Below are 113925 nucleotides of genomic sequence, written 5' to 3'. Positions count from 1 at the left end.
TCGCCGCAGGCGGCGTCGCCTGGTCGGTGTAGACCTTGGCGTTGTAGTTGAACACCTGGCTGCCGGTCCCTGTGCCGGCGCCAGGGTTGACGTTGGCGTCGCTGCTCGCGCGCCGGGCCGCGCCCACCGATCCCCAGCGCACGGTGCCGGCGCTCTTGAAGATGTCGTACGCCAGGTAGTTGTTCGCCGTGGACTTCATCCGCCGACGCCCGGCCGACACATTCTGCCCATCGTCCAGACCGACCGTATAGTTGCTGCCCTTGGTACAGGCGATGTTGATGCTCTGGTTCACCGTCGCGAACCCGGCCACCACCGGTGCACTGGCGAAACTGATGTTGGGGGTGGTGATCTGGCAGTCGTTGCTGACGGTCAGTGTCACGGTCAAGGTCTGCGTCCCGCTGCCGATGTCGCGTCCCAGGCAGATATTGCCCAGGCCGATGCCTGAGCAATAGTTCCAGTCCCAGAAGATCGACAGGGTCTCGGTGTAGACGCCTGCCGCAACGTTGGCACCGACCACGGTGCGCAGGTACAGCGGCACCGACTTGGGCGAGGTCCCGTTGAGCAGCCCCAGGGCGTCGATGATGCCGTTGGGCGCGAAATCGAAACGGGTGCCGCGGCTGATCGGAAAGTTGGTGGTGTTGTTGGCGTAGATCGTATAGGGGATGACGTCGCCAGTTGGCCCGACCATGCCCGCGCTGGTGGAGGTGATGGTGGCGTAGAAATGGTCACTGCTGGTCAACAGCGACAACAGCGAGCCGGTGCACGACAGCCCGGCATTGGTGGTCGAAGCCGGTTGCACCGTGGTGCGCACCAATGTCGAATTGATCGTGCCGAAGGAGGCAGGCACCGTGGCCCCCAACGAACAGGCCGACCACGCCTGAGCGCAAACGGCACACAGGCCCACCCCCAGCACAACCCTGCCCAGGGCGTTCATCGGCACACCAGTGGGCCGATCAGCGGAATCGGCCCCTCCCCTTCAGGCAAGTCGAATTCGACCTGGCACTGCCCGCCATCGGCAACGTCCACCTGCAAGCGATTGTGCGCCGAGAGGTTCTCCAGGTAGACCAGGCCATCCCAACCCACCACGGCCTCGCTGCCGCTCTGGGCATCCCTGACCCGACTGCCCAGCTTGAGCTCTTGCTGGTTGGCATCGACCAGCACGATGCTCGCTGCCAGCACCCGCTTGAGCGGGAACTCCAACAGATAGCCACTGCCCCGACGCACCGCAACGCGTTGCTCGACCGTCGATGCCAGCACATCGGCGGGCAGCTCCATGGGGTCGATCTCGTACTTGCCGCGGTAGTAACCGCTGCTGTAAGGCACCAACAGACGACCATTGCGGTCAGTGCGACCGACCACCTGGTTTTCGTAGCGCACCGGCACATCGGCGTAGCCACTGGTGCTGACGACCACGAAAGCATCATCGATACGGTTGGCGGCGAACATGCCCGAGTCCATCAGCACCAGCGAGCCGCTGGCGTCGGCCCAGCGCGTCATCTCGTCGCTGCTGCCGTAGACCCCCGCCTGCAACTGCACGGATTGCAGGCGCCAGGTGACATCGGCCTGCCGATAGGCGCCGCGATCACCACCATTGGCATAGCCCAGGTTGTACCCCACTCCGCCACCCACCGGCACTGCGCGGCTGTAGTTGACCCGCTGCAGGTCCTGGCCGTCCTTGCTGCGCTCGGCGCTGAAGGCCAGGGTGCCATGGGTGTCGAACGGGACCACCAGCTGTGCCTGCACCGCCCATTGGCTGTCACCGACATCGCGATTGGCCGACAGGTACAGGCTGCTGTTGCGCCACAACGGCTTGCTCCAGCTCAGGTTGACCAGCCGCGTGCGCGAGCCATCCCCTGCGCGTACGTCGAAATAGCCAGCACCGACGCTGCCGTAGCGATCCAGGTTGAGGCTTACGGTCGCCTGCTCGCTACGGGTGCTCAGGCGGGTGTAGGGGTTGTCGACCAACGTCAGGTCGGCGTAGTCGCCATGCCGCTCGATCCGCTGGTAATTGAAGCCGATACGCCGGCTGTTGTACTGGTAACCCAAGGCCACCTGCTGCCCGGTGTCGCCCTCGAAACGACTCTGCGCCACGGCGGCGTTGAGCACACCGAAGGTTCCCAGGCGCAGGTTGCCCCCCAGGCCACCGAGCATCATCGACTCGGCCGTTTCGGCATGGGTCTCGAGGGTGAAGTAATCGGACACGCCATGGCGCAGGCTCGCCGAGGCAACCGCCGGCCCGTAGCCGAAATCCTTCACGGCATAGTCGCGACGCAGGCTGCCGGCAGCCACCGAAAAGTCCGACAGCCCCTCGGCCAGCAAGCTGCTGGTCACGTAGAACGGCAAGGTCGTCGAGACCTGGCGCCCGAGCGCATCGGTGGTCACCACCACGGCTTCGCCAGCACCGTTGATGAACGGCACGTTGGTGAGGGTGTAGGGCCCAGGTTGCAGATCGGTGGTGCTGGTCTTGTAGCCGTTGATGAACAGGTCCAGCGAAGTGGGTACCGCCGCCTCGCCCGCAAAGGCCGGCAGCGGATAGGTGACCAGATCCGGGCGGGCGGCGAAGTCGCGGGACACCTGCAAGCCGCCGACCCGCACCGAGCTGCTCCAGGGCAAGGCGCTGGTGACCAGATCGCCTGCCTCGTAGGTCAACAGGCGCTGCTCGTCGGTGAAACGCCAGGTGGTGTCGTAGCGCAGGAAACCTTCGCGGCTCTGATTGTTGGGCGCGCCGTTGAACGATTCGCGCCACTGCCCGGTGGTGGAGAAGGTGCCCCAACTGTCGAACACCCGCAGCTCGTTCCAGGCGGCAAGATAGGTGCCGGCATCATCGGTGTCGTTCAGGTACAGATCGTAGTTGAGCAAGGCACCGAAACTGCTGCGCGCATCGCTGGCCGGGTACAGGTTGCGCCCGCCGAACTGCTGGTCGGGCAGCCAGGCCGGCGGCACCTGCAGCAGCAGGCGCTGGTTTTGGCTGTCGTAGTCCACATGCAGGCCGGCGATACGCTCCAGCGCCACCTCGCCTTGAGGATCGCCCGGCACCAGGATGCCCGCCGCACGCAGCGCATCGCTGGCCACATACAGTCGCCCAGCGCGCTGCTGCACCGGCACCAGCTCAGCCTTGGGCACCTGGTTCACCAACAGATCCAGGTACAGGGTGGCATCGGCAATCGCCGTGCTCTCTGCCGGAGGTGGCGGCAGATCGTCGGCCACGCCAAACACCGGCCCGAACATCGCCAGGCCCAGCCACCACCGGCGCGCCGCTCGCCGCCAGCCACTCACACACGGTTTCCAACCATCGGCGGGTCCTCCCTGGCCCCTCCACTACCCGCGTTTGCAGGTCACTGCCCTTGGCTGATGGCCTGAGCCACCTCCTGGCCATTGACCCGTCCCTTCAGCACGCTGCTTGCGCCCAGTGCGGCCGGTGCCGGCCAGCGCATGCTGGCCCCCGGCAGCACATAACCCAGCAAACCCTCGACCAGCGGTTTCTGCTGGCCTCCTTGCTGCAGCACCACATCGGTGAGGCGCGCATGCACCGGCCCGGTGTTGCGCAGCTCGACATACGGCTTGCCCTGTACCGTCACTGCACGCCAGCTCAATTGAGGCTTGCCGACACCTTCGGCGCTACGCTTGCCCTCGGGGTCGGGCTTGCCCCACAGGCCTTCGCCATACACGAAGAGCGGGACCGAATAGCGCATCTGCAGGCGAATGGCTGCCTTCGGCCCTTCGGTATTGCTATCGGGCGGAGTTGGCGAGGGGATCTCGTCGATGATGATCCGGTAGGCTTGCTCCTGGCCCACCGGCGAGGTACCCGTGCGGGTCAGCCGGATCAGTTGCTTCTGACCTGGCGGAATATTGGCCACAGGGGGGCTGCCGATGATCTCGCGCTGCGCCTGGAACTGCTCCTGATAATCGCCCTGACGCCAGGCGAACACCCGCACTTGCAGGCTGGCCGGCGCGCTACCGCGGTTCTCCAGCCATAGCGCGCCGGCCTTCTGGTCGGCCTCGAGCACCGGATCGATCGGCCAGATCAGCACCGACGTCGCTGCTGCCACCGGCAGGCTGGCCAGCAGCAATGCCCCGATGATGATGTTCCGCGCCGTGTTCGCCCCTGCCCCCATGCCGCTCTCCTCTGTCTTGTCGATAGCCGTGCCTGAACGTGCGGATCACCGTCACCAGGTCACTGTCACTTGCACTACATCGGTGTAGGTCCCCGCCGGCACATTGCCGGGCAACTGGATGCGGCCATACACCGGCAACTTGATCGCCGTCGGATCGCTATAGCTCACCGGCACGCTGGTACCGATGGTCAGGGCCTGGCTCAACGCCGCATCGCGAAACAGCTGGTAGGCCACCAACTGCGTGCCGCCACTGCGCTTGAGATTGCGCGTGCCGCTGGCACTGTTCTGCCCGCCATCGAGGCTCATGCCAAGAGTCACGCCCGGCGTACATTGAAAGGTCACCGTGGTGCCGCCCAGAGCGGTGCTCAGGGTGGCAGTGGACAGCGCCGACTGGGTGCCGAAATCGAGTACGCCGTAGGCGCTCACGCCGCCGACCACCAGGCAGCCTGCAGTGATCTGCGCGCTGACCTGGAAGGTACTGGTGGTCGCTGCCGTCGAGGGCGACGTCCACACCAGCCACAGGCCCGCCAGCAGTGCGTGGGGCCAACCGCGCATGGGTCAGAAGGTCAGCTCGACCGCGACCGTGTCGGTGTACACCCCGGCCGGCAGGCCCGCCTTGCCGCGCGCCTGACCGTACAGGTTGACGGTCTGGGCGACACCCGTGCTGGTCGGCAGGGTGATGGTGCCGTCGATGGCCAGCAGTTGCGTACGACCGGTATCGGTGTAGAAGTCGTACGGCACGAAGTTGCCAGCGCCATCGGCCAACGCGCGCGTCCCGCCGCTGGATGCTCCGTCGTGGGCACCGGCCCGCACACGAATCGCCGGCACGGTGCCAGCCGAGCAGAGAATGCTCATGGCCCCGCCACCGCCACCGAGCACCTGGCCATTGGCAGTGGTGAACAGAGCATCCTGGGTGCCGAAGTTCAGGCTACCGAAATTGAGCCCGGAGGTGCCGGCGCTGCCATTGACCTGGCAGGCCGAGATCAACGTCAGGGTCGAGTTGATCGTCCCGGTCACGGTGGCCGCCTGGGCCTGGGCCGCCAGGGCAAGACCCAGGGCGGTGAGGATGCAGCGGATCGATGTGCTTGCCATGGGAATCTCCTTGCGTGTTACCAGTCCAGGGTTACTCGAAGGGTGTCGCGGTACAGCCCGGCCGGCAGCGCGCGCGGCTGCGCGACCACCACACCGTAGATCGGGACGGGCACCTGCTCGGTGCCTTGGATGGTGAAAGTACGGGCCTGGCCGATGCCATAGCGGCTGTTGCCACCAGGGTCGACGGCCAGTTGATAAGGGATCAGCTCACGGCCATTGCTCAGTTGGCGTACGCCGCCACCGCCATTGAGGCCTTCGTCGATGCGTACGCTGAACGCACGCACCTGAGGCGTGCAACTGATCTGCAGACTGCCCTGCCCGCCCGCCTCGTCGACACGGGTGCGCAACGGCCCGTCCCAGGTCGGCCCCTGAGCGCCGAAGTCCATCAGTCCGGGATTGCCAAGGGTGGCCGGTTGCTGGTCGCTGCTGATCTGGCAGGCGCTGCTGATCACCAGCCGTGCCTGGATGAACCCGGTGGTGCTGCCATGCGCCGAGGTGCCGGGCAGCAACAGGGGCCCGAGGGTCAGCAGCAGCAATGAGGTACGGTTCATGTCGGCGCGTCCTTGTGCATGTGGATCCGCTCCCTACCAGGTGACCGTGACTTTGAGCAGGTCGGTATACAGACCGGCTTTCGGTACCCAGGCCAGACGGTCGATGCGGGCATACAGCGGGAGTTCCACCGAGCCGCTGTCCGGCACCCGCGCCGATTGTGCGACGTCTACGGCCAGCGGCTCACGCCAGGCAGCGTCGCGATAGAGACGATAAGGGATTGGGCGCAGTTGCCGATCATTGCCGCCCAGATAACGCACCTCGCCCACCCCGCCATGCTGGCCGCCATCGACCCTGACCTGATACGGCGTATCGGGATTGCATTCCAGGCGTGGCGGGCGTTGGGCAAGCAGTTCGCCGCTCAGTGGCGCATCAGGGCCGTCCAGGCGCGCGGCGCTGCCCAGGTCGATTTGACCCAGGGCCTGCGCACCCGCGTCGCGCGGTTGGTTCACCAGCATGCAGCCTCGCTGCACCTGGACCCGCACTTCGACGAGAAAATCCGCCGCTACGGCACTACCACTCAACAACAGGCCCAACAGCGAGGCCAGCAAGCGCTCCGTCACCGAACATCCCTTCCAGTGTTCCCTGTGCTGTTTTGAGCGTAGCAGTAGGATTGGATCCTGCTAGCGCGTGGGAAATTTCTCAACTCCTCAGCCCTCGGCCAAGCCTCGCCCCAGGGCTTGAGGTGGGGAACTTATACAAATTTCAACCTCACGTAGAACCTCCCCGAGCAATAGCCCTCAAATGGCCATAACCCCGGCGAAAACGCTGACTTTCTGATACCTTGCACAGTGCACGACCTGTGCCAGACGCCTATGGCCACCGCTTGTGGCCACGACGGGAGAGTTTTTCTTGACCACCGCCCAGAACGCCTTCGATCAAGCCGTGGAACGCTGCGCCCAGGAGCCGATCCAGGTTCCAGGCAGCATCCGGCCCCACGGCTTTCTGCTGGTACTCGACGAACAGGACCTGCGTATCCTGCAGGCCAGCGAGAACGCCCAGCGCTGGCTTGGCATCCCCACCCCAGCGCTGATCGGCTGCACCCTGCCCGAGCTGATGGATCAGGGTTTCGATGCCCGTCGCAAGTTCGCGCGCCTGCCCGAAGACGAAATCTTTCCCTTCCACATCGGCGACGTGAAACTGCGTGAAGGTGCGCCCTGTACCGATAATCTGCGCCTGCTGGCCCACCGCCACGACCAGGTACTGATTGCCGAGTTCGAGCCCTGTCGCCCGGCCGCCGCCCTGGGTGAGCACGACGACTACTATCCGCTGGTGCGCGCCTTCGTCAGCAGCCTGCACCAGGCCACGAGCATCGAGGAACTGCTCCAGCAGTCGGTGGTGCAGATCAAGCGCATCACCGGTTTCGGTCGGGTCAAGGCCTACCGCTTCGATGCCGAGGGCAACGGCCAAGTGCTGGCCGAAGAGGCCGATCCCGGCTATCCGAGCTACCTGGGCCTGTGCTTCCCGGCCTCGGACATTCCGCGCCAGGCTCGCGAACTGTACAAGATCAACCGTATCCGCCTGATCGAAGATGCCAACTACCAGGCCTCGCCCTTGATTCCCAGCCACAACCCTCGCACCGGCAAGCCTCTGGACATGAGCTTCGCGGCCCTGCGCAGCGTCTCGCCCGTGCACCTGCAGTACATGCGCAACATGGGCACGCTGGCGTCGATGTCGGTATCGATCATGGTCGATGGCAAGCTCTGGGGGCTGGTGTCCTGCCACCACCAACAGCCGCGCGCCCTGGATTTCCGCACCCGCGCCGCCTGCGAACTGCTGGGCAGCGTACTGTCGCTGCAGATCGAGGCCCACGAGGCACACAGCGCGACCCGCATCCTGCTCGACTTGCGCCAACGTATCGTGCACATGCTTTCGGCCATGGCCGACTACGACAGCGTCAGCGACGGGCTGCTCAGCCTGCCCGATGTGCTGCTGGATTTCGTCGGCGCCAGCGGTGCCGCAATCATCAGCGCCGAACGTTGCGACCTGATCGGCCACGCGCCGCCCGAAGCGCTGGTCAATGAACTGGTGCAATGGCTGTCCAGACGCGGTGACGATGGCGTGTTCAGCAGCGACAACCTGGGCCGCGACATCCCCGAGCTGCCCGCCCTGGCCGAACACGCTGGCGGCGTGCTGGCGGTGGCCATCTCCCAGATCCATTCGCACTATTTGCTGTGGTTCCGCCCCGAGCAGGTGCGCACGGTCAACTGGGCCGGCCAACCGCTCAAGGAGGTCAGCGCCCAAGGCAACCTCAGCCCACGGCACAGCTTCGACAGCTGGCAGGAAGAGGTCAGCGGCTTCTGCGCCGCCTGGGACCCGTTGGTCATCGATGGCGTGGCTGAACTGCGCACCGCTGTGCTGGGCATCGTGCTGCGCAAGGCCGAGGAACTGGCGCAACTGAGCGGTGAACTGCAGCGCTCGAACAAAGAGCTCGAGGCCTTCTCCTACAGCGTCTCCCACGATCTGCGCGCCCCACTGCGGCACATTGCCGGCTACTCCGAACTGCTCAGCGAAGTCGAGGGCGAAGGTCTGTCCGAACGCGGCCAGCGTTTCCTCAAGCACATCGGCGAGGCCGCGCATTTCGCCGGCACACTGGTGGACAACCTGCTCAATTTCTCGCAGATGGGCCGCTCGGCCCTGCGTCTTTCGGATGTCGACCTCAATGCGCTGGTCGACAACATCCGCCTGGAATTCGCCCCGGATTACAGCGGCCGCGAGATTGTCTGGGAGATCGCGCGCTTGCCCAAGGTGATCGCCGATCCTGCCTTCATCAATCTGGTGCTGCAGAACCTGATCGCCAACGCGATCAAATACACCCGCGGGCGCGAGCCTGCACGCATCGAGATCGGTGCACACGAGCACGCAGACCGAATCGAGATCTTCGTGCGCGACAACGGCGTGGGCTTCGACATGACCTACGCCAGCAAGCTGTTCGGCGTCTTCCAGCGTCTGCACCGCATGGAAGACTTCGAAGGCACCGGCATCGGACTTGCCAGCGTGCGCCGCATCATTGAGCGGCACGATGGTGAAGTCTGGGCCGAGGGGGAGGTCGACAAGGGTGCCACCTTCCATTTCGCCCTGCCTGTCATCCGTTAACACCTGAGGTAACCGTACTCATCATGCTCAAACCGATCCTGCTGGTCGAAGACAACCCCCGGGACCTGGAGCTGACGCTCCTGGCCCTGGAACGCAGCCAGTTGGCCAACGAAGTCATTGTCCTGCGCGATGGCGCCGATGCCCTCGACTACCTGCTGCGGCGTAACGCCTACGCGACACGCGACGACGGCAATCCGGCGGTGCTGCTGCTCGACCTCAAATTGCCAAAAGTCGACGGCCTGGAAGTGCTCAAGGAGGTGCGCGCCACGCCAGAACTGCGCAGCATTCCCACCGTCATGCTGACCTCCTCGCGTGAAGAACCCGACTTGCTGCGCGCCTATGAGCTGGGTGTCAACGCGTACGTGGTCAAGCCGGTGGAGTTCAAGGAGTTCGTCGCCGCCATTTCCGAGCTCGGGGTGTTCTGGGCCGTGCTCAACGAACCACCGCCCGGCTCGCTGCGCCTGAACCGGCGTGGCAGCAACTGAAGGCGCCGACGATGCAAGCCACTTCGCTGAAACTGCTGATGGTCGAAGACAGTTCGATGGATGCCGAGCTGAGCCTGTTGCGCCTGGAGCGCAGTGGTTTTCAGGTCCAGTCGGACCTGGTGTTCGACCATGCCGGGGTGGAGCACGCGCTGCTTGAGGGCAGCTACGACCTGATTCTCTGCGACTGCGTCCTGCCCGGTTCCTCCGGCACCGATGTGCTGGCCATCGCCCAGCGCCTGGCACCGGACGTGCCCTTCATCTTCCTGTCCGGCATCTACGGTGAAGAGCACGCGGTGGAGATGATCCGCCTGGGCGCCACCGACTATGTACTGAAGAAAAACCTGCCGCTGCTGCCCAAGGCCGTGCGCCGAGCCCTGACCGAGGTGCAGGAGCGCCAGCGGCGGCGCCGTGCCGAGGAAGCGCTGGCCGATGTCGAGGCACGTGCGCGCATTGCCATCGACGCCGCCGGCATGGGCACCTGGGACTACCGCCCGCAGGAAGACCTGCTGCTGTGGGACAACCGTTGCAAGGCCCTGTTCGGTCTGCCAGCCGACGCGGAGATGAGTCTGGAGGTGTTCTACGCCGGCATTCACCCCGAAGATCGGCCCCATGTCAGCCAAGCCGTGGAACTGGCGATGCAGCCAGACAGCGACGGCCACTACCGCGCCGAATTCCGCATCGCCGCTCCCGGCAACCTGGAACCGCACTGGCTGCTGTCCACCGGGCAGGCACAGTTTGTCGATGGCCGCTGCGTGCGTTTTTCCGGTGTGCTGCAGGACATCCACCAGCAACGCCTGGCCACCCAGGCGCTCAAGCAGCTCAATGAAATGCTCGGCGAACGGGTCGAGCGCCGCACCCGCGAGCGCGACCGTGCCTGGGAGCTGTCGCAGGACCTGCTCGCGGTGCTGAACAAGGACCTGACGCCAGTGGCACTGAACCCGGCATGGGAGGCGGTACTGGGCATCAGCCGCGAACGCCTGAGCCAGACGTCGCTGCTGCACCTGTTGCCCGAAGCCGAGCAGGAGGCCTTTCTCGAAGAGCTGGCCGCCCTCGCCCATGGCCGCACCAGCGCCCGTTTCATCGGCCGTATCCAGCATGCCGGCGGGCAGCAGCGCTGGCTGTCCTGGGTGGTGGTGCCGGAAGACACGCTGTTGTACGTGGTCGCCCGTGACATCAGCAGCGAGCGCGAATCGGCGCTGGGGTTGGCCGAGGCCAACCGCCGACTGCGTGACCAGATCATCGAGCGCGAGCGCATCGAAGCGGCCCTGCAGCAGATGCAACGCCTGGAAGCGGTGGGCCAACTCACTGCGGGCGTGGCCCATGACTTCAATAACCTGTTGACCGTGATCCTCACCGGCACCAGCTTCGTCGAGCGCGACCTCGACAAAGGCGACCTGGCCAAGGCGCGCAGTCGCCTGAAGCATGTGCGCGAAGCCGGCGAGCGCGGGGCCAAGCTTACCTCGCAGTTACTGGCCTTCTCGCGCCGCCAGCGCCTGGAACCCGTGCCGCTGCACCTCAACCACACCCTGGCCGGCCTCGAGGAACTGCTGCGGCGCACCCTGGGCGGCAATATCTCGGTGCGCCTGGATCTGGACAGCAGCCTGTGGCAGGCCCTGACCGACCCGACCCAGACCGAGATGATCATCCTCAACCTGGCGATCAACGCCCGCGACGCCATGCCAACCGGCGGCCAGTTGACCCTCTCGACCCGCAACATACGCATCGAGGCCCTCGCCCAGCGCCCGGAAGACCCCGAGCCTGGCGAGTACGTGATGCTGTCGATCCGCGACACCGGTTGCGGCATGAGCGAAGAGGTGGTGGCCAGGGTCTTCGAACCGTTCTTCACCACCAAGGATATCGGCAAGGGCTCGGGCCTGGGCCTGGCTCAGGTGTTCGGCTTCGCCAAGCAGTCAGGGGGCGGCGTACACATCGACACAGCGCCCGGGCTCGGTACGAAGGTCAGCGTCTACCTGCCGGCGGTCAAGCACGTCGATCTTGAGGAGCCGCAGACGCTCGCAGTGCCGCAAGGTACATCGCTCAACGGTCACGACCGAGTGGTGCTGCTGGTGGATGACGATCACCTGGTCCGCGACATGATCGGTGATGTGCTGCGCCTGCACGGCTACCAGGTACGCCAGGCCCACAGTGGCGAGCAGGCCTTGGCCTTGCTCGACGAACGCATCGATCTGCTGCTCACCGACTTCGCCATGCCCGAGTTCAACGGCGCCCAGTTGGCCCATGCTGCACGCGAGCGCTACCCTCGCCTGCCCGTGGTGTTTCTCACTGGCTACGCCGAACTGGAAGGGCTGGAGTTGCCCGGCAGCCTGGTCATGCAGAAGCCCGTGCAAGCCGAAGACCTGACCCGGGCACTGAACGATTTGCTGGGGGGAGCGGAATAAGCCAGGATGGCGCGCCATGCGCGCGCCACCTGACGAGCAGACACAAAAAATCGCCAGGCTGACTTGCAGGCTGGACGCTTGAGAATGCTTGGAAATAATGGCAGGGGCGGCTGGATTCGAACCAACGCATGGCAGGATCAAAACCTGCTGCCTTACCGCTTGGCGACGCCCCTGTATCGAATTCGCTGACAGCTACGTGTGTTGCTGTGCTGGAATGGGCCGCACTTTACCAACATTCTTTTCGGCTGGGAACCCCCGAGTTGAAAAAAATTGCCGGAAAACAGCAAGTTAGTGTCCTCTACTCTAAGGTGATCCAACCACACCCGTTGCCTTGGGCGCCACTCGCCCTTGAAAGGGTTGGCACAGGCAACCGTCTGTCGGTTTTTTTCCGCCTCGCTTCAACGCATGCGCCTTTACCCATTCCAAGCAAGTAACCACCGCTTGCGCATCACAAGGAGGGCGCCATGCCAGTTTCACACGACCTGTATCAGGACCTGCACTACCCACGCGAAATCGTTCAACAGCGACGTCAGCAGGACAAGACACTGGATCGCCTGCTGGACGACTACGTGGACCTCGACAACCAGGTGCTGGCTGCCGAGTCGATTTCAGCGGGCAACTTTGTGGACGAAGACCTGCGCCACCTCAAGGAAAAGCGCCTGGCCGTCAAGTTCATGATCGAACGGCAGCTGGAGCGCAAGGCCTGATCGGCGACCTATCGCGCCATGCGATCACTGTGGCGCACATTCTCGACTGGTCAAACGACGCAGGCTCGCGCAAGCTGCGTCTGCCCTCGTCATTCGGAGCCGTCGCCTTGTCCGCCTGGATTCAAAACCCCCTGCGCCACCTCGGCCAGCGCCTGCGTACCTGCCCCCCAATCGACACTACGCTGCTGACGCACTTCCAGGGCAAGGCCCACGAACGCGGCTATACCCTGAGCGAAGGCCAACACCGGGTGATCGAGGCCATGGCCACGCAACTGGCCGCCCTCGAACAGGGCCAGGCACGCAGCCTGTACCTGCATGGCTCGGTCGGCCGAGGCAAGAGCTGGCTGCTCGACGGGTTCTTCCAGGCCGTGCCGACCACAGCGAAACGCCGCCTGCACTTTCATGATTTCTTCGCCCGCCTGCACGAAGGCATGCACCGCCACCGCGCCCTGGACGATGCGCTGGGGGCCACCCTGGATGCGTTGCTCGGCGATTGCCAGGTGCTGTGCTTCGACGAATTCCACGTCCACGACATTGGCGATGCAATGCTGCTCACCCGCTTGTTCGGTGCACTGTTCGAGCGGGGTGTGTTCTTGCTGGTAACGTCCAACTACGCCCCGGAAGGGCTGCTGCCCAACCCGCTGTATCACGAGCGCTTCCTGCCGGTGATACGCCTGATCAACAGCCGCATGCAGGTGCTGGAGGTTGGCGGCGACACCGATTTTCGCAGCCTGCCGGCCAACCGCGAGCAACAGCGCTTCACCCAGGGCCACTATGTCTGGCCAGCCGATGCCACGCAGCGCCAGATCCTTGCCGTGCCCGCCGCACAGGCACTCACGCTGGAGGTGAATCGCCGTCCGCTGCGCGCGCTGCACAGCCATGAACGACAGGTGATGTTCGCCTTCGACGACTTGTGCGAACAGCCCACCGCGGTCATCGACTACCTGGCCCTGGCCGAACGTTTCGACCACTGGATCATCGATGGCCTGGATGATCTGTCAACCTGTTCACTGGCGGCGCAGCAGCGCTTCGTCAACCTGATCGATGTGCTGTACGACCAGGACAAATCGCTGCTGGTGCTGGGCAAGCGCAGCCTGGAGCAAAGCCTGGGCGGGGCGATCAACGACCTGATGCGCACCCGCAGCCGGCTGGGGCAACTTCAGCAGATGGGGCCTGCGGCCTGATGGGCCGCGCCTGCCGGTGACACCGCGGCCTTATCCCGCCCGCGGCAGGTCCGCCAGCACACCCTCTATCTCAGGCAGTACCGCCGGGTCATCCAGCGTTGACGGCGCCACGTAGTCCACGCCATCGGCAATCTTGCGCAGCACCGCACGCAGGATCTTGCCCGAGCGTGTCTTGGGCAGGCGCTTGACCAGACGCACTCGATTGAAACAAGCCAGCGCCCCGATCTGCTCGCGCACCTTGGCCACCAGTTCGGCCTGCAACTGTTGTTCGGCAATGCCCTGCCCGTCCTTGAGCACCACCAGCGCCAGCGGTACCTGGCCCTTGATCTCGTCGTGCACGCCGATCACCGCGCACTCGGCCACCGCGGGATGCTGCGCCACCAGGTCCTCCATCTCGCCGGTGGACAGCCGATGCCCGGAGACGTTGATCACATCATCGGTGCGCCCCATGATGTAGACGAAGCCATCATCGTCCAGGTATCCGCCGTCACCGGTGTGGTAATAGCCCGGATAGCTGTGCAGGTAGGCTTGCAGGTAGCGTGGGTGGTCGCCCCAGAGCGTCTGGCTGCAACCTGGCGGCAACGGCAAGGCGATCACGATGGCGCCCTGCTGGTTCGGTCCCAAGGGGCGCCCCTCATCGTCCAGCACCTGGACGTGATAGCCCGGCACCGCGCGATTGCTCGATCCCGGGCGCGCAGCGCTGCCCTCGAGCCCCACGCACGGCGCGGTAACCGGCCAGCCGGTCTCGGTCTGCCACCAATGATCGTGCACAGGTTTGCCACTGACCCGCTCCAGCCACTGGTGCGTGCTGGAGTCGAGTTTCTCGCCGGCAAGGAACAACTGACGCAGCGAACCCAGGTCATGACGGCGGATCAGTTCGCCGTCCGGATCTTCCTTGCGGATCGCACGCATGGCGGTCGGTGCGCAGAACAGTGCATTGACCTTGTACTGCTCGACCACCCGCCAGTACGCCGAGGCATCCGGGGTGCGAATCGGCTTGCCTTCGTAGAACACCGTGGTGCAGCCGCTCATCAACGGCCCGTAGACGATCAGCGAATGGCCGACCACCCAGCCCACGTCGGAAATCCCCCACCACACATCGCCCGCCTGCATACCGTAGACGTGACGCATGGCGTAGCACAGCGCGACCGCATTGCCGCCATTCTCACGCACGATGCCCTTGGGTTTTCCGGTGGTGCCGGAGGTGTACATGATGTACAGCGGGTCGCCTGCGTCGAGCTCGACCGGCGCCACCGGCTCGGCATCGGCCACCGCCGCCTGCCAGTCCAGGTCGCGCCCAGGCTGCAGCTGCGCGCGGGCCTGGGGACGTTGCAGCACCAGCACATGCCCAGGCTGGTGCCGGGCCAGTTGCAGGGCGCGATCGACCAGCGGCTTGTATTCGATCACCCTGTCGAACTCCAGGCCACAGGACGCGGTGAGCAGCAGGGTCGGACGCGCATCGTCGATACGCAGGGCCAATTCGTTGGCGGCAAAACCGCCGAACACCACCGAGTGCACCGCGCCGATCCGCGCGCAGGCCAGCATGGCCATGGCTGCCTGCGGCACCATGGGCATGTAGATGATCACGCCATCACCCTTGCCCACGCCGAGCGCGCGCAGCAGACCGGCAAGGCGCGCGACCTCGTCGCGCAGTTGAAGGTAGGTGAAGGTCAGCGCAGCGCCCGTCACAGGCGAGTCGTAGATCAGCGCCAACTGCTCACCGCGGCCTTGCTCGATCTGATGGTCCAGGGCCAGGTAGCTGCTGTTCAGGCGCCCGTCAGCAAACCAGCGGTGAGTGCCGTCCGGGTTGTCCTGCAGGGTGAGGGTGGGTTTGCGGTGCCAGGCGAGCTGCTCGGCCTGGGCTTGCCAGAAGCTGGCGGGATCGGTAATGGAATGCGCGTAGCTGTGCTGATAGGTCATTGGTTCGCAACCCGGTACTTGTTGTTATTGAAGGGCGAGCCTTGAGTATGGACCGGCATTGCACCCCTGCCATCGGACTTAAGTCGCAACCCTTGTGCAGATTTGCAATGGCCTGGCGCAGCTCTAGAATGGCGCCCTTTCCAAGCCATAGGCACGCACCATGCACAGCCTCGAAGACCTCAAAGCCGGCCGACTCCAAGGCATCACCCGCCTTGACCTGTGCGAAGGCCTGACCTGTTTCCCGCCAGAGATCTTCACACTCGCAGACACACTCGAGGTACTGAACCTGACCGGCAACGCCCTCTGCGCATTGCCCGACGACCTGCACCGACTGACCCGGCTGAAAGTGCTGTTCTGCTCGGAAAACCGCTTCACCCACCTGCCCCACGGCATCGGCCGGTGCACGCGCCTGGAAACCGTGGGCTTCAAGAGCAACCGCATCAGCCAGGTCGATGCGCAGGCGCTGCCAGCCAGCCTGCGCTCGCTGGTACTGACCGACAACCTGCTCGAAACCCTGCCGCAACAGATTGGCGAGTGCACCCACCTGCAGAAGCTGATGCTCGCAGGCAACCGCCTGACCGACCTGCCCGAGAGCCTCGCCCGTTGCGAACGCCTGGAACTGCTGCGCGTCGCCAGCAATCGCCTGACGGCCCTGCCCGACTGGCTGCTGCACATGCCGCGCCTGGCATGGCTGGCCTATGCCGACAACCCGCTGCCCCAGGCGCTGCGGGCGCCCACGGTAGAGACCGCCGCCCAGCCTATCGACTGGGCAGATCTCACACTGGGCGAAGAGCTCGGCCGTGGTGCTTCGGGCGTGATTCACCTGGCGCATTGGCGCGCACAGCAGGCACCGGTAGCGGTCAAGCTGCACAAGGGCGAGATCACCAGCGATGGCTCGCCCCTGGCAGAGATGAGCGCCTGCCTGGCAGCGGGCGACCACCCGCAACTGGTGCGGCTGCTCGGGCGCATCGACAACCATCCCCAGCGTCGCCCTGCGCTGGTGATGCAACTGATCGATCCGAGCTGGTTCAACCTTGCAGGCCCACCGAGCCTGGACAGTTGCACCCGCGATCGCTACCCCGCAGAGCGCCACTTCAGCCTGGACGCTGTGCAACACCTGCTGGCGGGTGTCGCTTCGGTGGCCGCGCACCTGCATGCACAGGGCCTGAACCATGGCGACCTGTATGCCCACAATATCCTCTGCGCAGCAGCCGGTGACTGCCTGCTCGGGGACTTCGGCGCGGCATCGTTCCACTCGCCGGCTGCAGGCGCGGCTGGCGAGGCCATCGAGCGCCTGGAGGTGCGCGCCTTCGGTATTCTCATCGACGAACTGCTGGACTGCTGCGAAGAAGACGACACCCGGCTACGCGCCCTGGCCGCGCACTGCCAGCAAGCGGATGTGCTGCGACGCCCAGCGTTCGCCGAGGTGATCGAGGCGCTGCGCAGCCATTGAGAGCACGGGGCCTTGGATCATTTACCTGCCCCAATCCGGTGCAAAGCCCCTAGAATGACGCACTGACCCACAGCCGAGCACCCAATGGACATCGATCAGGCCCGTACCTTTCTGGAAATCGTGCGCTGCGGCAGCCTGGTGGCCGCAGCCGAGCGCCTGTTCGTCTCACAGACTGCCATTTCGGCCCGAGTGCAGCGCCTGGAGCAACAACTCGGCTGTCAACTGTTCGTGCGCAGCCGCAACGGCGCCAGCTTGACCGGCGACGGCGAGGCCTTCGTCACCTACGCCAACCAACTGGTACACACCTGGGAAGCGGCACGCCGTGACCTGCCGCTGCCACAGGGCTGCCAGAAGGTCCTGCACCTGGGGGGCGAGGTGAGCCTGGGCAATCCGCTGATGCTCGATTGGGTCAGCGCACTGCATGGGGCCCTGCCCGACCATGCGATCCGCAGCGAAGTGAGCGACGGCGAAGCGTTGCTGCGCAAAGTGGAAATGGGCTTGCTGGATGCGGCGCTGGTCTATCAACCGACCTATGTCCCGGGGTTGCAAGTCGAACAGTTGATGGAAGAAAAGCTGATCCGCATCCGCCGCGTCGACCTGCCCGAGCCTTACATCTATGTCGACTGGGGCGAAGCCTTCCGACGCCAGCACGATGCGGCCCTGCCCCACTGCGCGCGGCCGGCGCTGAGCTTCAACCTCGGCCCCCTGGCGCTGCAGTTCATCCTCGACCAGGGCGGCAGCGGCTATTTCCGTACCCGTGTGGTGCAGGCCTATCTGGATAGCGGCGTGCTGGAGCGCGTGCCACAGGCGCCGGAGTTCACCTACCCGACGTTCCTGGTCTATGCCCGTGAACGTGACAGCGAGGCGCTGCAACAGGCGCTCGCGCTGCTGCGCCGTCAGGTGGCCGACGGCGCCAGCGACTGGTCACAACGCTGGGACCCGCTGGTCTGAGCGCTGCGTTGCAGCGTTGAGCAAATGACGTTTCAGGCCGGCGATAAGGTCGGTCTGGGTGATCACTCCAACCAGTCGCCCGTCGTCCAGCACCGGCAAGCAGTGCAATCCGTGCTCGCTGAGCAGCGGCAGGAGGCGCTCCAATGGATACTCGCTACCCACGCTGACCACTTGGCGGCTCATGACCTGCGCCATGCGTGTCGACGGGCGACGGAACAGGCCTCGCCAACTGAAGCGCCCCCGGGCCATCGCCGGGCCAACCAGGTCGCTGAGGCTGACGATACCGACCAAACGCCCGTGCTCCAGCACCGGAAGCGTCTTCAGGTGATGGCCGGCGAGCATCTTCCAGGCCTGTTCCAGGGTCGTGTTCGGCGAGGCGAACTGTACGTCGCGGGACATCACCGCGGCCGCCGTGATCCCGCCCAGGCTGCGCTGCAGGGCGTGCTGCTCGGTGGCCAGGATGATACGTTCGAGTTCATCGCGGGTGACATCGACGAACTCCCCCAGCTCCTCCAGCGCCAGATCCAGGTCTTCTGCGCTGATGCCGACGCGTGCACCGGGCAGTGGGTCATGGGTGTGATGCGGGTCTTTGCGCGGTACGGCGCCCTTGGGATAACGCACCCCGGTCAGGCGGTTGTAGAGCACCGCCACGGCCACCAGAATCAATGCGTTGAGCAGCACTGGCTCGAGCAAATGGTCGCCCATCGCCACCAGCCCTGGGTCAGCCAGCACCACGCTGGCCGCCACGCCGCCGCCCGGAGGGTGCAGGCAACGCAACCCGCACATCAGCAGCAGCGAGCCACCCAGGGCCGCTGCGGCCACCCAGAGCTCGCTGCCCAGGCCCTGGCGCATCGCCAATCCGAGGATCCCGGCCAGGGCATAGCTGCCGAGCACCGGCCAGGGCTGCGCCAGCGGGCCGGAATGCACGGCGAACACCAGTACCGCCGAGGCGGCCAACGGGCCAAGCAGGTGCAAGGCGACGGAGGGGCCGTACGCCATGCTGCACAGCCATCCGGCGAGGAACAGACCCAGCAGCGCGCCGACAGCGGCACGCAGCCACTCCCGCGGAGGAATATTCAAAGGCGCCGGTAACAGGCGCAGCAGACGGTTTTCAGAACGCGAGGCAGGCATCGAATCAAGCGCAATCGTATTGGAACAGTAAAAAGAAAGCCCAGCCGAGAGGGTCTGGGCCCTGCATTACCAAGGCAATGACAATGGGCTCCGTCCGTGGAGAGATGGAAACCGGAGGGTTTCGTGGCGGGGATTGTGCCGAACGCACCGTTTTGGGGCCAATTCAAAAAACTGCGCCTGGACTGCAATTTTTTTGCTGGATCGGCCCTTGATCGATCCTTCAAGGGCAAGAGGCGTGTCAGCGCCCCTTGCGTGGCAACTCGATGCTGACGCGCAGCCCTCCCAGCGGGCTCTCGAGCAAGGTGATCCGCCCTTCCCAGGCCTCGACGATGTCCCGCACGATGCCCAGCCCCAGGCCATGCCCGTCCACCTGCTCGTCGAGCCGCGAACCGCGCTCCAGTACCTGCTCCCGTGCCTCACCGGGAATTCCAGGCCCGTCGTCGTCGACCCAGAGCCGGTAACCCTCGGCAGTTGCCTCGATACCCAGGCGTACCTCGCTGTCAGCCCATTTGCAGGCGTTGTCCAGCAGGTTGCCCAGCAGCTCCAGCAGGTCCTCGCGGTCCCAGGGCAGCAACAACCCCGGTGGTACATCACGCGCCAGCAGCAGCCCCTCGCCATGGATCATGCCCAGCGTGGAGAGCAGGCCAGGCAGCTCCGCGTCGCAGTCGAACTGCGCGCCTGGCAAGGCATCGCCCGCCAGGCGTGCGCGGTTCAGTTCACGGGCCAGGCGCTGCTGGATCTGCTCCAGTTGTTCGCGCAGTTGCACCTGCACTTCAGGCAGATCGCGCAGGCGCTCGCTCGACGCCAGGCTCAGCAGCACCGCCAGAGGGGTCTTCAGGGCATGGCCGAGGTTACCCAGCGCGTTGCGTGAGCGACGCAGGCTGTCTTCGGTGTGCGCCAGCAGGTGGTTGACCTGGTCCACCAGCGGTTGCAGTTCACTGGGCACCTGGGCATCGAGTTGGGAGCGCTGCCCCTGTTGCAATTGGGCGATCTGCTGACGGGCGCGCTCCAGCGGACGTAACGAGCGGGTCACGGTGATGCGCTGCAGGACCAGGATCAACAGCAGCGCCAGCACACCCATGCCCAGGCCGATCTGCTGCAAGCGCCTGAACCCCTCGCGTACGGGTGAATAATCCTGAGCGACGCTGATCGAGATATCCTGACCCAGGCGCCGGTAATCTCCGCGATAGGCCAACAGTTGCTGGCCTTCCGGGCCTAGCTCATGGCCATCCTCCAGCCCCGGGCGCGCGAGCTTGGGCATGTCCAGGTCCCATAGCGAACGGGAGCGCCAGGTGCCCTGCTCGAAATCGATGCGAAAGTAATACCCTGAAAACGGCCGTTGATAGGCCGCCGAGATACGCCGCTCGTCCAGTTGCAGGCCGTTGGGGCCACGGACCAGCGCCACCAGCAGGTTCTCGCTCTCCTTGCGCAGCCCGGCTTCGAGATAGCGCTGCAACCCGGCCTCGAACAACCACAGGGTCACCTGCGCCACCGCCACGCCGACCACCACCAGCACGGCCACCAGGCCGAGGCTCAGGCGTGCCTGGATCGACTTCACCCGTTGCTGCTCCCGGCGTAGACATAGCCCTGGCCGCGACGGGTCTCGATCACGCTGCGCCCCAGCTTGCGCCGCAGGTGATTGACGTGCACCTCGAGCACGTTGGAGTCACGCTCGGTTTCCCCGTCGTAGAGATGCTCGGCCAAGTGGCTCTTGGACAGGACCTGCTGCGGGTGCAGCATGAAATAGCGCAGCAGGCGAAACTCGGCGGCGGTCAGTTGCACATCCACCCCCTCGCGCACGACGCACTGACGCCCTTCGTCCAGGTGCAGGCCCGCCGCCTCCAGGCGCGGCTGGTTGGCCAGGCCACGGGCACGGCGCAGCAGGGCCTGGATGCGCAGTTGCAGTTCTTCGGGGTGGAAGGGTTTGGTGAGGTAGTCGTCGGCCCCGGCCTTCAGCCCTTCGATGCGTTCGGCCCAGGAACCGCGAGCGGTGAGAATGAGCACGGGGATGGCCAGCGCAGCGGCACGCCACTGCGTCAGTACCTCCAACCCCGGCAGACCGGGCAGGCCGAGGTCGAGGATGATCAGGTCATAGGGCTCACTCTGCCCCTGGTAGACCGCGTCACGACCGTCGGCCAGCCAGTCCACGGCATAGCCCTGGCGTTGCAGGCTGGCGATCAATTCGTCGGCCAGAGGCACATTGTCCTCGACAAGCAACAGGCGCATTCAGTCGTCTTCCTCGTCCTTGATCAAAACGCCGGTACGGGCGTCGTACTTGATTTCACGCACCACACCGGCCGGGGTCAGCAGTTCGACCTCGTACTCGTAACGGCCGTGCTTCTCTTCCAGCTCGGCCTCCAGCAAACGCGCCCCGGGGTAGCGCCCCAGGGCTGCGTCGAGCAATTGCTCAAGCGGGAGGATGATGCCCTGCTGTCGCAGTTCCAGGGCTTCGTCCTGGTCCAGGTCGCGGGCGGTCGCCGGCGAGCAGGCGACCCATAATGCCAGTGCCAGACAGGGCACCGCTCGCGGCAGGGTGTTCATCAGTTGTCTCGTTCGTCCTTCAGCACTTCACCAGTCTTGGCGTCCAGGGCCACGTCCCATTCGACGTTCTGCGCATCGCGCAGTTCGACCTTGTAGACATAGCGGCCGTATTCGTCTTCGAGCTCGGAATCGGTCACGGTCGAGCCGGGATGCTTGGCCACGGCGGCGGCCTTGAGCTCATCCAGAGACTTGATGGTCTTGGCATTGACCAGTTTGACCACTTCGTCGGGCTGCACGTCCTTGGCGAAGGCGGCAGTGGCACCGAAGGTCAGGGCAGCGGCGGTGAACAGGGCAGTCAACGTTTTCATAGGGTCTCTCCATCGAGGTGCGTATGTTGTCTACGGGGTTAAGATTAACCACCGGTCCTTAACTCAACCTGAAAACAGCTGGCGACATGATAGCGCCGTTCGCAGCCTCCGAGCGCCCGTCGAACCCCATTTGCCTATAATGCGTCCTTGCCCTTCAAGAGACAGCCATGAGCGCCATCCATATCAAGTATCCCGCCCTGACCTTCAAGGCCGGCCGACGCGCCCTGGCGCAGATCCGCGAGCGCGGCCTGCGGGCTGTCGATGTCGGGGTGCTGCCGGGCGCGGCCGGCGGCCCCAAGCCGCTGGGTATTCAGGGTCTGGACCTGGCACTGTTCGGCCAGTTGCTGCCTTCGGCACCGCGGCAGCGCTCGCTGATCGGCGCCTCGATCGGCTCCTGGCGCTTTGCCAGCGCCTGCCTGGACGACCCCGTGGCCGGCCTGCGGCGCCTGGGCGAGCTGTATACCGAGCAGGATTTCGCCAAGGGGGTGACGCCCGCGCAGATCAGCCAGAGCTGCCAGCGCATGCTCGACGATCTGCTACAGGGCCGTGACGGCCAGATCCTGGCCAATCCGAACTATCGCCTGAATATCCTGGTGGTGAAGAGCCATGGCCAGCTTGCCCATGATCACCCCGCGCGGCTGGGCATGGGCCTGTCCTCGGTGATTGCCAGCAACCTGCTCGGGCGTTCGCGCCTGGCCCGTCACTTCGAACGCATCATCCTGCATGACGGCCGTAGCGCACCACCACTGGACGCATTGACCGACTTTCCCTCGCGCTGCCTGCCCCTGGACCTGGGCAACCTGCGACAGGCGCTGCTCGCGTCGGGCTCGATCCCGATGGTGATGGAGGGCGTGCGCGATATTCCCGGCGCTGGCAACGGCACCTACCGTGACGGCGGCCTGCTGGACTACCACCTCGACCTGCCCTATCGAGGCGACGACCTGGTGCTCTATCCGCACTTCACCGACAAGGTCGTGCCCGGCTGGTTCGACAAGGCCCTGCCCTGGCGTCGCGGCGATGCCACACGCCTGCACAATGTGCTGCTGATGACGCCATCGCCGCAGTACCTGGCCGCCCTGCCCTATGGCAAGCTGCCGGACCGCAACGACTTCAAGCGTTTCATGGGGGATGCGCCGACTCGCAAGCGCTATTGGTACAAGGCCATCGCCGAAAGCCAGCGCCTGGGCGACGAGCTGCTGGAACTGGTCGCCACCGGGCGGCTGCATGAACGGTTGCAAGCCTTGTAGCAAGCATGCTGGTAGACTGCGCGCATTCTTGATTCACACAGAGTTCTGCCAGCGTGGAAATTTTCAAAGAGTTCACCTTCGAGTCCGCTCACCGCCTGCCCCACGTCCCCGAAGGACACAAATGCGGTCGCCTGCACGGCCATTCGTTCAAGGTCGCCCTGCACCTGACTGGCCCGCTCGACCCGCACACCGGCTGGATCCGCGACTTCGCCGAGGTCAAGGCGATCTTCAAGCCGATCTACGATCGCCTCGACCACAACTACCTGAACGACATTCCCGGCCTGGAAAACCCGACCAGCGAAGTGATCGCCAAGTGGATCTGGGAACAGGTCAAGCCGCTACTGCCGGAACTATCGAAAGTGCGTATCCACGAGACCTGCACCAGTGGTTGCGAATACACCGGCGACTGACCACTCGGCCGTCAGGGCTGTGGGTTGGGATGAGGCGGAACGCCAGACTGACTGACAATCAGCGTAAAGCCGCCGCGCTTGCCGATCTGGTCATTGAGGTAGGCGATATTCTCCACCTGACGCCTGACCTGGCGTCCCTTCGGGCTGTAGAGCGTCAGGTTCGGCAACACATCGTTGTCACGCAATGCTGCGGGGTTCAGGCCCGGAATATGCCACAGGGGCGTTCGCTGTGCAGATGTAAGGGTGTATAGCGGAGTGGTCAACTGAATCGGTGGGTCAATAGGCAGCTCGAACGAAGCCCCGTTAGGGTCGTTGATCTGGACCCTGGCCGGCTCGTCCACGTTCACGCCCGCTGGCGAGTCGGCGCTATAGAACCCCAGGTAGCCGTTGCGACTGGTGTCGAGCCAGTAGTCGAGCTCGGGCCAGGCATGCGCGTTGCGCCCTTCGTAGGCGGGACGGATCTCGTACACATAGCCGTCGGCATGGCGGTAGACACCGAACCAGAAGCAGTCACTCACATAGCGTTTGTGTGCGTCCTTGCCGAACAAGCCTTCGAGCAGAAACGACTGGATCATCTCCTCGCCGTAGTCCCAACTGGTGATCAACCAGCCATCGTCTCCATTCCAGTCATCGAACTCGACCCAGAACGGCCGGAACATGTCACTGTCCTCTTTCCATTGGCCGACGGTAACAGGGCGATCATGAAGCTGCCATTGGCAACGCGCGTTGAAACTCAGCAGGGGTTGAAACTCGAGACTGGACATACGGCGCTCCTTGAAGTGAGGGAGCGTCAACGCTAAATAGTGCGAGCGCGGCGCAGCAGCCTGAAGCCTTACCCCAGCGACTGCTGCAGGAAAGCAGGCGCGATGTAGCGCTGGTAATGGGCCTCGGAAAGCAGGAAGAACTCCCGGTCGATGGCATCGCGCAACTGCGGCAGCTCCCATTCGCGGAACTCCGGCAGCAGGGCCATGCCGTAGGCTTCCAGGTCACGGATCACGCGGGCACCGCGGGCGATCAACTGGTAGGCCCAGCAGTATTCGGACTGGTGTGCAAGAAAGCGGATCGAGCGCTGTTCGAGCTGCTCGCGCAAACGGTCTTTGTCGAACACTTCAAGCTTGGCCATCATCACCTGCACCAGCAACTGCTCCAGGCGCAGCCAGACGGCACGCTTCTGCTCCTCGTCATAACCGTTCCAATTGATCACTTCATGGTGAAAGCGCTTGCAGCCACGGCAGACGGTGTCTCCGTAGACAGTTGAGCAAAGGCCGACGCAAGGGGTCTTGATGGACTGGTTGGACATGGAAAAACAACGGCTTGGCGGTGGAACACGGCGTCATGTTAGCCCTTTGTCTAACCGGGGTCACTCGTTAAAGTCATCGTCGGCAACTTACCTTCCGTGTTTTTTTGCCGTAGAATCATCCCGCCTTTTCAAGGCAACAATGTCCGTTGGAAGCTGTTTTCAAAGCGTCACGAGCACAGTTCATCCGGTAGAACGGTGTTGGCCCAGGCCATGCTCCCCGCATGGCCCGCGCCAACCCCTCATCAACGCTCCGTTCTACAGGCGTAAAACTTTGAAAGCAGCTTCTGTAAGGATTCACTGCGACCCTGGCTGGACGGCTCAAAAAGCCGTGATCCGCGCATGGGTGCAGGGAATGCTGGATGAGCGTCCCGGACTCCCTTTAGGGACCACTGATGAGGGTAATAACTGTGCTTGAAGCCTACCGCAAACACATCGAAGAGCGTGCCGCCCTGGGTATCGTGCCCCAGCCGCTGAACGCCGAACAAACTGCAGGCCTGGTCGAGCTGCTGAAAAACCCGCCGGCCGGCGAAGAAGCCTTCCTCGTAGACCTGATCACCAATCGCGTTCCGCCAGGAGTCGACGAAGCTGCCTACGTCAAGGCCGCGTTCCTCTCCGCTGTCGCCAAGGGCGAAGCCAAGTCGCCACTGATCGACCGCAAGCACGCCACCGAGCTGCTGGGCACCATGCAGGGTGGCTACAACATCGAGACGCTGGTCGCGCTGCTGGACGACGCCGAACTGGGCGCCGTCGCGGGCGAACAGCTCAAGCACACCCTGCTGATGTTCGACGCCTTCCACGACGTGGCCGAAAAAGCCAAGGCCGGCAACGTGCACGCCAAGGCCGTCCTGGAGTCCTGGGCTGCCGGCGAGTGGTTCACCTCGCGCCCAGCCATCGCCGACAAGTACACCCTGACCGTATTCAAGGTGCCAGGCGAAACCAACACCGATGACCTGTCCCCTGCCCCGGACGCCTGGTCGCGCCCTGACATCCCACTGCACGCCCTGGCCATGCTGAAGATGGCCCGCGACGGCATCGAGCCTTCGCAACCAGGTTCGGTCGGCCCACTGGCCCAGATCGAAGCAGTCAAGGCCAAGGGCTTCCCGGTTGCCTACGTCGGCGACGTGGTCGGTACCGGCTCCTCGCGTAAATCGGCCACCAACTCGGTGCTGTGGTTCTTCGGCGACGACATCCCGTACGTGCCGAACAAGCGCGCCGGTGGTTTCTGCTTCGGCACCAAGATCGCTCCGATCTTCTACAACACCATGGAAGACGCCGGCGCCCTGCCAATCGAATTCGACTGCACCAACCTGGCCATGGGCGATGTCATCGACGTCTACCCGTTCAAAGGTGAAGTCAAGCGTCACGACAGCGGCGAGCTGGTCACCACCTTCGAACTGAAAACCGAAGTGCTGCTGGACGAAGTCCGCGCTGGCGGCCGTATTCCATTGATCGTCGGCCGTGGCCTGACCGAAAAAGCCCGTGCCGAACTGGGCCTGGGGGCTTCGGACCTGTTCAAGAAGCCAGAACAGCCTGCCGACACCGGCAAGGGCTTCACCCTGGCGCAGAAGATGGTCGGTCGCGCCTGCGGCCTGCCGGAAGGCCAAGGCGTACGCCCGGGTGCCTACTGCGAACCGAAGATGACCACCGTCGGTTCCCAGGACACCACCGGCCCGATGACCCGTGACGAGCTGAAGGACCTGGCATGCCTGGGCTTCTCCGCCGACCTGGTCATGCAGTCGTTCTGCCACACCGCCGCCTACCCGAAACCGATCGACGTCAACACCCACCACACCCTGCCGGATTTCATCCGCACCCGTGGCGGCGTGTCCCTGCGTCCAGGCGACGGCATCATCCACAGCTGGCTGAACCGCATGCTGCTGCCTGACACCGTCGGCACCGGTGGCGACTCGCACACCCGCTTCCCGATCGGCATCTCGTTCCCGGCCGGTTCCGGCCTGGTCGCCTTCGCCGCTGCCACCGGCGTCATGCCGCTGGACATGCCGGAGTCGGTGCTGGTGCGCTTCAAGGGCAAGCTGCAACCGGGCATCACCCTGCGTGACCTGGTCCACGCCATCCCTTACTACGCCATCCAGAAGGGCCTGCTGACCGTCGAGAAGAAAGGCAAGAAGAACGCCTTCTCCGGCCGCATCCTGGAAATCGAAGGCCTGGACGAGCTGACCGTCGAGCAGGCGTTCGAGCTGTCCGACGCCTCCGCCGAGCGCTCGGCTGCCGGTTGCACCATCAAGCTGCCGGAAAAGGCCATCGCCGAGTACCTGCAGTCGAACATCACCCTGCTGCGCTGGATGATCAGCGAAGGCTACGGCGACGCTCGCACCATGGAGCGCCGTGCACAGGCGATGGAAGCCTGGCTGGCCAACCCTGAGCTGCTGTCGGCCGACGCCGATGCCGAATACGCCGAGATCATCGAAATCGACCTGGCCGACGTCAAGGAGCCTGTGCTCTGTGCGCCGAACGACCCGGACGACGCCCGCCTGCTGTCGCAGGTACAAGGCGAGAAGATCGACGAAGTGTTCATCGGTTCGTGCATGACCAACATCGGCCACTTCCGCGCTGCCGGCAAGCTGCTGGACAAGGTCAAGGGCGGTATCCCGACCCGTCTGTGGCTGGCGCCGCCCACCAAGATGGACGCCCACCAGCTGACCGAGGAAGGCTACTACGGCATCTACGGCAAGGCTGGCGCGCGCATGGAAATGCCAGGCTGCTCGCTGTGCATGGGTAACCAGGCACGTGTGCAGACCGGTTCGACCGTGGTCTCCACCTCGACCCGTAACTTCCCGAACCGTCTGGGCGATGCCACCAACGTCTACCTGGCGTCGGCGGAGCTGGCTGCAGTCGCGTCGATCCTCGGCAAGCTGCCGACCGTCGAAGAGTACCTGCAGTACGCCAAGGATATCGACAGCATGGCTGCCGACGTCTACCGCTACCTGAGCTTCGATCAGATCGCCGAGTTCCGTGAAGCGGCGGCCAACGCCAAGATCCCGGTGGTTCAGGCGTAAGCTGAGCAGTCGGTTGTAAATGAAAAGCCCCGGTAGAAATACCGGGGCTTTTTCGTGGCTCGGGCGATTGTGGAGTGAATTGAAGCCCTACCGCTGAACCCAGGGTCAGAAGGCGTCGCCAGGCACCCTCACCCACCCTTCCATCAAGACCCGCGCACTGCGGCTCATGATGGCCCTGGTCACCGTCCACTCACCCTCCGCCTTCCGCGCCTCGGCGCCCACCCGCAACGTCCCGGACGGGTGACCGAAACGCACCGCGCTACGCTCTCCTCCACCGGCCGCCAGGTTCACCAGAGTGCCGGGAATCGCCGCCGCCGTGCCAATGGCCACCGCCGCCGTCCCCATCATCGCGTGATGCAACTTGCCCATGGATAGCGCCCGCACCACCAGATCGATATCGCTCGCCGCCACAGCCTTGCCGCTGGAAGCGGTATACGACGTAGCAGGCGCGACGAAAGCGACCTTCGGCGTGTGCTGGCGGCCGGCGGCCTGGTCGATGTGTTCGATCAGGCCCATACGCACAGCGCCATGGGCGCGGATGGTCTCGAAACGCGCCAGCGCGGCGGCATCGCCATTGATCGCATCCTGAAGCTCGGTTCCGGTGTAACCGATGTCGGCGGCATTGACGAAGATGGTCGGGATACCCGCATTGATCAGGGTCGCCTTGAACGTGCCGACACCTGGCACCTCGAGGTCGTCAACCAGGTTGCCGGTAGGGAACATCGCCCCGCCGCCCTCGCCGTCTTCATCGGCTGCAGGGTCGAGGAACTCCAGTTGCACTTCGGCCGCCGGGAAGGTCACGCCATCGAGCTCGAAGTCGCCGGTTTCCTGCACCTCACCCTCGGTGATCGGTACATGAGCAATGATGGTCTTGCCGATATTGGCCTGCCAGATGCGCACGGTCGCCATGCCGTTGCGCGGGATGCGTGCCGGGTCCACCAGGCCACTGGCGATGGCGAACGAACCTACGGCCGCCGAGAGGTTGCCGCAGTTGCCACTCCAGTCGACGAACGCCTTGTCGATGGCGACCTGGCCGAACAGGTAGTCGACATCGTGATCGGCCTTGCTGCTTGGCGAAAGAATCACGGTCTTGCTGGTGCTGGAGGTCGCACCGCCCATGCCGTCGATCTGCTTGGCGTAGGGGTCGGGACTGCCGATCACTCGCAACAGCAAGGCATCGCGCGCAGGGCCTGGCACCTGGGCGCGCTCGGGAAGGTCTTGCAGGCGGAAGAACACGCCCTTGCTGGTGCCACCACGGATGTAGGTGGCGGGGATTTTCACTTGCGCTACAGATGCCATGAGCACTCATCCTTCAAGGCCCCACACCCCCCCTGTGGGAGCGGGCTTGCCCCGCGATGGCGTCAGAACAGACAGCGATATTGCTCCTGCTGACGCAATCGCGGGACTAGCCCGCTCCTACAGAGTAAAGGCAGGGTTCAGGTCATTAGGCCGTCGCTTCGAGGAAGTCCTGGGCAAAGCGCTGCAGCACCCCGCCCGCCTCGTAGATCGACACTTCTTCAGCGGTGTCCAGACGGCAGGTCACCGGCACTTCGACACGCTCGCCATCGCGGCGGGTCACCACCAGCGTCAGGGTTGCGCGCGGCGTGCGCGCACCGACCACATCGTAGGTCTCGCTGCCGTCCAGGCCCAGGGTCACGCGCGTTGTGCCCGGCTGGAACTCCAGCGGCAACACACCCATGCCGATCAGGTTGGTGCGATGGATGCGCTCGAAGCCTTCGGCGACAATCGCCTCGACGCCCGCCAGACGCACGCCCTTGGCCGCCCAGTCCCGCGACGAGCCCTGGCCGTAGTCAGCGCCGGCGACAATGATCAGCGGCTGCTTGCGCGCCATGTAGGTCTCGATCGCCTCCCACATGCGCGTCACCTTGCCCTCCGGCTCGATACGCGCCAGCGAGCCCTGCTTCACGCTGCCGTCTTCCTTGCGCACCATCTCGTTGAACAGCTTGGGGTTGGCGAAGGTCGCGCGCTGCGCGGTGAGGTGGTCGCCGCGGTGGGTGGCGTAGGAGTTGAAGTCCTCTTCCGGCAGGCCCATCTTCGCCAGGTACTCGCCCGCCGCGCTGTCGAGCATGATGGCGTTCGACGGCGACAGGTGGTCGGTGGTGATGTTGTCCGGCAGCACCGCCAGCGGACGCATGCCGCGCAGGGTGCGCTCACCGGCCAGGGCGCCTTCCCAGTAAGGGGGACGACGAATATAGGTGCTCATCGGGCGCCATTCGTACAACGGCGCAACCTTCGGCCCCTTGTCTTCCTCGATGGTGAACATCGGGATATACACCTGGCGGAACTGCTCGGGCTTGACCGAAGCACGCACAACGGCATCGATCTCTTCGTCGCTCGGCCAGATATCCTTCAGGCGGATTTCCTTGCCATCGACCACGCCCAGCACATCCTTCTCGATATCGAAGCGGATGGTGCCGGCGATGGCATAGGCCACCACCAGCGGCGGCGACGCCAGGAATGCCTGCTTGGCGTAGGGATGGATACGCCCGTCGAAGTTGCGGTTGCCCGAGAGCACTGCCGTGGCATAGAGATCACGGTCAATGATCTCCTGCTGGATCACCGGGTCCAGTGCGCCGGACATGCCGTTGCAGGTGGTGCAGGCGAAGGCGACGATACCGAAGCCCAACTGCTCGAGCTCCTGTTCCAGGCCGGCCTCTTTCAGATACAGCTGTACCGCCTTGGAGCCCGGCGCCAGCGAGGACTTGACCCAGGGTTTGCGCACCAGGCCGAGCCGGTTGGCGTTGCGCGCCAGCAGGCCGGCGGCGATGACATTGCGCGGGTTGCTGGTGTTGGTGCAACTGGTGATGGCGGCGATGATCACCGCACCATCGGGCATCTGCCCCGGCACTTCCTCCCAAGCCCCGGCAATGCCCTTTGCCGCCAGGTCGCTGGTAGCCACGCGGGCGTGCGGGTTGGACGGGCCGGCCATGTTGCGCACCACACTCGACAGGTCGAAGGTCAGCGTGCGCTCGTATTCAGCCTTGGCCAGGCTGTCGGCCCAAAGGCCGGCGACCTTGGCGTAGGTCTCGACCAGTTGCACCTGCTGGTCGTCACGACCGGTCAGGCGCAGGTAGTCGATGGTCTGCTGGTCGATGGCGAACATCGCCGCAGTGGCGCCGTATTCAGGCGCCATGTTGGAAATGGTGGCACGGTCGCCCAGGGTTAGCGCCCGGGCACCCTCACCATGGAATTCGAGGTAGGCGCCAACCACTTTCTGCTTGCGCAGGAACTCGGTCAGAGCCAGTACCAAGTCGGTAGCGGTGATGTTCGGCGCCAGTCGACCGGTCAGCTCGACGCCGACGATTTCCGGCAGGCGCATCCACGAAGCGCGACCGAGCATGACGTTCTCGGCCTCAAGGCCACCCACGCCGATGGCGATCACGCCCAGGGCGTCCACATGCGGCGTGTGACTGTCGGTGCCGACGCAAGTGTCCGGGTAGGCCACGCCGCGATCGCTGTGGATCACTGGCGACATCTTCTCCAGGTTGATCTGGTGCATGATGCCGTTGCCCGGCTGGATCACGTCGACGTTCTTGAACGCCTGCTTGGTCCAGTTGATGAAGTGGAAACGGTCTTCGTTGCGACGGTCTTCGATGGCGCGGTTCTTCTCGAATGCTTGCGGATCGAAACCGCCGCATTCCACGGCCAGCGAGTGGTCGACGATCAATTGCACCGGCACCACTGGATTGACCTGCGCTGGATCGCCACCCTTGTCGGCGATGGCATCGCGCAGGCCCGCCAGGTCGACCAGGGCGGTCTGGCCGAGAATGTCGTGGCACACCACGCGCGCCGGGAACCAGGGGAAGTCGAGGTCGCGCTTGCGCTCGATCAATTGTCCGAGCGAGGCGTCGAGGGTGGCCGGATCGCAGCGGCGTACCAGGTTTTCGGCGAGCACGCGGGAGGTATAGGGAAGGCCGTCGTAGGCGCCGGGCTTGATGGCCTCGACCGCCGCGCGGGTGTCGAAGTAGTCCAGGGCGGTGCCTGGCAGGTTCTTGCGGTATGCGGTGTTCATATCGTTATCAGGCTCGGTCACGGTTATCCAAGGGCCGCGGTCGCTCTTGTAGGAGCGGGCTTGTCCCGCGATGGCGTCAGTCGTGCCAATGATGCTGTCTGGTCTGACGCTATCGCGGGGCAAGCCCGCTCCTACAGGGCGCGCGGCGCGCCTTTTGTCAGCGCTTGTCGATCGGCACGAACTGGCGCTGCTCGACGCCGGTGTACTCGGCGCTCGGACGAATGATGCGGTTGTTGGCGCGCTGCTCGAACACGTGCGCCGCCCAGCCGGTCAGGCGCGAGCAGACGAAGATCGGGGTGAACAGCTTGGTCGGGATGCCCATGAAGTGGTACGCCGAGGCATGGTAGAAATCGGCGTTGGGGAACAAGCGCTTCTGCTCCCACATGGTCTTGTCGATGGCCTCGGATACCGGGTACAGGACCTTGTCGCCCACCTCGTCGGCCAACTGCTTCGACCAGCCCTTGATCACCTCGTTGCGCGGGTCGGACTCTTTGTAGATGGCGTGGCCGAAGCCCATGATCTTGTCCTTGCGCTCGAGCATGCGCAGCAGCTCGGCGGTCGCCTCCTGCGGACTCTGGAAGCGCTCGATCAGCTCCATCGCCGCCTCGTTGGCACCACCGTGCAACGGGCCGCGCAGCGAGCCGATGGCGGCCGTGACGCAGGAGTACAGGTCCGACAGGGTCGAGGCACAGACCCGCGCAGTGAAGGTCGAGGCGTTGAATTCGTGCTCGGCGTAAAGGATCAGCGAGACGTTCATCACCTTCACGTGCAGCTCGCTCGGCTTCTTGCCGTGCAGCAGGTGCAGGAAGTGGCCACCGAGGGTGTCCTCGTCGCTGCTGCAGTCGATGCGCACGCCGTGGTGGGTGAAGCGGTACCAGTAGCACATCACCGCCGGGAACAGTGCCAGCAGGCGATCGGTCTTGTCGCGCTGGGCCTCGAAGGTCAGCTCCGGCTCCAGGGTTCCGAGCACCGAGCAGCCTGTGCGCATCACGTCCATCGGATGGGCGTCGCGCGGGATGCGCTCGAGCACTTCCTTGAGCGCTTGCGGCAGGTCGCGCAGGCCCTTGAGCTTGTGTTTGTAGTCATCCAGCTCGGCCTTGTTTGGCAGCTCACCATAGAGCAGCAGGTAGGCGACTTCCTCGAACTCGGCACCAGCGGCCAGGTCGCGCACGTCGTAGCCACGATAGGTCAGGCCGGCACCGGCCTGGCCCACGGTCGACAGCGCGGTCTGCCCGGCCACCTGGCCACGCAGGCCGGCACCACTGAGTACTTTTGCTTCGGCCATGGTGTTTCTCCTTTCTTGAATTTGTTATGAAGTCTTTCTGGCTAATCTGCAGCGATCGCACCGGCCCCATCGCGGGACAAGCCCGCTCCCACAGAGGAGTGCCTGACCCTTGTGGGAGCGGGCTTGCCCCGCGATGGGGCCGATACCGCCGGCATGGCTTACCCTTTCTTCTGCGCAAACAGCGCATCGAGGCTCTGCTCGAACGCGTGATAACCAATGGCATCGTAGAGCTCCATGCGGGTCTGCATGGTGTCGATCACATTCTTCTGCGTACCGTCGCGGCGCAGGGCGGCGTAGACGTTCTCGGCAGCCTTGTTCATGGCGCGAAACGCCGACAGTGGGTACAGCACCAGCGATACATCGACCGACGCCAGCTCGTCGGTGGTGTACAGCGGCGTGGCACCGAACTCGGTGATATTGGCCAGGATCGGCGCCTTCACCCGGTCGGCGAAGGTCTTGTACATCTGCAGCTCGGTGATGGCTTCGGGGAAGATCATGTCGGCGCCGGCCTCGATGCACGCCTCGGCACGGTCCAATGCCGCATTCAAGCCTTCCACCGCCAGGGCGTCGGTACGTGCCATGATCACGAAGCTGTCGTCAGTGCGCGCATCCACCGCTGCCTTGATCCGGTCGACCATCTCCTGCTGCGAGACGATCTCCTTGTTCGGCCGATGACCACAGCGCTTGGCGCCGACCTGGTCCTCGATGTGAATGGCCGCGGCGCCGAACTTGCACATCGAGCGCACCGTGCGGGCGACGTTGAACGCCGAGGCACCAAAGCCGGTGTCGACATCCACCAGCAGCGGCAGGTCGCACACATCCGTGATCCGGCGAACATCGGTCAGCACGTCGTCCAGCCCGCTGATGCCCAGGTCCGGCAGCCCCAGGGAGCCGGCAGCAACCCCGCCACCGGACAGGTAGATGGCCTTGAACCCGGCGCGCTTGGCCAGCAGCGCATGGTTGGCGTTGATCGCTCCGACTACCTGCAGCGGATGCTCGGCGGCTACGGCGTCGCGAAAACGCTGACCGGGGGTGCTCTTCACAGTCATGACTCACCTCGTGGGCTGTTGTTGTGGGCGTCCTGGTAGTGACGCTCGATATTGCGCTTGGACGCACCGATATGGCGGCGCATCAGGAGTTCGGCCAGCTCGCCGTCACGGTCGGCGATGGCATCGAGTATGCGGTGGTGTTCGGCGAAAGCCTGGCGCGGACGGTTGGGGGTGGCCGAGAACTGGATGCGGTACATGCGCACCAGCTGGTACAGCTCGCCGCACAGCATCTTGACCAGGGTCTGGTTGCCGCTGCCCTGGATGATCCGATAGTGGAAGTCGAAATCGCCTTCCTGTTGGTAGTAGCCAAGCCCGGCCTGGAATGCCGCATCGCGCTCGTGGGTATCGAGCACCTGGCGCAGTTCGTCGATCTGGGCCACGCTCATGCGTTCAGCGGCGAGCCTGCAGGCCATGCCTTCGAGCGATTCGCGGATTTCGTACAGCTCGATCAGCTCAGCATGGTTGAGCGATACCACCCGTGCACCGACATGCGGCACACGCACCAGCAGGCGCTGGCCCTCCAGTCGATGAATGGCCTCGCGCAGCGGACCGCGGCTGATGCCGTAGGTGCGGGCCAGCTCCGGCTCGGAAATCTTGCTGCCCGGGGCGATATCCCCCTTCACGATGGCCGCCTGGATGCGCCGAAAGACATTCTCTGAAAGCGTTTCGGAATCATCTGCAACCGGTGCGAGGGCCTGGGGGGCTTCCAGCATGATTGTCGACACCTTGTAAGTTGATAGCGCCAAAACTAGCCAAATAAAGGTGCATAGTCAAAGACAAAAACAACATTGTCGACAATTGTCTAATAACGAACTTACCCCACGCTGCCGCGGTCAGATCGCAGCGCGCTGGCGTCAAGACGTCGGCGTGATAGAATGCCGCGCTTCCCAAGGATTACGGATAGTGTGCCTGTCATCATTTCATGCTGTTGACAGATGAACGAGGCGCTTGCGCCCTGCCCCGAACACAGACAGCACCGCGCCAGGACTATGAGACCCACGTTTTATTCACTGTTGTTCAGCCTCGCCTTGCTGCCGGCGCTTGGCCATGCGGCCGAAAAGACCGTGTACGGCCTGAACGAGTACGCCCGCCTGGGCGATCTTGACCTTGAAGTGGCCGCCAAGCTCGACACCGGCGCCAAGACCGCCTCGCTCAGCGCGCGCGACATCAAGCGCTTCAAGCGCGACGGCGAAAGCTGGGTGCGTTTCTACCTGGCCATCGACGCCGCCCACAAGCACCCCATCGAACGCCCACTGGCCCGCGTGAGCAAGATCAAGCGGCGCGCCGGTGACTACAATCCGGATGAAGGCAAGGCCTACACCGCCCGCCCGGTGATCGAACTGAACATCTGCATGGGCCAGGCCCTGCGCACCATCGAAGTCAATCTTACCGACCGCAGCGCCTTCCAGTTCCCGCTGCTGATCGGCTCCGAGGCACTCAAGCACTTCGACGCGCTGGTCGACCCCAGCCTCAAATACGCGGCCGGCAAACCTGCCTGTGCCACCGAAGCTCCCAAAGTAGAGTAATTCCGATGCGCTCTCTTACCCTGCACCTGAAAGTCCTGATCACCGTCCTGGTGCTGCTGGGCGTGACGGTCACCTGCTACCAGATCTTCATCCTGGGCATCCCGGTAACCGAAGACGAGACCGACGACCTGTGGAACATCGACGCCAAGGTCGAGTTCGTTGCCAGTCCCAAGGACCCGGTAAAGATCCAGATGTTCGTGCCGCCGCTGAACCGCGACTACGTGAGCCTCAACGAGAGCTTCATCTCCAACAACTACGGGGTCAGCGTCAATCGCACCGATGGCAATCGCAAGGTCACCTGGTCGGCTCGCCGCGCCAGCGGCAATCAGACCCTCTACTACCGCCTGGTCCTGACCAAGCGCTACAGCACCGAAAAAGCCAAGATCAAGGGCCCGACCTTCCGTGACAGCCTGGCGGTCGAAGGCCCCGAGAAGATTGCCGCCGAAGCGCTGATGGCACCGATCCGCCAGCACTCTGCCGACGTCGAGACCTTCGTCAGCGAGACCATCAAGCGCGTCAACAACCCCAACGATGACAACGCCAAGCTGCTGCTGGCCGGCGACAACTCCCCCATGAAGAAAGCCCAGGTCATCGACCTGCTGCTGTCGATCGCCCACGTGCCGATGGAAAAGGTCCACACCATCCGCCTGGTTGCCGACACCCCGCAAAGCCCTGAACTGTGGCTGCGCAGCTTCAACGGCAACGCCTGGCTGTACTTCAACCCGGAAACCGGCGAGCAGGGCCTGCCCAATGACCGCCTGCTGTGGTGGACCGGCGATGAAAACCTGATCACCGTCGATGGCGGCAAGAAGGCCACCGTCACCTTCAGCATGAACAACAGCGAGATGAACGCCATCCGCCTGGCCAAGCTGACCGACGAGAACACCGACGCCGACTTCCTCGAGTACTCCCTGTACGGCCTGCCGCTGCAAACCCAGCAGACCTTCATGATCATGGTGATGATCCCGATCGGCGTGCTGGTCATCCTCGTACTGCGCAACCTGATCGGCATTCAGACCCTCGGCACCTTCACTCCGGTGCTGATTGCCCTGGCCTTCCGCGAAACGCAGCTAGGCTTCGGCATCGTGCTGTTCACGGTGATCACCGCCCTGGGCCTTTCGCTGCGCTCCTATCTTGAACACCTGAAGCTGCAGATGCTGCCGCGCCTGTCGGTGGTGCTGACCTTCGTCGTGGTGCTGATCGCCGCGATCAGCCTGTTCAGCCACAAGCTGGGCCTGGAGCGCGGGCTGTCGGTGGCACTGTTCCCGATGGTGATCCTGACCATGACCATCGAGCGCCTGTCGATCACCTGGGAAGAACGTGGCGGCGGCCATGCAATGAAAGTCGCCGTCGGCACCCTGTTCGCAGCCTCCCTGGCGCACCTGCTGATGACTGTGCCGGAAGCCGTGTACTTCGTCTTCACCTTCCCGGCCGTGCTGCTGATCCTGGTGGGCTTCATGCTGGCGATGGGTCGCTACCGCGGCTACCGCCTGACCGAGCTCGTTCGCTTCAAGGCATTCCTGAAGAAGGCTGACGCCTGATGTTCGGACTGATCAAGACGTGGAAAGCCCTGGAGGCTCGGGGCATCATGGGTATCAACCGGCGCAACGCGGACTATGTCCTGAAGTACAACAAGCGCCACCTGTACCCGATCGTCGACGACAAGATCATCACCAAGGAGCGCGCACTGGCGGCCGGCATCCATGTGCCGGAGATGTACGGCATCATCGAAACCGAAAAAGAGATCGAGAAGCTCGACGAGATCATCGGCGGGCGCAGCGACTTCGTCATCAAGCCGGCGCAAGGCGCTGGCGGCGATGGCATCCTGGTGGTCGCCGACCGCTTCGAGGACCGTTACCGCACGGTCTCGGGCAAGATCATCAGCCATGAGGAAATCGAGCACCAGATCTCGAGCATCCTTACCGGGCTGTATTCGCTGGGTGGGCACCGCGACCGCGCCCTGATCGAGTACCGCGTCACCCCGGACCAGATCTTCAAGAGCATCAGCTACGAAGGTGTACCCGACATCCGCATCATCGTGCTGATGGGCTACCCGGTGATGGCCATGCTGCGCCTGCCGACCCGCCAGTCCGGCGGCAAGGCCAACCTGCACCAGGGCGCGATCGGGGTCGGCGTGGACCTCGCCACCGGCGTCACCCTGCGCGGCACCTGGCTGAACCGCATCATCAGCAAACACCCGGACACCACCAACGCAGTGGATGGCGTGCAGTTGCCGAACTGGGACGGTTTCATGAAGCTGGCTGCCAGCTGCTACGAGCTGTGCGGGCTGGGCTACATCGGCGTGGACATGGTGCTGGACCAGGACAAGGGCCCGCTGATCCTTGAGCTCAACGCCCGCCCCGGCCTGAACATCCAGATCGCCAACGACTGCGGCCTGACACAGCGTACCCACGCCATCGAGGCGCATATCGAGGCGCTGGCCAAGGACGGTATCAGCGAAGATGCCGAGACCCGCGTGCGAGTGGCTCAGGGGCTGTTCGGGCATGTCGTCCAGCAGTGATGCCAGCACAGGCCGTCCCAGCAGGGGCGGCCTGCTCCAACTGGTGCTAGGCACTTTTCCTACAGCGGCCTACAATCCCCGTCCTTGATTTTCATCGCCGTCCATTCCGATGCCGACCTGTACGCTGCACCCCCTGCCCTACCAACCCGACCCTGCGCACTACTTCAGCCGCTTGCGCCTGGCCCCCGGCGCCATCCTGCTCGACAGCGCCCGCCCGGTCGCCGAGCGCGGGCGCTTCGACCTGTTCAGTGCCTGGCCACTGCAACAACTGCAAGCGCAGGACGGCGAAAGCGGTGAACACTATCTGCAGCGGCTGCGCCAGGCCCTGGCAGGACTCGGCGAGGCTACATTGCCCGACGATAGCGAACTGCCGTTCGCCGGCGGACTGATGGGCTACCTGAGCTATGACTTCGGCAGGCGCCTGGAGCATCTACCGCAGCAGGCGACAGACGACCTCGGCCTGCCCGATGCGCAACTGGGCCTGTACGCCTGGGCCGCCATCACCGACCACCAACTGCGCACCAGCCAATTGGTGTTCCATCCCGCCTTGGCCGACAGCGAACGCCAGCGCCTGATCCGCCTGTTCGAGGAGGATGACGCGCCACTCAGCGGAACCTTCAAGCTGCTGTCTCCAATGCAGGGCGATCTTCGTGCCGAGCAGTACCACGCAGCCTTCGATCAGGTACAACGCTATATCCACGCCGGCGACTGCTACCAGATCAACCTCACGCAGCGCTTTCGCGCCCCCTGCCAGGGCGATCCGTGGCACGCCTACCAGGCGCTGCGCAGCGCCTGCCCGACGCCCTTCTCGGGCTTCCAGCAACTGAGCCCCGACAGCGCACTGCTGAGCTTTTCGCCGGAGCGCTTCATCCGCGTCAGCCAGGGCAACGTCGAGACCCGCCCGATCAAGGGCACCCGACCACGCTCGGCAGACCCGGAGCAAGACCTGCGCAACGCCCGCGAGCTGCAAGCCAGCACCAAGGACCGCTCGGAGAACCTGATGATCGTTGACCTGTTGCGCAACGACATCGGCCGTACCTGCGAGATCGGCTCGGTGAAGGTGCCGGAGCTGTTCAGCCTCGAGAGCTACCCCAACGTCCACCACCTGGTCAGCAGCGTCACCGGGCGCCTGGCCGCCGACAAGGATGCACTGGACCTGATCGCCGGCAGTTTTCCCGGCGGTTCGATCACCGGGGCTCCGAAGATCCGTGCCATGCAGATCATCGATGAACTGGAGCCGACACGCCGGGCCCTGTACTGCGGCTCGCTGCTATACCTCGACGTGCGCGGCGAGATGGACAGCTCGATCGCCATCCGCAGCCTGCTGGTCAAGGAGGGTCAGGTCAGTTGCTGGGGCGGTGGCGCGGTGGTGGCTGATTCGGCGTGGGAGGCCGAGTACGAGGAGTCGATCGCCAAAGTGCGGGTGCTGATGGAGACCTTGCAGGGGCTATAGCCGATGATCCGCCGGCAAAGCGGGCGTCACCTATTCGAGCCCGTCTACCCCGCCATTTTTTGTTACCATCGACCCATTACGAGCGCACAGCGCCATACACACGATGGAAACCGCCTGATGAGCCAACCCTTCGACGTCGCCGCCCTGGCCGCGACCTATGCCAGCAAGTCCCCGCAGGACATTCTCAAGCTCGCCTTCGAACACTTCGGCGACGACCTGTGGATCTCCTTCAGCGGTGCCGAGGACGTGGTGCTGGTCGACATGGCCTGGAAGCTGAACAAGCAAGTGAAGGTGTTCAGCCTCGACACCGGTCGCCTGCACCCGGAAACCTACCGCTTCATCGACCAGGTTCGCGAGCAGTACAACCTGCCGATCGAGATCCTCAGCCCGGACCGCGCCAAGCTCGACCCATTCGTCAAGGAAAAGGGCCTGTTCAGCTTCTACAAGGATGGCCATGGCGAATGCTGTGGCATCCGCAAGATCGAGCCGCTGCGTCGCAAGCTGGCCACCGTCAGCGCCTGGGCAACCGGCCAGCGCCGCGATCAGAGCCCTGGCACCCGCAGCCAGGTTGCAGCACTGGAGATCGATTCGGCATTCTCGACGCCCGAACGCACCCTGTACAAGTTCAACCCTCTGGCACAGATGAGCAGCGCGGAAGTCTGGGGTTATATCCGCATGCTCGAGCTGCCGTACAACAGCCTGCATGAGCGCGGCTTCATCAGCATCGGCTGCGAACCTTGCACGCGCCCGGTGCTGCCGAACCAGCACGAGCGCGAGGGGCGCTGGTGGTGGGAGGAGTCGACGCAGAAGGAATGCGGATTGCACGCGGGTAACCTGATCAGCAAGGCCTGAAAACAAACGGGGCAAGCCCGCGCCTACACAAAATCTGTAGGAGCGGGCTCGCCCCGCGACGGGGCCGCAACGCGGCCCCTGCTTCATGCCAATTCAGTGCACGGGTAACTCAACCCCTTCAAACAGCTCTTCGAGCTCCTGCTTGTTGTGGCACTGGATGGCCTTGGCCATCACTTCGCGGGTCAGGTGCGGTGCGAACTTTTCAATGAAATCGCACATGAAGCCACGCAGGAAGGTGCCACGGCGGAAGCCGATCTTGGTGATGCTGGCTTCGAACAGCTCGCTCGCATCCAGGCACACCAGGTCGCTGTCGAGCTTCGGATCGACCGCCATCTTCGCGACGATACCCACGCCCAGACCGAGGCGTACATACGTCTTGATCACGTCGGCGTCTGCGGCGGTGAACACCACCTTCGGCGTCAGGCCGCGATGGTTGAACGCTTCGTCGAGCTTGGAGCGGCCCGTGAAACCGAACACATAGGTGACGATCGGGTACTCGGCCACCGCTTCGAGGGTCAGCTTCGGCAGCTTGGTCAGCGGATGCCCCTGGGGCACCACCACGCAACGATTCCATTTGTAGCACGGCATCATGATCAGATCGCCGAACAGCTCCAGCGCCTCGGTAGCGATGGCGAAATCGACAGTGCCGTCAGCGGCCATCTCGGCGATCTGCATCGGCGAGCCCTGGTGCATGTGCAGGGATACTTCGGGGTACTGCTTGATGAAGTTGCTGATCACCGGAGGCAGGGCATAGCGGGCCTGGGTATGGGTGGTCGCGATGGACAGAGTGCCCTTCTTCTCGTTGGAGAACTCCTGGGCGATCTGCTTGATGCTTTCGACCTTGCGCAGGATCTCGCCAGCGGTGGTGATGATGCGCTCGCCCGCCGGGGTGACGCGGGTCAGGTGCTTGCCGCTGCGGGCGAAGACTTCTACGCCCAGTTCGTCCTCGAGGAGACGGATCTGCTTGCTGATCCCGGGCTGAGACGTGTACAGGCTCTGCGCAGTCGCGGAGACGTTGAGGTCGTGGTGCGCTACTTCCCAGATATAGCGCAGTTGTTGAAGCTTCATAGATTCCCCTCGAATCAGCGGTAGGTCACCGGCTGCTGGCAGCAACGATTTATAACTATATTAGTGGTAAGAGAAATAAATCTAGAACTATTTTGTTACACCCCAAGGAAAAGACCTACCGCCAGTCTCAGACTTTCCTACGCCCCAAATGCTGCGCCAACGGCACCATGTATACCGGCACCGGGGACAGTTGCAGCAGCCGCACCGCTGTGCGACCAATCGGTACATCGACACCCGCGCCCTCGGCGTGACTGCCGAAGATCAACAGGTCGACCGCCAGGCGCTGGGCCTGCTCCAGAATCACTTGCGCCGGATCGCCCTGGCGCACTCGCACGGCCTTGATCACTGCCAGATCGGCCGCCTCGCCCAATTCCTCACGAAAATTTTCCAGCACCTGCTGCTCGATGTTGGCCATCACCGTATTGACCCCTTGGGAGTGAAGGCGGTCGAGGGTCTGCTCATCGAGATAGCTTTGCAGCAACGACTCGGCGAACTGGCCCATGGGTTCGACGGCGTGGATCACGTACAACTCTGCGTTGAAGGTCCGCGCCAAGGCCAGGGCGTGTTGCATGACGAAGGGCGCATACACGCCGAGATCGGTGGCGTACAGCATGGAACGGATCATTCGGCCTCCTCCACTGCCGCGGGGGCAGAGCAAGCTACAGCTTAGCAGTGCCGTGGAGAGCCGCTTCGCCGTCCGGCGCAGCGGCCAGCCATAGGCTTCAGCCCGCGCAGTTGCGCCGGTCGATGAACGCCAGCGCCTGGTACAGCGCCTCCATCTTCGGCAAGTGGCAACCGGCCTCGCGAGCACGGGCCAGGGGCTCGCCGTAGATCACCTGCAACTCCAGCGGCCGCTGCTGAGCGTGATCGTGGTACATGCTCGGCCAGTAGTCAGGCATCTGCTCGGTGACCCGGAACAGGTGCTCGGCATAGCCCTCCGGCAGGATATGCCCGCAGGCCCGTGCGCCCTCGACCACTTCGGCCATCAGCCCGCGAACCAGCGCGCGGCTGTCGGGATCAGTCATCAGAGGCGTCGTGCTGGCCTGCAGCAACACTGACAGGCCGTTGTACGGCACATTCCACACCAGCTTCTGCCAGCGCGCTTGAGCGAGGTTGTCCATTGGCTGCGAGTCGACGCCCGCCGCGCGGAACAATTCGGCGCCCTCGGCGACGATGGCTGCGCCGCGGTCATCGCTGGGACCGCTGTGGTAACCCAGGTTGACCGCACCAAGCGCCTGGTGGCGGATCACCCCAGGCGCTTCGCGGTTCACACAGATAAAGCACAGCCCCCCGAGCAGGTGCATGTCATCGCGCAACGCGCCACGCAACTGCTCCTCGACGCCCAGGCCATTCTGCAGCAACACCACCCTGGCACCGGGCGCAGCCGCCTGGACGATCAGCGGCGCCAATTCGGCGTTGCTGGTGGCCTTGGTGCCGATCAGCAACCAGTCGCACGGCGGCATGTCGCTGGCCGAGGCATAAGCCTGGACGTCCATCTGCAACTCCCCGTGCACAGCGCTGCGCAGCGTGAGCCCGTGCTCATGCACCACGCCATATTCGCTGCGCAGCAGAAAGTGCACGTCAAAACCGGCACGCGCCAGCATCAGCCCATAGAAGCCACCGATGGCACCGCTACCGATGATGCCGATGCGTTTGTTACGAGGATCCATACCGCTCTCCTGTCGAAGCGATGACTGTCTGTCCGATTTTTTTACAGCGAATCAGCCGGTTTGCGATCCTTCACTATACTCAAGCGATGAAGGTCAAATAATCGACACGGAGTCGACGATGTGTGGATTTCTGCCTCACCCTGACGGGATTCCGCTCGAACTGAATCTTCGCCCGTCTCCCAGCTTGTTCCGTCGGCACCTGCATACCCTGGGGCTTGGCGGCATCGCTTGCAACCACCCGCGTGCCTACCGTCGCGGCACTGCGGTGGAAGTGGTCATTCCGTCATTGGGCGCACAGGCGCGCTATGCCGGTTATGTTGCCTGGTGCCAGCAGCTGGATGCAGGCTACCGCGTGGGCATCGCCTTCACCGACGACCAGGCCCTGTTCGGCGCGCGCATGGGTGAGCAGGTTTGCCATATTCATCATTATTGCCAAGTGCACCAGCAACATGACCTGCACGGCGAACAGGCGCAGGTGCTGGCGCAGCAGTGGATCGCCCAGCATGGCGCAGAATTTTCCGAAGCAGCGCTGGTGGGCGAACACTCCCTGATGTCGCCCCCCTCGGCGAGCCCCCTTCGCGATCCTTGTATCGCGATCGGCCTGCAAGGCAGCTCGCGCACGGCCAGGGCACCTTTTCAGCGCTGACGGCCCCCTGCCCATTGTCGCGCCCGATGTAACGCGCTAAGGTTCGGCTCCCCGCTGCGAACAATCTGCTGCTGGGCCGCACGGGGTTTGCTGGCGGCCGGCACCCGTGACCTGACGAGTAACACGATGGCTGATTTACCGATCGATGACCTCAACGTTGCCTCCAACGAGACCCTGATCACCCCCGATCAGCTGAAGAAAGAGATTCCCCTCAGCGCCAAGGCCCTGCAGACCGTGACTGCCGGCCGCGAAGTGGTGCGCAACATCCTCGACGGCAAGGACCATCGCCTGTTCGTCGTGATCGGCCCCTGCTCGATCCACGACATCAAGGCCGCCCACGAGTACGCCGATCGCCTCAAGGTACTGGCCGAAGAAGTCTCCGACACCCTCTATCTGGTCATGCGTGTGTATTTCGAGAAGCCTCGTACCACCGTCGGCTGGAAAGGCTTGATCAACGATCCGTACCTGGATGACTCGTTCAAGATCCAGGACGGCCTGCACATTGGTCGCCAATTGCTGCTGGATCTGGCCGAGAAGGGTCTGCCGACCGCGACCGAAGCCCTCGACCCGATCTCCCCGCAATACCTGCAGGACCTGATCAGCTGGTCGGCCATCGGTGCCCGTACCACCGAATCGCAAACCCACCGTGAAATGGCCTCGGGCCTGTCTTCGGCGGTCGGCTTCAAGAACGGCACCGACGGCGGCCTGACCGTGGCGATCAACGCCCTGCAGTCGGTGTCCAAGCCCCACCGCTTCCTGGGCATCAACCAGGAAGGCGGCGTGTCGATCGTCACCACCAAAGGCAACGCCTACGGCCACGTGGTGCTGCGTGGCGGCAACGGCAAACCCAACTACGATTCGGTCAGCGTTGCCCTGTGCGAACAGGATCTGGCCAAGGCCAAGATCAAGGCCAACATCATGGTCGACTGCAGCCACGCCAACTCCAACAAGGACCCGGCCCTGCAACCGCTGGTGATGGAGAACGTCGCCAACCAGATTCTGGAAGGCAACCAGTCGATCATCGGCCTGATGGTCGAAAGCCATCTGAACTGGGGCTGCCAGGCCATCCCGAAAAACCTGGAAGACCTGCAATACGGTGTTTCGGTGACCGACGCCTGCATCGACTGGGCGGCCACCGAGAAGAGCCTGCGCAGCATGCACGCCAAGCTCAAGGATGTGCTGCCCAAGCGCCAGCGCGGCTGATACGCACCAACGAAAACGCCGGGCAGATGCCCGGCGTTTTTGTTGGTGCGGTGTCGATTCAGGCCTTGGTCGAATGGCGCTGCTGGCGTTCCATGTAACGCTCGACATAAGAGCATGATGGAATGACGGTGTAGCCCATCTGCTCTGCGTACTCCAGAGCCTTTTCGGTCAGGGCCGCGGCGATACCGCGACCGCGCAGGGCGTTGGGAACGAAGGTGCGATAGATATCCAGCGTCTGCTTGCCCAGGTCCATGTACGTCAGGTAGGCACGATGACCGTCCACATTGGTCTCGAACTGATGACCGGCCTGGTCATGGTGGATGGTCAGCGCTTCACTCATCACTACTCCTCGCAGGTCTTTTGGCAGACCTTTGCCTTGACCGATGGTTTATCCGGCGGAGGAACCTCAACGCCACTCATGCCCCTTGGACCCTGGTCCATCAGCAATCGTTCGACGCCCGGGACACCCAAATAGTAGGCGTGCAACGCGGGATTGCTCAAGGTGCACATGGCTAAAAATTCCATGAAAGCGGGTTGGGCCGCCGGTGCCGGTCGACACCAAACAGCCTGCCGGATGTTCTACGGGTTAAGACGTTTGAGGACCGTGAAAGTCACCCTTAGTTCAACAAAAAGTTTCCTTGGTACAACCGCTTGCGTCCGATTTGCATGGCCTTCCCACTTTCTTTACAAACCCCGTCACACGCGGCCCCTGGCAACATTTTTTTTGCAGTTCTTGCGCTCTGTCAGTTTACTTACTACAAGTAATGGGTACTATGTACGCCGGCCAGTTTCTCTTTTCCGAGAGATGGCTATTTAATAGAAAGTCCTTGAAGGGGAACACGATGAACAACGTTCTGAAATTCTCTGCTCTGGCTCTGGCCGCAGTTCTGGCTACCGGTTGCAGCAGCGTATCCAAAGAAACCGAAGCTCGTCTGACTGCGACTGAAGACGCAGCAGCTCGCGCTCAAGCCCGTGCTGACGAAGCCTACCGTAAGGCTGACGACGCTCTGGCAGCCGCTCAGAAGGCTCAGCAGACCGCTGACGAAGCCAACGAGCGCGCTCTGCGTATGCTGGACAAAGCCAGCCGCAAGTAATAATCCTCACGGATTGTTATGGAGCCGGCCCACTTGTGGGCCGGCTTTTTTATTGCCCGAAGAACGCCCCTTCTCCACGCCGACTCCCGTCACCCGAAAAACAAAAAGGCCTGCACGATGGCAGGCCTTTCGGTTCACGCAGGCAAGGGCTTACTGTAGCTCTGGCGGGATGCTCGACACCATCGGTGCGGCACCCTGGCCATTCACCGGGACGGCGATTTCGACCGGCATGCCATCCTCGGCGGCCACCACGTCACGAACCATGTCCCAGTTCATACGCAGGTTGTTGGCCAGGTCTTCACGCTTGAGCAGCGCATTGATGACGGCCGTGTGCTTGTCGACCACCGACGGGTTGCCATGGTCGTCCAGCGGCGTGTGCGCCTCGAGATAGACCTTGCCACCACTCACGCCGAACTTGTAAGGCTCGTTGATGATCCGCACCGGGGTGCCCACCGGCACCATCTTGGAGAGTGCCACAACATTGTTGTTGAGCATGCGGAAGCAGCCATGGCTGGTGCGCATGCCGATGCCGAACTTCTTGTTCGAGCCGTGGATCAGGTAGCCCGGCAGGCCCAGGGTGAACTTGAACGGACCCAGCGGGTTATCCGGGCCAGCCGGCACGACGGCAGGCAGGATATCGCCGTCAGCGGCGTGTTCGGCGCGAATCGAGGCCGGCGGCGTCCAGGTCGGGTTTGGTGTCTTGGCGGTGATCTTGGTGATCGCGATCGGCGAACCCCAGCCTTCACGACCGATCCCCAACGGGAAGGTGTGCACCACGTTCTCGCCTTTCGGGTAGTAGTACAGGCGGTACTCGGCCAGGTTGATGACGATCCCCTCGCGTGGCCCGGGTGGCAGGACGTAACGGGTCGGCAGGATGATTTCGGTGCCGGCGCCAGGCAACCAGGGATCGACGCCCGGGTTCGCGGCGATCATCTCCAGGTAACCCAGGTCGTTGGCGGTGCCGATGTCGGCGAAGGTGTCTTCGTACTTGGCCTTGATCGTCCGGACCTGGCCGACGACGTCTTCGCCGGGCGGTGGCAATGGCAGCTCCAGCGCGACGGCAGGGCCGGTCAGCAGCAAGGCGGCCAGGGACAGGCAACGGGTGACGGCGGGAAAGCGCGGCAACATCCGGTAAATCCTTCGAAAGAGGGTTCAAGACATTCGATTGTACACCCGCCCGGATTCAAGCGGGAGGCATCGGCAGGCGTTGCAAGGGTTACAAATGATGAAAGGTGAGCTCAGAGCTCCGGCCACACCGGACGCGTACCCCGCCGCTGGGCATCGAGAATGGCCCGGCATAGCGGGCACAGGCGTTCGTCGCGATAGACCGCGCGCTCGACCGACGACCAGCGCGGCTGCGCCGGAAGCAAGCCGCCACACAAGGTGCGGTCGACCGGAGCGCCCAGTTCGAGCTGGCGGGCGGCGAGATGGACACGGACTTCCTGGCAGGCGAACAGGTCGAGCTGCTCGTCGGGCTCGATCAATTGGTAGGCATACAGGGACCAGGCGGGGCGTGGCATCGGGGGCACTCGAAACGGGGGGCGCAACATTAGCCGAAAGCGGCCCCCGATAAAAGCGTCAGAGCAAGGGTTTTATCGTCGGCCAGGCATTATCGAGCAAGCGCTGCTGGGCGCCCTGGGCCGGATGGATGCCGTCGGCCTGCATCATCTCCGCCACCCCACCTATGCCCTCCAGAAAGAACGGCACCAAGGCCACCTTCTTTTCCTTCGCCAACTGCTCATAGACCTGGGCGAACGCGGTGGTGTAGCGCACGCCATAATTCGGTGGCAAGCGCATGCCGAGCAACACCACCTTGGCGCCGGCCTCACGGGAGCGATCAATCATCGAGGCAAGATTTTGTTGCAATTGTTGTGGCGGTTGCCCACGCAGCCCGTCGTTCCCGCCCAACTCCAGCACCACCAGATCAGGCTTGTGCGCTGCAAGCAGCGCCGGCAGCCGCGCCTGGCCACCTGCGCTGGTGTCGCCACTGATCGAGGCATTGACCACACGGTCGGTGAAACCCTCGTCCTTCAGGCGTTGCTCCAGGAGCGCGACCCATCCCTGGCGGGTATCCAGGCCAAAACCGGCACTGATACTATCGCCGACAACCAGCAACGTTCCCGCCGCCGCGCCCTGGGCCAGGCAACACAGGGCCAGACCGGCACTCAACCACCACATTCGCATCGGATTCTCCATGGGCCCCAGCATTCTCGTTGCGCAGAACCTTAGCAAAGTGGTCCCCAGCGCGGAAGGCGACCTCACCATCCTCCACCCGCTTTCTCTCGACCTCGACCAGGGCGACAGCCTGGCCATCGTCGGTGCATCCGGCTCGGGCAAGTCGACCCTGCTCGGCCTGCTCGCAGGCCTTGACCGCCCCAGTGATGGCAGTGTCGTGCTCGCCGGCCACGACCTTGGCCCCCTGGACGAAGACCAGCGCGCACGGGTGCGTGCCGAACACGTCGGTTTCGTGTTCCAGTCGTTCCAGTTGCTCGACAGCCTCAATGCCCTGGAAAACGTCATGCTGCCCTTGGAGCTGGACGGCCGCCGCGACGCCCGCGAGCAGGCCCGCACCCTGCTCGAACGGGTCGGCCTGGGCCAGCGCCTGAGCCACACCCCACGCCAGCTGTCCGGCGGCGAGCAGCAACGGGTGGCGATCGCCCGTGCGTTCGCGGCGCACCCGGCAGTACTGTTCGCCGACGAGCCCACCGGCAATCTCGACAGCCATACCGGCGAGCGCATCAGCGACCTGCTGTTCGAGCTCAACAAGGAACGCGGCACCACCTTGGTGCTGGTGACCCATGACGAGCGGCTGGCCAAGCGCTGCCGTCGCCTGATCCGCCTGGACGCCGGACGCCTGGTGGCGCCCCTGGAGCCATGATGACCCGCCTGCCGTTCATGCGCCTGTGCGCCCTGGCCCTGCGCCAACTGCTGCGTGACGCCCGCGCCAGTGAAGTGCGAGTACTGTTCTTCGCGCTCCTGGTGGCCGTCGCCGCCAGCACCGCCATTGGTTACTTCGGCGCCCGTCTCAACGGTGCCATGCAATTGCGGGCCAGCGAATTCCTCGCTGCTGACCTTGTGCTGCAAGGGTCCTCCGCCGCCCAGGCGGCGCAGATCGATGCCGGTACTTCGCGTGGCCTGACCCACGCCCGCGTGGTGGAGTTCACCAGCGTGGTGGCCGCCGATACCGGTATCCAGTTGTCGAGCATCAAGGCCATCGACCCGGCCTATCCACTGCGTGGCCAACTGCGCAGCGCCGCCACGCCCTATGGCAGCGAGACGCCCGGCGGCGGGCCGGCGGCCGGCGAAGCCTGGGTCGAGGCGCGCCTGTTGGCGGCACTGGGGCTCTCGCTGGGCGACAGCATCGACGTCGGCATGAAGACCCTGCGCATGACCCGCGTGCTGACCTATGAACCGGATCGCGCCGGCAACTTCTACAGCCTCACCCCACGCGTGCTGATGAACATCGCTGACCTGGACGCCACCGGCGTGATCCAGCCAGGAAGCCGGGTCACCTATCGCGACCTGTGGCGCGGCGAGCCGGACACCCTGGTGCAATATCGCCAGGCGGTGGAGAAGGATCTTGCCGCCAACCAGCGGCTGCTCGACACCCGTGACGGCAACCGCCAGATCGGCGGCGCCCTGGGTCGCGCCGAACGCTACCTGAACATGGCCAGCCTGGTCGCGGTACTGCTGGCCGGTGTGGCCGTGGCGCTGTCGGCCAGTCGCTATGCCGCCCGCCGCCTGGACGCCAGCGCCCTGCTGCGCTGCCTGGGGCTGTCACGACACCAGGCGCTGGGCCTGTACTCGCTGCAACTGGCGATGCTGGGGCTGGTGGCGGCGCTCGCCGGCGCCCTGCTTGGCTGGCTCGCGCAACTGGGTCTGTTCGCCCTCCTGCAGGGGCTGCTGCCCAGTACCGTTCCGCCGGGCGGCATCGCCCCGGCACTGGCTGGCATCGGCACCGGCCTGGTGGCGCTGGCCGGCTTCGCCCTGCCTCCGCTCGCCGCTCTGGGCCGGGTACCGCCCTTGCGCGTGCTGCGCCGTGACCTGCTGCCGGTACCGCCCAGCAGTTGGCTGGTCTATGGCGCGGCATTGTTCGCCCTTGGCCTGATCATGTGGCGCCTGAGCCTGGACCTGCTGCTGACCTTCGCCCTGCTCGGCGGCGGCCTGATCGCCGCGCTGCTGCTTGGTGGCCTGCTACTGCTGGGCCTGCGCAGCCTACGCCGGTTACTGGTCGGCTCGCCGCTGCCCTGGCGCCTGGGGCTGGGTCAGTTGCTGCGTCATCCGCTGGCAGCCGCCGGCCAGGCGCTGGCCTTCGGCTTGATCCTGCTGGCCATGGCCCTGGTCGCGCTACTGCGCGCCGAGCTGCTGGACAACTGGCAGGCGCAACTACCCAAGGATGCCCCCAACCACTTCGCGCTGAACATCCTGCCAGACGAGCGCGAACCCTTTGCCCAGCGCCTGCGCGAGGTCAATGCCACCTCGGCGCCGCTGTACCCGGTGATCCCCGGGCGCCTCACCCATATCAACGATCAGCCGGTACAGCAGCTGGTGAGCAAGGAATCTACCGGCGATCGTGCCGTGCAGCGCGACCTGAGCCTGACCTGGGCCGCCGAACTGCCCCAGGGCAATGCCTTGAGCGAAGGCGATTGGTGGCAGACGCCACCGGCGACCGACGGACCACCCGCGGTATCGGTCGAAGCCGAGCTGGCCGCAAGCCTCAAGCTCAAGCTGGGTGACCTGCTGACCTTCGACATCGGCGGCGAGCACCGCCAGGCACGGGTCAGCAGCCTGCGTACGGTGCACTGGGACAGCTTCCAGCCGAACTTCTACATGATCTTCCAGCCCGGCACCTTGCAAGGTTTGCCCGCCACCTATCTGACCAGCTTCTACCTCGCGCCCGGGCACGATACCGACGTGGTCGCCCTGTCGCGGGCGTTTCCGGCGGTGACCATCCTCCAGGTCGATGCGCTGCTTGGGCAACTGCGCAGCATCCTCGCCCAGGTCACCTTGGCGGTGGAGTACGTACTGCTGTTCGTGCTCGCGGCGGGCCTTGCGGTGTTGTTCGCCGGCCTGCAGGCCACCCTGGACGAGCGTATCCGCCAAGGCGCGCTACTGCGCGCCCTGGGCGCCGGCCGTGCGCTACTGGTCAAGGCCCGGCGCATCGAGTTCGGCCTGCTTGGCGCCGCCAGCGGCCTGCTCGCTGCCCTGGGCTGCGAATTGATCACCTGGGCCCTGTACCGCTATGCCTTCGACCTGCACTGGGCGCCGCATCCCTGGCTGCTGGTACTGCCCGTGCTGGGCGCGGTCCTGGTCGGCGGGGCCGGTGTGTTCGGCACCCGGCGGGCACTCAATGCAACGCCACTGAGCGTTCTGCGCGAGACCTGAGCCGACGGCGCATGCTCGCCGTGCCTGTAAGCACGGTGAGCAGCACCATCGGCGCGCCCACCAGCCATGCCAACTGGCTCACATCCAAATGCGGCCAGTGGCTGGCAAGAAAGCCATACGCCGCACCGCTGACCATCTGCAGGAAGAAGAACTGACCGGTGGACAGCCCGATATCCCGCTGGACACAACGCAGCAGCCCTGCCTGGGTCGCCGGAATCACCATGCCAGTGCTCAACAGGATTGCCATCATCGGAACCACGAACGCTCCCGCCACCGGCCCTGCCAGGTGAACGGCCAACCACAGGCCAACCCAGCCGACAGTACCGACAGCGGCCCCGACCGCCAGGATCAGCGCCAGGTCATGCTGGCGACTCAGGCGCCGGGCCAGAAAGCTGCCGGTGACATAACCCAGTGCACAGATGGCGATCAGCGCGCCGTATTCGAATGCGCTGAACCCCAGGACAACCTGGAAGGCGTAGGACGATGAAGACAGGAAGCCGAAGTAGCTCATCCAAACCAGGCTAATGCAGGCTGCATGAAAAACGAACGCAGCGTTGCCCAGGTTGCGTCCGTACACCCGCAGCACCAGGCCCGGAGTAACGCCCTGGCCTGTCCCCGGCAGGCTCGGCACCAGGCGCCAGAACACCAGCAGTACCAGCAGGTTGAATACCCCCACCAGCCCCAGAATCCCGCGCCAGCCAAACTGCGGTAGCAAAGCGCCACCCAGCAACGGCGCCAGGCACGGGGTGATGGCGATGGCCGAAGCCAGCGTGGTGAGAATGCCCATGCGCTCGCGCTCGGTGAACACCTCGCGCACCACCATGCGGGTGGTCACCGTGCCGACGCAGCCGCCCAATGCTTGCAGCAGGCGGCCGATCATGAAGGGCAGGAAGGACGTGGCGCTGGCCGCAAGCCCGGTACCGCACGCTGCCAGCAGCAGCCCGCCCAGTTGTACTGCCCGCGGGCCGTAGCGATCACACAGCAGCCCGGCCAGCACCATCGACAGCGCATAGCCGACCATGTACATCACCAGTGTGCTCTGCACCTGGCCAAGGCCAACCTGCAACTGCTCGGCCAGTTGCGCCGAGGCCGGCACCATGATGCCCAGCCCGACCTGCGGCACTACCACTGCGGCCAGCAAGGCCACTGACAATCCGGGCCGGTTCATGGCTGCACCCGCGAAGCAAAAGACAATCGGACGGGCGAACGCAGCCCCACCGCAATACGCATGATTCGATGTTCCTCGAATGAAGGTCGGGGACGCCTGCAGGCACGACGCAAAGGCTCTGCGTCACGCGATTGAGGTTAGGGGCGGCGCTGCATAAGATGAAGGCCCATTAGGCCTTCCCGAATATGGACCACTATGGCCAGAGGCAAACAAGCCATTGCCCTCGATCTCGCCCTGCCGTTCGAGCTGTCTGCCGGTAGCGCTACCGGCAAGCACCGGCTGCTGCATGGATTTCTCCAGGAGCTGGTGGTCAGCGGCCATCTGCCACCCGGCACCCTGCTGCCCTCCACACGCACGTTGGCACAGCGCTGGGGCGTGGCGCGTGGCACGCTGGAGGCGGTGTTCGAGCAGCTCAAGCTGGAAGGCTTCATCGAGCGGCGCCAGGGCGCAGGGTCGCAGGTCACCCTGCAACTGCCCGATACCCTGATCGCATCCGGCAATCCGGCCGGCCAGGCGTCGCTATCGCGGCCGATGCCCGACCCGCAGTCGGTGCAGGCGCAGGTGCAAGCGCGGGTCCCCTTCGTCGCCCGCCTGCCCGACCCGAACTTGCTGGAGCAGCCTCTTTTCCCGGCACGCCTGGACGGCGCCGGCCTGCTTGAAAGCCTCCCTGCGCAGGGTGACCCACGCCTGCGCCAGGCCATCGCAGCGCACTTGAAGCTCTATCGGGGTATCGACTGCGAGGCGGATGACATCCTGGTCACCCACGGCATTCGCCACACCCTCGACCTGTTCAGCCGCGTGCTGCCCAAGCACCGAGCGCTCGCCGTTGAAGACCCAGGCTATGCCTGGGCCAGGCGGATTTTCGAGCGTTCGGGGCACAGGCTGTTCAGCACGCCGCTCGACGAACAGGGCCTGCGCGTCGATGCCCTTGCCGACCATGAAACACTCGGGGCGGTACAGGTTACGCCCGCCCATCAAGCGCCACTGGGCATCTGCATGAGCGTCGAACGCCGCCAGGCCCTGCTCGACTGGGCGCAGGCACGGGGCGCGATAATCATCGAGGACGATTACGACAGCGAGTACAACTATGCGAGTGCACCGCTGCCGGCGATCAAGGCGATCGACCACCACGACCGAGTGCTGTTCTGCGGCAGTTTCAACAAGACCTTGTTCAGCAACCTGCGCCTGGGCTTTGCCGTGGTTCCCCGGCGCCTGCACGCCGAAATGCTGGACACGCTGACGATCTCCGGGCAGGCGCCTGGCGCCCTCGGCCAGCGGGCGCTGGAGCAGATGCTCGGCAACGGCCAGTATGCACGCCACCTGCGCATTGCCCGGCAGACCTACCAGCAGCGCCGCGACCTGCTCATCGACAGGCTGCGCCGGCACGCTGACGTGCAGATTGCCGGCGAGCAGTCAGGGCTGCATTTCATCCTCTGGTTGCCCGAAGGCTGCAACGAACAGCAATTTTGCCAACAGGCCCACGAGCAGGGCCTGATGCTTCAGCCGCTCGGGCTGTTCACCTGTGAACATGCCTGGCCGGCGGGCGTACTGGTGGGTTACGCCTCGTTGAGCGAGGCGCAGATTGCGGTGGCGGGGGACACATTGGGGCGGCTGTACCTGAATGCGCTCACTGGGCGCCGTAGTGGATGCGATTGATGTACCAGGTCGCTTCACCCGTGGGCGTTTGCACCAGCACTTCATCGCCCTCTTCTTTTTTCAGCAGCGCACGGGCCATGGGCGAGTCGATGGAAATGTAGTCGTTACGACCGTAGATCTCGTCGTAACCGACGATGCGAAACGTCAGGGTTTCGCCGTCGTCGTTCTCGATCTCGACCCAGGCACCGAAGAACACCTTGCCTTCCTGCTCCGGGGAATAGGCGACAACTTTCACATCCTCGAGGCGCTTGCGCAGGTAGCGGACTCGCCGATCGATCTCGCGCAGCAATTTCTTGTTGTACTGGTAATCGGCATTTTCGCTGCGATCCCCCAGCGACGCAGCCCAGGTCACCTTCTGGGTGATCTCGGGGCGGTAGACGCGCCACAGGTGATCCAGCTCCTTCTTGAGGGCTTCATGACCTTCGGTGGTGATGATGTTGGTACTCAAACCGCTTGCTCTCCTCGGCACAGCCACAGCAGGCGCCTTGGGCCTGCCGGGTTACCGAGCTTAACCAAAAACAGGCGCCGCCACACCTCGCTCAGCGGCGGGTGATCAGGCCCTGGCGTGCAATGCGGGTCAACTGGCCGATGATCTCGCCGGCATCCTCACCGATCGGGGCTTGGATCACAGCCAGGTCAAAGCGGTCGTTGGCGTAATGGGCAAGGTTGCAAGCCGCCTCGGCGAACTGGATGAGGAAGGCACGGGCCTGGCCCTTGCGGCGCGAAAAGCCGTCGAGGTTACGCAGAAGTGTGGGTTGATGCTGGCCACCGAGCAGGATGCGCGGTGTGCGGGATGCCTGGTCAGCAGGCAGTGGGGTCAGGCAAACACTGGTACGTGGGCAACTCATGGTGGTATCTCTGCGCCTCGCGAATCCCGCTGGGCAGCGGTGGGAGGCGTCACCGAACCAGCGCTTTAGCGGTATTTCGGATTGCCCTAGGGCCTCTCCTGCGCCCCGCAAGTAGCTGTTTAAATCGGCGCAAGCGGTATCGTAGAGCGTCGAACGGCAAGCTGCAAGTGGGCGTTCACTTGCAGCTTGCCGCAGGCGGGTTGCAGCGAGATGTCAGCGGGCGATCAGGCGATCCAGCGACAGGCGCCCTGCCCCTTCGACCAGCACCGCCAGCGTGCCGCCCAACAGCGCCAGGGCGAACTCGTAGCCGTTGTTGGACATGAACAGGCCGTTGCCGATGTGCACCGAGAAGATCGCCACCACCAGCGTCACGCTCAGCGCCAGCGCAGCCGGGCGGGCCAGCAGGCCGAGCAGCAGTGCCAGGCCGCCAAAGAACTCCGCGCTGCCCGAGAGCAGGGCCATTAGATAGCCAGGGGCCAGGCCAATGCTCTCCATCCATTGACCGGTGCCTTCCAGGCCATAGCCACCGAACAGGCCGAACAGCTTCTGTGAGCCATGCGCCATGAAGATGATGCCGACCAGGATGCGGATGATGCTGAGGCCGAAACCGGCGCGGGTGACGAACAGGGCGTTGAGGGAGGGATTCATCGGGTGAGCTTCCTTGAAATGTCAGGTTGGAATGGCCGCCATCTTAATCAAATCAGCGAATAAGAAAACCGCAAAAAACCCAACAAAAAAATCGAAAAAGTCGATTTATCAGCGTTTCGCGACCCGCTCCAAGGCGCTGCGCTCCCGGTTGAATGCCAGGAAGTACTTGTTGACGCTGTTGACGAAGTTCACCGGCCCCATCCCCACCTGCTCCATGGCGATGCGCTCGGTCTGGAAAAACCACTGGTTACCGTTGAGGCCACGGCGACGGGCCTCGGCGCGCATTGCCTGGACGCGTTCCGGGCCGAGGTTGTAGGCGGCAAGAATGAAGGCCATGCGCTCACGCTCATTGAGCTGCGGGCTGGAAAAGAACTTGCGTCGGATCAGCGCGAGGTAGCGGGCGCTGGCCTGAACATTGCCGTCGACCGTAGCCGTATTGCTCACGCCCACCCGTTGCGCGGCGGCCGGGGTGATCTGCATCAGCCCATGGGCGCCCCCTGTACCACGGGCCTTGGGATCGAATGTCGACTCCTTGAACGCCAGGGCCGCCAGGTTGAGCCAGTCGATCTGCTGCTCGGCGCCGTGCTTCTGCAACACCGCGCGCAGCGACTCCAGGCGTTGGCGGTCCTGGCGGGCCAGCGGATTGTGCACGCGGTACTGGCGTCGATAGATGCGCTCGAAGGCTGCATCCTGGTTGTCCGGCGCGCGGTAAACGGCAAGGAAGCGGTCCACGCTGGCCAGCAACTGCTCGGCATCCTTGCGCACGTACCAGCGCATGGCCTGAGGCTGGCTCAGGCGCAACTGGGTGTCCAGGCGCAGCTTGGGCATCACCCGGGCCCAGCGCTGTGCGATGGGACGCTCCACCACGGTCAGGTGATAGATGCCGGCCTGAACCATCTCCAGTACATCTTCGACTGCCAAAGTCGGATCGACCCACTCGATCTTCACCAGCGGGCGCTTGCGCAGGGCCAACTGCTGGTTGATCTGCTCGATCACCGCACCGGCAGCGCTGGCGGTGGTCAGGGCAATGGTGCGCCCGGACAGCTGCTCGACCCGGCTGAAGGCTCGCTCACCCTTGCGTCCGACCAGCAACAGCGGCACCTGGTCAAGCACCGGCGCACTGACTCCGACGCCCTGCACCAGCCCCGCATCGAGCAATTCGCCAGGCGCGGCAAGGTCGCCTTCGCCGCGCTGCAGGGCGCCTATCAGTTGTTCCTTGGCGCGCGGGACGATCTGCAGCGTGATTTCCTGACCGTCCGCGACCCGCGCATTGAGAAAATGCTCCAGCGCGCGCAGGCGATAGTACTCGATACCCACCGGTTCGCCCTTGACCTCGCCTGAGCTGTTGCGGCTCTGGTTGACCAGCACCCGCAACACCTTGCTCGCTCGAATCTGCGCAAGGTCGCGACTCTGGCTCGCCGGCACATGCTGCAACGGGCCGGTTTCGCGGGCGATGGCAGGCGCTGCGGCGATCAGCCCGAGCAACAGCAAGGTCGTCAGCAGGGTTCGCAGCATGAAGAAGGGTCCAGAAGCGGTTGGCGAAACCATGCGCCGAGCGGTGCGCATGACAAATGACGGCAAGAGACCATGGCAAACGTTTGAAGTTCTTGGTTTTTCTGCGAACTTGCAGATTTTGCTATGCTGGCCGCCCCGCGGCACGAGGTAGCACCATGCAACTGATCGATATCGGCGTCAACCTGACCAACAGCAGCTTTCACGACCAGCAGGCGGCGATCGTCGAACGCGCCTTGGCCGCCGGCGTGGCGCAGATGGTTTTGACCGGCACCAGCCTTGCCGTCAGCGAAGAGGCCCTGCTGCTATGCCAGCGCCTGGATGAGGCAGGCCAACACCTGTTCAGCACGGCCGGCGTCCACCCTCACGATGCCAGCCATTGGGAAGGCGCGAGCGAACGCACCCTGCGCGATCTGCTGGCTCAGCCGCGGGTGCTTGCCGTGGGTGAATGCGGGTTGGACTTCAACCGTGACTTCTCCCCCCGTCCACAGCAGGAAAAAGCCCTGGAAGCTCAACTGGCCCTGGCCGCCGAACTGCAGTTGCCGGTCTTCCTGCATGAGCGCGATGCCAGCGAGCGGCTATTGGCAATCCTCAGGCACTACCGTGACCAGTTGCCAGCCGCCGTAGTGCATTGCTTCACTGGCGAGCGCCAGGCGCTGTTCGCCTACCTCGACCTGGACCTGCACATCGGCATCACCGGCTGGATCTGTGACGAGCGACGCGGGACGCACCTGCATCCACTGGTAGGCAATATTCCCGAAGGCCGACTGATGCTCGAAAGCGATGCGCCCTACCTGCTGCCGCGCACCCTGCGACCGAAACCGAAGAGCGGACGCAACGAACCGGCGTTCCTGCCTGAAGTACTGCGTGAAGTCGCCTTGCACCGGGGTGAAAGCGTTGAGCACTGCGCCCAGCACACCACGGCCACGGCCAAGGATTTCTTCAAGCTCCCTTGACGCATGTCATGAAGGCTTCGCGCGCGAGCGGACACAATGATGGCACCTTGCCAATAATGTTTCCGCTCAACTCAGAGAAGACCTACCATGGGTGCCTGGCTTAGCAATATTTCCCTGAAGTACAAATTCTGGGCAGTCAATGCGGTGGCCTTCGTCACCACCTTGCTGCTGGTGCTCTACGCGGTCTACCTGGAGCAGCAGGCCCGCGCCGAATCGGCCCAGGCGCATGCCGTCGCCCAGGCCGAACTGCTGGCCACCTGGCCCGCTGCACAACCCTTCCCCCACCTGCCACATATGATCACTTGGCAGGAAGGCCAGACCCCGAGCTTCAAAGGCGAGCCCGTCGAGGCACTGCGTGACGGCCAAGGCTGGGTCGCGTTGCCCGCCGCCTGGCTGTTTGGCGACGATCCGCTGCGCGGCGCCCAGGTGCTGCGCCAGGGCAACCAGCACATTGCCGTGCTGGCGCAATCGCCAAGCCTGCGCCAGGTATTCATCGACCGGTTCAGCAACTACGCGGTGTGCGTACTGATTCTCATGCTGGCGATGCTTTGCGCTTCGCAGCTGCTGATCCGCTTCCTGCTCAGCCAGCTCAACACCCTCAAGGATGTGATGCTGCACGTGGAAAAAACCGGCGACCTGTCGGCGCGCGTGCCGCTGGCCTGTGGCGACGAAGTGGGCCAGATGGCCGGAGCCTTCAATGCCATGCAGACGACCTACCACCGCGTAGTCAGCACCGTGGCCCACACTGCCGCGCAACTGGACTCAGGTGCCGCACGCCTGGCCACGAGCATGGACGAGGTACGCCACGGCATGATCGGCCAGCAGAGCGAGACCGACCAGGCCGCGACAGCGATCAACGAGATGTCCGCCACCGTGCATCACATCGCCCAGCACGCCGGCGCCACCCGTGACCTGTCGCAAAGCGCCGACAGCCTCGCCGGCAGCGGCCAGGAAGTGGTCAGTCGGGTACAGGATTCCATCGCCGGGCTGTCCAGTGGCGTGCAGCAGACTGCCGAGATGATTCGCCAACTGGCCGACGACAGCCAGAAGATCAATGGCGTGGTCAGCGTGATCCACAGCATCGCCGAACAGACCAACCTGCTGGCCCTCAACGCCGCCATCGAAGCCGCACGCGCCGGCGACCTGGGTCGCGGCTTCGCGGTGGTGGCCGACGAAGTACGCAACCTCGCCAAGCGCGTGCAGAACTCCACCAACGAGATCACCACCATGGTGTCCGCGCTTCAGGACGGCACCCGTGATGCCGTGGAGTACATGCAAGAGAGCTCCTACAAGGCCGACGACTGCGTCAAGCAGGCCCGCGAAGCCGGCGATGCGCTGGCCGAAATCACCCGCGCGGTGGCGCAGATGCGCGAGAGCAACACACAGATCGCCGTGGCCGCCGAGCAGCAGAGCCAGGTCGCCGAGGAGATGAACCGGGCAGTGGTGAGCATCCGCGACGTTACCGAAGAAACCGTACAGCAGACCGTTGGATCGGCCACCACCAGCAATGCGTTGGCGACCCTCGCCGGCGAACTGAACAAAGCCATCGGCCAGCTCAAGCTATAGTCCCGATAAACAGCCTCGATTGGCCCCCTGCGGGGGGCCGCACTAAGCTCTGGACATGACCAAGGGGAATTGTCCATGAGCAAACGTCTGCCGAATCTGCCCGCCTGGCAATGGCGCGGCTACCACCATAATCACCGCCACCCGACCAACCTGGTGCTGCACTTGATTGCCGTACCGCTGTTCATCCTAGGTGCCCTGCTGGTGCTTTCGGGCGTGTTCTCGCTCGACATCACCCAGCTTGCCGTAGGCGTGATCGCGCTGATCGCAGGGCTTGCCATGCAGCGCCAGGGCCATCGCCTGGAGGCCGAGCAACCCGAGCCGTTCAGTGATCGACAGGACGCCCTGAAACGTCTGTTGACCGAACAGTTCATCACCTTCCCACGTTTCGTCCTGAGCGGTGGCTGGTGGCGTGCCTGGCGCGAAAGACACAAGCATCGGCCCTGAACACGCGGCAAGGCTCAGGCAAACACCGTCACTGTCTGCCGGCTCAAGGCCAACAGGCGGCCATCCGCCGACCACAAGCGGGCTGCGGCATGCCCATAACCATCACGGGCGTGCTCGGTCTCTACACAGTACTGGTACCAGTCGTGCGTACTGAGCTCCGGCAATGGCTGGACGAACTCGATGGTCCAGGTCAGGGTGCTGCCTGCGGCAGGTTGCTTGAGAAAAGGCATCAGGCTCGGCGGCCAGGCATCGACCAGCGCCAGCAGGTGCGACACTTCGAGCGGCGCCTCCGGGAGGTCGCGCAGACGCACCCAACCGCCCATCTGGCGCGATGCGTTGCCGCTGAAGGGTAGCCCCCCGATCGCCCAGCGCAGCGCCACCTTGCGCATGAATTCAGGCATGACGCCCTTGATGTAGGGCAACTCCGGTGCCGAATCCTCCAGAGCCTTGAACGATGGCGCTGGCTCGGCCTGCACCTCTACCACCGACAGGCGTCCAGCACCGAAGTTGCCCTGCACCAGCGTCACCACCTGCCCATCCTGGATCGCACGCCCTAACAGCGTGCTCACAGCCTTGCCCTCACGCAGCACCTCGGCCTCGAAGCGTATCGGCACATCCGGTGCCGCCGGGCCGACGAAACTGATGGCCAACGAGCGCACTGGCCGCCCATCGCTGATCTTCTGGCACATCGCCTCATAGACCAGCGCCGCCATCAACCCGCCAAACGAAGCGCGGCCCTGGGCCCAGTCTGGTGGGATACTGACCGACGCCGGGTGGCGGCGCACGGCCTCTAGCAGTTCATCGAAATTCATGGAAGTCCTTGGCCTCTATCGACAACGGGGTCAAGGCGCATGGTAACCAGCAGGCTGGCACAGGGCAGCCCGCATATCGGTCATTTACTGGGGTTATCGACGCGACAAGGCTTTGCGCAACGACGCCAAGGTGGCATCGCTGGCACGCTCGGTCTCATGCAACTCGGTTTCCCAAGCCGCCTCGCACGGCGCCAGGTCGGGATGCTCGCGCAACTGCAGCAGCCATTGAACACGATCATGCCAATCGCCCAGGTCCCCTTGCGCCTGCTTGAGCAGCCTCTGAAGCTTCTTCCCTGCATGGCGCAACTGCGGGTAGGCCTCATCGCCGTAGCGCACCCGCTTGATCAACAGACGCAAGCGATGCCGGTCATGGGCCGGATCGTCGATGGCCGCCTCCAGCTTGCGCCATTGCTTGCGCAGGCGTTTGTCGATGCGCGTGCCCAAGTCATTCGCCAGGCCTTCGCGTTGCGAAGCACGCAGGAACAGGGGGAATGAATCCAGTATCGCCAGCAGCCGGGTCAACTGCGGGCTGGCAGCGACGCTGGCGAAAGCTGCCGCCCTGCCCTGCAGGCGCCGCTGCCCGGCCTGCACGTACCCAGCAGAGATCAACTGATCGGCCAGCACCTCACGGTCGCGCAGAGGCGTGGTGAGCGTGCCCAGCGATTTCGCTGCATCCTCCAACTGTTCGACACCCGGCAGCGCGCGCAAGGGTCGCAGCAGACTGCGCAGGCGCCTGACACTGGTGCGCAGGTCGTGCAGGGCTTCGCTGTCGGTATCGGCGGCCAGGCGTTCCCGGCAGGCCAGTAGACGCACCTGCAGGGCCAGGACCTGAGCGACTACATGATCGAGCATCGCGGGCATATCAGCCTCCTCGGTCAACGGCCTGCACGGGACTCACGGATATAGAAACGTGCCCGCTCGGCTTTGCTGCTGCACCCCTCGAACGCCTCGAACTGCTGCTGGGTCTTGGCTCCAGTCAGCAATGACAGCGCCTTGGAGTAGCTCACGGTACCGGCAAACCCTTCGGCCTTGGCGAGGTCGAGTTCCTTCCAGGCCGCATCCAACTGAGTCGCGCAACTGTCGCGATAGGCCGTCTTGCCCGCACAGCCAGCAAGGGTCAGGGCAATCAGGGGAAGGCAGATCCAGGCTTTCATCGGGCATTACCTCAAGAAGGACAAAACAGTCGCTGTTCGACGGCCGGCAACGTGAAAAGTGCCATGCTCAGCGTAGCCCAGCGCGCAACGACATTGAAGCACCGGCACCAATGGGTGCATTGTTGGAATACGCGCGAAATGCCTTGGGGGAAAAAGTATGAGCAAGCGTGTCGCACTGGTGCTCGGTTCGGGCGGTGCCCGGGGATATGCGCACATCGGCGTGATCGAGGAGATCGAGCGTCGCGGCTACGAAATCGCCTGCATCGCCGGTTGCTCGATGGGCGCGGTGATTGGTGGCATCTATGCCGCCGGCAAGCTCGACGAATACCGTCGCTGGATAGAAAGCCTGGACTACCTCGACGTGCTGCGCCTGGTGGATGTGAGCTTTCGCCTGGGCGCCATTCGGGGTGACAAGGTATTTGGACAAATCCGCAAGATCGTCGGCGAGATCAACATCGAACAATTGCGAATTCCCTATACCGCCGTCTCCACCGACCTGACCAACCAGCAGGAAATCTGGTTCCAGGAAGGCTGCCTGCACCAGGCCATGCGCGCCTCGGCGGCGATTCCCAGCCTGTTCACGCCCGTCATGCAGGGCAACCGCATGCTGGTCGATGGCGGTATTCTCAATCCATTGCCGATCGTGCCGGTGGTGTCCAGTCACTGCGACCTGATCATCGCGGTCAACCTCAACGCCACCAATCAGAAGCAGTACCAGTTGCCGGTGATCGAACGCCCGGCGGCGTTCAGGATGCGATTCGAATCGGTGATCAGTTCGCTGGGGTCGCGCATGCCGTTTCGCCGCAAGCCGGCCGAGCAGCTGATGCGCATCGAGCAGGAAATCGTCGCCGAACGCATGAGCCAGACAAACCCGTGGCTGAGCGACCCCGCCGACCCGGAAAGCCAGCAACCGGCAGCGGCCCCGGAACGCGAAGGCGCCCCCAAGTCGGCGACCGGTTCGTTCATCATCGATAACGTCGGACCTGCATCGCTACTCGACCTGATCAACCAGAGCTTCGAGGTGATGCAGACCTCGCTGGCACAGTACAAGATCGCCGGGTATCCGCCGGATGTACTGATCAACGTGCCGAAGCGGGTATGCCGGTTCTTCGAGTTCTACAAGGCGCCGGAGCTGATCGCACTGGGGCGTGAGATTGCGCGGGATACCCTGGACAGTCATGAGGGGGAGCAGCGCTAGGCAGGAGTATCGGCGCTGACTTTTTCGCGGGCCTGACCGCGAAAATACCTGGAGATGCCGAAAACGAAACAGGCCGCTTAAGCGGCCTGTTTCGTCACGACAACAGCACTCAGTAACGGGTGATGTCGGCGCTGGCTTCCAGTTGCTTGCGGAAGGCAGCGAAGTCCTGCTGGCCGGCGCGCGAAGCGAGGTAGCGACGAATCTGCACCTTCTCCTCGTCGGAGGCGGCAGCACCTTCGTTGACACCCTTGAGCTGCAACACTACCAGGCTACCGTCACCCAGGACGACACTGCCGTAGACCGGCTTGTCCTTGGACTCAGGCTTGGCCATGCGGAACGCGGCCTGCAGTTCGGCTGGGTCGATGCCTTCCTGGTTGCGGGTCACCGCCTCCTGCACCTTCCACTTCTGCCCTTCCTGGTCGGCGCCCTTGGCGATCGAACCATCACGCAGGCCGGCAATCAGCTTGTCCGCCTTGGCCTTGAGCTCGGCGGTCGCCTTCTCCTTGGCCAGGTGTTCGCTGATGTTCTTCGACACAGCTTCCAGCGCCAGTTGCTCCGGCTTGCGGTGCTCTTTCACACGCAGCACCACCACAGTCTCCGGGTCCAGCTCCAGGGCACTGCTGTTGGCGCCTTCGTCCATCACCTCTTCACTGAACGCAGCCTGGATCACCGAACGGTTGGCAGTGATGCCCTCGCCGCCTTCACGGCCGAACGGTGCCGAGGTCTGTACCTTCAAGCCCAATTCCTGAGCAGGCTGCGCCAGGTCGGAGGCTTCGAAGGCCGAGTCTTCCAGTTGCTTGGTGACTTCAACGAACTTCTGCTCGACCTGCTGGGTTTTCAGCTCGTGGGTCAGCTTGTCCTTCAGGCTGGCGAAGGTAGGCACTTCAGGCGCCTCGACGCCCAGCAGCTTGATCAGGTGGTAGCCGTACTCGGTGCGAACCGGTGCCGACACCTGGTCCTTGTTCAACTTGTACAGGGCATCCTCGAAGGCCGGGTCATAGACACCCGGACCTGCAAAGCCGAGGTCACCGCCATTGGCCGCCGAGCCCGGATCCTGGGAGAACTCCTTGGCCAACTTGGCGAAGTCTTCACCCTTGGACAGGCGCTGCTGGATCTCTTCGATGCGGGCCTTGGCCTGGGCATCATCGGTCTTGTCGTTGACTTCGACCAGGATGTGCGCAGCACGGCGCTGTTCCGCGAGGTTGGCGATTTCCTTTTCGTACAGCGCCTTGAGCTCGTCTTCGTTGACCGAAACCTGGTCGAAGAACGCAGCTTTCTTCAGCTCGATGTAATCGATGACCACCTGATCAGGGGTCATGAATCCCTTGGCGTGCTGATCGTAATGCGCCTTGATCTCTTCATCGCTCACCTTGACTGCGGCCGGGTTGGCCTTGAAGGTCAGCGAAGCGAAATCGCGGGTCTGGTTTTCCAGACGGGCGAAGGCGTCGACTTGTTTGTCGGTAACGAAGCTGCTGCCTGCCAGGCCGGTACGCAGCTGGCCGATGAGCATTTCCTGGGCGAGCATTTCGCGGAACTGCATGCGGCCGTAGCCCATCTGGCGGATGACGGCGTCGAAGCGCTCGGCGCTGAACTTGCCATCGACCTGGAACTCAGGCGTCTGCAGGATCAACTGATCCAGTGCCGCCTCGGAGAAAGAGAACTTGGCGTCTTCGGCACCCTGCAACAGCAGCTTGCGGTCGATCAGCCCCTTGAGTGCCGCCTCACGCAGCATCTTCTCGTCCAGCATCGCCGGATCGAAATCCTTGCCCAGCTGTTGCATCAGCTGGCGGCGCTGCATGTCGACGGCCTGGCTCAGCTCGTTCTGGCTGATGGTCTGGCCATTGACCTTGGCGGCATCCTGGCTGTGGCTGGCGGCCTGGAAGATGGCCTCGAAACCGGTCAGTGCCATCAGCACGACGATGAGGCCAATGATGGTCTTGGCAATCCAACCCTGTGAATTGTCCCTGATATTCTGCAGCATGCGTCCCCCAGAAACGGTCGTACCACTGCATCGACAACCGCGGAGAGTGGGTAGAATCCTGATAAAAGAAAGGCGCATCCGAGGATGCGCCTTTTCTTAGCAAACGTGGCAGGCGGGAACGTTTGCGGCCCCCGCCGCTACGTGCTCGGACCTGGCCAGGCCGGGTCCGGCTGAAAGAGACGACTTAGTTGACGGCGTCTTTCAGGCCTTTGCCAGCTTTGAAGCCTGGAACCTTGGCGGCAGCGATCTTGATCGCCTTGCCGGTTTGCGGGTTACGGCCGGTGCGCTCAGCGCGCTCCTTGACGGAGAAGGTACCAAAGCCAACCAGAACGACGTCGTCGCCTGCTTTCAGGGCACCGGTTACGGAGTCAATTACTGCGTCCAGCGCGCGGCCGGCTACAGCTTTCGGGATGTCAGCAGAAGCGGCGATAGCGTCAATCAGTTCCGACTTGTTCACTCTAAGTCCCCTTATATCTCTATTGAGTTTGTTTCTAAGTATGTAATGAAAAGCTTATGAAACGATCATTGGGTGGCCTGTTGACACTGGCGTGCCGCTTTATAGCAAGGGCCCGAAAAAGCTGTCAACCGAAGGCCCCCAATGAGATACGAACTAGTGCGTGCTAATTCTTTCCTTAGCATCGCTGTCGCGCTTCTCTTCTTTCGCGACAATCTCCGGAGCCACATCTGGCAAGGGCTCCGGGGCGTATTGCAGCGCAATTTGCAGGACCTCGTCAATCCATTTAACCGGTTTGATTTGCAGATCCTGTTTTATATTTTCAGGAATCTCCTTCAGGTCACGCACATTTTCCTCGGGAATGATGACTGTCTTGATCCCGCCGCGGTGCGCCGCAAGCAGTTTTTCCTTCAGCCCGCCGATGGCAAGCACCTGACCGCGCAGGGTGATTTCACCGGTCATCGCCACGTCGGCACGCACCGGAATCTGGGTCAGCGCCGAGACCAGTGCAGTGCACATGCCGATACCGGCACTCGGGCCATCCTTGGGCGTAGCGCCCTCGGGCATGTGGATGTGCACGTCGTGCTTCTCGTGGAAATCGGCAGCGATACCCAGGCTGCGGGCGCGGCTGCGTACCACGGTCTGTGCGGCAGTGATCGATTCGACCATGACATCGCCGAGCGAGCCGGTCTTGATCAACTGCCCCTTGCCCGGAATCACGACCGCCTCGATGGTCAGCAGCTCACCGCCGACCTGGGTCCAGGCAAGGCCTGTGACCTGGCCGATCTGGTCCTGGGTTTCGGCCAGACCATAACGGAACTTGCGCACACCCAGCAGGTGCTCGAGCTGGTCGCCGGTAACCTTGACTTTCACCTGCTTGTTGCCGGCATGCTCCTTGACCACCTTGCGGCAGACCTTGGCAATCTGGCGCTCCAGACCACGCACACCGGCTTCTCGGGTGTAGTAGCGGATGATGTCGCGGATCGCGGCGACGTCGACCTCCAGCTCTTCCTTCTTGAGGCCGTTGGCCTTGACCTGCTTGGGCACCAGGTACTTGACCGCAATGTTGACCTTCTCGTCCTCGGTGTAGCCGGGCAGACGAATGATCTCCATCCGGTCCAGCAACGCTGGCGGAATGTTCATCGAGTTGGAGGTGCACAGGAACATCACGTCCGAGAGGTCGTAGTCGACTTCCAGGTAGTGATCGTTGAAGTTGTGATTCTGCTCCGGATCGAGCACCTCGAGCAGTGCCGAGGCCGGATCGCCGCGCATGTCGCTGCCCATCTTGTCGATCTCGTCGAGCAGGAACAGCGGGTTGCGCACCCCGACCTTGGTCATCTTCTGAATCAGGCGACCCGGCATCGAGCCGATGTAGGTACGGCGGTGACCACGGATCTCGGCCTCGTCACGCACACCACCCAAGGCCATGCGCACGAACTTGCGATTGGTGGCCGCCGCGATCGACTCGGCCAGCGATGTCTTGCCCACGCCGGGCGGCCCGACGAGGCACAGGACGGGGCCACGGATCTTCTTCACGCGCTTCTGGACCGCGAGGTACTCGAGGATACGCTCCTTCACCTCTTCCAGGCCGTAGTGGTCCGAATCGAGGATCTCTTCGGCCTTGGCCAGATCCAGACGCACCTTGCTCTGGGCTTTCCAGGGCACCTGCACCAGCCAGTCGAGGTAAGAGCGCACCACCGTGGCCTCGGCGGACATCGGCGACATCTGCTTGAGCTTGTTCAGCTCGGCCTGGGCCTTGGTGAGGGCATCCTTGGGCAGGCCAGCAGCATCGATACGCTTTTTCAGCTCCTCGACTTCGTTGTGGCCTTCGTCGCCGTCGCCGAGCTCCTTCTGAATGGCCTTCATCTGCTCATTCAGGTAGTACTCGCGCTGGCTGCGCTCCATCTGCTTCTTGACCCGGCCACGGATGCGCTTCTCGACCTGCAGCAAGTCGATTTCGGCGTCCAGCAGCGCCAGTACGTGCTCGACACGGGCAGACAGGTCGATGATCTCGAGGATTTCCTGCTTCTGCTCGATCTTCAGCGCCATGTGCGCGGCCATGGTATCGACCAGGCGCCCCGGCTCTTCGATGCTGTTGAGCGAGGACAGCACTTCGGCAGGCACTTTCTTGCCCAGCTGAACGTACTGCTCGAACTGCGACAGCAGGCTGCGCACGAACACTTCGGACTCGCGCTCGGCCGCCTCGACCTCGTCGATCAGGCTGACTTCGGCGCGAACGTGGCCTTCGACCTCGGTGAAGCGCTCGACCGCACCGCGCTGCTCGCCTTCGACCAGCACCTTGACGGTGCCATCAGGCAGCTTGAGCAGTTGCAGGACGGTAGCGATGGTGCCGACGCGATACAGGGCATCTTCGCCCGGATCATCGTCGGCTGGATTCTTCTGGGCCAGCAGGAGGATCTGCTTTTCGCCCGTCATTGCGGCCTCTAGGGCTTCGATGGACTTCTCGCGTCCCACGAACAGCGGGATAACCATGTGCGGATAGACGACGACATCGCGCAATGGCAAAAGAGGCAAGTCGAGGGTGGTCTTCATGATTTCGCCTCTACAGCGGCCTTGTGGCCGGAAACCGGTGGAAATAGTGCTTGGAGCTAATGTGGGGGCAGGTCCGCAAAAATACAAGCGCTGGCGCCAGAAAAGCAGAAAGGGGCCCGCGGCCCCTTTCTGCTTCAACGTGTCAGGCGTGCGACTCAGGCGTCAGGCACGGCCTTGGCTTGCGGCTCGCTGTTCTCGTAGATCAGCAGCGGCTGCGAAGTACCGTCGATGACGCTCTCGTCGATCACCACCTTGCTGACATCCTTCTGCGAAGGAATCTCGTACATGGTGTCGAGCAGCACGCCTTCGAGGATCGAACGCAGGCCACGGGCGCCGGTCTTGCGCTCCAGAGCCTTGCGAGCAACGGCCTTGAGCGCGTCGCTGCGGAACTCGAGGTCCACGCTTTCCATCTCGAACAGCCTGGCGTATTGCTTGGTCAGGGCGTTCTTCGGCTCGGTGAGAATCTGCATCAACGCAGCTTCGTCCAGCTCGTCGAGCGTGGCCAGAACCGGCAAGCGACCGACGAATTCCGGAATCAGGCCAAACTTGACCAGATCGTCCGGCTCGACTTCGCGCAGCGACTCACCCACCTTCTTGCCTTCCTGCTTGCTGCGCACTTCCGCGCCGAAACCGATACCACCTTTGGTGGAGCGGTTCTGGATGACCTTCTCGAGACCCGAGAATGCGCCACCGCAGATGAACAGGATGTTACGCGTGTCGACCTGCAGGAACTCCTGCTGCGGGTGCTTGCGGCCACCCTGGGGCGGCACGGAAGCCACGGTGCCCTCGATCAGCTTCAGCAATGCCTGCTGCACGCCCTCGCCCGAGACGTCACGGGTGATGGACGGGTTGTCCGACTTGCGCGAGATCTTGTCGATCTCGTCGATGTAGACGATGCCCATCTGGGCCTTTTCCACATCGTAGTCGCACTTCTGCAACAGCTTCTGAATGATGTTCTCGACGTCCTCACCCACATAACCGGCTTCGGTCAGGGTGGTGGCGTCGGCAATGGTGAACGGCACGTTCAACAGGCGCGCGAGGGTTTCGGCGAGCAGGGTCTTGCCCGAGCCGGTAGGCCCGATCAGGAGGATGTTGCTCTTGCCGAGTTCGACCTCGTCGCCCTTCTTGTCACGCTGGTTCAGGCGCTTGTAGTGGTTGTACACCGCTACGGCAAGCACCTTCTTGGCGCGCTCCTGACCAATGACGTACTGGTCCAGGATACCGCTGATTTCTTTCGGCGAAGGTAGTTTGTGCGCGTTGCTCTCGGCCTGGGCTTCCTGCACCTCCTCTCGGATGATGTCGTTGCACAGGTCGACGCACTCGTCGCAGATAAATACCGAGGGCCCGGCAATCAATTTGCGCACTTCGTGCTGGCTTTTGCCGCAGAAGGAGCAATAGAGCAATTTGCCGTTGTCCTCGCCGTTACGGGTGTCAGTCATTCGATCGATCCAATCCGGTAGGCTTGCAACACAAGATGAAGGCAATTGCGGGCTTTTTCAAGTCCGCAGGCGGGCCCTTTCGGCGCCCGCCCGCTCTGGCGCCTGGGCTCAGGATACCAGTTGCCGCTTGTCGTAGACCGAGTCGACCAGGCCGTACTCGGCCGCGCGCGAGGCGCTCATGAAGTTGTCACGCTCGGTGTCGCGCTTGATGGTCTCGAGGTCCTGGCCGGTGTGGAAGGCCAGCAGCTCGTTCAGGCGCGCCTTGATGCTGAGGATTTCCTGGGCATGGATCTCGATGTCGGTCGCCTGGCCCTGGAAGCCGCCCAGCGGCTGGTGAATCATCACGCGCGAGTTCGGCAGGCAGTGACGCTTGCCTGCCGCACCGGCTGCCAGCAGGAAGGCGCCCATGCTGCAGGCCTGGCCGATGCAGATGGTGGAGACGTCCGGCTTGATGAATTGCATGGTGTCGTAGATCGACATGCCTGCGGTGACCGAGCCACCCGGCGAGTTGATGTACAGATGGATATCCTTGTCCGGGTTTTCCGCTTCAAGGAACAGCAGCTGCGCCACAACCAGGTTGGCCATGTAGTCCTCTACAGGACCCACCAGGAAGATCACACGCTCCTTCAACAGGCGCGAGTAGATGTCGTAGGCACGTTCGCCACGGGCGGACTGCTCGATAACCATCGGGACCAGACCGCCTGCGGCCTGGATGTCAGAGCTCTGCTGAATATAAGAATTGCGGGACATGTCCTGCACTCACTCCCAAATAGTCATGGCTTTAATAACGCACAAGCCAGCCCGAAGGCTGGCTTGTGGGGTTTCCTACGAGAGTAGCAAATCACTCAGCTTCGGCAGGAGCCTGTGCTGGCTTGACAGCCTCTTCGTACGAGACCGACTTGTCGGTCACAGTCGCTTTCTGCAGGACAGTATCTACAACTTGCTCTTCCAGCACAACCGAACGGACTTCGTTCAGTTGCTGGTCGTTCTTGTAGTACCAGTTGATGACCTGCTCAGGCTCCTGGTAAGCGGAAGCCATTTCCTCGATCATCTCGCGAACCTTGGCATCGTCCGGCTTCAGCTCGAACTGCTTGACCACCTCGGCGACGATCAGGCCCAGGACCACACGGCGCTTGGCTTGCTCTTCGAACAGCTCGGCCGGCAGTTGCTCAGGCTTGATGTTGCCACCGAACTGCTGGACAGCCTGCACGCGCAGACGGTTGACTTCGTTTTCCAGCAGGGCTTTCGGCACGTCTACCGGGTTGGCGGCCAGCAGACCGTCCATGACCTGGTTCTTGACCTTGGCCTTGATGGCCTGGCGCAGTTCACGCTCCATGTTCTTGCGAACTTCGGTACGGAAGCCTTCCAGGGTGGATTCCTTGATGCCGAACTGGGCGAAGAAGGCTTCGTTCAGCTCTGGCAGCACAGGTGCGGAAACGCTGTTGACAGTGATGGTGAACTCGGCGGCCTTGTTGGCCAGATCCAGGTTCTGGTAGTCCTCGGGGAAGGTCACGTTGACGACGCGCTCTTCACCGGCCTTGGCGCCAACCAGGCCATCTTCGAAGCCCGGGATCATGCGGCCGGAACCCAGTACCAGCTGGGTGCCCTTGGCCGAACCACCGGCGAAGGCCTCACCGTCGATCTTGCCGACGAAGTCGATGTTGACCTGGTCGTCTTTCTCGGCAGCGCGCTCGACGGCCTCGAAACGGACGTTCTGCTTGCGCAGCACTTCCAGCATGTTGTCCAGGTCGGCGTCAGCGACGTCGGCGTTCAGGCGCTCGACGTTGATCGACTCGAAGCCGGCAACAGTGAATTCAGGGAAGACTTCGAAGACGGCGACGAACTCGAGGTCCTTGCCTTTCTCGAACGACTTAGGCTCGACAGCCGGGGCGCCAGCCGGGTTCAGCTTCTGCTCGACCACGGCTTCATAGAAGGAGGCCTGGACCAGGTCACCGAAGGCTTCCTGGCGGGCAGCGTCTTCGTAACGCTGACGGATAACGCTCATTGGCACCTTGCCTGGACGGAAGCCCGGGACCTTGGCGCGACGGGCAGTCTGTTGCAGACGCTTGTTGACTTCGTTCTCGACGCGCTCGGCCGGAACGGCGATGGTCATGCGGCGCTCGAGAGCGGAAGTGTTTTCAACAGAAACTTGCATGGATATTCCTCGTTGCACAGACGTTAGCCGGCGATAGCCCGACTCCAGAATCAAGGGCGAATATTCTAGTGACTCACGCACCAGAAGTCACCCCACTCGGGACGACGGACAACCACGCCGGTCGATTTCGTTTACAGGCCAGCGCAAAAACGCGCCAGGCCTCGTTACTCAAGGGCTGCGCGCCATCTTTGAGGGCGCATTCCGAAAAAACCTGTCAAACAGTTACAACTGCAGAATCGGCCCGTTAATGCGGGTCGATTTCATTGAACTGGCAATATTCTTCCCACGACATACCCAACGCCTCGGCCACCTCGCGGTGAGTCTCCAGGCGCATGGCCTGCAATTGCTCCGGGTTTTCGGCGATCAACTGCAGGGCAAGCTCCCAGGGCTCGATACCCTGCTCCTGAGCCGCATCCTCGAACGCCCACTCGACCTGCTGGGCCTGCTCGCGCGCGTCAAGCTCGCGGATCTCCTCGAGCAATTGCGGGTTGGCTTCGCGAAAGCGCTGCAGCGCCAACGCCTGGCGCGCTTCTTTGGCAATCATCGGTATTTCCCCTGCCGGTCACCGACCGGTGTTTCAACCGGCTGAAATCTATCAGCTTTTATAGCGTTGCCACCAGAGGGCAAGCCCCTCAATCCTTCCGCTCGACAGGTGCACACGCCAGCGACCGCTGCCGCCAGCTCGGCCAGGCCTGTTGCCAACCCCGCTCATGCGTCACACCCGGCAGGGAAACCAGCTCGAGGCAACGCGCCTCGCCCAACTGCCGAGCATAAAACGCCGCAACGTCAGCAGGCACCTGGCGATCCTCGGCACCCAGCAGATGGCGCTGGGGAATACGCGCCAGGCGCTCCCGATACTGTAAAGGCTCGAGCGAACCTTCCAGCGGCGTCAGCTCAAGCATTCGCGCCCATTCGGCCGGACTCAGATTGCCGGCCAGCGTCTGGACCTGCCACACATCCTCACGCCGCCCCGCCAGCAACAAGACAAGCGCTCCGCCGCCGGAGTAGCCCACCAGCTCGAAGCCCTGATTGCCATAACGCGCTTTCAGCCGGTCGAGCGCTTGACCAAGACTGTCCAGCACCTCAGGGGAGAAGCGCCGACTGGTCCACAGCGCCGGCGTGCATCCAGGGACGCTGACGAACTGACAGGGCCTGGCCATATATAAGGAAGGTGTCGGATCCTGCATCGCCAGGTCGACCACCAGAGTCTGCCGCGGCGTAGGGTCCAGACTCGGCTGCGAGGGCGTGACCCAGGCATGGCCATCACCCTCCAGATAAACCCGCAGCACGTTGGCGGTAGGCATCTGCGCGGGCGCCACGACCAGCAGTGGAAAGCTTTCCAGCGCCAGCACCTGCACCTCACGACCGTACTCGGCAGCCCTGTGCTCCAGCGCTTCGCGCGGCGACTGGCATGCTGCGAGCACAAGAGCACCCACAACAGCCAGTACACCCCTGCCCCACATCGAAATCAGACGAAGCTGAGGTTGTGACGCTGGGCGCCATAGACCACACGAGCAGCGGTGATCAGTTGGTGAGGGATCTCGACGTAAGGTACGTCGGAGTTGCTCAGCGCCATGTCGAACAGCTGCACCAGCACGGAATTGCGGCGCACCAGGATCACATCAGACCAATCGGTATTGGTCATCGCCACCGGAATGAAGTCCGAACGCTTCATGAAGCTGCCGAGCGCTTCGAGCACACCCAGGTTCTGCTTGGTGCCATTGTCACTGAAGCAGCAGTCGTTGAGCATCATGATGCCGTCCGGACCAAGCAGCTCCTGGTAATACATCATGTCGCGCAGGACGTACTCGTACTGGTGGTTGGCATCCACGTAGACGAAATCGAACTGCTCGATGCCGGTCTGCTCACGGATCTTGTCGATCGCACCGATGGTTTCGGAGCGAATTACCGTGACCTCGGGCATGTCGACGAACTTTGATACACACTCCTGGTACAAGCGGTCCCAGGTCGCATCGTCGTGCAGCGAGCCACCATAGTAGTACTCGTAGTCGTCCACCGGAGAGACCCAAGGCGGCAACTGATCGAATGGACTGTAAGCCTTGTTCGCCTCCTTGCTCCAGCTGTCGGCCAGCACCATGCGCTCTGGCGCCAGTGCTGCGCGCAGCTTGAGGGCGTTCTCGCCGCGCAGCACACCGAGCTCGGCAACCACCGGGCGTTTTTCCAGCGCATTGAAAACCGCGCCGACCACGTAATACAGACTTTCCCTATGCGTGCTGCAGACTTTCATGTTCGTTCCTTTTATTCGCGGAATCGCATCAACGCCAAACGCCAAGCAAGAATCCGACCAGCCGCCAACACCGAGGCACAACCCGCATGAACACTGGACTGGGAGGTGATGCCGAATGATGAACACAAAAAATCCCGCCAGCGAACTGACACGGATGCGCCAGAATTCCGCTGCCCTGGGAATTTGCTGCAGAAATGAAAAATGCCGCACAAGGCGGCATTTTCAGGAGGTTTTCATGCGCTTGAGCGTGCATTGAAAACAGAAGATGGTGCGGACGAAGAGACTCGAACTCTTACAGCTTGCGCCGCTGGAACCTAAATCATGCCGGTTACTATAGATTCATTTTAAATCAACAGGTTACGGCGCTCGCACATCAGCGATCTGTACAGATCGTCCCGCCACGTGTCACATCATCCCGCGCGTGTAGCACATTTATGTCACACAGCGTCTACGGCGTTCTGCCAACCGTTTCCCCTCCTTTATAGAAGCACTCACATATCGGCACATCCCAGCGCCCACATACGCGCAGCCTCGGCAAGCTCAAGCACGTCAGACAGTTGCAGGTCGTCGACCCGACTCCGGCGCCGACACTCAAAAGCCATGCTCACCAGCTTGGCCGCGTGCTTCTCGGGATCGGTGGAAAGGTCGCACTGGCTGCCGAGCACTATGACCTTCTCGCGCTGCAGCGCACCCATCAGGCCCCGACAAATTTCCCGAACCACCTAGAGGCACTGTATGATCCGCGGCAGAAGGAAACCTTCAACGTAAAGGAAAATTTCAGTGATCAGAAATGTTCAGTTTCTGCGCTTCATAGCTGCGGCAATGGTTGTATTCGCCCACTATCCTCTTTTCGCTGTAACTGAGTTAGGCGCAAACCCTTCACTTCTCAAGCTCGGTGGATTTGGAGTAGACATATTTTTTGTAATAAGCGGCTTTATAATGCTGCTAATCCTGTACCCCACATCAACATCCAACACCAACACTCCCGCCATGTCGTGGAGTCAATTTATAAAGAAAAGAATATATAGGGTTTGGCCTCTTTACTTTGTAGGAACAGCGCTAGTATTTATTGTTGCATCGATAATCAATGGCAGCTCAATCTCAAACGATGTGGAAATTTCGCGAGCGTACAATAGCAGCAAAGCAGATATATTCTTAGTCCTCCAATCATTGACGTTTTCGCATGCATTTATTGCACCAGTGCTAGACGTAGGATGGACACTACAGTTTGAGTTTGCATTTTATATTACGATTGCGTTGTCGCTGGCAATAGGAATTAGAAAGTGTGACTCTCTGATACTTGCTTTTTCCTTAATTCTTTTTGCGTCAAGCTTGGCCGCGGCTTCGATGACAAAATATGGAATTACAAGTGACCACGCAGCACTTAGGCCATTGATGATAATGGCTAACCCAATGATGGTAGAGTTTCTTATTGGGATGCTGCTTTACCGAATCATTAGAAATGAAATCTTGCTTGGAAAGAAAATTTCGATTGTGATTTTTCTTGCAACAATACCAAGCTTCATCGCCTCTGAAATACAGGACGTGTTTGCAGGTTTTGGTGGCGCTTACCACAGGTCACTTATATGGGGTGCATTTGCATTCCTGCTAGTGTGGTCGGCGATAAGCCTGGAAAAACATCTATCCACACCAAGGATCCTAGACATTTTAGGGAACTCTTCTTACAGCCTTTATATAGTCCACTGGATGCTTCTTCCTTGGATATCGTACATTGTATCAACGTCAGGAATGCTAAACAGCATTAATCTGATAGTTCTTCTTGCATTAAATTTATTAATATGCCAGGCGGCGGCCATGCTGACTTATAAGTATGTAGAGCTCCCGATTGGGGAGTTCTTGAAGCCTAACAAGCGCTCCGTGAATCAGCTCAGACATTCCCAAACACAGTGAGCCTTGAGCTAATAGTGCCGCTTGCGGCCCTCGACGGGCTGCAAGTGGTATGACTATTATGACCGAGCCCGCACGAATTGACCTAGCCCTGAGCGTAGCCCTTGATGCAGCACCATAAACAGTGCAAATATCGGCCTCCCCACCGCCCACAATATGAAAGTAAGTCGTCATATCGCTTTGTGCGCTAGAAGGGCACAGAAGACTTATGATGAATAACCCATTTCGCATGTTTGATCTTGGCAGGATTGCTAACTGGCTAAGTCTGTGAAAGGAATATCGGGCTTGCACCACTGGAGTTGCAAACAGCCCCATTCAAATATATGAGTGCACCGCAATATATAACGGTATATTCAGGCATAGCACGCCAATAAGGCAAGCCAAGATTGCCAGGCTCAACCTGACACACAAGACAATCATTTAAATGCAGAATTGTATTCTGCCCGCAAGCCCTTATAGCAGTAATACTCCACATTGTATTACACCCGCGAAGAATATTTCTGAGTCGCCCAAATGTCCTTGGCTGGGGTCTGCGGACCAAGCAATATCTCCAACCACCCATGCGCATTTCGACTTCCAAATTATGCATTCAAAGAACTGAGTATAGCGACCTTTAATCCATACTACTGAATTGCAGTCAATAGCGAATTTCATATCAATGACCACATCGTAGCAGGTGTTGCGCCCCATAAATCTCATGAGATGATATAATTATGCCTGCCTATCGAATGGGCGACAACATCTCCTCCTGCAGTAACGCCGCATTTTTCTGGAAAAACAACAGAAGCCTGCCGGTACTGACCTGGCGGGAAATACAAAAAACAATGACTTATTTACGGGAAAATATCGGCAAATAGAATACTATCGGCCGCAGCCTGCACAGCCGAACTCCAATCCCACGTGTCGGAGTTATCAGGATCAGGCCTATTCACAACTAGGCCAGCAATTCCCACACATTAATATTTTGGGCAGTTCGCATGTCTCTCGGTAAAGACTGCCTCGTTTCCAGCCTAAAATTTCCCCACCAAGCTCAGGGGAGATGTATTGCTGAAATCCTGGACTGTTCGAGGAACACCATTTGGGTCTATATAAACCACATTAGAAGCTAGGTTGATAGGCCCGGCACCAGCGCTGATAACCGACCCTATGCACTGCTCCATAGAGCGTTTGTTAACCGCATCGCCGTTCGAAACCGGAGTTCCGACATTCGAGATTCTGGGTGAACAGCGGGTACGCCCAAGGTGATCGACGTAAGGCCGCACGCACGGCCATCGTAAGCGTCGCCGCCCAGCGCGGAGAGCAGATACCAACCTGAGCGGAGCGGCGCTGGACTGGCGGGCCATAGCCGCGGGCTTCACGATAGATCCTGAATGCCGAACGACTGTGTGGCACCGAGACGGTATCCCCATAAGCATCAACATTCAGGGCGCAGCAGAGGCTTTGGTTATCACCCGTCGACCTGCTGGACGAAGCAGTCCAGGCGCGAAGGAGCCGATGCCATGATCGAGCAATCTACCCGCCACCGGCTCGAAGCCGCGCTGCAGGGCGTCAAGCCCAGCGACATGCGCCGGCGAGAGCATTGCGCAGTACCTCCATCATCGATACAAGCCGCGGGAAGATGATAACGGAGAGTTCGTGCTGTACCTGCATGAAGGAAAGCGCCAGGTCGGAGGCGGTAGCCCGTGGACGCCGGATGGTCGCGCGCACATGGACCTCAAGGGGTAGATCTGATCTGCGCAGGCGATCAGTACATGACCGTAGGCTACAGCTATCACCGAACCAAACCTGGAGACGACGTTTGCGTGGCCACCGTGATGAAGAAGCTCTGCGAAGGCCAGGCCGGCGCCCACTCCACCTGCCGCTACGGCATCGCGCCGGACATGGACTTCGACCGTTTCCAGCGGCCAGCCGCCCAACTCTGGGAAGTAGTGCGCGACGTGCTGCTCGCCTGACCATCAACTTGCCGCCACCGGCGGCGTGGAGACCACCTGTCCCTGATATCCGTCGAGCAGACCGCGAGCCTGCTTTGCGTCAGCCGCGCCACGGCTTACCGGATGGCGCTTGAAGGCCGAATCCCTACTGTGCGCTGGATGAAGCGCGGGGTCAGGGATCATGCCGAAAAACTCAAGCAGATGATCGACGAAGCCGCCGCTGCTAGTATTAGCGCCGCGGGCGGCATGTCGGAGGAAACCGAATGCCCTACAATCTACCTGGAAGGCGTGCACTCCAAAGCAGGAAAGCGGCGCAGTATTCCGCTGAACGATGGCGCGGTGAATGCGCTCAAGCAGATGATGGCATTCAGGGCCGACCCCTGCCCCGCGACGCCATGGGTGTTCGCTCGCGGTAATGGAGAGCGGGTTATGTGCCTGCGAACGGGTTTCAACAAAGCATGTGCAACGGCGGGGATTGAGGACTTCACTATTCATGATCTGCGGCACACTTGTGCTGCTCACTTGATCAGTGCCGGCGTTGCGCTGGCGGAAGTCAGGGATCTGCTGGGTCATTCAACCGTCATGATGACGGAGCGCTACGCACACCTGGCGCCAGCCAGGGTGAGGGATGCAGTCCGGGTGCTGGACCAGGCCCGTGAACGACCGAGCTCACGTTCTGTTCACGCTGAAAGTCCAGCGTGGCAAGGGGGAGCACTTCTAAAGCTCGTAACCCCTTGATTTATAAAAGTGGTGCGGACGAAGAGACTCGAACTCTTACAGCTTGCGCCGCTGGAACCTAAATCCAGTGTGTCTACCAATTTCACCACGTCCGCGTGATGCGCTTAAAACAAAGGCGCCTGATTATACAATCAAGGCGCCTTCGAAGAATATGGGGTGGACGATGGGAATCGAACCCACGACAACTGGAATCACAATCCAGCGCTCTACCAACTGAGCTACGCCCACCATATTGCGGTGTTACGTTACCTACTTGCTTGCCTAAGCTGCCTTATGGCGCACCCGGCAGGACTCGAACCTGCGACCATCCGCTTAGAAGGCGGATGCTCTATCCAGCTGAGCTACGGGCGCATATTCAATCTGCTTTCCATTACGATTGCAAATCAATTTTCAGCCTTACCGAACGAGCTAACAAATCCGCTCATTCTGCCTGACTTTGCTAACCAGTGCTAGGTTGTGCCCGACAAGTGCGACGAATGTTATAGACGAGCCGAAAGGTCGTCAACACTTTTTTCAAAAAAATTTAAATTATTTAAGGGGTTAGGGGATTTGCCCGACCACGCGCCTTTGCCCTCGGCCCGGCTCGTGCGAGAATGCGCCCTCTTTATTGTTCCCTTCTCGATGGTTAATCACGCGTCTATGACTGCACACCTTATAGATGGCAAGGCGATCGCCGCCAACCTGCGCAAGCAGATCGCCCAACGTGTCGCCGAGCGCCGCCAGCAAGGCCTGCGCACGCCAGGCCTGGCGGTGATCCTGGTCGGCACCGACCCGGCCTCCCAAGTCTATGTTTCGCACAAGCGCAAGGACTGTGAGGAAGTCGGCTTCATCTCCCAGGCGTTCGACCTGCCCAGCGACACCACGCAGCAAGCCCTGACCGAGCTGATCGACCGTCTCAACGACGACCCGGCCGTCGATGGCATCCTGCTGCAACTGCCGCTGCCAGCGCATCTGGACGCTTCGCTGCTGCTCGAGCGCATCCGTCCGGACAAGGACGTCGATGGTTTCCACCCCTACAACATCGGTCGCCTGGCCCAGCGCATCCCGCTGCTGCGCCCATGCACCCCGAAGGGCATCATCACCCTGCTGGAAAGCACCGGGCAAGACCTGTACGGCATGAACGCGGTGATCGTCGGCGCCTCCAACATCGTCGGTCGCCCGATGGCCATGGAACTGCTGCTGGCCGGTTGCACCGTCACCGTCTGCCACCGCTTCACCAAGGACCTGGCCGGCCACGTCGGCCGCGCCGACCTGCTGGTGGTAGCGGCCGGCAAACCGGGCCTGGTCAAGGGTGAGTGGGTCAAGGAAGGCGCCATCGTCATCGACGTGGGCATCAACCGCCAGGAAGACGGCAAGCTGGTGGGCGATGTGGTCTACGAGACTGCCCTGCCCCGCGCCGGCTGGATCACGCCGGTTCCAGGTGGCGTCGGGCCCATGACCCGTGCGTGCCTGCTGGAGAACACCTTGTATGCGGCTGAAGAGCTGCACAAGTAATCGTTCTCGGCACACAGCAATGAAAAACGGCACCCCAAGGGTGCCGTTTTTCATTAGACGGTGAATCTACCAACGCTATCGCGGGAGCGCAGGGCTGCCCGCGTGGAGGTCAGTACGCTCGGCAACTGATCACTTGCGCGCCTCCTCCCACGACTTGAGCAGCTCGTTGTAGCTGACCGTCTCGCCCTTGGGCTTTTCGTTGGCCAGCTTCGGTTTCGGCGCACCTGGCTGGTCGAACCAGTACTGCGCATCGCGCTCTGGGTTGAGCTTGGGCGCACAGGTGGCCTGGGCATTGGAACGCTGCAGCCGCTCCATCATGCGGTCCTGGTCACGGGCCAGGCCGTCGAGGGCCTCCTGCGGGGTCTTCTCGCCACTGGCCACCTCGGCGATATGACTCCACCACAGCTGCGCCAGGCGCGGATAGTCAGGCACGTTGGTGCCGGTCGGGGTCCACTGCACCCGTGCCGGGCTGCGGTAGAACTCCACCAGCCCACCCAGCTTGGGCGCCATCTCGGTCATGGCCTGGGAGTTGATGTCTGACTCGCGAATCGGCGTCAGACCGACGATGGTCTTCTTCAGCGACACGGTTTTCGAGGTCACGAACTGCGCGTACAGCCATGCCGCGAGACGCTGCTTTTCCGGGGTGGACTTGAAGAAGGTCCAGGAACCGGTGTCCTGGTAACCCAATTTCATGCCCTCCTCCCAATACGGCCCCTTCGGCGACGGCGCCATGCGCCACTTCGGCGTGCCATCGGCGTTGACCACCGGCAGCCCGGGCTTGACCATGTCGGCGGTGAAGGCGGTGTACCAGAAGATCTGCTGGGCGATATTGCCCTGGGCCGGCACCGGGCCTGACTCGGAGAAGGTCATGCCCTGCGCTTCCTTCGGCGCATAGGCGCGCATCCAGTCCACGTACTTCTGCGTCGCGAACACCGCTGCCGGGCCGTTGGTGTCGCCACCGCGGGTGACGCTGGAGCCAACGGGGTGGCAGTCCTCAACGCGAATGCCCCACTCGTCCACCGGCAAGCCATTGGGCAGGCCTTTGTCGCCGCCGCCGGCCATGGAGAACCAGGCGTCGGTGAAACGCCAGCCGAGCGAGGGGTCTTTCTTGCCGTAGTCCATATGGCCGTAGACGCGCTTGCCATCGATCTCCTTGACGTCCTCGGTGAAGAACTTGGCAATGTCTTCATAGGCCGACCAGTTCACTGGCACGCCCAGCTCGTAGCCGTACTTTTCCTTGAACTTGGCCTTCAGGTCAGGGCGTTCGAACCAGTCGGCGCGGAACCAGTAAAGGTTCGCAAACTGCTGGTCAGGCAACTGGTAGACCTTGCCGTCTGGCGCGGTGGTGAAGGAAATGCCGATAAAGTCTTTCAGGTCGAGCGTAGGCGAGGTGTAGTCCTTGCCTTCGTTGGCCATCAGGTCAGTGATCGACTGCACCTTGCCATAGCGAAAGTGCGTGCCGATCAGGTCGGAATCGTTGACCCAGCCGTCGTAGATGTTCTTGTCCGACTGCATCTGCGTCTGCAGCTTCTCCACCACATCGCCTTCCTGCAACAGGTCGTGGGTGAGCTGGATGCCGGTGATCTCGCTGAATGCCTTGGCCAGGACCTTGGATTCATACTCATGGGTGGTGAGGGTTTCCGACACCACGTTGATCTTCATCCCACGAAACGGCTCGGCGGCCTTGATGAACCACTTGAGTTCCGCCATCTGCTGCTCGGCACTCAAGGTGGAGGGCTTGAACTCGCTGCCGATCCATTTTTTCGCCGCGTCCTCGTACTGATCGGCCCACGCCGTGCCCTGCAGGCCGCCGAGCAGCAGCGCCGCGGCCAGAGTCAAATGTCGCCGCTTGTTGTCGTTATCGAACATTGTGATCTCCCGATTGAAATGATCCGCCGCCCCGGGCTAACCCCAGCGCAGCACCACCACGAGCCAGGCCAGCGACAGCAGCGAGGCCACCCACAGCGGCCAGTCGCTGGCGCCGATCACCGCAAGGTGCAGGTAGGCACTGGCCAGCAGGCCGATGAACAACCGATCGCCACGGCTGGTGACGAGCGGCAGGAAACCGCGCCGCTCCACGCAGGGACGACGCAGCTCGAACACTGTCATGCACGACAGCAGCACACCGACGGCGACAAAGAACAGCGCCGTGGGCAAGGTCCAGGCCATCCACTCCATCGTTGCGCCCTCCTATACCCGACCCAGGGCAAAGCCCTTGGCCACATGGTTGCGGACAAACCAGATCACCAGCATGCCAGGCAGGATGGTCAGCACCCCGGCCGCAGCCAATACCCCCCAGTCGATACCCGAGGCCGACACGGTGCGGGTCATCACCGCCGCGATCGGCTTGGCGCTCACCGATGTCAGGGTGCGCGCCAGCAGCAGCTCGACCCACGAGAACATGAAGCAGAAGAAGGCCGTCACGCCGATCCCGGAGCCAATCAGCGGTATGAAGATCTTCACGAAGAAGCGCGGGAAGCTGTAACCATCGATGTAGGCGGTTTCATCGATCTCTTTCGGCACCCCCGACATGAAACCCTCCAGGATCCATACCGCCAGTGGCACGTTGAACAAGCAGTGGGCCAGGGCCACGGCAATGTGGGTGTCGAACAGGCCGATGGATGAATACAGCTGGAAGAACGGCAGCAGGAACACCGCCGGTGGCGCCATGCGGTTGGTCAGCAGCCAGAAGAACAAATGGCGATCACCGAGAAAGCGATAGCGCGAGAAGGCATACGCGGCCGGCAAGGCCACCGCCAGTGAGATCACCGTGTTCAGGCACACGTAGTACAGCGAGTTGAGGTAGCCGCTGTACCAGCTCGGGTCGGTGAAAATGACCCGATAGTTGTCAAAGGTGAACGCCTGCGGCCACAGGGTCAGCCCGCCCAGGATCTCGGTGTTGCTCTTGAACGACATGTTCAACAGCCAGTAGATCGGCACCAGCAGGAAGAAGAAGTACAGCAGCAGCGGCACCGCTTTGCGCAAGGTCATGGCCTAATCCTTGTCGGCGTGGGTCATGGCGGTATAGAACAGCCACGACACCAGCAGGATGATCAGGAAGTACACCAGCGAGAACGCCGCCGCCGGCCCCAGGTCGAACTGTCCTACCGCCATGCGCGTGAGGGTCTGGCTGAGGAACGTGGTGGCGTTGCCCGGCCCGCCACCGGTGAGCACGAAAGGCTCGGTATAGATCATGAAGCTGTCCATGAAGCGCAGCATCACCGCAATCAGCAGCACGCTCTTGAGCTTCGGCAGCTGGATATGGCGAAACACCGCCCAACCCGAGGCGCGGTCGATACGTGCAGCCTGGTAATACACGTCGGGAATGGCACGCAACCCCGAGTAGCACAGCAGTGCCACCAGTGAGGTCCAGTGCCAGACATCCATCACCAGCACGGTGACCCAGGCATCCAGCGGATCGCCTGCATAGTTGTAGCTGACCCCAAGCTTGGCCAGGGTGGCGCCAAGCAGCCCGATATCGGCGCGGCCGAAGATCTGCCAGATGGTGCCGACCACGTTCCACGGGATGAGCAGCGGAATGGCCATGATGATCAGGCACACCGAGGCCATGCGCCTCTTGGTCGGCATGGTCAGGGCAATGGCGATGCCCAGCGGGATCTCGATCAGCAGCACGCAGCCCGAATAGATGAACTGACGCAGCAGTGCATCGTGCAGCGCGGGGTCGCGCAACACCTGGCGGTACCAGTCGGCGCCAACGAAATAGCGGTTGGAGGCGTCGAAGATGTCCTGCACCGAGTAATTGACCACCGTCATCATCGGCACCACGGCGCTGAAGGCCACCAGCAGGAACACCGGCAGCACCAGCCACCAGGCCTTGTTGTTCGGCACCTTGTTCATGGCGTGGCCTCCAGCAGCAGGTCATCGACATAGAGCATCAGCCATTGCGCTGGCAGGCTGACCCACGCGCGCCCTTCAGGCAGGGGACGGTCCTCACCCATGCGAGCCTTGAGGGTGACGCCACCCAGCTCCAGGGTGAGGATGCGGTAGGTGCCCAAGTCTTCTATATCCAGGACCTGGGCCTCGAAGGCATCATCGATCGGACGGTCCCAGACCTGCACGAACTCCGGGCGAATCCCTACCTGCAAGCGCTCGCGCGGTTGCTCGGCGAGGCGCTCGCGCAGGCCATCCGGCAATGGCAGGTGCAGACCGCCGAAACTCACGCCATCGGCTTCGGCATGCACTTCGATCAGATTCATCCCGGGGCTGCCAATGAAGTAGCCCACGAAGGTATGGCGCGGGCGCTCGAACAATTCGCGCGGGGTGCCGAACTGGACAATGCGCCCACCGTGCATCACCGCGATCTTGTCAGCGAAGGTCGATGCCTCCAGTTGATCGTGGGTGACATAGATCATGGTGATGTTGAACTGCTCGTGAATCTGCTTGAGCTTGCGCCGCAGCTTCCACTTCAAGTGCGGGTCGATCACCGTCAGCGGCTCGTCGAAAAGGATCGCCGACACATCGTCGCGCACCAGGCCGCGGCCCATCGAAACCTTCTGCTTTTCGTCGGCGCTCAGGTTGCGCGCCTTTTTCTTCAGCACCGCCCCCAGGTCGAGCACCTCGGCGATCTCTTCGACGCGCGCCCTCACCCGCTGCTCATCCAGGCCCTGGTTACGCAGGGGGAAGGCCAGGTTGTCGAATACGCTCATGGTGTCGTACACCACCGGGAACTGGAACACCTGGGCAATGTTGCGCTGCTGCGGCGACAGCGCATTGACCGGTTGACCGTCGAACTGAACCTCGCCCTGGGACGGACTGAGCAGGCCGGAAATGATGTTGAGCAAGGTCGACTTGCCGCAGCCGGACGGTCCGAGCAAGGCGTAGGCCCCGCCCTGCTCCCAGACATGCTCGAGTTCGTGCAAGGCATAGTCGCCAGCGCCGGAGGGCTGGCGGCTGTAGCTGTGGGCCAGGCGATGCAAGCGGATCTCGGCCATCAGCGGCGCCTCCCCTGACGCAGGCCGGGGGCCTGTACCAGTTGACCGGTGCTGTCGAAGACGAACAGCTTGTGGGTGGGGATGAACACCGGGACCTGGGTGTCCACCTGATACTCATGCACCCCCGGCAGGTGCAAGATCATCCGCCAGTGCTCGTTGCGCACATGCAGGAAGGTCTCCGAGCCGCTGATTTCAGCCAGCTCGACCAGCACGGTCAGCTCGAGGTCGTCGTCATGGGAGGGCACCAGGGTGATGTGGCTGGGGCGCACACCGAAGCGGTAGTCGCCATCGGCCAGGGCGCGCAGATCGTCGGTACGGGCGAAGTGCACGGCGCCGGCCAGGCTCACCTCGTTGCCCGCGACCCGCCCGCTGACCAGGTTGATCGGCGGCTCCGAGAACAGCTCGGCAGCCAGCACGTTGCAAGGCTTGTGGTAGACCTCGGCGGTCGGGCCGCTCTGCAGCAGCCGGCCTTCGTGGAGGATGGTGGTGGTGCCACCCAGGGCCAAGGCTTCGTTCGGCTCGGTGGTGGCGTACACGGCGATGCAGTTGCGTTCGGCGAACAGCGCGCGCAGCTCCTGGCGCAGCCCTTCACGCAGCTTGTAGTCGAGGTTGACCAGCGGCTCGTCGAAGAGGATCAGCGAAGCGTCCTTGACCAGCGCGCGAGCCATTGCCGTGCGCTGCTGCTGGCCACCGGAGAGCTCCAGCGGCAAGCGCTGCAGGTAGGCTTCGATACGCAACATCTCGGCGGTCTGGCGCACCCGCTGGCGAATCTGCGCCTCTGGCAGGCGCGCCTGGCGCAGCGGTGAGGCGATGTTCTCGAACACGCTGAGGGTGGGGTAATTGATGAACTGCTGATAGACCATCGACACATTGCGTTCACGCACCGGGCGCCCGGTAACGTCCTCGCCGTCCATCAGCACCCGCCCGCTGTCCGGCCGATCCAGGCCGGCCATCAGGCGCATCAGGCTGGTCTTGCCAGACAAGGTACGGCCAAGCAACACATTGAACGAGCCCGGCTCGAAACGCAGACTGGCCTCGGCGATCCAGGCCTGGTTATCGACGTGGCGGCTGACCTGCTCCAGCACCAGGGTCATGGCGTAGCCTTCTTGTGATTGTTGTCCGCCGAACGGAGCCAGAACTGTGCCAGAAACCGCCGAACGCTCTGGCACCGGCTCCACGCAGCAGCGCCCTGTTCGCCTGCGAACACAAATGAACAGTTTCGCTGGACAGTTGAACAACCACGGCATTGACAATGAACAGTTGTGAACGACACTCAAGGGCGGTCGTCGACAACAACAATCACACAGGGACAGGCCCATGGCCGCTGATACCCCGACCCACGCCCACCTGATCCAGGCCTCCTGGGCCCGCTGCCGCGAATACGGCCTGCAACCGCACAGCGCGCCGGATTTCGACTGCCTGACTGGCGCGCAACTGAGCGAACTGCTCGAGCACCGCCAGGCCCTGCTGCAACTGACCCGCGACGCCGTGCTGCCGCAGTACACGCACCTGCTGGGCAATTCCAGCTATCTGGTGATGCTCGCCGACGCCGGAGGCTGCCTGCTCGACGCCTGGGGCACGCGGCGCTTCGTCGAACCGCGCCAGCAGCATGGTTTCACACCGGGTGCACACTGGCAGGAGCGCGGCGTCGGCACCAACGCGCTGGGCACGGCATTGGCCTGCGGTGAGGCCATCCATGTCGGCCAGGACGAACATTTCCTGCGCCAGAACCGCTACATGGCCAGTGCCGCCGCGCCCCTGTTCGATGCCGAGCGCCGCCTGGTGGGCGTACTGGATGTCTCCAGCGATGGCTACCTGCCCGTCGCCCAGACCCTCGGCCTGGTGCGCATGATGGGCCAGAGCCTGGAGAACCGCCTGATCCTCGCCGCCCACGGCGACCGGCACGGGCAACTGGTGTTCAATACCGCACCCGACAACCTAGACAGCCCCTGGGCCGGCTTGCTGCTGTTCGACAAACGTGGCCGGGTGCTGGCAGCCAATCATCGCGCAGACAGCCTGCTGGGCCAGGATCCGCGGCAATGCACGCTCGAACAGCTGTTCCAGACCTCGCTCAAACAGATCCTCGCCCACCCGCAGGAGAGCGCCTTCGCCCTGCAAGTCGCCGGTCGCCACCGTTTCCACTGCCAGTGGCGCGCACCGCATCAACCCATGCGCAGCACACCGCCAAGCAGCGACCCGCGCGTGAGCAAGGCGCTGGCCCAGGCCGGCCTGCTGCTGGAGAAGGATATTCCGGTGCTGATTCAGGGCGAGACGGGCGTCGGCAAGGAGGTCTTCGTCAATACCCTGCATCAGGCCAGCAGCCGTGTCGGCCGGCCGCTGATCGCGGTGAACTGCGCAGCGATCCCGGCAGAACTGGTGGAGTCGGAACTGTTCGGCTACGAGAAAGGCGCTTTCACCGGTGCCCACCACAAAGGCAACACCGGGCTGATCCGCAAGGCTGACGGCGGCATCCTGTTTCTCGACGAAATTGGCGACATGCCCCTTCCAACCCAGGCCCGACTGTTGCGTGTGCTGCAGTCGCGCTGCATCCAGCCGCTGGGCAGTGGTGAGCCGGTGGCGGTGGACATTCGCGTGGTCTCGGCGAGCAACCTCGACCTGGCTGCCGAAGTCCGCGCCGGGCGATTTCGCCAGGACCTCTACTACCGCATCGCCGGGCTGGCACTGGTACTGCCCCCGTTGCGCGAGCGCAGCGATCGGCGGGCGCTGATCGAGCAGGTGCATGCACGTTACCGCGAACCCGGACAGGTACAACGCTTGTCGCCACGGATGCTGGCGCTGTTCGAGCAGCACCCCTGGCCGGGAAACCTGCGCGAGCTGGTGACCGTGATGCAGGTTGCCCTGGCGTTGGCGGGGCCTGATGCCATCAGCGAAGAGCACCTGCCAGCGGCGTTCCTGGTGGAAGCTTCGGCCCCCCTGCCTGCACCCGAACGGGCCGACACCGGGCAAGACCTCGATACGCTGCTGCGCGAAGCCAACGGTAATCTTTCCTCAGTGGCGCGGGCGCTGGGGATCAGCCGTACGACACTGTACAAGCGGCTGCGCTCGACGGCCGCAGGCTGAGCCAGCCTGCGCCGGGGCACCGCAGCCGATTCCGCTGCAACGCCCACCATTTCAGCTGGAGCCGCTGCCCGTCACCTGCCGTTCAGCAGGCTTTTCCTACTTCCGCACCGGAAAATGGACACACAGCCACCTGTGGATGCGTGCCCAATGCAAACAACAAATACCGTCCTCATGATTCGCCCGGCGCGGTTCGCCTTCAACCCCGACACCGCCCTGACCAACCACTTCCAGAGCGCACCGCTGGACCCTGACGCCGCCAGCAGCAAAGCCCTCGAAGAGTTCGACGGCTATGTGCAGACCCTGCGCCAGCACGGCGTCGAGGTGTTGGTGGTGCAGGACACGCCCGAACCGCACACACCCGATTCGATCTTCCCCAACAACTGGTGGAGCAGCCATGCCGATGGCAGCCTGGTGCTCTACCCGATGGAAGGTCACAACCGTCGCCTGGAGCGCGAAAAGGGTGTGCTTCAGGTGATCGAGGAACGCTTCGCCATCGAACGCACCATCGACCTGAGCCCACTGGAACAGCAGAATCTGTTCCTCGAAGGCACTGGCAGCATGGTTCTGGATCGCGAGCACCGTATCAGCTACGCCTGCCATTCCGGCCGCACCCACGAACAGGCGCTGCGCCAGTTCGCCGAACGCCTCGGCTACCGCCTGTGCCTGTTCCACGCCCTCGATCGCCAGCAGGCACCGATCTACCACAGCAACGTGATGATGAATGTCGGCCGCACCCTGGCTGTGGCCTGCCTTGACGCCCTGCCCCACGCCGACGAACGCCGCACCCTCGAACACTCGCTGCGCGACACCGGCAAGGAGGTGCTGGCTTTGGGTTTCGACCAGTTGGAGGGCTTCGCCGGCAACATGCTCGAAGTGCACGACCGCAGCGGCCGCTCGCTGCTGGTGATGTCGCGCAACGCCTGGCGCTCGCTGGACGCTGGCCAACGCCGCCAGGTCGAGCGCCACAGTCATCCGCTGGTGGTCGATATCGACCACATCGAACGCATTGGCGGGGGCAGCGCACGCTGCATGCTCGCCGAAGTCCACCTTCCCTCGCGCCACTGAGCCCCCAAAGGAGCACTCCATGACTCGCTATATCGACGTGCAAGACCTCGCCCGCCTGGTCAACCGCAAGGGCCTGCCCACCTGCCTGGCCGAGATGGCCGAATACATTCGTGACGACTACCTGCGCTGGCACGACTTCGAAAAGTGCCCGCGCCTGGCCAACCACTCGCCCGATGGCGTGATCGAACTGATGCCGGTGTCCGACGCCAACCTGTACGCCTTCAAGTACGTCAACGGCCACCCGAAGAACACCCACAACGGGCTGCTGACCGTGATGGCGTTCGGTGCGCTGGGCGATGTCGACACCGGCGCCCCTGTCCTGCTCAGCGAAATGACCCTGACCACCGCTATTCGCACCGCCGCCACCTCGGCCCTGGCCGCAGGCTACCTGGCACGCAAGGACAGCCGAAGCATGGCGCTGATCGGCAACGGTTCGCAAAGCGAGTTCCAGGCCATCGCCTTCCACACCCTGCTGGGCATCGAAGAGATCCGCCTGTTCGACATCGACCGCGCCGCCTCGCAGAAACTCGCGGCCAACCTGGCCGGCTACCCCAAGCTCAAGCTGATCATCGCAGCATCCTTGGCCGACGCGGTACGCGGTGCCGACATCGTCACCACGGTCACTGCCGACAAGGCCTATGCCACCATTCTCACCCCCGAAATGATCGAACCGGGCATGCACCTCAACGCCGTGGGCGGCGACTGCCCGGGCAAGACCGAACTGCACCGCGAGATCGTCGAGCGCGCACGGGTGATCGTCGAGTACGAACCGCAGAGCCGCATCGAGGGTGAAATCCAGCAGATGCCGGCGGACTCGCCGATCACAGAATTCTGGCAGGTGGTCGAAGGGATCGCTGCCGGTCGCGAGAACGCCGCGCAGGTGACCCTGTTCGATTCGGTGGGCTTTGCCCTGGAGGACTACTCGGCGCTGCGCTATGTGCTGGATGTGGCCAAGGCGCTGGATATCGGCCACGACATTGCCCTGGTGCCCGAGCTCGAGAACCCGAAGGACCTGTTCGCCCTGCTGCAACCAAAAGCCGCGGCGCGTAACGCCAGCGCAGCATAAAAAAGCGGGGGCTGTAGTGCACAGCCCCCGCAGGCCTGGATCAGTCGCCGGCCACTGCAGCCTGGACGGCACGGGCGAAGCGGTCGGCCACTTCGTCGATCTGCTCGGCGCTGATGATCAGCGGCGGCAGGAAACGCACTACAGCGCCATGCCGGCCGCCCAGTTCGAGAATCAGGCCGCGCTTGAGGCACTCGCGCTGAACCTTCGGTGCCAGGCTGCGTGAGGCCGCCGGGTGGCCGAGGGCATCCAGCGCACCGTCCGGATCGATCAACTCGACCCCCAGCATCAAGCCTCGACCGCGAATATCGCCCAGGTGCGGGTAGTCACGCTGCAGGTGCTGCAGATGGCCGCGCAGGCGCTGGCCCATGGCGGCGGCGTGTTCGTCCAGGCGATGCTCCACCAGGTAATTGATCACCGCCGACCCTGCGGCCATGGCCATCTGGTTGCCACGGAAGGTCCCGGCGTGAGCCCCAGGCGCCCAGGTGTCGAGCCAGTCACGGTAGACCACTACCGCCAGCGGCAGGCTGCCGCCAATGGCTTTGGACAGGGTCACCACGTCTGGCACGATGCCCGCATGCTCGAAGGCGAACATACGCCCGGTGCGGGCGAAGCCGCTCTGGATCTCGTCGACGATCAGCGCCACCCCAGCCTGCTCGGTGATACGGCGCACACCGCGCAGCCACTCGATATCGGCCGGAATCACACCGCCCTCGCCCTGCACCACCTCAAGAATCACCGCCGCCGGCAGCTGTACCCCGGCCTCAGGGTCGAGCAGCAGGTTTTCCAGGTAATGCAGGTTGGCACGCACCCCCGCCTCGCCGCCCAAACCGAACGGGCAGCGGTAGTCATAGGGATAGGGCATGAACTGCACGCCGCTGTTGAGCAGTGCACCCAGGGGCTTTTTCGGCCCCAGGCTGCCCATCAGGCTCAGGGCGCCCTGGGTCATCCCGTGGTACGCCCCCTGGAAAGCCAGCACCGTGCTGCGCCCGGTGGCGGTACGCACCAGCTTCAACGCAGCTTCCACCGCATCGGTGCCAGTCGGCCCGCAGAACTGGATCTTCGCCTCGCGACGCAATGCCTCGGGCAGTACCGCAAACAGGTCCTGAACGAATCGATCCTTGACCGGCGTGGTCAGGTCGAGGGTGTGCAGCGGCAGCTCATCGGCCAGCACGCGCTGGATCGCTTCGACCACAACCGGGTGATTGTGCCCCAGCGCCAGGGTGCCGGCACCGGCCAGGCAGTCGATGAACTGACGGCCTTCGACGTCCTCGACATGGATGCCCCGGGCGCGCTTGAGCGCCAGCGGAATGCGACGTGGGTAGCTGCGGGCATTGGACTCCTGTTGCTGCTGGCGCAGCAGCAAGGCTGAATCCTCGAACTGGTACAGAGATTCCGGCGCAACAGCCGGCAGTGCCTGGGCAAGGCTGGAAGCGGTAGACATCGGCGAACCCTCGCAAGCAAGTAGGAATGCCCGCCACGTCCCTGTAACCGGATGTGTGTCGGGAAGTCATCGCTTGGGAGACGCTTGAGTAGGGTGTGGATTTAGCAGATTTTGGGGCCAAGGTGGCTTTTCGCAGAGGCGTCCGCGAAAGCCACGTTGACCGATGATCAGGCCCGAGCCTCCCGCGCAGGCACCTGCAGCCAGACCCGCAGCCCGTCACTGCGACTGTCGAAACGCAAGCTGCCCGCGCAGCGCTGGACGATCGCCTGGACAATCGCCAATCCCAGCCCACTGCCGACACTCTTGCTGTTGCGCCAGAAACGCTCGGTCAGGTGCTTGAGGTCCTCGTCGGCAATGCCCGGACCATGATCGCGAACCAGGAAGCCTACCTGCCCATCGGCCATCTGCACTTCCAGCTCCACCGCCTCATTGCCACCATGGCGCAGGGCGTTGTCCAGCAGGTTGCGCAGCGCCGCCACCGCCAAGGGCGCGGGCATGCCCAGGTAGATGCGGGTGGCCTCTTCGGGCAGGCGCAGGACGATCCGCCGGTTGTCGCCGCCACCAGCGTCCTGCACCGCCTGGCGCGCGACTTGCTCGGCACTGCACAGCACGCCATCTTCGAACGACAGGCTACCCTCGACCCGGGCCAGCATCAGCAGTTGCTCCAAGGTCCGGTGCATGCGGTCGGCGCCCTGCTCGGCGTGCTCCAGGGCCTGCTCGCGCACGCTTCCATCGGTCATGCGCGCCACTTGCAGGTGGGTCTTGATGGCGGTCAGAGGGCTGCGCAGTTCGTGCGCAGCATCGTCGGTCAGGCGTCGCTCGCGCTCGAGGGTCTGGGCGATCCGCAGGAACAGCTGGTTCTGGGTTTCCAGCAATGGCTGCAGCTCGCTGGGCATGCCCGCCACCTGCAAGGGTTCGACGCTGTCTGCTCGGCGCTTGCGCAGGGCATCGCGCATGCGGTTGAGCGGCTCCAGCCCCTTGCCCAGACCAATCCACAGCAGCCCCAGGCTGCCGAGCAAGGCCATCAGCACCGGTGCCGAAGCGGCCAGCAGGATCGACTGGTTGAGCGCCTCGCGTTCCTGATGGCGATCGGCCGTGGTGATCCGCACATCGCCGTGGTTGTAGGTGAAGGTGCGCCATGAACTGCCATCGATCGTCTGGTCACGGAAGCCGCTGCGCTGATCGTCCATGCTGCCATCGTGTTTGTGGTTGCTGGCCAGGATCTCGCCGCGCAGGGAACTGACCTGGCAGGCCATGCCGTCCGGCACGCTGAACTGGTCGGCCGCAAAGTGCGCGTCCCGGCCCTTGGCCCCCAACGGCTGCGGCAACTGGTCGACCAGGCCCGCCACCATCCGTGCCGAAGCCACCAGGCGCTGGTCGAGGGAGAACATCATCTGCTGACGCAGGTCGCGCAACATCCAGGCCGCGGCCAGGATCCAGATCAGGATGAAGGCACTGCCCAGGATCAGCGACAGACGAACCCGCAGGCTCATGGCGCGGTCTCCTGCGGGGCCTGCGCTGCACCCAGGCGATAGCCCAGCCCGCGTACGGTCTCGACGATACTGTTGCCAAGCTTGCGCCGCAGGTGGTGGATGTGAACGTTCAGGGCATTGCTCTCGACTTCATCGCTGAAGCCATAGACGCAATCCTTGAGCTGTTCGCTGGACAGCACGCGCCCGGGATTCTGCAGCAAGGCCTGGAGCAAGGCCTGCTCCCGTCGGGACAGATCGACCGCACGACCGGCCAGGGTCGCCTCGCAACTGCTGGGGTTATAGACCAAGGGGCCGTGCTCGATGACATTCACGGCGCGCCCGGCCACGCGGCGCAGGAGCGTGTGCAGGCGTGCCGCCAGCTCGCGCAGGTCGAAAGGTTTGAGCAGGTAGTCGTCGGCGCCGGCCTGCAGGCCATCGACCCGGTCGGTGACCGCATCACGGGCCGTGAGCACCAGCACCGGCAGCACCTCGCCCTGCTGGCGCAGGCGCCGCAACAGCTTGAGGCCGTCTTCGTCGGGCAACCCCAGGTCGAGGATCATCACGTCGAACTGGGCCGCCTGGAGCAGTGCACGTGCCGCCGAGGCGCTGGCGACCCGATCGACGGTCAGGCCCTGGGCCGTGAGGCCGGCGCAAATGCCGCTGGCGATCAGGTCGTCGTCCTCGCAGAGCAGTACGTGCATGGGAAATCTCCGGGTAGGTGGATGCGCAGTGCAACAAAACGGGATTAAGCGCCGATTATGAACCTCACCCCGCGTTTCGTCGCCTGCGCCGGCCGGCGATTACTCGAGTACCTCGACCGGCATGCCGACTTCAAGTCGCCCGCTGCCATCGACCGCCAGGTTCTGCCCGAACAGTACGTCCCCTTCCCGCTCACGAAAGGTCTTGAGGGTGGTCAACGGCTCCCGGTCGCTACTGCGCTCACCCGTCTGTGGGTCGAGGGTCGTAAGGATGCAGCGCACACTGGGCTTGAGCACCCGCAGGGTCAGGTCGCCGATACGGATACGCTTCCAGCCGTCTTCGGCAAACGCCTCGGCGCCCTCGACCACCAGGTTGGGACGAAAACGCAGCATCTGCATCGGCCGGCCGATGCGCCGGTTGAGTTCATCGAGCGAGCCCTGGCCGATCAGTAATAACGGAAAGCCGTCGGGGAAGGCCGCACGGTCACTGTTGAGCCCATAGCCGCTGGGCAGGTAGCGTGCCCGCTGCTGCGGACAGTGCACCAGACGTACCGCCTTGCCGAGCATCTGACTGAGCCACGCAGCGGCCTCGTCGCCGGCATCGGGCACGCGCAAGGTGTCGCGCCAGATGGTCACCCCGCGCAGGTCGTCGTCGGCACCCGGCACCTTGACCGTCAGCGGCGCCTGCCCAGGTGTTTGCAGCAGCAGGCTTTCTTCATCGCCACCGGTGGCCGTGAGCCGTCCCAATTGTGGCCAGGCACGCTGGGTAAGGAAGCGCCCGGTGTCCTGCTCGACCACCATCCAGCGCCGATCGCCCGACAGCCCCATGGCATCCACGGTCGACTCGCCCAGGCTCTGCGCCTGGCAAGACTTCACTGGATACCGATACAACGCACTCAGAAACATCCCCGCCCGCCTCGTGCCAGTCAAAAAGCCAAGCTTATACCCACCACGGGGCGTGTGCAGGTATCAGACTGGCGCATGATCGAGCGACAGACGCTCGCGCACCACATCCACCAGGCGGTCCGGCTGGAACTTGGAGAGGAAGTTGTCGCAGCCTACCTTCTTCACCATCGACTCGTTGAAGCTGCCCGACAGCGACGTGTGCAGCACCACGTAAAGCCCGCGCAGACGCGGGTCATTGCGGATCTCGGTGGTCAGGCGGTAACCGTCCATCTCCGGCATTTCGGCATCGGTGAAGATCATCAGCAGTTTTTCGCAGACGTCCTCTCCGGCATCGGCCCAGCCCTTGAGCATGCGCAGCGCCTTCAGGCCATCACTGGCGATGTGCAGCTTCACACCCAGTTGCGACAAGGTGTCACGCAGTTGGGCCAGGGCCACGCTGGAGTCATCCACGAGCAACACTTCACGACCGCGGGCACGGGCGAGCACCGGGTCTTCGAGCTTGTCGCGCGATACCTTGGCGCTGTAGGGCACGATCTCGGCCAGCACCTTCTCCACGTCGATGATCTCCACCAGTTTCTCGTCGACCTTGGTGATCGCGGTCAGGTAATGCTGGCGGCCGGCGCTGGTAGGCGGTGGCATGATGGCTTCCCAGTTCATGTTGACGATGCGGTCGACGCCGCCCACCAGGAACGCCTGTACCGAGCGATTGTACTCGGTGACGATGATGGTGCTGTCCGGCCCTGGCTGCAGCGGGCGCATGCCGATTGCCTGGGACAGGTCGATCACCGGCAGCGTCTGGCCGCGCAGGTTGACCACGCCACAGACGAAGGTGTGGCGCTGCGGCATCAGGGTCAGCTTGGGCAGTTGCAGCACCTCCTGCACCTTGAACACGTTGATCGCGAACAGCTGTCGCCCCGCCAGGCGGAACATGAGGATTTCCAGGCGGTTCTCGCCTACCAATTGCGTGCGTTGATCTACCGTGTCGAGAATGCCAGCCATTGCGCAACCCCCTGGCTCTGTGCCGGAAAAAGTGGATACATCCGCCCTGTATCGGCACAATCCGCCAGAGCTTGACCCCTGCAGAAAAATGCCTGAACGGCGATTGATATCACTTTACCATCATGCTTTACTGCTGCCACATCCCTCCTCATCCGCCGCGCTGCGGACGTACCACTGCCTCTGAGACCTCATCAGGGAAACCCCTAGGAGCAATCGGGAGCAACCTGATATTCGCAATATCCATTAGCCATTAATGTGACGCCATTCTCACTGCATGAACGGAGTCAGGCTCTTGTCAGCGAACATCTCGGTGTGGCCAACCCCTGCTCCAACCCCGCACGTTGGAGTTTCATGATGGAGCGGGTGCTCTCGAACACAGCGATCCTGCAGGACTTCCTGCTGGATGCGCAGGTCCTGCTGAACGAGTCCCAGGAATGCCTGCAACACCTGGAGCTGATCAGCAATGACGCTGACGCCTGCCATTGCCTGAGCAAAGCCCTCGAGACACTCGCCCGTCGAGCAGACGCCTCGGGCGTGCTCGAGATCGCCCACTACGCCTCGGCCCTGCACCGCCTGCTGGCGCCTGGCTGCACCAGCCGCAACCTGCCGCAGGGCGCGCTGCCGGCACTGGCCGACTGCCTGACACTGCTGGCCTGGCAACTGGAACTGGTCGATGAACGCACCGGACACCTGAACCTGGACAGCAGCGAGCAGCACCTGCTGCTGGTCACCCTGGCGGGTGTGCTGGATCAGCCACTCCCGCAGGCCTGTGCCCTGTGCGACGAAAACGAGCGCCACTGCGTGCACCCCCCGCTGCTCAACATGCACATTGAGCCCAAGCACGCCCACGGCACATCAACTCGCAAAGACTAGGGGTCTGTCTGAAATGTGCAGACACATTCAGACAGATCCCTAGCGATGTGGCCCCACGTAACTCGTCTGACTGGACGGCCCCAAACACATGGCAACTTGGCGAGTTTGTACAAGTTCTGTCTAGTTCCGCAGACTCGCCGCGTTAGTTGAGTTTGGAAGTTACTGCCTTCTCAAACGATAATGGCTTATTGCCACTTCTACAGGCATTGCACCCCACTGCCATGCCTCGGAAACACCTTGGTTTCAGGCAACTAACCAGCCGGGACCAAACCAACTCGAAGTGATACCATGCGCGCAAAAGAACGAACGCCCAACGGCTCTTCAGCGATTACAACAGGGCTCGTTCCTGGTTGAAAGGCAGGACATTCACGATTCTCCAGAAAGATTGGCGACCTGCGCCAGCAATAATTCAGTGGCTTTCCTATCTATGCTCCCACGCTTGAAGATTTCCCTGCGTTGTCGCTCTCGCACCGCCTTGCTGCGTGCGGCAACCGCCGTGCTGTGCGTGGCATCGCTGGTCACCAACCTGGTGCTCTACAGCAGCGGGCAACCTGTATCGGCCGGTGCCCTGGCGCTGCAGTTGGCCGCCCTGCTCGGGGCCGGCTGGCACCTGCGCCGTGGCGCCCGATCGATCAACCTGCTGCCGGCGGAGCTGGCCGACCGCATGCTCAAGGTCCAGGAAAGCGAACGCCAGCACCTGAGCCGCGAGTTGCACGATGACATCGGCCAATTGCTCACCGCCGCCAAGCTTCAGCTCGACTGGTTGCAACGTCGCGTGCCTGCACCGCTGCAGGCGCAGTGCGACACGCTGCGCAAGACCCTCGACGACACCCTGGGCAACGTGCGTGACGTCTCGGCGTTGCTCAACCCACGGCAACTGGCCAGCCTGGGCCTGGAGGCCAGCCTGCGTGCGCACCTGCTGCGTGCCCTCGAGAACAGCGAGGTGCACTGGAGCCTGGAATGCAACCAGCGCTTGGGCGGCATCTCCGAGGAAGTGACCATGGCCGCCTTTCGCATCACCCAGGAAGCGGTCACCAACGTGCTGCGCCATGCCCAGGCCCGCAACTTGCTGATCAGCCTGCAACGCACCCCCGCCGGGTTGCTGCTGACGATCCTCGATGACGGTGTGGGCTTCGTCCCGGCCAGCAAACCGGGCGAAGTCGGGCAACGTGGCATGGCCGGCATGCAGGAGCGGGCCACCGCCCTGCAGGGCAGCCTGAGCGTGACCAGCCGGCCCGGAGCGGGCACCCGAATCGAAGCGCTGTTCCCCTGGCCTGCACGCAGCCAGGAACGTGCCAGGACACCCGCCACCGATGATTAGACTGCTGTTGATCGACGACCATTCGCTGATTCGTGCGGGCGTGCGCGCACTGGTGTCCGATATTCCCGACTACGCCGTGGTCGGTGAAGCCGACGACGGCCAGCACCTGCTGGAGATGGTCCAGCGCCTGGGCCCCGACATCGTCCTGCTGGACATCTCGATGCGCTCGACCAACGGCCTCGACGCTCTGACGCAATTGCGCGCAAACGGTTGCACCTGCAAGGTGCTGATCCTGTCGATGCACACCGACCCCGACCTGATCATGCGTGCCCTCGAAAGCGGCGCCCACGGCTACCTGCTCAAGGACACCACCGCCAACGAGCTGGAGCACGCCCTCGCCGCGTTGCGCAACGGCGAGCGCTACCTAAGCCCGGCCATCGCCCACACGGTGATCAACCAGGCCCTGCTGCGCGCACAGGCCAGCAAGCAGCCGAGCAGCGATCGCCACAACCTCACCGCCCGGCAACTGGAAATCCTGCGCCTGATCGTGCGTGGCAAGTCCACCCGCGAGATCGCCGCAGGCTTGGGGCTGTCGATCAAGACCGTTGAAACCCACCGCTCGCAAATCATGAAACGTCTGCAGATCTACGATGTGGCGGGCCTGGTGCTGTTCGCGGTGCGCGAGAAAATCATCAGCCTGGACGACTGAACAGCGGCGAATCGGCGGGCAGGTGCACGCGCAGGGCGCCCGGCGCCGCCTCGAAACGCAGGCTGCCGGCCTGCAACGGCTCACCGTCCAGGTTGATGTCCAGCCCCTCAGCCTGGCCGATCTCGACCCAGGGCAGGCGCGCACGCACGAACAGCTCCTCGCCCGTCAGCAAGTCACGCAGTGCGCCCACCATCGCCTCGGGTGCAGGCAGAATCGCGACCTCCAGCAAGCCATCATCGACCAGCGCCTCGGGGCACAGCACATGGCCGCCGCCGGCCTGGCGACCGTTGCCGATGGCCAAGGCCAGCAACTGCCCCTGCCAGTGGAAATCAGGCCCGTGCAGGGTCGCCGAAGCAGCCTGCAACTCACTGAAGCGCGACAGCCCGGTGAACAGGTACGCCGCCCCACCCAGTACCTTCTTCAAGTCTTCGGACGTATTGGCTGTCACCTGGCTGCCAAAGCCGCCGGTGGCCATGTTGAGGAACATCTGCTCACCCACCCGCCCCAGGTCGATGGGACGGGCCGGTACATCCAGCAAGGCCAGGGCGGCCGCTGGCTCCAACGGCACACCGGCGGCGCGGGCAAAGTCGTTGGCAGTCCCCAGCGGCAGCAAGGCCAGGCTGGCGTCGGCCTGCATTTGGGCCATGGCCTCGGCGATATCGCGAAGGGTACCGTCGCCACCGCCGGCTACCACTTGCGTGTAACCGCCCGCCAGGGCTTCTTCGACCAAACGCCGGGCATCGCCCGCCTCCCAGGTCAGACGCACATCCAGTACCTGCCCGCGCTCGCGTCGCACGCCCACGGCGCTGCGCACCTCTTCGTTCATGGCCTGCTTGCCATGCAGGATCAACATCGCCTTGTGCCCGTGCATACGAGATTCTCCTTAGAACACGCCAACCTCAATCTCGACCACAGGCAACCGGCAATTGCTGCACGGCAACGCAAAATTCAACCCAGGCCATCACTCGACAAATAATTGGCTACGCTTAAGAGAGCCCCGCCACACAGTCATATTATTGACCCTTGTGCAGCCTCACCTGACAGGAGCGGTCATGCGTATTCTCTGGACATTGCCCTACCTGCCCTGGCCCACCACCAGCGGCAGCAAGACCCGCCAGTACCACTTGCTGCGCGAACTGGCACATCACGGCCACCGCATCACGTTGCTGGTGCAATCGAAGGTGCCTCTGTCCGATCCCGCGCGCCAAGCCCTCGAACCGCTGCTCGAACGCCTGATCGTGTTGCCACGGCGCCCCGTGCAGAGCCCGCTCAACCTGCTCGCCTCGCCCATCATCGACTACCCCATGCGCGCCATCATCAATGGCTTGGCGCCCTGCCTTCGGCACCGCTTCGAGCAGTTGCTTGACGAGCACTGGGATGTCATCCAGATCGAACACAGCTACGCCTTCCAGCCCTTCGAGAAGGCCCTGCAACGGCGCGGCCTGCCCTACCTGCTCAGCGAACACACCCTCGAGTCGGTGATGGGCGCAGCCTGCCATGATCGCCTGCCCTTGTGGTTGCGTCCGCTCAACGCCTTCGATCGCTGGCGCTACCGGCGCTGGGAGCAGCGCGTGCTGCGCCAGCCCAACGAAGTCGTGGCGGTCAGCCCGCACGACGCCGAGCTGATCGGGCAGATCAGCGGGCGGACGGTGAACGTGGTGGTCAATGGCGTCGACTGCGATCACTACCAGCACGTGCAACCGGCCCTGCACAGTCAGCGTCTGCTGTTCGTCGGCAACTTCGAATACGGCGCGAACCTGGAGGCCATCGAGTGGGCACTGGAAGACATCCTGCCCCAGGTCTGGCAGAGCAATCCGGCCGTGCGCCTGGCCATCGCCGGGCACGCCCTGCCCGCACACTGGAAGCTGCACTGGAACGACCCGCGCATCGAATGGCTTGGCTACCGCCCCGACCTTCGCGAAGTGCAACGGCGCTCGGCGCTATTCTTCGCGCCGCTGCGTTATGCCGGCGGGTCGAAGGTGAAGATTCTTGAGGCGATGGCCGCCGGGATGCCGGTGATCACCACCGGCAAGGGCGCTTCGGGCCTGGCAGTGAACAATGGCGAGCACTACTTGGGCGGTGACGACGGCAGCCAACTGGCGCTGCTGCTGACCCAGTTGCTCAACCAGCCCTGGCGCATGAGCCAACTGGGGGAAGCCGGGCGACAGTTCGCCCGGCAGCGCCATGACTGGAGCGTTGCCGCCCAGCAACTGGAGAACGTGCACATGCGCCTGACCCAATTGGCACCGGCGCAGGCCGCGCCGCTCGGCACGATGCTAGCCAAGTAGCTCGCTGAAGGGGATGAACGTCACGCTGTCACCAGGGCTCACCGTCCTGCCCTCACGCACCTCGACCAGCCCCTCGGCCCAGGCTGCGCTGCGCAGTACACCCGAGCTCTGGTTCGAGTAGATGCGTACCTGCCCACCCTCGATCCGCGCCCGCAGGTATTCGCGACGATTGCCCGGCTTGGGCCAGTCGAAACCTGCCGGCACGTCGAAACGCAGCGGCGTGACCTGCTCGACGCCCAGGCGCCGCAGCAAGTAGGGACGTGTCAGCAAGGCGAAGGTAACCAAGGTGGACGCCGGATTCCCCGGCAGGCCGATCACCGGCACGCCACGGAAATGCCCGAAGGTCAGTGGCTTGCCCGGCTTGATCGCCAGCTTCCACAGCGCCAGCTCGCCAGCCTCGCGCAGGGCCATGCCCAGGTAGTCGGCCTCCCCTACCGACACACCGCCGGTAGAAAGAATCAGGTCGACGTCGCCCAGATTGGCCAGGCACTGGCGGGTCAGCGCCAGGTCATCGGCGAGGATGCCGGCATCGATGACCTCGCAGCCCATGCGCTGCAACCAGCTGACCAACAGACGACGGTTGCTGTTGTAGATCTGCCCCGGCCCCAGCGGCAGCCCCGGCTCGACCAGCTCGTCACCGGTCGACAACACCGCGACCCGCACCCGGCGCCGCACACGCAGGTGGCCGTGGCCCAGGGTGGCGGCAAGACCCAGTTCGATCGGGCCCAACAGCGTGCCGGCGTTCATCACCTGCTCGCCAGCGCGGGTTTCCTGGCCTTGGGGGCGCACATTCTGGTGCGGCGCCAAAGCTTCGACAAAGCGCACGCGGCCATCGTCGAGCACCTCGGCGTTTTCCTGCATTTCGACGCAGTCGGCACCTTCAGGCAGCGGCGCACCGGTGAAGATCCGCGCGCAGGTGCCAGGTTGCAGCGGTGCCGGAGCGTGACCGGCAAAGATGCGCTGGCTCACCGGCAGCGGTTCGCCCTGCCAGTCGGCAAGACGCAGGGCGTAGCCGTCCATGGCGCTGTTCGGCCAGGGCGGCAGGTCGACGCTGGCGAACAGGTCCTGCGCCAGTACACGGCCTTCGGCATCGGCCAGCTCGACCTCTTCGGTTTCACTGATCGGCGCCGCCTCGGCCAGCGCCAGCAGGCGCTCCAGCGCTTCTTCCACCGGCATCAACGGCCGGCTCGGCGCAGCCTCAGCCACGGCTGTCACAGGCCTGCGCCTGCTTCAGGTGCGCGACGAAATTGCAGGGACGATGGCGGGCGTCGAGCTGCTCGGCGAGGATGCCGTCCCAGCCCGTGCGCACCGCATTGGTCGAGCCGGGCAGGCAGCACACCAAGGTGCCGTTGGCCAGGCCCGCAAGGGCGCGGGACTGTACGGTGGACGTGCCGATGTCCGGCACCGAGATCTGCCGGAACAGCTCGCCGAAGCCATCGACCTGCTTGTCCAGCAGGCAGGCGACGGCTTCGGGGGTGCTGTCGCGACCAGTGAAGCCGGTGCCGCCGGTGATCAGCACCACCTGTACCTGGTCGTCGGCGATCCAGGTGGCGACCTGGGCGCGGATCTTGTAAAGGTCATCCTTGAGCAGCACTCGTTCTGCAAGGCGGTGGCCTGCGGCGCTGAGGCGATCGACGAACATCTGTCCGGAGGTGTCGTTGTCGAAGGTACGGGTGTCGCTGACCGTCAGCACGGCAATGTTCAACGGCACGAAGGGGGTATCTGCCTTGGCTTTCATGAGGGTCCGTCGCAGGGGGAAAGAATGCGCCAGTTATATCACAGCGCAGCCTTGTTCTTGGTCAATGCCCGCTGATTGCCGCTATGCTCGACTATGCGAGGAACTTTGCAAGGACGCCTCGCGTCATAACGTCATCAAGCACCATCGCACTGGAGAAACACGATGATTCAACGGACAATTCCCGCCTTCATGCTCGCCCTGGGCCTGGCCACCCTCGCCGGTTGCGCTTCGCCAACCGTCATCACGTTGAACGACGGCCGCGAGATTCAGGCCGTGGACAAACCTTCCTATGACGAAGACTCCGGCTTCTACGAATTCGAACAACTCGATGGCAAGCGTACACGCATCAACAAGGATCAGATTCGCACCGTGAAAGAGCTCTGATCTGCACCTCGTTTTGAGCAAACGGCCTTTTAACAACAAGGGCTTGCGTTCAAAAATACGATGCAGTAGGATTTTCGAAATCGGAGTGTAGCGCAGCCAGGTAGCGCGTCTCGTTCGGGACGAGAAGGCCGCAGGTTCGAATCCTGTCTCTCCGACCAGATCCTTCGAAAAAGCCCGCCTAGTGCGGGCTTTTTCGTGCCTGGGTGATCGCCATTCAGGCGCTGCCTGCAGCGAATTGCAGTGCCGCCAACCTGGCATAGAGTGGGTTTTCCTCGACCAGTTGGCGATGACTGCCGACAGCAACCACCCTACCCTGGTCGATCACCGCAATGCGATCGGCATGCTGCACGGTCGCCAGCCTGTGGGCGATCACCAAAGTGGTACGCCCGGCCATCAACTGCGGCAAGGCCTGCTGGATCAGGTGCTCGCTCTGCGCGTCGAGCGCGCTGGTGGCCTCATCGAGCAACAGCACCGGCGCATCCACCAGCAGCGCCCGGGCAATCGCCAGGCGCTGGCGCTGACCACCCGACAGGCCGACACCACCCTCGCCCAGCGGCGTCTGGTAGCCCTGGGGCAATTGCTGGATGAATTCGTGAGCATGGGCACTGCGCGCCGCCGCCTCGACCTGGGCGGCACTCGCCTGCGGCCTTCCGTAGCGGATATTGGCCTCGACCGTGCCACGAAACAGCGCAGGGTTCTGCGCCACCAGGGCGAACTGGCGACGCAGGTCGTCGGGGTCTAGCGCTGCAATCGGCTGTCCATCGAGCAGAATGCTACCGGACTGTGGATCGTGAAAACGCAGCAGCAGGTCGAACAGCGTCGACTTGCCCGCCCCCGATGGCCCCACCAACGCCACGGTCTGCCCAGGTGCTATGACCAGGCTCAGGCCATCGATGGCAGCCACCGACGGGCGTGACGGATAAGCGAAGTGCACATCGCGCAACTCGATCTGCCCGCTGGCCCGAGCGCCGGGCAGTGTCGAGGGCTGCGACGGCGGTACGATCGCGCTGCTTGCCGCGAGCAACTCGGCAATACGCTCGGCGGCCCCGGCAGCCCGCTGCAACTCACCGATCACTTCGCTCAAGGTGCCCACGGCGCTGCCCACGATCAGGCTGTAGAACACGAACGCGGCCAGCTCGCCCCCGGAGATGCGCCCGGCAATCACATCCATGCCGCCGACCCAGAGCATCACGGCCACGGCGCCCAGGACCAGAACGATCACCACGGTGATCAACCACGCCCGCTGGGCAATGCGCCGGCGCGCCACATCGAAAGCCGCCTCGACGGTATCGGTGAACAACTGGCGATCATGGGCCTGGTGGTTGTAGGCCTGCACGGTCTTGATCTGTCCCAACGTCTCGGCGACGTAGCTGCCGACGTCAGCGACCCTGTCCTGACTCTGGCGTGACAGGCTGCGCACCCGGCGGCCGAACAGCAGGATCGGCGACAGCACCAGCGGCAGCGCCAGCACTACGATACTGGTCAACTTGGGATTGGTGACGAACAGCAACACCACCCCGCCCAGCACCATCAGCGCATTACGCAGGAACATCGATAGCGACGAGCCGATCACCGATTGCAGCAGCGTGGTATCAGCCGTCAGCCGCGACTGGATCTCCGAGCTGCGGTTATCCTCGAAGAACCCCGGATGCAGGCTGATCAAGTGATCGAACACCGCACGGCGGATATCGGCGACGCAACGCTCGCCAATCCACGACACCAGGTAGAAGCGGCTGAAGGTTCCGACCGCCAAGGCCAGCACCAGCACCATGAACAGCGCAATCGTCTGGTTGAGCTGGTGCGCAGAACCGGTCATGAAACCCTGATCCACCAGCAGGCGAATACCCTGGCCCATGGACAGGGTGATGGCTGCCGTGACGATCAGCGCCAGCAAGGCCAGCATGGCCTGTCGGCGATAGGGACGCACGAATTGCCAGGCCAGCCCCAAGGCGCGGCGCTGGCGGGAGGAAAGCGGATCGGACATGGCGCGGACCGGTGAGCGGGAAACCTGCAGACTACCATTCATCTGCCCGAGTGGAACGCCTGCAACCGCCGCGGGGTCGCAGTTCGGTAGGGCCAGTGGCTATAGCTTATCGATCTAACCTGTCACTGGAGCTTTACTGCACTTTCTGTTGCACTGTGCCTGTCGTGATACCGAAGGAGCTGTCACAGGTCAGTCACGGCGAGTGGTTACCCTGAGCTTGCAACCTGATGAGGAGACAGGAAATGAGCTTGCAACATAGCAGCGACACCGTGAAAAACGCCCAGCCCCCGAAGCCGCAGGTGTGTGGCTCGATCATCGATGCCCAGGGTCGTGAGGTTCCGATCACCGAGCAGATGATCCAGAAGGCCTGCAAGGAGCTCGAGGAGAGCCGGGTGGAGAAAGTCCGCAAGGCTTGAAAGCCAATGAATCCCTTACAACCCGGCGCTCGCGCCGGGTTTTTCGTTTCCGCGCCCTGGGCAGGCCCGAGAATCCAAAACAATCATTTATTTTTTTGTACACGAAATATGCGCTAAAGATTTCACCGCGACGCGCCGAAACAGGATAAATAGCAGTTAGCCATCACCGCGTGCGAATGGCCCCCTGCTTTTCACTCCCACGAATGGTTCGTCCCGATGAAGATAAAAAATAAGCTGGTGCTTGCGTTCGTATTAGTGGCTTTCATCCCGGTGGCCTTGGTCGGTGTGATTTCCGTGGTGAACATCCGTGCAGAGGCGGTGGATCAGTTCCTCGACGGCAGCACCCGTGAAATTCGTCAGATCGACGGCAACATGCGGCAGTTCTTCGACGGCACGCTGCAGAACGTAGAACAAATGGCGACGGATCCTGTATACACATCAGTGAGTACACTCAAGGATTACACCTCTGCCTACGCTGCCAGCCACCCGCTGCCTGCAGCCACCCAACAGGTCATCGACGCCTTTGCCCGCTACGGCGCCACTCATCCTGCGGCCGCCATCATCTCCATCGGCCTCGAAGACGGCACCTACGCCAAATGGCCGGATGACCCGAAACTGGCCAGCTACGATCCACGCGCACGCCCCTGGTACAAGGCCGCCATGGCCACCCCAGGCAAGACCGTGCGCACCGCCGCCTACTACTACGACAAGGACGACGTCGCCCTGGTCGGCACCGCGCGTACGCTCAACGATGCCAGCGGCAAGCCCAAGGGGGTGTTCGTGGTCAGCGTGTCGCTGAAGAACCTCACCGAGCTGGTCAAGAGCATCAAGCTGGGCAAGAGCGGCTACGTGATGCTGATCGAGAACGGCACCGTACTGGTTGATCCACGTGATGCCAGCCATGGCTTCAAGCAACTGAAGGACCTTGGCGAGCCCTACGCACAACTGGCAGCCACCGAGCAAGGATCCACCGAGGTGGTGATCGATGGTGTGCGCTACATGGCCAATGTCTGGACCTCGCCTGACCTGGGCTGGCGCTTCGTCGGCCTGATCGAGTACAGCGAAGTGATGGGCGCGGCCACCCACATGACCTACCTAACCGCCGTCATCGTGCTGGTGCTGGCACTGGTCTTCGCCCTGGTTGCAGCCGCGTTCTCGCGGGTCATCGTCAAGCCTATCGGCCAGGTCAGCACGGGCTTGCAGCAGATCGCCCAGGGCGAAGGCGATTTGCGCCAGGACCTGGTGATCCAGGGCAAGGACGAAACCGCCGAGCTGGCCGGCTGGTTCAACAAGTTCCTCGCGGCGATCCGCCAACTCATCCAGCACATCGGCGCCGCCTCGGGCAACCTGCACGAGGCATCGCGGGCCAACAGCGAACTGGCCGGCAACATGAACGAAGCCGCAGGGCGCCAGCGTGAAGCCGTGGAACTGGTGTCCACCGCCTTCAACGAGATGGTCGCCACCGCCAACGAGGTCGCGCGGTCCTGCAGCAGCGCAGCCGACGCCGCAGAGAACGGCCATCACCGCGTCGCCGAGGGCAAGCAGCAGATCGAGTTGACCACCGACAACGTCAATCGCCTGGGTAGCCGCCTGAGCGAGTCGTCGCAGGCGATGATCGAGCTCGAGGAAGGCAGCCGCAACATCAACCAGATACTCGGCACCATCCGCGCCATCGCCGAGCAAACCAACCTGCTGGCACTGAACGCAGCGATCGAGGCCGCCCGTGCCGGTGACCAGGGCCGCGGTTTCGCCGTGGTCGCCGATGAAGTGCGGGCGCTGGCCAAGCGTACCGCCGACTCCACCGGCGAGATCGACCAATTGCTCAACACCCTGGGCAACAAGACCCAGGAGGTGTCGCAGAAGATGGAAAGCTGCCTGGACCTGTCGCGGGCCAGCGTGTCGTCGATCGCACGTGCGCGAGACAGCTTCGAGGGTATCCAGCTGTCGGTGAACGAGATCCGCGATCAGAACCTGCAGATCTCGGCGGCTGCCGAAGAGCAGCACAGCGTGGCCGAAGAGATCAACCGGCACATCCAGCAGATCTACGACGAGGCAAGGCTGGTGGAAGGCCTGGCCAGCTCGGCGCAATCGGACTCGGGCAGGCTGTCGCAGCTATCGGAAGAGTTGAACGGCCTGGTCGGGCGCTTCAAGTCCTGACCCTCCTTGTGGGGCGCCGATTCGGCGCCCCGACGCGTGCCGCGCGCCTGCACACTCAACAACCGACCGCACGCTCCTCGGCACACAGGGGCGTGGCCTGGGCGTAGAAGACACTGGTCAAGGCCCCGACCACGCCCATGATCAGGCAGAACCCGACGCACACCCAGGGGCTCCACGGCATCAGCGCAATCAGTGCCAAGGGCGTGGTGCTCGCCCAAAGGGCATAGGCCAGGTTGTAGGTGAAGGAAATCCCCGACACCCGGATCTGCGCCGGGAACAGCCCGACCATCACCGATGGCACCACCCCCACCACGCCACACGACAACCCGGCTAACGCATAGGCCGCCCAGGTCCAGCCCCACTGCCCTACCAGGCTGGCATACAGCACGCCGATCCCCAGCGGCAGCAACAGGCTGTAGATCGTCACCGCGCGCCAGGCGCCGATGCGGTCGACCAGCAGCCCCGCCAGTACGCAACCGATATTGAGAAAGACGATACCCACACTGCTGAGCGCGAAGGTATGCCCGGCATCGATCCCGAAGCGCTGCTGCATGACCGTCGGGGTGATCACCACCAGCACCACCACCGCAGAGGTCAACACGCACGTCAGCAACGCGGCCGGGATCAACGAAGCGCGGTGGTCGGTGAGCACCATGCGCAGCGGAAATGCCACGGGCGGCGCCTGCCGCTCACGCAGGGCAAGAAACACTGGCGTCTCGCTCAGCCAACGGCGCAGCCAGACACCGAACACGCCGAACACCCCACCGAGCAGGAAGGGATAGCGCCAGGCGAAGTCGAGGATTTCCTGTGGGGTGTAGAGCCGCGCCAGCAAGGTGGCTACCAGCGCGCCAAGCAGGTAACCGAAGGTCAGCCCCGCCTGCAGGAAGCCCAGGGCGTAGCCGCAACGCCCAGGCGGTGCGTGCTCGGCCACGAAGGTCCAGGCGCTGGGCACCTCGCCGCCGACCGCAGCACCCTGCAGGATACGCAGGGCCAGCAGCAGCAGAGGAGCGGCGTAGCCGATGTCGGCATAGGTCGGCATGACTCCGATCAGCAGGCACGGCAGGGCCATCATCAGGATGCTCAGGCTGAACACGCGCTTGCGCCCAAGGTGGTCGGCGAAGTGCGCCATGAGGATGCCGCCCAGAGGGCGTGCCAGGTAGCCGGTGACGAAGATCCCGAAACTCTGCAGCAGGCGCAGCCACTCCGGCATCTGTGGCGGGAAGAACAGCTGGCTCAGGGTCAGGGCGAAGAACACGAAGATGATGAAATCGTAGATCTCCAGCGCGCCGCCAAGGGCCGCAAGGCCCAGGGTACGGTGATCGCCGCGGCTGAAACGAGGCGCGCGGGCGGTATCGATGGCAGTCATTTCTGGGTTCCGCAGATCGGCAAAGGGCAAGAGGATAGCAAAAGCCGATGCGTCTCAGCTGGAACGGCTGAAGGCGGTGTGCGAGAAGTTCATCCGCCGCCAGGAGCAGCCTGCGCCGCCAGCCAGCGCCGACGGCAGCGCAACCTGCCCCAGCAACTGCGGGGTGTCGATGATCGCCATGAACGATTCCAGTGCCTCGCTATCGGGCACCTTGGGCAGGCTGACACTGACCGACTGGCGTTCGCTCTGCGCGACGTTCGGCACTTTCAGATGCTGGGAGTGGTACAGCAGCACATGCTGGATCTGCGGGCTGACGCGGCAGAAGCGGGCCAGATCGACGCCGGCATGGCTGCCCAGTTCGATATTGCCCACCAACAGCTGGAACGGGTGCAACGCGCTCTGCACCAGGCGCTGCAGGTCTTCGAAGTTTTCAACCGGGGCGATCCGGTAATAGCCCAGGCCATTGAGCATGCGTTCCAGCTGCAGGCGCTGAGCGGGATGCTCGTCGGCGATGAGGATACGCATGGACTTGTTCGGCATGGTCCGGACCCTGGCGGCAAGGTGGTCAGAGACACTGCCTGGCCTTGCTGCGCCTGTGCGGGCAATGACGGGTCTCTGTCTTGATAGTTGTCGGGAACCGACGATAAATCAAGGCGCTGCACAGGGATTTTTCACCCCTGTTTCACCGGCCTTTCACTGCTCCCACTGACGCATGCGCAAGCGACAGTGCTTCATGGCATTGACGATGTGCTTTTCCACCACGCTCTGCGAAACCCCGAGGCGCTCGGCGATCTGCGGATGCGACAGACCCTCGAGCTTGCGCAGCAGGAAGCTCTCGCGGCACGGCACACTCAACTCGTCCAGTGCGCGCCGAACCATCTCCAGGCGCTCATCGAGGTGCAGCAACTGGGACGGTGCCGGACTGTGCCAGCGCTCGTCGCTGTCCAGCACTTCAAGCGGCTCGGACTGACGCACCGACTGACGTCGGTGCCGGTCGATCACCAGGTTCAGCGCAGTGCGATAGAGGAAGGAACGGGGTCGCTCGATCGGCGGGTGACCGCCGCGCTCGAGCAGGCGCAGGCAGGCGTCATGGGCAACATCTTCTGCCGCGTGCCGGCTGCCCAGACGCGAGGAGAGGAAACTCACCAGTTCGCGATAGTAATGTTCCACCACGGCCCTTGCCTCTCCCGTTGGGCAACGTCAATGCGATTGAAAATACACATCAGTGATATCAGCGTGTCATCTTACAAATTACAACCATTCTCAGCAACACACCCTCTCACCTGCGGCTAAATCCGTTTCCCCAGCGTTCGTCTAACTGTGACCTCCGTGCGTGCCCTGAAAGGCGCGACACGCCCTTCATCCCTGGCTGGAAGTCTGCATGAGACGTACATCCACACTCCGTCGCCGCCTCGTTCTCGGCGGCCTGGGCCTGATCGCGCTGGGCAGCCTGCTAGCCTGGAAAGCCCTGCCGTTCGGCACTCTGCCGGTCAGCACCGTGCAGGTCACCCGCGGCGACATCGAAAGCAGCGTCACCGCCCTTGGCACCCTGCAGCCCCGTCGCTACGTGGATGTCGGCGCCCAGGCCTCCGGGCAGATCCGCAAACTGCACGTGGAAGTCGGCGATGAAGTGCGCAAGGGCCAACTGCTGGTGGAGATCGACCCCTCCACTCAACAGGCGCGCCTGGACGCCGGCCGCTACTCGATCGAGAACCTCAAGGCCCAGCTTGCCGAACAGCGTGCCCAGTACCTGCTGGCCCAACAGCAGTTTCAGCGCCAGCACGAACTGGCCAGGGCCGGCGCGACCCGTCAGGAGGATGTCCAGCAGGCCCAGGCGCAGCTCAAGGTGACCCAGGCACGCATCGACATGTACCAGGCGCAGATCCGCCAGGCCCAGGCCAGTCTGCGCAGCGACGAGGCAGAACTCGGCTATACGCGGATCTACGCACCGATGGACGGCACCGTGGTGGCGGTGGACGCGCGCGAGGGCCAGACCCTCAACGCCCAGCAGCAGACCCCGCTGATCCTGCGCATTGCCCGCCTGTCGCCGATGACCGTCTGGGCCCAGGTTTCGGAGGCCGACATTGGCCAGGTCAAGCCTGGCATGACCGCCTACTTCACGACACTGGCCGGTGGCAAACGCCGCTGGACCAGCACCGTGCGCCAGATCCTGCCGATCCCACCCAAGCCGCTCGACCAGACCAGCCAGGGCGGCGGCAGCCCGGCCAGCGCCAGCAGCGGCACCACCGGCAGCAAGGTGGTGCAGTACACGGTACTGCTCGACGTGGAAAACCCTGACGGCGCCCTGATGGCCGAGATGACCACCCAGGTGTTCTTCGTCGCAGGCCAGGCCAGCCAAGTGCTCACCGCGCCGCTGGCGGCGCTGGACGACGCGCCCACCGAGGGCATGCGCCTGGCGCAGGTCCTGAACCGTAACGGCAAGGTCGAACAGCGCCAGGTACGCACCGGCCTGAGCGATCGCCTGCGGGTACAGATCCTCGACGGCCTGAGCGAAGGCGAGCAACTGGTCATCGGCGCACCACGCGCCAGCGGAGGCTGAATGAACGCACCGCTGATCGAGCTCGATGACATCCACAAGGTCTACGGCGGCATCGACTCGCCCGAGGTCCAGGTGCTGCGTGGTATCAGCCTGAGCATCCAGCCTGGCGAGTTCGTCGCCATCGTCGGCGCCTCCGGGTCCGGCAAATCCACCCTGATGAACATCCTGGGCTGCCTCGACCGCCCCTCCCGAGGCAGCTATCGCTTCGCTGGCCGTGACGTCGCCAAACTCGACAGCGACGAACTGGCCTGGCTGCGCCGCGAGGCCTTCGGTTTCGTGTTCCAGGGCTATCACCTGATTCCCTCAGGCTCGGCCCAGGAGAACGTCGAGATGCCGGCGATCTACGCCGGTACCCCTGCAGCCGAACGCCATGCTCGCGCCGCCGCGCTGCTCGAACGCCTGGGCCTGGCCAGCCGCACCGGCAACCGCCCGCACCAGTTGTCCGGGGGCCAGCAGCAACGGGTATCGATCGCCCGGGCACTGATGAATGGCGGCCACATCATTCTCGCCGACGAACCCACCGGCGCCCTCGACAGCCACAGCGGCGCCGAGGTCATGACCCTGCTGGACGAGCTGGCCAGCCAAGGTCACGTGATCATCCTCATCACCCACGACCGTGAGGTGGCGGCGCGGGCGCGGCGGATCATCGAGATCCGCGACGGTGCGATCATCAGCGACTCGGCCGCCGATCGCTCGCCCGCTGCGCCCACACCTGGCTTGCAGGCGGATGATCTGCGCCAGCGTCTGGACCGCGGCGCCAGCCTGCGCGGCGCCTGGAAAGGCGAGTTGGTCGAATCGCTGCAGGCCGCCTGGCGGGTCATGTGGATCAACCGCTTCCGCACCGCCCTGACCCTGCTCGGCATCGTCATCGGCGTGGCCTCGGTGGTGGTGATGCTCGCCGTCGGCGAAGGCAGCAAGCGCCAGGTGATGGCGCAGATGGCCGCCTTCGGCTCCAACATCCTCTACCTGAGCGGCAAGCACGCCACCGCCCGTGAAGCGGCGGGCCTGGTCTCCCTCGACGACGTTGCCGCCATCGCCGGCTTGCCCCAGGTGCAGCGCATCATGCCGGTGATCGGCGGGGAGCTGATGGTTCGCCACGGCAACAACAACCAGTCGTTCTATGTGGGGGGCAACAACACCGAATTCCCGCACATCCTCAACTGGCCGGTGGTCGAAGGCAGCCTGTTCACCGACGCCGACGAGCGCAGCGGCGCCGCCGTGGCGGTGATCGGCCAGAAGGTCAAGGAAAAGCTCCTGCCCCCCGGCAGCAATCCGCTGGGCCAGTACCTGCTGATCGAGAACGTGCCCTTCCAGATCGTCGGCGTGCTCGCGGCCAAAGGCGCAAGCTCCGGCAACCAGGACAGCGACGAGCGCATCGTGGTGCCCTACTCGGCCGCCTCCATGCGCCTGTTCGGCAAGCACGATCCCGAATACGTGATCATCACCGCTGCCGACTCCAGCCGGGTCTCGGAGACCGAAGCGGCCATCGCCCACCTGATGCGCAAACGTCACCAGGGCAAGCAGGATTTCGACCTGACCAACGACGCGGCGCTGATCCAGGCCGAGGCGCGCACCCAGAACAGCCTGTCGCTGATGCTCGGCGCGATTGCCGCCATCTCGCTGTTGGTCGGCGGCATCGGGGTGATGAACATCATGCTCATGACCGTGCGTGAACGTACCCGCGAGATCGGTATCCGCATGGCCACCGGCGCTCGCCAGCGCGACATCCTGCGCCAGTTCCTCACCGAGGCGGTGATGCTGTCGATGGTCGGCGGCGTGACCGGCATCGCCCTGGCCTTGACCATCGGCGGTGCGCTGCTGCTGGCCGATATCGCCGTGGCCTTCGCCCTGCCCGCCATCTTCGGCGCCTTTGCCTGCGCCGTGATCACCGGTGTCGTGTTCGGCTTCATGCCGGCGCGCAAAGCCGCCCGACTCGACCCGGTCAAAGCCCTTACC

Annotated in this window: 103 protein-coding genes, 5 tRNA genes and 2 pseudogenes (2 of these 110 only partly in view); 43 read left to right on the top strand and 67 right to left on the bottom strand. The window is 63.3% G+C overall.

Features of this window, described 5'->3' with window-relative positions:
* The 7 genes from AB688_RS11640 to AB688_RS11610 all read right to left on the bottom strand — a co-directional run.
* A protein-coding gene (locus tag AB688_RS11640) for a spore coat U domain-containing protein (protein ID WP_063544181.1) crosses the window boundary here: on the bottom strand, positions 1 to 934 show its 5' portion. 38 nt of this gene lie to the left of the window's left edge; only the first 934 of its 972 coding nucleotides appear in the window; its start codon is at positions 932 to 934; its stop codon lies beyond the left edge, outside the window.
* The gene (locus AB688_RS11635) at positions 931 to 3228 is read right to left on the bottom strand and encodes a fimbria/pilus outer membrane usher protein (RefSeq protein ID WP_063544179.1); all 2298 of its coding nucleotides are present in this window, start codon (positions 3226 to 3228) and stop codon (positions 931 to 933) included. Before AB688_RS11635 ends, AB688_RS11640 begins: the two co-directional genes overlap by 4 nt.
* A 107-nt stretch (positions 3229 to 3335) precedes the next feature.
* Complete coding sequence (locus AB688_RS11630; RefSeq protein WP_054894733.1) at positions 3336 to 4115, bottom strand: molecular chaperone; 780 nt, start codon at positions 4113 to 4115, stop codon at positions 3336 to 3338.
* Between the two features lie 51 nt (positions 4116 to 4166).
* On the bottom strand, positions 4167 to 4670 hold the full coding sequence (locus AB688_RS11625; protein WP_063544177.1) for a spore coat U domain-containing protein: 504 nt from the start codon (positions 4668 to 4670) through the stop codon (positions 4167 to 4169).
* Positions 4671 to 4673: 3 nt separating this feature from the next.
* Positions 4674 to 5207: a spore coat U domain-containing protein gene (locus tag AB688_RS11620; protein ID WP_054894731.1), complete on the bottom strand. Its 534-nt coding sequence runs from the start codon at positions 5205 to 5207 to the stop codon at positions 4674 to 4676.
* Positions 5208 to 5224: 17 nt separating this feature from the next.
* Positions 5225 to 5758, bottom strand: a complete 534-nt coding sequence (locus AB688_RS11615) for a spore coat U domain-containing protein (RefSeq protein WP_063544175.1) — start codon at positions 5756 to 5758, stop codon at positions 5225 to 5227.
* Between the two features lie 33 nt (positions 5759 to 5791).
* On the bottom strand, positions 5792 to 6319 hold the full coding sequence (locus AB688_RS11610) for a spore coat U domain-containing protein (RefSeq protein WP_063544173.1): 528 nt from the start codon (positions 6317 to 6319) through the stop codon (positions 5792 to 5794).
* Positions 6320 to 6608: 289 nt separating this feature from the next.
* Here AB688_RS11610 and AB688_RS11605 point away from each other — a divergent pair, with 289 nt between their 5' ends.
* From AB688_RS11605 to AB688_RS11595, 3 genes are read left to right on the top strand one after another with little or no spacing between them, the layout of a single operon-like run.
* Positions 6609 to 8852 (top strand): ATP-binding protein, encoded by a 2244-nt coding sequence (locus tag AB688_RS11605; RefSeq protein ID WP_063544171.1) that lies wholly within the window; start codon positions 6609 to 6611, stop codon positions 8850 to 8852.
* A gap of 23 nt (positions 8853 to 8875) precedes the next feature.
* Positions 8876 to 9337 carry a response regulator gene (locus AB688_RS11600; RefSeq protein ID WP_054894727.1) on the top strand — a complete coding sequence of 154 codons (462 nt, stop codon included), beginning with the start codon at positions 8876 to 8878 and terminating at the stop codon, positions 9335 to 9337.
* Positions 9338 to 9348: 11 nt separating this feature from the next.
* Positions 9349 to 11736, top strand: a complete 2388-nt coding sequence (locus AB688_RS11595) for a response regulator (protein WP_063544169.1) — start codon at positions 9349 to 9351, stop codon at positions 11734 to 11736.
* Positions 11737 to 11834: 98 nt separating this feature from the next.
* Here the strand turns inward: AB688_RS11595 and AB688_RS11590 are convergent.
* Positions 11835 to 11909: transfer RNA gene (locus AB688_RS11590), tRNA-Gln, on the bottom strand.
* 291 nt (positions 11910 to 12200) lie between these two features.
* On the opposite strand from AB688_RS11590, the gene AB688_RS11585 reads away from it, so the two are divergent.
* Positions 12201 to 12443 carry a hypothetical protein gene (locus tag AB688_RS11585; RefSeq protein ID WP_063544167.1) on the top strand — a complete coding sequence of 81 codons (243 nt, stop codon included), beginning with the start codon at positions 12201 to 12203 and terminating at the stop codon, positions 12441 to 12443.
* A gap of 107 nt (positions 12444 to 12550) precedes the next feature.
* Positions 12551 to 13627 carry a cell division protein ZapE gene (gene zapE / locus AB688_RS11580; RefSeq protein WP_063546697.1) on the top strand — a complete coding sequence of 359 codons (1077 nt, stop codon included), beginning with the start codon at positions 12551 to 12553 and terminating at the stop codon, positions 13625 to 13627.
* A 30-nt stretch (positions 13628 to 13657) separates the two neighbouring features.
* Here zapE and AB688_RS11575 read toward each other — a convergent pair whose 3' ends face one another.
* Positions 13658 to 15547 (bottom strand): propionyl-CoA synthetase, encoded by a 1890-nt coding sequence (locus AB688_RS11575; RefSeq protein ID WP_063544165.1) that lies wholly within the window; start codon positions 15545 to 15547, stop codon positions 13658 to 13660.
* A gap of 160 nt (positions 15548 to 15707) precedes the next feature.
* On the opposite strand from AB688_RS11575, the gene AB688_RS11570 reads away from it, so the two are divergent.
* Both AB688_RS11570 and AB688_RS11565 read left to right on the top strand, forming a co-directional pair.
* A complete protein-coding gene (locus AB688_RS11570) occupies positions 15708 to 17000 on the top strand; it encodes a leucine-rich repeat-containing protein kinase family protein (protein ID WP_063544163.1) in 1293 nt (430 codons plus the stop codon).
* 84 nt (positions 17001 to 17084) lie between these two features.
* Positions 17085 to 17951 carry a LysR family transcriptional regulator gene (locus AB688_RS11565; protein ID WP_054894721.1) on the top strand — a complete coding sequence of 289 codons (867 nt, stop codon included), beginning with the start codon at positions 17085 to 17087 and terminating at the stop codon, positions 17949 to 17951.
* On the opposite strand, the gene AB688_RS11560 is transcribed toward AB688_RS11565, so the two are convergent.
* From AB688_RS11560 to AB688_RS11540, 5 genes are all read right to left on the bottom strand, one after another.
* Positions 17925 to 19082, bottom strand: coding sequence for an HPP family protein (locus AB688_RS11560; RefSeq protein WP_063544161.1), 1158 nt, complete (start codon positions 19080 to 19082; stop codon positions 17925 to 17927). The two genes, AB688_RS11565 and AB688_RS11560, sit on opposite strands and share 27 nt — an antisense overlap.
* Positions 19083 to 19320: 238 nt before the next feature.
* Positions 19321 to 20640 (bottom strand): sensor histidine kinase, encoded by a 1320-nt coding sequence (locus tag AB688_RS11555; protein ID WP_063544159.1) that lies wholly within the window; start codon positions 20638 to 20640, stop codon positions 19321 to 19323.
* Positions 20637 to 21308, bottom strand: a complete 672-nt coding sequence (locus AB688_RS11550; RefSeq protein ID WP_054894718.1) for a response regulator transcription factor — start codon at positions 21306 to 21308, stop codon at positions 20637 to 20639. The genes AB688_RS11555 and AB688_RS11550 overlap by 4 nt, the downstream gene beginning before the upstream one ends.
* Positions 21309 to 21623 carry a PepSY domain-containing protein gene (locus AB688_RS11545; RefSeq protein ID WP_054894717.1) on the bottom strand — a complete coding sequence of 105 codons (315 nt, stop codon included), beginning with the start codon at positions 21621 to 21623 and terminating at the stop codon, positions 21309 to 21311. It abuts the gene before it with no gap.
* Complete coding sequence (locus AB688_RS11540; RefSeq protein WP_054894716.1) at positions 21623 to 21931, bottom strand: PepSY domain-containing protein; 309 nt, start codon at positions 21929 to 21931, stop codon at positions 21623 to 21625. Before AB688_RS11540 ends, AB688_RS11545 begins: the two co-directional genes overlap by 1 nt.
* Positions 21932 to 22098: 167 nt before the next feature.
* On the opposite strand from AB688_RS11540, the gene AB688_RS11535 reads away from it, so the two are divergent.
* On the top strand, positions 22099 to 23178 hold the full coding sequence (locus AB688_RS11535) for a patatin-like phospholipase family protein (protein WP_063544157.1): 1080 nt from the start codon (positions 22099 to 22101) through the stop codon (positions 23176 to 23178).
* Positions 23179 to 23231: 53 nt separating this feature from the next.
* Positions 23232 to 23588 (top strand): 6-carboxytetrahydropterin synthase QueD, encoded by a 357-nt coding sequence (gene queD / locus AB688_RS11530; RefSeq protein WP_028634508.1) that lies wholly within the window; start codon positions 23232 to 23234, stop codon positions 23586 to 23588.
* 11 nt (positions 23589 to 23599) lie between these two features.
* Here queD and AB688_RS11525 read toward each other — a convergent pair whose 3' ends face one another.
* Together AB688_RS11525 and AB688_RS11520 are read right to left on the bottom strand one after the other, a co-directional pair.
* Complete coding sequence (locus AB688_RS11525) at positions 23600 to 24352, bottom strand: hypothetical protein (protein WP_063544155.1); 753 nt, start codon at positions 24350 to 24352, stop codon at positions 23600 to 23602.
* Between the two features lie 68 nt (positions 24353 to 24420).
* Positions 24421 to 24888, bottom strand: coding sequence for a DUF1289 domain-containing protein (locus tag AB688_RS11520; protein ID WP_063544153.1), 468 nt, complete (start codon positions 24886 to 24888; stop codon positions 24421 to 24423).
* A 407-nt stretch (positions 24889 to 25295) separates the two neighbouring features.
* Here AB688_RS11520 and acnB point away from each other — a divergent pair, with 407 nt between their 5' ends.
* A complete protein-coding gene (gene acnB, locus AB688_RS11515; RefSeq protein ID WP_063544151.1) occupies positions 25296 to 27905 on the top strand; it encodes a bifunctional aconitate hydratase 2/2-methylisocitrate dehydratase in 2610 nt (869 codons plus the stop codon).
* Between the two features lie 105 nt (positions 27906 to 28010).
* Here the strand turns inward: acnB and prpF are convergent, their stop codons facing one another.
* From prpF to AB688_RS11490, 5 genes are all read right to left on the bottom strand, one after another.
* Entirely contained in the window at positions 28011 to 29204 is a 1194-nt protein-coding gene (gene prpF / locus AB688_RS11510) for a 2-methylaconitate cis-trans isomerase PrpF (protein ID WP_063544149.1), read from the bottom strand.
* 145 nt (positions 29205 to 29349) lie between these two features.
* Positions 29350 to 31938, bottom strand: coding sequence for a Fe/S-dependent 2-methylisocitrate dehydratase AcnD (gene acnD / locus AB688_RS11505; RefSeq protein ID WP_063544147.1), 2589 nt, complete (start codon positions 31936 to 31938; stop codon positions 29350 to 29352).
* A gap of 157 nt (positions 31939 to 32095) precedes the next feature.
* Entirely contained in the window at positions 32096 to 33223 is a 1128-nt protein-coding gene (prpC, locus tag AB688_RS11500) for a bifunctional 2-methylcitrate synthase/citrate synthase (protein WP_063544145.1), read from the bottom strand.
* A gap of 158 nt (positions 33224 to 33381) precedes the next feature.
* Complete coding sequence (prpB, locus tag AB688_RS11495) at positions 33382 to 34272, bottom strand: methylisocitrate lyase (RefSeq protein WP_054895453.1); 891 nt, start codon at positions 34270 to 34272, stop codon at positions 33382 to 33384.
* Positions 34269 to 34985 carry a GntR family transcriptional regulator gene (locus tag AB688_RS11490; RefSeq protein ID WP_054895452.1) on the bottom strand — a complete coding sequence of 239 codons (717 nt, stop codon included), beginning with the start codon at positions 34983 to 34985 and terminating at the stop codon, positions 34269 to 34271. Before AB688_RS11490 ends, prpB begins: the two co-directional genes overlap by 4 nt.
* Before the next feature lie 276 nt (positions 34986 to 35261).
* Here AB688_RS11490 and AB688_RS11485 point away from each other — a divergent pair, with 276 nt between their 5' ends.
* The 5 genes from AB688_RS11485 (at position 35262) to AB688_RS11465 (ending at position 40624) form a co-directional block, all read left to right on the top strand.
* Positions 35262 to 35798 (top strand): ATP-dependent zinc protease, encoded by a 537-nt coding sequence (locus tag AB688_RS11485; protein WP_054895451.1) that lies wholly within the window; start codon positions 35262 to 35264, stop codon positions 35796 to 35798.
* 5 nt (positions 35799 to 35803) lie between these two features.
* Positions 35804 to 37339, top strand: coding sequence for an inactive transglutaminase family protein (locus AB688_RS11480; RefSeq protein ID WP_063544143.1), 1536 nt, complete (start codon positions 35804 to 35806; stop codon positions 37337 to 37339).
* Positions 37339 to 38319 (top strand): alpha-L-glutamate ligase-like protein, encoded by a 981-nt coding sequence (locus AB688_RS11475; protein ID WP_063544141.1) that lies wholly within the window; start codon positions 37339 to 37341, stop codon positions 38317 to 38319. The genes AB688_RS11480 and AB688_RS11475 overlap by 1 nt, the downstream gene beginning before the upstream one ends.
* Positions 38320 to 38428: 109 nt before the next feature.
* Positions 38429 to 39772, top strand: coding sequence for an aminodeoxychorismate synthase component I (gene pabB, locus AB688_RS11470; protein WP_063544139.1), 1344 nt, complete (start codon positions 38429 to 38431; stop codon positions 39770 to 39772).
* A 117-nt stretch (positions 39773 to 39889) separates the two neighbouring features.
* Positions 39890 to 40624, top strand: coding sequence for a phosphoadenylyl-sulfate reductase (locus AB688_RS11465; protein ID WP_054895447.1), 735 nt, complete (start codon positions 39890 to 39892; stop codon positions 40622 to 40624).
* 93 nt (positions 40625 to 40717) lie between these two features.
* On the opposite strand, the gene cysB is transcribed toward AB688_RS11465, so the two are convergent.
* The 3 genes from cysB to AB688_RS11450 form a co-directional block, all read right to left on the bottom strand.
* Positions 40718 to 41692: an HTH-type transcriptional regulator CysB gene (cysB, locus tag AB688_RS11460; RefSeq protein WP_054895446.1), complete on the bottom strand. Its 975-nt coding sequence runs from the start codon at positions 41690 to 41692 to the stop codon at positions 40718 to 40720.
* Positions 41693 to 41819: 127 nt separating this feature from the next.
* Positions 41820 to 42317: a universal stress protein gene (locus tag AB688_RS11455; RefSeq protein WP_054895445.1), complete on the bottom strand. Its 498-nt coding sequence runs from the start codon at positions 42315 to 42317 to the stop codon at positions 41820 to 41822.
* Between the two features lie 97 nt (positions 42318 to 42414).
* Entirely contained in the window at positions 42415 to 43362 is a 948-nt protein-coding gene (locus AB688_RS11450; RefSeq protein ID WP_063544137.1) for a putative 2-dehydropantoate 2-reductase, read from the bottom strand.
* Between the two features lie 118 nt (positions 43363 to 43480).
* Between AB688_RS11450 and AB688_RS11445 the strand changes: the two are divergent.
* Positions 43481 to 43897 (top strand): annotated as a pseudogene (locus AB688_RS11445) (PilZ domain-containing protein); the annotation flags it as partial.
* A 237-nt stretch (positions 43898 to 44134) separates the two neighbouring features.
* A complete protein-coding gene (locus tag AB688_RS11440; protein WP_054895443.1) occupies positions 44135 to 45211 on the top strand; it encodes a 3-deoxy-7-phosphoheptulonate synthase in 1077 nt (358 codons plus the stop codon).
* A 58-nt stretch (positions 45212 to 45269) separates the two neighbouring features.
* Here the strand turns inward: AB688_RS11440 and AB688_RS11435 are convergent, their stop codons facing one another.
* The gene (locus AB688_RS11435; protein ID WP_054895442.1) at positions 45270 to 45551 is read right to left on the bottom strand and encodes a GNAT family N-acetyltransferase; all 282 of its coding nucleotides are present in this window, start codon (positions 45549 to 45551) and stop codon (positions 45270 to 45272) included.
* A 502-nt stretch (positions 45552 to 46053) separates the two neighbouring features.
* Here AB688_RS11435 and oprI point away from each other — a divergent pair.
* Positions 46054 to 46305 (top strand): outer membrane lipoprotei OprI, encoded by a 252-nt coding sequence (gene oprI, locus AB688_RS11430; RefSeq protein ID WP_003259780.1) that lies wholly within the window; start codon positions 46054 to 46056, stop codon positions 46303 to 46305.
* 150 nt (positions 46306 to 46455) lie between these two features.
* Here oprI and AB688_RS11425 read toward each other — a convergent pair whose 3' ends face one another.
* The 3 genes from AB688_RS11425 to AB688_RS11415 form a co-directional block, all read right to left on the bottom strand.
* Entirely contained in the window at positions 46456 to 47433 is a 978-nt protein-coding gene (locus AB688_RS11425; RefSeq protein WP_054895441.1) for a L,D-transpeptidase family protein, read from the bottom strand.
* 110 nt (positions 47434 to 47543) lie between these two features.
* The gene (locus AB688_RS11420; RefSeq protein ID WP_054895440.1) at positions 47544 to 47825 is read right to left on the bottom strand and encodes a hypothetical protein; all 282 of its coding nucleotides are present in this window, start codon (positions 47823 to 47825) and stop codon (positions 47544 to 47546) included.
* 58 nt (positions 47826 to 47883) lie between these two features.
* A complete protein-coding gene (locus AB688_RS11415) occupies positions 47884 to 48489 on the bottom strand; it encodes an arylesterase (RefSeq protein ID WP_054895439.1) in 606 nt (201 codons plus the stop codon).
* A gap of 10 nt (positions 48490 to 48499) precedes the next feature.
* Here AB688_RS11415 and AB688_RS11410 point away from each other — a divergent pair, with 10 nt between their 5' ends.
* Positions 48500 to 49183: an ABC transporter ATP-binding protein gene (locus AB688_RS11410; protein WP_063544135.1), complete on the top strand. Its 684-nt coding sequence runs from the start codon at positions 48500 to 48502 to the stop codon at positions 49181 to 49183.
* A complete protein-coding gene (locus tag AB688_RS11405; RefSeq protein ID WP_063544133.1) occupies positions 49183 to 51690 on the top strand; it encodes an ABC transporter permease in 2508 nt (835 codons plus the stop codon). Before AB688_RS11410 ends, AB688_RS11405 begins: the two co-directional genes overlap by 1 nt.
* On the opposite strand, the gene AB688_RS11400 is transcribed toward AB688_RS11405, so the two are convergent.
* Entirely contained in the window at positions 51653 to 52858 is a 1206-nt protein-coding gene (locus AB688_RS11400) for an MFS transporter (protein WP_081255220.1), read from the bottom strand. The genes AB688_RS11405 and AB688_RS11400 overlap by 38 nt on opposite strands.
* Before the next feature lie 195 nt (positions 52859 to 53053).
* Between AB688_RS11400 and AB688_RS11395 the strand changes: the two genes are divergently transcribed.
* Positions 53054 to 54514 carry a PLP-dependent aminotransferase family protein gene (locus AB688_RS11395; protein WP_063544130.1) on the top strand — a complete coding sequence of 487 codons (1461 nt, stop codon included), beginning with the start codon at positions 53054 to 53056 and terminating at the stop codon, positions 54512 to 54514.
* Here AB688_RS11395 and greB read toward each other — a convergent pair.
* The 4 genes from greB to AB688_RS11375 all read right to left on the bottom strand — a co-directional run bounded on the left by greB (position 54486) and on the right by AB688_RS11375 (position 57525).
* Positions 54486 to 54962 (bottom strand): transcription elongation factor GreB, encoded by a 477-nt coding sequence (gene greB / locus AB688_RS11390; protein ID WP_063544128.1) that lies wholly within the window; start codon positions 54960 to 54962, stop codon positions 54486 to 54488. The genes AB688_RS11395 and greB overlap by 29 nt on opposite strands.
* A 91-nt stretch (positions 54963 to 55053) precedes the next feature.
* Positions 55054 to 55362 carry a hypothetical protein gene (locus AB688_RS11385; RefSeq protein WP_054892376.1) on the bottom strand — a complete coding sequence of 103 codons (309 nt, stop codon included), beginning with the start codon at positions 55360 to 55362 and terminating at the stop codon, positions 55054 to 55056.
* Between the two features lie 213 nt (positions 55363 to 55575).
* Complete coding sequence (locus AB688_RS11380; protein ID WP_054892377.1) at positions 55576 to 56010, bottom strand: DoxX family protein; 435 nt, start codon at positions 56008 to 56010, stop codon at positions 55576 to 55578.
* Between the two features lie 108 nt (positions 56011 to 56118).
* Complete coding sequence (locus AB688_RS11375; protein WP_063544127.1) at positions 56119 to 57525, bottom strand: transglycosylase SLT domain-containing protein; 1407 nt, start codon at positions 57523 to 57525, stop codon at positions 56119 to 56121.
* A gap of 155 nt (positions 57526 to 57680) precedes the next feature.
* Here AB688_RS11375 and AB688_RS11370 point away from each other — a divergent pair, with 155 nt between their 5' ends.
* The 3 genes from AB688_RS11370 to AB688_RS11360 all read left to right on the top strand — a co-directional run bounded on the left by AB688_RS11370 (position 57681) and on the right by AB688_RS11360 (position 60488).
* On the top strand, positions 57681 to 58478 hold the full coding sequence (locus tag AB688_RS11370) for a TatD family hydrolase (protein ID WP_063544126.1): 798 nt from the start codon (positions 57681 to 57683) through the stop codon (positions 58476 to 58478).
* A gap of 87 nt (positions 58479 to 58565) precedes the next feature.
* Positions 58566 to 60044 (top strand): methyl-accepting chemotaxis protein, encoded by a 1479-nt coding sequence (locus AB688_RS11365; RefSeq protein WP_063544120.1) that lies wholly within the window; start codon positions 58566 to 58568, stop codon positions 60042 to 60044.
* Positions 60045 to 60119: 75 nt separating this feature from the next.
* A complete protein-coding gene (locus tag AB688_RS11360; RefSeq protein WP_054892381.1) occupies positions 60120 to 60488 on the top strand; it encodes an Mpo1-like protein in 369 nt (122 codons plus the stop codon).
* Positions 60489 to 60502: 14 nt separating this feature from the next.
* On the opposite strand, the gene AB688_RS11355 is transcribed toward AB688_RS11360, so the two are convergent.
* From AB688_RS11355 to AB688_RS11345, 3 genes are all read right to left on the bottom strand, one after another.
* Entirely contained in the window at positions 60503 to 61300 is a 798-nt protein-coding gene (locus AB688_RS11355) for an acyl-CoA thioesterase (RefSeq protein ID WP_063544118.1), read from the bottom strand.
* Positions 61301 to 61393: 93 nt separating this feature from the next.
* Positions 61394 to 62161: a CHAD domain-containing protein gene (locus AB688_RS11350; protein WP_063544116.1), complete on the bottom strand. Its 768-nt coding sequence runs from the start codon at positions 62159 to 62161 to the stop codon at positions 61394 to 61396.
* A gap of 14 nt (positions 62162 to 62175) precedes the next feature.
* Positions 62176 to 62454 (bottom strand): hypothetical protein, encoded by a 279-nt coding sequence (locus AB688_RS11345; protein ID WP_063544114.1) that lies wholly within the window; start codon positions 62452 to 62454, stop codon positions 62176 to 62178.
* A 157-nt stretch (positions 62455 to 62611) separates the two neighbouring features.
* Between AB688_RS11345 and AB688_RS11340 the strand changes: the two genes are divergently transcribed.
* A complete protein-coding gene (locus tag AB688_RS11340) occupies positions 62612 to 63652 on the top strand; it encodes a patatin-like phospholipase family protein (protein WP_063544112.1) in 1041 nt (346 codons plus the stop codon).
* Positions 63653 to 63761: 109 nt separating this feature from the next.
* On the opposite strand, the gene AB688_RS11335 is transcribed toward AB688_RS11340, so the two are convergent.
* The 10 genes from AB688_RS11335 to AB688_RS11290 all read right to left on the bottom strand — a co-directional run bounded on the left by AB688_RS11335 (position 63762) and on the right by AB688_RS11290 (position 75177).
* Complete coding sequence (locus tag AB688_RS11335; RefSeq protein ID WP_063544110.1) at positions 63762 to 65633, bottom strand: SurA N-terminal domain-containing protein; 1872 nt, start codon at positions 65631 to 65633, stop codon at positions 63762 to 63764.
* 184 nt (positions 65634 to 65817) lie between these two features.
* Positions 65818 to 66090, bottom strand: a complete 273-nt coding sequence (hupB, locus tag AB688_RS11330) for a nucleoid-associated protein HU-beta (protein ID WP_054892387.1) — start codon at positions 66088 to 66090, stop codon at positions 65818 to 65820.
* A gap of 153 nt (positions 66091 to 66243) precedes the next feature.
* Positions 66244 to 68640: an endopeptidase La gene (gene lon, locus AB688_RS11325; RefSeq protein WP_054892388.1), complete on the bottom strand. Its 2397-nt coding sequence runs from the start codon at positions 68638 to 68640 to the stop codon at positions 66244 to 66246.
* Between the two features lie 155 nt (positions 68641 to 68795).
* Positions 68796 to 70079: an ATP-dependent Clp protease ATP-binding subunit ClpX gene (clpX, locus tag AB688_RS11320; protein WP_054892389.1), complete on the bottom strand. Its 1284-nt coding sequence runs from the start codon at positions 70077 to 70079 to the stop codon at positions 68796 to 68798.
* A 108-nt stretch (positions 70080 to 70187) separates the two neighbouring features.
* Entirely contained in the window at positions 70188 to 70829 is a 642-nt protein-coding gene (clpP, locus tag AB688_RS11315; RefSeq protein WP_029613529.1) for an ATP-dependent Clp endopeptidase proteolytic subunit ClpP, read from the bottom strand.
* Between the two features lie 91 nt (positions 70830 to 70920).
* Positions 70921 to 72234, bottom strand: coding sequence for a trigger factor (gene tig / locus AB688_RS11310; protein ID WP_063544108.1), 1314 nt, complete (start codon positions 72232 to 72234; stop codon positions 70921 to 70923).
* Between the two features lie 244 nt (positions 72235 to 72478).
* Entirely contained in the window at positions 72479 to 72778 is a 300-nt protein-coding gene (locus AB688_RS11305; protein ID WP_063544106.1) for a DUF6388 family protein, read from the bottom strand.
* An 88-nt stretch (positions 72779 to 72866) separates the two neighbouring features.
* Positions 72867 to 73697, bottom strand: a complete 831-nt coding sequence (locus tag AB688_RS11300; RefSeq protein WP_063544104.1) for an alpha/beta hydrolase — start codon at positions 73695 to 73697, stop codon at positions 72867 to 72869.
* Positions 73698 to 73702: 5 nt separating this feature from the next.
* The gene (locus AB688_RS11295; RefSeq protein WP_063544102.1) at positions 73703 to 74482 is read right to left on the bottom strand and encodes a class I SAM-dependent methyltransferase; all 780 of its coding nucleotides are present in this window, start codon (positions 74480 to 74482) and stop codon (positions 73703 to 73705) included.
* A gap of 491 nt (positions 74483 to 74973) precedes the next feature.
* Positions 74974 to 75177: a hypothetical protein gene (locus AB688_RS11290; RefSeq protein WP_063544100.1), complete on the bottom strand. Its 204-nt coding sequence runs from the start codon at positions 75175 to 75177 to the stop codon at positions 74974 to 74976.
* Positions 75178 to 75262: 85 nt separating this feature from the next.
* Between AB688_RS11290 and AB688_RS26250 the strand changes: the two genes are divergently transcribed.
* The 3 genes from AB688_RS26250 to AB688_RS11280 all read left to right on the top strand — a co-directional run bounded on the left by AB688_RS26250 (position 75263) and on the right by AB688_RS11280 (position 79059).
* Positions 75263 to 76393, top strand: a complete 1131-nt coding sequence (locus AB688_RS26250; protein ID WP_081255219.1) for an acyltransferase family protein — start codon at positions 75263 to 75265, stop codon at positions 76391 to 76393.
* Between the two features lie 1748 nt (positions 76394 to 78141).
* Complete coding sequence (locus AB688_RS26785; RefSeq protein ID WP_112897878.1) at positions 78142 to 78342, top strand: hypothetical protein; 201 nt, start codon at positions 78142 to 78144, stop codon at positions 78340 to 78342.
* 102 nt (positions 78343 to 78444) lie between these two features.
* The gene (locus tag AB688_RS11280) at positions 78445 to 79059 is read left to right on the top strand and encodes a site-specific integrase (protein WP_081255218.1); all 615 of its coding nucleotides are present in this window, start codon (positions 78445 to 78447) and stop codon (positions 79057 to 79059) included.
* Positions 79060 to 79069: 10 nt separating this feature from the next.
* Here AB688_RS11280 and AB688_RS11275 read toward each other — a convergent pair.
* The 3 genes from AB688_RS11275 to AB688_RS11265 form a co-directional block, all read right to left on the bottom strand.
* Positions 79070 to 79154: transfer RNA gene (locus AB688_RS11275), tRNA-Leu, on the bottom strand.
* A gap of 57 nt (positions 79155 to 79211) precedes the next feature.
* Positions 79212 to 79287 (bottom strand) — tRNA-His (locus AB688_RS11270).
* Between the two features lie 46 nt (positions 79288 to 79333).
* Positions 79334 to 79410, bottom strand: a tRNA-Arg gene (locus AB688_RS11265).
* A gap of 288 nt (positions 79411 to 79698) precedes the next feature.
* Here AB688_RS11265 and folD point away from each other — a divergent pair.
* Positions 79699 to 80553: a bifunctional methylenetetrahydrofolate dehydrogenase/methenyltetrahydrofolate cyclohydrolase FolD gene (folD, locus tag AB688_RS11260; RefSeq protein ID WP_054892394.1), complete on the top strand. Its 855-nt coding sequence runs from the start codon at positions 79699 to 79701 to the stop codon at positions 80551 to 80553.
* Positions 80554 to 80682: 129 nt separating this feature from the next.
* Here folD and AB688_RS11255 read toward each other — a convergent pair whose 3' ends face one another.
* From AB688_RS11255 to AB688_RS11230, 6 genes are read right to left on the bottom strand one after another with little or no spacing between them, the layout of a single operon-like run.
* Positions 80683 to 82422: an ABC transporter substrate-binding protein gene (locus tag AB688_RS11255; RefSeq protein ID WP_054892395.1), complete on the bottom strand. Its 1740-nt coding sequence runs from the start codon at positions 82420 to 82422 to the stop codon at positions 80683 to 80685.
* 36 nt (positions 82423 to 82458) lie between these two features.
* Positions 82459 to 82731 carry a DUF2160 domain-containing protein gene (locus tag AB688_RS11250; protein ID WP_054892396.1) on the bottom strand — a complete coding sequence of 91 codons (273 nt, stop codon included), beginning with the start codon at positions 82729 to 82731 and terminating at the stop codon, positions 82459 to 82461.
* 12 nt (positions 82732 to 82743) lie between these two features.
* Positions 82744 to 83544, bottom strand: coding sequence for a carbohydrate ABC transporter permease (locus AB688_RS11245; protein ID WP_054892397.1), 801 nt, complete (start codon positions 83542 to 83544; stop codon positions 82744 to 82746).
* 3 nt (positions 83545 to 83547) lie between these two features.
* Positions 83548 to 84411 (bottom strand): carbohydrate ABC transporter permease, encoded by an 864-nt coding sequence (locus AB688_RS11240; protein WP_063544096.1) that lies wholly within the window; start codon positions 84409 to 84411, stop codon positions 83548 to 83550.
* Positions 84408 to 85505: an ABC transporter ATP-binding protein gene (locus AB688_RS11235; protein WP_063544094.1), complete on the bottom strand. Its 1098-nt coding sequence runs from the start codon at positions 85503 to 85505 to the stop codon at positions 84408 to 84410. The genes AB688_RS11240 and AB688_RS11235 overlap by 4 nt, the downstream gene beginning before the upstream one ends.
* Positions 85505 to 86599 carry an ABC transporter ATP-binding protein gene (locus AB688_RS11230; RefSeq protein WP_054892400.1) on the bottom strand — a complete coding sequence of 365 codons (1095 nt, stop codon included), beginning with the start codon at positions 86597 to 86599 and terminating at the stop codon, positions 85505 to 85507. Before AB688_RS11230 ends, AB688_RS11235 begins: the two co-directional genes overlap by 1 nt.
* A gap of 223 nt (positions 86600 to 86822) precedes the next feature.
* Between AB688_RS11230 and AB688_RS11225 the strand changes: the two genes are divergently transcribed.
* The 3 genes from AB688_RS11225 (at position 86823) to AB688_RS11215 (ending at position 90717) form a co-directional block, all read left to right on the top strand.
* Complete coding sequence (locus tag AB688_RS11225) at positions 86823 to 88586, top strand: sigma-54-dependent Fis family transcriptional regulator (protein ID WP_063544092.1); 1764 nt, start codon at positions 86823 to 86825, stop codon at positions 88584 to 88586.
* 147 nt (positions 88587 to 88733) lie between these two features.
* Positions 88734 to 89651: a citrulline utilization hydrolase CtlX gene (gene ctlX, locus AB688_RS11220; protein ID WP_063544090.1), complete on the top strand. Its 918-nt coding sequence runs from the start codon at positions 88734 to 88736 to the stop codon at positions 89649 to 89651.
* A gap of 19 nt (positions 89652 to 89670) precedes the next feature.
* Positions 89671 to 90717 carry an ornithine cyclodeaminase gene (locus AB688_RS11215; protein WP_063544088.1) on the top strand — a complete coding sequence of 349 codons (1047 nt, stop codon included), beginning with the start codon at positions 89671 to 89673 and terminating at the stop codon, positions 90715 to 90717.
* 40 nt (positions 90718 to 90757) lie between these two features.
* Here the strand turns inward: AB688_RS11215 and AB688_RS11210 are convergent, their stop codons facing one another.
* From AB688_RS11210 to AB688_RS11190, 5 genes are all read right to left on the bottom strand, one after another.
* Positions 90758 to 92158 (bottom strand): aspartate aminotransferase family protein, encoded by a 1401-nt coding sequence (locus tag AB688_RS11210; protein WP_063544086.1) that lies wholly within the window; start codon positions 92156 to 92158, stop codon positions 90758 to 90760.
* Positions 92159 to 92325: 167 nt separating this feature from the next.
* Positions 92326 to 93651 (bottom strand): ATP-binding protein, encoded by a 1326-nt coding sequence (locus tag AB688_RS11205; RefSeq protein ID WP_063544084.1) that lies wholly within the window; start codon positions 93649 to 93651, stop codon positions 92326 to 92328.
* Complete coding sequence (locus AB688_RS11200; RefSeq protein ID WP_054892406.1) at positions 93648 to 94331, bottom strand: response regulator transcription factor; 684 nt, start codon at positions 94329 to 94331, stop codon at positions 93648 to 93650. The genes AB688_RS11205 and AB688_RS11200 overlap by 4 nt, the downstream gene beginning before the upstream one ends.
* A 99-nt stretch (positions 94332 to 94430) precedes the next feature.
* Entirely contained in the window at positions 94431 to 95234 is an 804-nt protein-coding gene (locus AB688_RS11195; protein ID WP_063544082.1) for an MOSC domain-containing protein, read from the bottom strand.
* A gap of 63 nt (positions 95235 to 95297) precedes the next feature.
* Positions 95298 to 96233, bottom strand: a complete 936-nt coding sequence (locus AB688_RS11190; RefSeq protein WP_063544080.1) for a chemotaxis protein CheV — start codon at positions 96231 to 96233, stop codon at positions 95298 to 95300.
* Between the two features lie 354 nt (positions 96234 to 96587).
* Between AB688_RS11190 and AB688_RS11185 the strand changes: the two genes are divergently transcribed.
* The 3 genes from AB688_RS11185 to AB688_RS11175 all read left to right on the top strand — a co-directional run bounded on the left by AB688_RS11185 (position 96588) and on the right by AB688_RS11175 (position 99076).
* Positions 96588 to 97106, top strand: a complete 519-nt coding sequence (locus tag AB688_RS11185; RefSeq protein WP_063544078.1) for a hypothetical protein — start codon at positions 96588 to 96590, stop codon at positions 97104 to 97106.
* A 427-nt stretch (positions 97107 to 97533) separates the two neighbouring features.
* Positions 97534 to 98427, top strand: a complete 894-nt coding sequence (locus AB688_RS11180; RefSeq protein ID WP_063544076.1) for a sensor histidine kinase — start codon at positions 97534 to 97536, stop codon at positions 98425 to 98427.
* Positions 98420 to 99076, top strand: a complete 657-nt coding sequence (locus AB688_RS11175; RefSeq protein ID WP_063544074.1) for a response regulator — start codon at positions 98420 to 98422, stop codon at positions 99074 to 99076. The genes AB688_RS11180 and AB688_RS11175 overlap by 8 nt, the downstream gene beginning before the upstream one ends.
* On the opposite strand, the gene yegS is transcribed toward AB688_RS11175, so the two are convergent.
* On the bottom strand, positions 99060 to 99947 hold the full coding sequence (yegS, locus tag AB688_RS11170) for a lipid kinase YegS (RefSeq protein ID WP_063544072.1): 888 nt from the start codon (positions 99945 to 99947) through the stop codon (positions 99060 to 99062). The two genes, AB688_RS11175 and yegS, sit on opposite strands and share 17 nt — an antisense overlap.
* Before the next feature lie 181 nt (positions 99948 to 100128).
* Between yegS and AB688_RS11165 the strand changes: the two genes are divergently transcribed.
* On the top strand, positions 100129 to 101364 hold the full coding sequence (locus tag AB688_RS11165; protein WP_054892413.1) for a glycosyltransferase family 4 protein: 1236 nt from the start codon (positions 100129 to 100131) through the stop codon (positions 101362 to 101364).
* On the opposite strand, the gene glp is transcribed toward AB688_RS11165, so the two are convergent.
* On the bottom strand, positions 101353 to 102540 hold the full coding sequence (gene glp, locus AB688_RS11160) for a gephyrin-like molybdotransferase Glp (RefSeq protein ID WP_196759901.1): 1188 nt from the start codon (positions 102538 to 102540) through the stop codon (positions 101353 to 101355). The genes AB688_RS11165 and glp overlap by 12 nt on opposite strands.
* 22 nt (positions 102541 to 102562) lie before the next feature.
* A complete protein-coding gene (gene moaB, locus AB688_RS11155; RefSeq protein WP_054892415.1) occupies positions 102563 to 103102 on the bottom strand; it encodes a molybdenum cofactor biosynthesis protein B in 540 nt (179 codons plus the stop codon).
* Positions 103103 to 103264: 162 nt separating this feature from the next.
* Between moaB and AB688_RS11150 the strand changes: the two genes are divergently transcribed.
* Entirely contained in the window at positions 103265 to 103486 is a 222-nt protein-coding gene (locus AB688_RS11150; RefSeq protein ID WP_054892416.1) for a YgdI/YgdR family lipoprotein, read from the top strand.
* 81 nt (positions 103487 to 103567) lie between these two features.
* Positions 103568 to 103644 (top strand) — tRNA-Pro (locus AB688_RS11145).
* A 56-nt stretch (positions 103645 to 103700) separates the two neighbouring features.
* Here the strand turns inward: AB688_RS11145 and AB688_RS11140 are convergent.
* Entirely contained in the window at positions 103701 to 105470 is a 1770-nt protein-coding gene (locus AB688_RS11140) for an ABC transporter transmembrane domain-containing protein (protein ID WP_063544068.1), read from the bottom strand.
* Positions 105471 to 105712: 242 nt separating this feature from the next.
* On the opposite strand from AB688_RS11140, the gene AB688_RS27000 reads away from it, so the two are divergent.
* The 3 genes and pseudogenes from AB688_RS27000 (at position 105713) to AB688_RS27495 (ending at position 108043) form a co-directional block, all read left to right on the top strand.
* Positions 105713 to 105886 (top strand): PA1571 family protein, encoded by a 174-nt coding sequence (locus AB688_RS27000; protein WP_176717846.1) that lies wholly within the window; start codon positions 105713 to 105715, stop codon positions 105884 to 105886.
* Between the two features lie 216 nt (positions 105887 to 106102).
* Positions 106103 to 107140: pseudogene (locus AB688_RS27500) on the top strand (cache domain-containing protein); the annotation flags it as partial.
* Between the two features lie 135 nt (positions 107141 to 107275).
* A complete protein-coding gene (locus tag AB688_RS27495) occupies positions 107276 to 108043 on the top strand; it encodes a methyl-accepting chemotaxis protein (RefSeq protein WP_414155782.1) in 768 nt (255 codons plus the stop codon).
* 55 nt (positions 108044 to 108098) lie between these two features.
* Here AB688_RS27495 and AB688_RS11130 read toward each other — a convergent pair whose 3' ends face one another.
* The 3 genes from AB688_RS11130 to AB688_RS11120 form a co-directional block, all read right to left on the bottom strand.
* The gene (locus AB688_RS11130; protein ID WP_063544064.1) at positions 108099 to 109409 is read right to left on the bottom strand and encodes an MFS transporter; all 1311 of its coding nucleotides are present in this window, start codon (positions 109407 to 109409) and stop codon (positions 108099 to 108101) included.
* Between the two features lie 54 nt (positions 109410 to 109463).
* Entirely contained in the window at positions 109464 to 109949 is a 486-nt protein-coding gene (locus AB688_RS11125) for a response regulator (protein WP_063544062.1), read from the bottom strand.
* A gap of 153 nt (positions 109950 to 110102) precedes the next feature.
* Positions 110103 to 110579 (bottom strand): sigma-70 family RNA polymerase sigma factor, encoded by a 477-nt coding sequence (locus AB688_RS11120; RefSeq protein WP_063546695.1) that lies wholly within the window; start codon positions 110577 to 110579, stop codon positions 110103 to 110105.
* A 211-nt stretch (positions 110580 to 110790) separates the two neighbouring features.
* Here AB688_RS11120 and AB688_RS11115 point away from each other — a divergent pair, with 211 nt between their 5' ends.
* Entirely contained in the window at positions 110791 to 111969 is a 1179-nt protein-coding gene (locus AB688_RS11115) for an efflux RND transporter periplasmic adaptor subunit (protein ID WP_063544060.1), read from the top strand.
* A protein-coding gene (locus tag AB688_RS11110; RefSeq protein ID WP_063544058.1) for a MacB family efflux pump subunit crosses the window boundary here: on the top strand, positions 111970 to 113925 show its 5' portion. It continues 9 nt past the right edge of the window; 1956 of the gene's 1965 nt are visible here — the first part of the coding sequence; the start codon lies at positions 111970 to 111972; its stop codon lies off the right edge, out of view.

It is taken from the genome of Pseudomonas putida (genome assembly GCF_001636055.1).
Lineage (GTDB): Bacteria > Pseudomonadota > Gammaproteobacteria > Pseudomonadales > Pseudomonadaceae > Aquipseudomonas > Aquipseudomonas machongensis.
Note: the sequence above shows the minus strand (reverse complement) of the source record. Positions and strands in the feature narration are given on the sequence as shown.

Bases quoted from the DNA above. Each gene is read 5' to 3' on its own strand.
- AB688_RS11635 (WP_063544179.1), bottom strand. From the start codon at position 3,228: ATGTTCGGGCCGGTGTTTGGCGTGGCCGACGATCTGCCGCCACCTCCG.
- AB688_RS11630 (WP_054894733.1), bottom strand. From the start codon at position 4,115: ATGGGGGCAGGGGCGAACACGGCGCGGAACATCATCATCGGGGCATTG.
- AB688_RS11625 (WP_063544177.1), bottom strand. From the start codon at position 4,670: ATGCGCGGTTGGCCCCACGCACTGCTGGCGGGCCTGTGGCTGGTGTGG.
- AB688_RS11620 (WP_054894731.1), bottom strand. From the start codon at position 5,207: ATGGCAAGCACATCGATCCGCTGCATCCTCACCGCCCTGGGTCTTGCC.
- AB688_RS11615 (WP_063544175.1), bottom strand. From the start codon at position 5,758: ATGAACCGTACCTCATTGCTGCTGCTGACCCTCGGGCCCCTGTTGCTG.
- AB688_RS11600 (WP_054894727.1), top strand. From the start codon at position 8,876: ATGCTCAAACCGATCCTGCTGGTCGAAGACAACCCCCGGGACCTGGAG.
- AB688_RS11595 (WP_063544169.1), top strand. From the start codon at position 9,349: ATGCAAGCCACTTCGCTGAAACTGCTGATGGTCGAAGACAGTTCGATG.
- AB688_RS11585 (WP_063544167.1), top strand. From the start codon at position 12,201: ATGCCAGTTTCACACGACCTGTATCAGGACCTGCACTACCCACGCGAA.
- AB688_RS11575 (WP_063544165.1), bottom strand. From the start codon at position 15,547: ATGACCTATCAGCACAGCTACGCGCATTCCATTACCGATCCCGCCAGC.
- AB688_RS11570 (WP_063544163.1), top strand. From the start codon at position 15,708: ATGCACAGCCTCGAAGACCTCAAAGCCGGCCGACTCCAAGGCATCACC.
- AB688_RS11565 (WP_054894721.1), top strand. From the start codon at position 17,085: ATGGACATCGATCAGGCCCGTACCTTTCTGGAAATCGTGCGCTGCGGC.
- AB688_RS11560 (WP_063544161.1), bottom strand. From the start codon at position 19,082: ATGCCTGCCTCGCGTTCTGAAAACCGTCTGCTGCGCCTGTTACCGGCG.
- AB688_RS11550 (WP_054894718.1), bottom strand. From the start codon at position 21,308: ATGCGCCTGTTGCTTGTCGAGGACAATGTGCCTCTGGCCGACGAATTG.
- AB688_RS11545 (WP_054894717.1), bottom strand. From the start codon at position 21,623: ATGAACACCCTGCCGCGAGCGGTGCCCTGTCTGGCACTGGCATTATGG.
- AB688_RS11540 (WP_054894716.1), bottom strand. From the start codon at position 21,931: ATGAAAACGTTGACTGCCCTGTTCACCGCCGCTGCCCTGACCTTCGGT.
- AB688_RS11535 (WP_063544157.1), top strand. From the start codon at position 22,099: ATGAGCGCCATCCATATCAAGTATCCCGCCCTGACCTTCAAGGCCGGC.
- AB688_RS11525 (WP_063544155.1), bottom strand. From the start codon at position 24,352: ATGTCCAGTCTCGAGTTTCAACCCCTGCTGAGTTTCAACGCGCGTTGC.
- AB688_RS11520 (WP_063544153.1), bottom strand. From the start codon at position 24,888: ATGTCCAACCAGTCCATCAAGACCCCTTGCGTCGGCCTTTGCTCAACT.
- prpF (WP_063544149.1), bottom strand. From the start codon at position 29,204: ATGGCATCTGTAGCGCAAGTGAAAATCCCCGCCACCTACATCCGTGGT.
- acnD (WP_063544147.1), bottom strand. From the start codon at position 31,938: ATGAACACCGCATACCGCAAGAACCTGCCAGGCACCGCCCTGGACTAC.
- prpC (WP_063544145.1), bottom strand. From the start codon at position 33,223: ATGGCCGAAGCAAAAGTACTCAGTGGTGCCGGCCTGCGTGGCCAGGTG.
- prpB (WP_054895453.1), bottom strand. From the start codon at position 34,272: ATGACTGTGAAGAGCACCCCCGGTCAGCGTTTTCGCGACGCCGTAGCC.
- AB688_RS11490 (WP_054895452.1), bottom strand. From the start codon at position 34,985: ATGCTGGAAGCCCCCCAGGCCCTCGCACCGGTTGCAGATGATTCCGAA.
- AB688_RS11485 (WP_054895451.1), top strand. From the start codon at position 35,262: ATGAGACCCACGTTTTATTCACTGTTGTTCAGCCTCGCCTTGCTGCCG.
- AB688_RS11480 (WP_063544143.1), top strand. From the start codon at position 35,804: ATGCGCTCTCTTACCCTGCACCTGAAAGTCCTGATCACCGTCCTGGTG.
- AB688_RS11475 (WP_063544141.1), top strand. From the start codon at position 37,339: ATGTTCGGACTGATCAAGACGTGGAAAGCCCTGGAGGCTCGGGGCATC.
- pabB (WP_063544139.1), top strand. From the start codon at position 38,429: ATGCCGACCTGTACGCTGCACCCCCTGCCCTACCAACCCGACCCTGCG.
- AB688_RS11465 (WP_054895447.1), top strand. From the start codon at position 39,890: ATGAGCCAACCCTTCGACGTCGCCGCCCTGGCCGCGACCTATGCCAGC.
- cysB (WP_054895446.1), bottom strand. From the start codon at position 41,692: ATGAAGCTTCAACAACTGCGCTATATCTGGGAAGTAGCGCACCACGAC.
- AB688_RS11455 (WP_054895445.1), bottom strand. From the start codon at position 42,317: ATGATCCGTTCCATGCTGTACGCCACCGATCTCGGCGTGTATGCGCCC.
- AB688_RS11450 (WP_063544137.1), bottom strand. From the start codon at position 43,362: ATGGATCCTCGTAACAAACGCATCGGCATCATCGGTAGCGGTGCCATC.
- AB688_RS11440 (WP_054895443.1), top strand. From the start codon at position 44,135: ATGGCTGATTTACCGATCGATGACCTCAACGTTGCCTCCAACGAGACC.
- AB688_RS11435 (WP_054895442.1), bottom strand. From the start codon at position 45,551: ATGAGTGAAGCGCTGACCATCCACCATGACCAGGCCGGTCATCAGTTC.
- oprI (WP_003259780.1), top strand. From the start codon at position 46,054: ATGAACAACGTTCTGAAATTCTCTGCTCTGGCTCTGGCCGCAGTTCTG.
- AB688_RS11425 (WP_054895441.1), bottom strand. From the start codon at position 47,433: ATGTTGCCGCGCTTTCCCGCCGTCACCCGTTGCCTGTCCCTGGCCGCC.
- AB688_RS11420 (WP_054895440.1), bottom strand. From the start codon at position 47,825: ATGCCACGCCCCGCCTGGTCCCTGTATGCCTACCAATTGATCGAGCCC.
- AB688_RS11415 (WP_054895439.1), bottom strand. From the start codon at position 48,489: ATGCGAATGTGGTGGTTGAGTGCCGGTCTGGCCCTGTGTTGCCTGGCC.
- AB688_RS11410 (WP_063544135.1), top strand. From the start codon at position 48,500: ATGGGCCCCAGCATTCTCGTTGCGCAGAACCTTAGCAAAGTGGTCCCC.
- AB688_RS11405 (WP_063544133.1), top strand. From the start codon at position 49,183: ATGACCCGCCTGCCGTTCATGCGCCTGTGCGCCCTGGCCCTGCGCCAA.
- AB688_RS11400 (WP_081255220.1), bottom strand. From the start codon at position 52,858: ATGAACCGGCCCGGATTGTCAGTGGCCTTGCTGGCCGCAGTGGTAGTG.
- AB688_RS11395 (WP_063544130.1), top strand. From the start codon at position 53,054: ATGGCCAGAGGCAAACAAGCCATTGCCCTCGATCTCGCCCTGCCGTTC.
- AB688_RS11385 (WP_054892376.1), bottom strand. From the start codon at position 55,362: ATGAGTTGCCCACGTACCAGTGTTTGCCTGACCCCACTGCCTGCTGAC.
- AB688_RS11380 (WP_054892377.1), bottom strand. From the start codon at position 56,010: ATGAATCCCTCCCTCAACGCCCTGTTCGTCACCCGCGCCGGTTTCGGC.
- AB688_RS11375 (WP_063544127.1), bottom strand. From the start codon at position 57,525: ATGCTGCGAACCCTGCTGACGACCTTGCTGTTGCTCGGGCTGATCGCC.
- AB688_RS11370 (WP_063544126.1), top strand. From the start codon at position 57,681: ATGCAACTGATCGATATCGGCGTCAACCTGACCAACAGCAGCTTTCAC.
- AB688_RS11365 (WP_063544120.1), top strand. From the start codon at position 58,566: ATGGGTGCCTGGCTTAGCAATATTTCCCTGAAGTACAAATTCTGGGCA.
- AB688_RS11360 (WP_054892381.1), top strand. From the start codon at position 60,120: ATGAGCAAACGTCTGCCGAATCTGCCCGCCTGGCAATGGCGCGGCTAC.
- AB688_RS11355 (WP_063544118.1), bottom strand. From the start codon at position 61,300: ATGAATTTCGATGAACTGCTAGAGGCCGTGCGCCGCCACCCGGCGTCG.
- AB688_RS11350 (WP_063544116.1), bottom strand. From the start codon at position 62,161: ATGCCCGCGATGCTCGATCATGTAGTCGCTCAGGTCCTGGCCCTGCAG.
- AB688_RS11345 (WP_063544114.1), bottom strand. From the start codon at position 62,454: ATGAAAGCCTGGATCTGCCTTCCCCTGATTGCCCTGACCCTTGCTGGC.
- AB688_RS11340 (WP_063544112.1), top strand. From the start codon at position 62,612: ATGAGCAAGCGTGTCGCACTGGTGCTCGGTTCGGGCGGTGCCCGGGGA.
- AB688_RS11335 (WP_063544110.1), bottom strand. From the start codon at position 65,633: ATGCTGCAGAATATCAGGGACAATTCACAGGGTTGGATTGCCAAGACC.
- lon (WP_054892388.1), bottom strand. From the start codon at position 68,640: ATGAAGACCACCCTCGACTTGCCTCTTTTGCCATTGCGCGATGTCGTC.
- clpX (WP_054892389.1), bottom strand. From the start codon at position 70,079: ATGACTGACACCCGTAACGGCGAGGACAACGGCAAATTGCTCTATTGC.
- clpP (WP_029613529.1), bottom strand. From the start codon at position 70,829: ATGTCCCGCAATTCTTATATTCAGCAGAGCTCTGACATCCAGGCCGCA.
- tig (WP_063544108.1), bottom strand. From the start codon at position 72,234: ATGCAAGTTTCTGTTGAAAACACTTCCGCTCTCGAGCGCCGCATGACC.
- AB688_RS11305 (WP_063544106.1), bottom strand. From the start codon at position 72,778: ATGATTGCCAAAGAAGCGCGCCAGGCGTTGGCGCTGCAGCGCTTTCGC.
- AB688_RS11300 (WP_063544104.1), bottom strand. From the start codon at position 73,697: ATGTGGGGCAGGGGTGTACTGGCTGTTGTGGGTGCTCTTGTGCTCGCA.
- AB688_RS11295 (WP_063544102.1), bottom strand. From the start codon at position 74,482: ATGAAAGTCTGCAGCACGCATAGGGAAAGTCTGTATTACGTGGTCGGC.
- AB688_RS11290 (WP_063544100.1), bottom strand. From the start codon at position 75,177: ATGGGTGCGCTGCAGCGCGAGAAGGTCATAGTGCTCGGCAGCCAGTGC.
- AB688_RS26785 (WP_112897878.1), top strand. From the start codon at position 78,142: ATGACCGTAGGCTACAGCTATCACCGAACCAAACCTGGAGACGACGTT.
- AB688_RS11280 (WP_081255218.1), top strand. From the start codon at position 78,445: ATGGCGCTTGAAGGCCGAATCCCTACTGTGCGCTGGATGAAGCGCGGG.
- folD (WP_054892394.1), top strand. From the start codon at position 79,699: ATGACTGCACACCTTATAGATGGCAAGGCGATCGCCGCCAACCTGCGC.
- AB688_RS11255 (WP_054892395.1), bottom strand. From the start codon at position 82,422: ATGTTCGATAACGACAACAAGCGGCGACATTTGACTCTGGCCGCGGCG.
- AB688_RS11250 (WP_054892396.1), bottom strand. From the start codon at position 82,731: ATGGAGTGGATGGCCTGGACCTTGCCCACGGCGCTGTTCTTTGTCGCC.
- AB688_RS11245 (WP_054892397.1), bottom strand. From the start codon at position 83,544: ATGACCTTGCGCAAAGCGGTGCCGCTGCTGCTGTACTTCTTCTTCCTG.
- AB688_RS11240 (WP_063544096.1), bottom strand. From the start codon at position 84,411: ATGAACAAGGTGCCGAACAACAAGGCCTGGTGGCTGGTGCTGCCGGTG.
- AB688_RS11235 (WP_063544094.1), bottom strand. From the start codon at position 85,505: ATGGCCGAGATCCGCTTGCATCGCCTGGCCCACAGCTACAGCCGCCAG.
- AB688_RS11230 (WP_054892400.1), bottom strand. From the start codon at position 86,599: ATGACCCTGGTGCTGGAGCAGGTCAGCCGCCACGTCGATAACCAGGCC.
- AB688_RS11225 (WP_063544092.1), top strand. From the start codon at position 86,823: ATGGCCGCTGATACCCCGACCCACGCCCACCTGATCCAGGCCTCCTGG.
- ctlX (WP_063544090.1), top strand. From the start codon at position 88,734: ATGCAAACAACAAATACCGTCCTCATGATTCGCCCGGCGCGGTTCGCC.
- AB688_RS11215 (WP_063544088.1), top strand. From the start codon at position 89,671: ATGACTCGCTATATCGACGTGCAAGACCTCGCCCGCCTGGTCAACCGC.
- AB688_RS11210 (WP_063544086.1), bottom strand. From the start codon at position 92,158: ATGTCTACCGCTTCCAGCCTTGCCCAGGCACTGCCGGCTGTTGCGCCG.
- AB688_RS11205 (WP_063544084.1), bottom strand. From the start codon at position 93,651: ATGAGCCTGCGGGTTCGTCTGTCGCTGATCCTGGGCAGTGCCTTCATC.
- AB688_RS11200 (WP_054892406.1), bottom strand. From the start codon at position 94,331: ATGCACGTACTGCTCTGCGAGGACGACGACCTGATCGCCAGCGGCATT.
- AB688_RS11195 (WP_063544082.1), bottom strand. From the start codon at position 95,234: ATGTTTCTGAGTGCGTTGTATCGGTATCCAGTGAAGTCTTGCCAGGCG.
- AB688_RS11190 (WP_063544080.1), bottom strand. From the start codon at position 96,233: ATGGCTGGCATTCTCGACACGGTAGATCAACGCACGCAATTGGTAGGC.
- AB688_RS11185 (WP_063544078.1), top strand. From the start codon at position 96,588: ATGGAGCGGGTGCTCTCGAACACAGCGATCCTGCAGGACTTCCTGCTG.
- AB688_RS11180 (WP_063544076.1), top strand. From the start codon at position 97,534: ATGCTCCCACGCTTGAAGATTTCCCTGCGTTGTCGCTCTCGCACCGCC.
- AB688_RS11175 (WP_063544074.1), top strand. From the start codon at position 98,420: ATGATTAGACTGCTGTTGATCGACGACCATTCGCTGATTCGTGCGGGC.
- yegS (WP_063544072.1), bottom strand. From the start codon at position 99,947: ATGCACGGGCACAAGGCGATGTTGATCCTGCATGGCAAGCAGGCCATG.
- AB688_RS11165 (WP_054892413.1), top strand. From the start codon at position 100,129: ATGCGTATTCTCTGGACATTGCCCTACCTGCCCTGGCCCACCACCAGC.
- glp (WP_196759901.1), bottom strand. From the start codon at position 102,540: ATGCCGGTGGAAGAAGCGCTGGAGCGCCTGCTGGCGCTGGCCGAGGCG.
- moaB (WP_054892415.1), bottom strand. From the start codon at position 103,102: ATGAAAGCCAAGGCAGATACCCCCTTCGTGCCGTTGAACATTGCCGTG.
- AB688_RS11150 (WP_054892416.1), top strand. From the start codon at position 103,265: ATGATTCAACGGACAATTCCCGCCTTCATGCTCGCCCTGGGCCTGGCC.
- AB688_RS11140 (WP_063544068.1), bottom strand. From the start codon at position 105,470: ATGTCCGATCCGCTTTCCTCCCGCCAGCGCCGCGCCTTGGGGCTGGCC.
- AB688_RS27000 (WP_176717846.1), top strand. From the start codon at position 105,713: ATGAGCTTGCAACATAGCAGCGACACCGTGAAAAACGCCCAGCCCCCG.
- AB688_RS27495 (WP_414155782.1), top strand. From the start codon at position 107,276: ATGAACGAAGCCGCAGGGCGCCAGCGTGAAGCCGTGGAACTGGTGTCC.
- AB688_RS11130 (WP_063544064.1), bottom strand. From the start codon at position 109,409: ATGACTGCCATCGATACCGCCCGCGCGCCTCGTTTCAGCCGCGGCGAT.
- AB688_RS11125 (WP_063544062.1), bottom strand. From the start codon at position 109,949: ATGCCGAACAAGTCCATGCGTATCCTCATCGCCGACGAGCATCCCGCT.
- AB688_RS11115 (WP_063544060.1), top strand. From the start codon at position 110,791: ATGAGACGTACATCCACACTCCGTCGCCGCCTCGTTCTCGGCGGCCTG.